Raw genomic sequence first — 115343 nt, forward strand, 5'->3', positions numbered from 1 at the left:
TGAGCCGACCAATCGGCTCAGAGCCAGCAAGAACAGCGGCATCGTCACCGCCCACACCACCATGCAGTAGGGGCACAGGGCGTTGATCACGTACAGGCTCTCGAAGATCAGCCAGTGCACGAAGACTTCGCCGAGCAGCAGGCCTGCGGTCAGTCCGAGCCAGAACCAGTGCGGTAGTTCGACGCGGCCGAGCCAGAGCACCCCGGCGACGAGAGCAATGGAGAAGGCGACGATACCGAGGATGGGGTTCGGAAAACCGAACAGCGCAGCCTGTTTCGTCACCATCACCGAGCCGCACGAGAGCACCGGATTCAGGCTGCACGACGGGACGTACGACGCGTCCTCGAGCAGTTTGAATCGCTCGATCGTCAGCGTCATTGCGGCGAGTAACCCGAGCGCGCTGAAGACGGTGAATACAACAGCGCCTGCGCGTGTCCTCATGGCGACCGGTTGCCGCTCAGTTACCGGCAGCGGCGGCGAGGATGTTCTCCGGCGTCGGGTTGGAGATGTCGGTGCCGTTGACGCGCACGTTCGGCGTTCCGTTGATGCCTTCGCCGAGGACCGACTGTGTCTGGGTGGTGACCCAATCGGTGTAGCTGCCGTCGGTGATGCACGACGTGACGGCGGGGGAGTCGGCCCCTGCAGAGGCGGCGATCGCGACGAGCTCGTCGTTCGTCAGTCCGGTTCCGCCCTCGGCCGGCTGCTGCTCGAACATGGCGGTGTGCCAGTTCATCCAGTTGGCGCGGTCGTTCTCGGCGACGCAGATGGCGGCGCTTGCCGCGCGGGTGGAGTACATGGTTCCGTTCGAGAACCGGTCGAGAATGGAGATGGGCCGGTAGTCGACGGCGACATTTCCCGCGTCGGCCAGCTGCTGCAACGTCGATCCGCTGATGGCCTCGAAGTTCTTGCACGCCGGGCACTGGAAGTCCTCGACGACGCTGACGACGGTGGTGGCATCGGGGTTGCCGAAGCGGATGGCACCGTCGTCCGTCACCGACGTGGGGGTGAGCTGGGCCCCGGTCGATTCGCCGGAGCCTGCGGCGGAAGATGCATCCCCCGACGTCGAATCCTTGTTGACGATGAAGAGGGCAATCGCCGCCACGAGCGCGATGAGAACGACTGCGACGACGATCTGGATCAGAGTCCGACGATTCTTGTCGCCGTTCTGCATGGCCTTGATGTCTTTCGAGACGTTCTTGCTCGTGTTCACGGCGACCAGTTTATGCAGGACAACCTGAGTGTCAGATGAGAGCTGGGTTGAACGAGAGCTGTGTCAGATAAGCGCAGCCAGTCTTTCGATGGCGAAGCGGTATCCGTCGATCCCGAGTCCGGCGATGACGCCGCTGGCGATGGGGGAGACGAAGGAGTGGTGCCGGAACTCCTCACGGGCGTGCACGTTGGAGATGTGCACCTCGATGATCGGCACCTCGGGGATGACGAGAGCGTCGCGCAGCGCCACCGAGGTGTGCGTCAGTCCGCCGGGGTTGATGACGATGCCCGACGCCACCCCGCGGGCCTCGTGGATCCAGTCGATGAGTTGGCCCTCGTGGTTGGATTGCTCTGCCTTGACGGTGAGTCCGTGCTCGGCGGCGGTCTTCTCGCACAGGGCGACGACGTCGGCGAGGGTGGCGTGGCCGTACACCTCCGGCTGCCTGGTGCCGAGCATGTTCAGATTCGGACCGTTGAGCACCAACAGCTGCTTGGCCACGACGTCGCTCCATTTCTTGCTTCGGGTACTACTGCCCGCTCCGAGTACTACCGGCTACGACTATTCCACAGCGTGGTTGACACAATCGTCCGGTGAGTACTGGCAAGGCAGTCTGGGTGGTGTGGGGCGTCGGCGTCTTCGCCTACATCGTCGGAGTGCTGCATCGAACGTCGTTCGGCGTCGCCGGGCTGAGTGCGGCGGATCGATTCTCGGTGTCGCCGTCGCTGCTGTCGTCGTTCGTGGTGCTGCAGGTGATCGTCTACGCGGGGATGCAGATCCCGGCCGGGGTGCTGTTGGATCGCATCGGTTCGCGCAAGATGATCGCCGCAGGCGCGCTGATCATGGCGTCGGCACAGATCACGCTGGCGTTGACGGAGTCGCTTCCGGTCGCGGTGGTCGCCCGCGCGTTCGTCGGCGTGGGCGATGCTCTCACCTTCATCTCGGTGCTGCGGTTGGTGCCGGTGTGGTTCACGCCGCGGCGAGTGCCGATCGTCTCGCAGCTGACCGGTCTGCTCGGCCAGCTCGGCCAGGTGCTCTCGGCGGTCCCGTTCCTGATTCTGTTGAACGGACCCGGTTGGACGTTCGCATTCGGTAGCGCAGCGGCACTCGGTCTCCTTGCGCTCGTACTGGTTCTCGCGCTCGTCAGGGATCGCCCCGACGACGGAGCTGCCCCCGTGTTCGAGCCGACGACGCTGAAACAGACCCTCGCCTCCATCGCCGAGGTGTGGCGACGCCCCGGCACCCGGCTCGGCTTCTTCTCGCACATGGGTACCCAGTTCTCCATCACGGTGTTCGCGTTGCTGTGGGGTGTTCCGTATCTGACGTCGGCACAGGGCCTGTCGGCGTCGACGGCCGGAGCGTTGCTGACGGTGTCGGTGGCATCGGCGGTGGCGTCGGGCATCGTGGTTGGTGTTCTCACCGGGCGTTATCCGATGCGACGGTCGTGGCTGGTGCTGGCGATCATGATCGGCAACGCGACCATGTGGGCGATCGTGTTGGCGTTGCCCGGGCCCGCTCCGCTGTGGTTACTGGTGTTGCTCGTGGTGGTGATCTCGGTGGGTGGCCCCGGTTCGGTGATCGGGTTCGACCTCGCGCGAACGTTCAATCCGAGCGCCAATCTGGGGACGGCGCAGGGGATGGTGAACATCGGTGGTTTCCTGGCGTCGCTGTTGGTGATCGCGGCGATCGGCTGGATTCTCGACGCGATGGGCGGCTACACCTTCGACGGATTCCGGGTGGCGCTGCTCGCGCAGTTCCCGGTGTGGATTGTCGCGATCATCGGTGTCCTGTCGACGCGTCGCAAGACTCGTAGGGTGCTCGCTGCCGAAGGCATTCACCCGCACACGATGCGTGAGGTGCGGGACCGGATTCGCCGCAAATAAACCTTTGCGCAGACGGCGTTCTGCGCGCATGCTGGTGTCCCGAATATCGTTGTAAGACACAAGTAAATGCTACGTAAAGGTGAATCCAAGAGATGGTTACCGAGCCAGAAGTGAAGCCCGCGACCGGCGAGTATTCGCATCGCGAGATCATGACGATTCTGTCGGGCCTGATGATGGGCATGTTCCTCGCCGCCCTCGACCAGACCATCGTCTCGACGTCCGTTCGGACCATCGCCGACGACCTCAACGGGTTCTCGGTTCTGGCCTGGGTGACGACGGCCTACCTCATCACCTCGACGGTCTCGACCCCGTTGTACGGCAAGCTGTCCGACCTGTACGGGCGCAAGCCGTTCTTCATGACGGCCATCTCCATCTTCGTCGTCGGGTCCATGCTGTGCGGGATCGCGACGTCGATGTACGAACTCGCTGCCTTCCGTGCCATTCAAGGTCTCGGTGCGGGCGGTCTGATGTCGATGGCGCTGGCCATCATCGGCGATATCGTCCCGCCGCGTGAACGGGCCAAGTATCAGGGGTACTTCCTGGCCGTGTTCGGTACCTCCAGCGTGCTCGGGCCGGTCATCGGTGGACTGCTCGCAGGGCAGTCGTCGATCCTCGGAATCACCGGCTGGCGTTGGATTTTCTACATCAACGTCCCGCTGGGGATCATCGCGCTCGTCGTCGTGTGGCGAGTGCTGAACCTGCCGGTCTACCGCCGCGAGGCGCGCGTCGACTGTTGGGGCGCAGTGCTTCTCAGCGTCGGCCTCGTGCCGCTGCTCATCATCGCCGAGCAGGGTCGCGTGTGGGGATGGAGCTCGCCGCGGGCCCTGCTGTGCTTCGGAATCGGCATCGTCGGCGTCATCGCGTTCGTGCTCGCCGAGATCAAGATGGGCGACGACGCCCTGATCCCCATGCGTTTCTTCCGAAACCCGTTGTTCTCGTTGTGTATTGCTGTCAGCGTCATCGCCGGCGCAGCCATGTTCGGTGGCATCTCGCTACTGCCGCAGTACCTGCAGGTGGTCAAGGGATCCTCGCCGACGCTGGCCGGTTACCAGACCCTGCCCCTCGTCGGTGCCTTGATGGTCGCGTCGATCGTCTCGGGTCGCATGATCTCGAAGACGGGGCGGTACAAAATCTTTCCGATCGTCGGTACTGCACTGATGGCCATCGCGATGTTCGTCTTCCACTACGTGCACGCCGATACCCCGCTGTGGCAGACGATGGTCGTGATGGGCGTGTTCGGCCTCGGTCTCGGGTCGATGATGCAGCCGTTGACCCTGGCCATCCAGAACGCGATGCCGCCCAAGGACATGGGTGTATCCACCTCTGCCGCAACGTTCTTCCGGCAGATCGGTGCGACGGTCGGCGTTGCCGTCTTCCTGTCGATGCTGTTCACCCAGCTCACCCCGAAGACGGGAGACGCGTTGATCGCCGCCAGTTCGACCCCGGCATTCCAGCAGGCAGTACAGAGCGCCGCCACCGGTTCCGATCCGCTCGAATCGGGTTTCGCTCGAGCCATCGCCTCGGGTGACGCCTCCGTCGCAGGCAGTGCACTGCAGGACAGCTCGTTCATTCAGAAGCTCGAACCGGCTCTGGCCGAGCCGTTCCGCATCGGGTTCTCCGACGCCATGGATTACGTGTTCCTGGCCGTGTCGATCCTGATGGTCCTCGGATTCGTACTGGTGCTCTTCCTGAAGGAGGTTCCGCTGCGCACGATGTCCGGCCTGGCCGCTGCGCAGCAGGAACGAGACGAAGAACGAGCGAACGAGGCAGGCACCGGACTGCTCTGATGGCGTGAAGTCCGATGCCGTGAATCCTGGGACCAGGTACGGCTCGGTCCGGTGCGGGCCCCGGGAGCGCCGATCCGCTCAGGTCGAAGGTGCGGTGATGCCTCGGAACAGCACGTCGAGACCCAACTCGAGTTCGAGGGCACCGTCGTACTCGGTGATCAGAGGTGGCAGCGTCGACAGCAGGGGAAATGTGTCGATGGGGAGTCGGCGCAGAGCGAGGCTGAGGCGGTCGCCGGTCTCGTCCGGGTTGGCGGTCGTTTCCTGGGTCTCGCTCAGTAGATGGCCGCGTAGGAAGGAGATCATCAGCCGATAGCTCGTCAGGGCCTCGGGCAGCGTGAATCCCGCGGTGGTCAGCAGAATCAGAATGTTCTCGAGTGAGGCCAGTGACCGGGGCGTGCCCAATCCCAGTGGAGTCGCCTGAGGGCAGGTGGTCAGCAGCACCGCCGCGTGCGGGTGTTGGAGGGCGAGCTCACGGTAGTGCCGCGCAAAAATTCTGAGCTGACGCTGCCAATCGGGGTCTGCGCCGTCGACGCAGACGAGTGTGCCCAGTACCGAATCTGCGATGGCGTCGAGCAACGCCTGTTTGGTGGGCAGGTATCGGTAGACGGTCATCGGATCGCGATCGATCGATGCCGCGAGGCTCCGGATCGTCAGGCTGTCGAGTCCGGTTCGATCGACGATGCTCAGGGCGGCGGACACCACGTACTCGCGGTCGATCTTGATATTGGAGTGTGGGCCCGGTCGGTTCGTCGTGGACATCGGTAGGCAACCTCTCGAAAGCAGTGAACCGACCGGTAAGTAGGGGGCAAACAAACTTGTTGTTCGACAACACTTTTCGCTTGACTCATTATCCTACACATGGTGTGCTGTAGCTCTACACCGTAGAGATACGGGGAAACTCTTATTTGCGGAGTGGGCACGAGCCTCCGCTGATCGCATAGTTGTGTCACCTTGCCGAACTCCGTCGGCCGGTGACGTCATCGAATACGGAACCGCGATACCTCCACGCACTCGGATCGGTCCGGGGCGGCCGTTGAGCGTCGCGACATCAACTGCTGCGCAATCGAACTCGTCGGGGGATCGATTGCGCGGTTCACGAAGTCCGGCAACAAGTCCGCTTCGCCCAACCAGCAGAACGGTATGCAATCCATGCCCGCTTCACAGCACACGTGCACGTCGACCCCCATCAGGCGCAGGGGCAGAACCCTCGTTCCGCTTGCCGGTTCGGTCGCTTTGGCCACCAGCGCACTCATGCTGATCAACGTCCCCGCAGCCGAGGCTCAACCCACCACCGTCGAACTCGGCACCGCGGAGAGTTATGCCGTCCTGGCCGGCTCCAAGATCACGAACACCGGCCCGTCGAGGATCGGCGGCAACGTCGGAGTGAGCCCCGGCGTCGGTGTCGAACCGTTCATCACGGGATTCCCACCGGGAGAGCTCACCAGTGGAGTTATCGACGACCGCAATTCGGTTGCAGCGCAGGCGAAAGCGGATCTGAGTACCGGATACGACGACGCGGCCGGTCGACCGGGAGCAACCTCGACCGGAGTCGAACTCGGCGGACAGACATTGTTGGCCGGGTTGTACGGTTCGGGCACGTTCGGCCTGACCGGAACCCTCACACTCGACGCGCAGGGCAACTCCAACGCCGTGTTCATCTTCCAGGCGGCATCGACGCTGATCACGGCATCCGACAGCAGTGTCTCGCTGATCAACGGGGCCAACCCGTGCAACGTGTTCTGGCAGATCGGCAGCTCCGCGACACTGGGCACCGACACCCAGTTCGTCGGCACCGTCATGGCGCTGGCGTCCATCACCGCGACCACCGGTGCCACCGTCGACGGACGCTTGCTCGCCCGGAACGGCGCGGTGACGTTGGACTCGAACCGCATCACCAGCCCGAACTGCGCAACCGTTCCGCCGACGACCACAACGCCCCCGATCACCACGACACCCCCGGTGACGACTACACCCCCGGTGACCACTACGCCTCCGGTCACGACAACGCCCCCGGTGACCACGACGCCTCCGGTCACCACGACCCCTCCCGGTGACGGCGGCGGAACGCCGGGTACCCCGGGTGACGGTGGCGGTACGCCGCCGATCGTCATCGAAGTGCCCCCGATCCCAGGCCTTCCGCCCGTCCCCGGCATCACGATCCCGGCGATCCCCGGTATCCCGAACGTGCCGAACGTGCCGAACCAGCCGAACGTGCCGAACCAGCCGAACGTGCCGAACCAGCCGAACCAGCCGAACGTGCCGAACGTGCCGAACGTGCCCAACCAGCCGAACGTGCCCAACACGCCTGATCAGCCGAACACCCCCAACACACCCGGTGTTCCGAATCAGCCGAACACGCCGAGCGGCCCGGATCAGCCGGGCACGTACAACCCGGGCGGGCAGATCACGCAGATCCCGAACGGTGGCGTCGACACCGGTGACGGCAGCACTGTGTCATCCTCTGACGCAACGCCGTTCGCTGCGATCTGGACATTGCTGGCCGTGCTCGCGGTCGGTGCAGTCTCTGCCTTGACTCTGACTCGTCGTCGGCACTGATCGGTGAACCCTACCGTCGAGGTATCAGTACCTCTCGCTGAATCCGCCCGCACCACGATCCGTCATCGGGTCGTGGTGCGGGCGGTGGCAGCGGCGTTCCTCATGCTGCTGTTCCTGGTTACCGGGTGTGCAACGCCGTCGGATACCGTTCCCTTGCAGACTGATTCGACGTCCTCGGTTTCTTCTGCTCCTGCAGCCGTCGCCCCGACAGACGAGGGTGTTTCCGAATCGTCGGTTGCCGGGTCACCGCCTGCGCGCCTCGAGATCGGTGCGATCGGTGTCGACTCCGATGTGATGGGTCTGGGTCTGCGTCCGGACGGCACGATGGAAGTTCCACCGGTCGGTTTCCCGGCCGGTTGGTACACCGGGTCGCCGGTTCCGGGGCAACTGGGACCGTCGATCGTTGCGGGGCATGTGGATTGGGACGGCAGCCCCGGCGTTTTCTACCGGCTCCGCGATCTCCGACAGGGTGACGATGTCACCGTCGTCAGCCAGGACGGAAACACTGTCCGGTTCGTCGTCAGCGCGGTGGAGCAGTATCCGAAGGATGCCTTCCCCACCGACAAGGTCTACGGAGACATCGATCACCCAGGCTTGCGTTTGATCACCTGTGGCGGCCAATTCGATTCGGACATATCGAGTTACGACGACAACATCGTCGTGTACGCAGATCGCGTCTGAACGAGCTCTTTCGCTCACAGCAAGTTCGCAGGCTGCTCCCAGCCGGGCCGACGGTCCATCGCACACTCTCGTAGTCGACAACTTCGACGAACAGGATGTGCGATGACTGCCCAACTCGACCGACCGGCCGCGATGCCTCCGTCGCACGCCCGCCAGCCGTCCTGGCAGAACACGTGGTGGTATCGCCGCCGGCACCTGCTCGGTCTGCTGATTCTGCTCGCGGCCACGGCAACGCTGTACCTGTGGAATTTGACGGCAAGTGGATACGCGAACACGTTCTACGCCGCCGCGGTGCAGGCCGGTACCAAGGACTGGACGGCGTGGTTCTTCGGATCCCTCGACTCCGAGAACTTCATCACCGTGGACAAGCCGCCGGCCTCGCTGTGGGTCATGGGTCTGTCGGCTCGACTGTTCGGGTTCTCGAGCTTCGGTCTGCTTCTGCCGCAGGCATTGATGGGTGTCGCCTCGGTCGCGACGGTGTATGCCGCGGTCAAGCGTGTCGCGAACCCCATGGCCGGTTTGCTCGCCGGCTTTACCCTGGCATCGGTGCCGGCGGCGGCATTGATGTTCAACTTCGACAATCCCGACGCGCTGCTGGTGCTTCTCATGACACTCGGCGGCTACTTCGTCGTGCGATCTCTGCAGACAGCGGCCGGAAGGCGGGCCGCGATGTGGCTCGCTTTTGCCGGCGTGGCGCTGGGGTTCGCGTTCCTCACGAAGATGCTGCAGGGGCTGCTGGTGTTGCCGGCGTTCGGTCTCACGTATCTCGTTGCAGGACAGGCTCAGTTGCGGGCCAGATTGCTGCATCTGGTCGGGGCCTCGGCCGCTCTCGTGGTCGCCGCCGGGTGGTTGGTGACGGTCCAGCTCTGGCCGGAAAGTGCCCGACCGTACATCGGTGGGTCCACCGACAACACCGTGATGGATCTGGTGCTCGGGTACAACGGGCTCGGCCGCATCTTCGGCAACAGCGGCGGAGGTGGCATGGAGGCTCCGGCCGGGATGAGCGCTGGGGCAGCCGGGTCCAGCTTCGGCGGCTCGACCGGTCTGGATCGGCTGTTCGGCAGTGAGATGGGCATCCAGATCTCCTGGCTGATCCCGACGGCCCTGGTGGCGCTGGTCTTCGGGCTGATCGCTCGTGGCCGAGCACCGCGAACCGACCTCCTGCGTGCGTCCCTGATTCTGTGGGGCGGGTGGTTCCTGGTGACGGCGTTGATCTTCAGCTACATGTCCGGAACCATCCACCCGTACTACACCGTCGCGCTCGCCCCGGCTTTGGCCGGGATGATCGGAACCGGTGGTTACGCACTGTGGCTCAGACGTGAATCGATCTGGGGCAGAGCCGGTATGGCATCGATGATGATCGCAGCCGGGGTCTGGAGTTGGGTACTGTTGCATCGCAACGCGGACTGGCTACCGGCATTGAAGTGGATCCTGTTGGTGGGAACCATCGTTGCGGCCGTGATGATCCTGGCGGCCGGGCGATACCGAAGGCTCACTGCGGCTGCGCTGATTCTCGGAGCCGTGGCAGGTCTGGGCGGCGGCGCGTCGTATGCCATCGCTACGACGACCAATGCGCACAGTGGTTCCGTCCCCACCGCAGGTCCGACCGGTGCAGTCAGCGACGGCGGTCCCGGCGGAATGCCAGGCGGTGGAATGCCGAGCGGTGGAATGCCCAGTGGCGGAATGCCGATCGATGCGATGCCAAGCGATGCTATGCCGAGCGGTGATGCGGGCCTGCCTGCTGATGCTGCCGATCTTCCGGCCGGTTTTGCCGGCGGCAACGTGGGCGGCGGGATGGCCATGGGCGGCATGGGCGGTGAGTCCAACGAGGAGTTGGCTGCGCTGCTCGAGTCGACGACCACGAAATGGTCTGCTGCAGTAAATGGTTCGATGTCGGCTGCGGGTTACGAGTTGGCGTCCGACACGGCGGTGATGGCCATCGGCGGGTGGAGCGGAGATCCTGCGCCGTCGCTCGACGAGTTCATCCAGTACGTGGCCGATCATGAAGTGACGTACTACGTCTCGGGCGGTATGGGCGGGGGCATGGCGCGCGGAGGTTTGGGCGGCGACTCTGAGAGTACGTCCTCACAGATCCAGGAATGGGTCGAGGCGAACTTCACCGCCACCACGGTCGGCAGCGCGACGGTGTACGACCTCAGCACCTACACAGGCTGACACCGACCGAACGGAGCGACAGCCAGAAGGCACAGCTGTTCCACCGCGGACACTTCGACTGCGGTGGAACTTCTGTGTACTGAACCGAGATTCATCAGAAAGGCGGAGGATCATCGTCCGATGCTGAGGTAGGTACCGGCGCGGGCAGCGGCTGGATGATCTCCAGGCTCGACGTATCCGACTGTATCGCTTGACCTTTGGGCCTGCGATAGACGGCGGGCAGGTGGCTCAGGTCTGCGAGTTGCGTGGTGCCGGGAACCGTAACCGCTGAAGTGCCGGCATTCGAGACCCAGAACTCGACGCCATCGGCGAGCATCACCGGAGTCCACAGACCCATGGTCTTGAGGCTGTGGTGGTAGCGGCACAGGCAGTGCAGGTTGGTGTCGATGGTCCAGCCTCCCGACGAGGGATCGCGATGGAAGTACGGGACGATGTGGTCGATTTCGCACTGTTCGGCCGGGACGTCGCAACCCGGATGTCGGCAGGTGCGATCGCGGTACCGAATACGTTCCGCCAGTGCGACAGTCGGGCGATAGATGAGGGTTCCGGGTGGTGGCAGCTCGAGACCGCCGTGACCGTCCGGGTACAGCGCGATCCCGAGAGCTGGATCCGATGCGATCGCTGCTTCGAGTTCGGCAACGAAAGTGTAAGTACCGCGATACGGAGTGGCGACACAGCTGTTCCGTGGTGGTTGTGCGGACTTCGGCGCCCGCGGGTGCCGAGGAGCAATACCGCCGACACGGCGACGACCACGCCCCAGCGGATGAAACACCAGATGTGAGGTGCTGCCCTTGGACCTGCTGTTACTCGATTTGCCTACCTTGGATCCTCTGGGCTTCTTCTGGCCATTTTTCGATCTGCTGTTGTTCGTGCTGCCGGTGCCGGTGCCGCTGTCGGCTCTGCTCTCGGCACCTTTGTCACCAGTGCCTGCGCCTGCGCCGGTATCGGTATCGGTATCGAGGTCGATGAGTGACTCCAGGTCTTCGCCGTAACCGAGATTCTCCGCCAGATCGCGGGCTTCGGTGAGCAGGATCTGCCAGTGTGCGTTGTCGGCGAGTTCACGGGCGTACTCGGCATCGATGGGACCGTGGCCGGCAAGGTGGGCAGGATTGGACAGCAGACCGGCGAGCGTGGCGAGGTCCACCGTGATCACCGTCAGCGGTGCCCGTCGATCAGGACGCACAGAATCGGCCGTACAAGGATTGTCGTCATCGGGTTCGCACTTGCAGACCACCGACGACTCCTGCTGCAGTAGAGCAACATACGCTGCTGCACGCTTCTGCCCCTTGTTCCGCGGATCTCGACGGCAGACGGTAGCGGCCATCTCGTTGATCAACTGCCAGGCAGCTGCGGCGTCGGCGGCGGTGAGGTCGGCCTTCAGCGTCGACAGCACGTCTTTGTCGGTGTACGTGACGTTCGTGTGCCGTTCCAAGTCCTTACGCAGAGCGGCGGCCTGCTCGGGCGCGATGCGATACATGATCGACCAGATTTCCGTCGCCAGGGGACCAGGTGACAGGCGTCGGGCAGCGTGCAGAACCTCGCCTTGGACGGCCGTCGCCGCGTCCTTCGTCAGGTTGTGGGTACAGCGGTATATTGCGCGGACGCGGGCAAGGTCGAGTTCGCCGGCCTCGAACGCGGCCGCGACGGTAGGAAGCCGTAGCCGAAGGTCCATTCCTACCTCGGCGTACGTGTTCGCAACAGTCTTCGAGCAACCGAGAACGCGTGCAACTTCGGATGCCGCATAGTTGCCCGCGTCCTGAATGACATCACCGACAAGCACGTTCTGATGGATGCACGAGTCCCAGATAGCTGCGGCCAGAGCGACCTTGCGAGCGCACGCCTGATTCTCCAGAATCGCAACGTCGCGAATTTCGCCCAGCACTGTGCTGTCGATATACGGCTTCGGTTGCGGCCCGAGATAGGCCGCGAACCGACTGCGCGTCGAACTGGATGTGATCACTGTGTAGTCGCCCCCCGGCACGTGTTCCGACTAGAAGTAGAACGTACGTTCGATGGTACGGCGCAGTACGAAGTTCGTCAACCCCAATTCTGTTGTGCCGAGGAAGGATTGATCGAAACGGCCTATACACCCAGCCGCCGACAATTTTATTCGACTCCGACGCCGCGTAAGGCTCCAGGATGATCACGAGCCAGAACTACCCCGCCTTCGAGGTGAGCCCGGTATCGATTCCCGGAACTGATGCCGTCGCACCCGAGCTCCTGTGCGGCCTGTAGGGCATGCCGATGTTCGTCACCGTCCCCCCGCGAATCTCGCTGAATCGACCGAAATTCCGAACCCGAGCTCTCGGTTTCTTCGACCTCTTCGCGCTGGCCAGTGGCATCGATCCCCACCCAACTCACTCCGGAACGAGTATGAATCGCTCCAACACCACTCGAGTGTCGTCGTCGACGGTGAAATCGGGATCACCCAGTTCCGCGCGAACCTCGGTGGAGTGCCAGAATCTTTCGTGCCCGGCTCGCCAGTGTGCCACGTCGATGTATCCCTCACCCTCGTCGAGGGCATGTTGGAGCGAAACATTCTTCAGCGCAACGATATCGACACCCGTGGTTTCGATGACTCCCACCACGACTCCGGCCGAATCCACCACCGCGCCGCGTTCACCGACCCTCGGAAGCTCCTCTTCGGTGTACTGAATCAACAGGCTCGCTGTGCTGGTCTTCTCACCGGACAGCACAGCCGCAACATGTCTGTCCCGCAGCGGTCCTGGGTACGCGAATTCGACAATCGGTAGATCGGTCACTCGCACATCATATTTCGAGGTCGACCCACACCAGCCGGTGGTCCGACGGGTGCTCGGTGCCCGAGGGTCAGTGGACGGCGGAGTCGATCACCGTCAGATCGTCCGACGGCAGCACGTAGTCGACGCGCAGGTCGCCGGGCGTAGGGTCGGCGAAATCGGCTGTGTCCGTGCCATGTTCGGCCGACATGGGTGCCGGATCCTGCACCCGCGGAAGGTCGAGAACCTGCGCGATGGCACCGGCCACCGAATCTCCGTCGACCGGATCGCTGTTCTGATCGCCCAGCATGACGAACGATGCGCCGTCCTCCAGCCCGCCGCGCACACCGTTGTCGTCGTACAGGTAGTCCGCACCCGAGATGTAATCGGCACTGAGCCTTATCTCGTCGTGGTTGCGCTTGCCGTTGCGGTCTTCGGGCCCGTCGAAGGACGGGGGAGTGGGGTGGGACGCCAACACATGTAGCGTCTTCCCGTTCACGTCGATCGGCACGTCCCAATGGGCCTTGCTGGACAGTCGAAGCGCGTGGGACACCTCTCCGTAGTAGTCGCGCGGTAGCAGCGAATCCGGCATGTCCTTCCACAGGAAGTTCTGGAACGTACGTACCGAATCGGTCGCGATCGGAAACTTCGAGTACACGACCATCCCGTACTGACCGGGAAACTGCCCGAATCCCCAGGCATCGCCCGGGCCGCCCAGCTTGCCGTCTTGGTCCAGGTCGAGGCCCGAGTCGACGCCCGTGTTGACCGGCGCAGTGAAGAAATACGGGTACTGCCCCTCGAGATAGTTGTCGTTGAACAATGTCACCGCGTCCTGGCCCGAGTAATCGAACTCGTTGACCAGCAACACATCCGGTGAGTTCGCTGCGATCACATCGGCGACCGCGCGGGCCTGGACGTCCTCTCCACTCAGGTCCGTCACCAGCTGCCCGGCCACCGGCCGATTGAGGCTGGCATTGAACGTCGCCACCCGAATGCTCGACGGTTCGTCGGGGGCCGGGTCTGTGGCGGTTGGATTCACAGAGGAACAACCGGCGGCCATGACGGCGAGGGTAACGGTGACGGCCACGAGTCTCGACATTCTCACGCTCGTCACCGTAGGGATGGCAAGCGAACGCGAGGTTACAAATTAACAAGCAGGCGTGCTTGCTTTTTTCAGGACCTCCTGTGAAGCTGGGCTCATGGCAGACCTCGACTCTCTCGTCGACGACCTACGCGCCGAGGGCAACGACCTCGATGCACTCGTGACCGAGCTGACCCCGGAGCAGTGGGCGGCACCGACACCGGCCGCGGGGTGGACCGTCGCGCACCAGATAGCGCACCTCTCCTGGACCGATCACGTCGCGGAGCGGACCACGTCCGGAGCATCCGGCGATGTCGAGGCCAAGGAGGAGTTCGCTCTCACGCTGAAGAAGGCATGGGAGAACCCCACCGGCTTCGTCGACGAGGCGGCCGAGGAGGAATCGCGTGATCCCGAACTACTGAGCACCTGGCGTACTCGACGCCGTGCCATGAACGAAGCGCTCACACAGGTACCGGCGGGGACCAAGATCGACTGGTTCGGACCCCCGATGAGTGCGGCGTCCATGGCCACGGCGCGTCTGATGGAGACCTGGGCGCACGGTCAGGATGTGGCCGACGCGGTGGGCGTCACCCGCGTCGCCACCGACCGAATCCGCGGCGTCGCACACATAGGCGTTCGTACAAGGGATTTCGCCTACGCGATCAACCAGCAAACGCCTCCCGCCGAACCGTTCCGCATCGAGCTCACCGCGCCCTCGGGAGAGCTCTGGACCTGGGGACCCGAGAACGCCACTCAACGAGTGAGCGGTCCGGCTCTCGACTTCTGCCTTCTCGTCACCCAGCGTGCCCACCGCGACGACCTCGCCGTTCACGCCGAGGGAACCGACGCCGCGCACTGGCTCACCATCGCCCAAGCCTTCGCAGGCCCTCCGGGGGTCGGACGGACACAGTCAGGACGAGAGCAAGCATGACCGTACGAATCGGCAACTGTTCGGGCTTCTACGGAGACCGCCTCTCCGCCATGCGAGAGATGCTCGAGGGCGGCGAACTCGATTACCTCACCGGCGATTACCTGGCCGAGCTGACGATGCTCATTCTCGGCCGCGATCGGATGAAGGACGCGACCCGTGGCTACGCCAAAACCTTTCTGCGGCAGGCAGAGGACTGCCTGGGACTGGCGCTGGACAAGGGTGTCAAGATCGTCGCCAACGCCGGTGGGCTCAATCCCCGAGGACTGGCCGAGGCACTGGAAAAGTTGGACTCCGGCGCGAAGATCGCCTACGTCGACGGCGACGACCTCCTCGGCCGAGCTGCCGAACTCGGCCTCGGCAACCCGCTGACCGCAAATGCCTACCTCGGCGCGTGGGGCATCGTCGAATGCCTGAACTCCGGTGCCGACGTTGTGGTCACCGGGCGCGTCACCGACGCCAGCGTGATCGTCGGACCGGCCGCGGCCCACTTCGGTTGGGCACCCACCGATTACGACGCGTTGGCCGGGGCCGTGATCGCCGGACACGTCATCGAATGCGGAACGCAGGCGACGGGTGGCAACTACTCGTTCTTCACCGAAATCGCAGACATGTCCAGGCCCGGATTCCCCATCGCCGAGATCGAGTCCGACGGTTCGTCCGTCATCACCAAGCACGAGGGCACCGGCGGTGCCGTCAGCGTCGGCACCGTCACCGCTCAGCTGCTGTACGAAATCACCGGCGGGCGGTACGCGAACCCCGACGTCACCGCGCGGATCGATTCGGCAATCCTGGCGCAGGAGTCGAGTGATCGGGTGTCCATCACCGGCGTCACCGGCGAAGCTCCGCCGCCCACCTACAAGGTCTCGCTCAACGCACTCGGCGGGTTCCGCAACGAGTTCACGATGGTGCTCACCGGCCTCGATATCGAAGCCAAAGCAGCATTGGCACAACGGCAATTCGAGTCCTGGCTCACGGCCCGCCCCACCGAGCTCGACTGGACCCTGGTGCGGACCGACAAGCCCGACGCCGAGACCGAGGAGACGGCCAGCGCCCTGCTGCGCTGCGTTGCGCGCGACAGCAACCCCGACGCCGTCGGACGTCAGTTCTCCGCCGTAGCAGTCGAACTGGCACTGGCCAGCTATCCCGGATTCTCGGTCACCGCCCCACCCGGAAACGGAGCGCCCTACGGAGTGTTCACCGCAGGCTTCGTCGACGCGGCCGAGGTGCCGCACGTCGCGCACCTGGCCGATGGCACCGAGTCCGCCATCGCTCCGTCGACCGAGACGCAGGTACTGGAGCCCGTGGAAGAACCGGTGCTGCCTGCACCCAGAGCAGCCGAAGCGACCATTCGCCTTCCACTCGGAACCATCGCAGCGGCTCGAAGTGGAGACAAGGGCGGCAACGCCAACGTCGGAGTCTGGGTCCGCACCGACGACGAATTCTCCTGGCTGGCGCACGCATTGACGGTCGAGACTCTGAAGCAGATGCTGCCCGAGGCCGAGCCGCTCACCGTCACGCGTCATGTCCTGCCCAATCTGCGGGCCGTGAACTTCGTCATCGAGGGCATCCTCGGCCAAGGCGTCGCCTCGCAGGCCCGATTCGATCCACAGGCCAAGGGACTGGGTGAATGGCTGCGGTCGCGGCACATCGACATCCCGGAAACACTCGCGTACGCGGGAGTGGAGCCTGCGGAACGACTTGGTTCAGGGCGAGTGGAGCCTGCGGAACGACCCGACAAGAAAGTAGAACTCGTATGAGTATCTGGACGACGCCCGAGCGTCAGCAGCTGCGCAAGACCGTCCGCAGTTTCGTGGAGCAGGACATCGCCCCGCACATGAATCAGTGGGAGACCGACGGCGAGATTCCGCGTGAGCTGCACAAGAAGGCAGCGGCTCTCGGACTGATCGGAGCAGGCTTTCCCGAGGACGTCGGCGGCGATGGTGGAGATCTGGCCGACGCCGTTGTGATCTGCGAGGAGATGCACCAGGCCGGTGCGTCGGGTGGACTGTTCGCATCACTGTTCACCAGTGGAATTGCGTTGCCGCACTTGGTGGCTGCGGGTGACGCCGACCAGATCGAGAAGTGGGTGCGGCCCACGCTGGCGGGGGAGAAGATCGGCTCGCTCGCCATCACCGAACCGGGTGGCGGTTCCGACGTCGGGCACCTCAGGACGAAGGCCGTCAAGGACGGCGATCACTACGTCGTCAACGGCTCGAAGACCTACATAACCTCGGGGTGCCGAGCAGATTTCATCGTCACCGCGGTGCGGACCGGAGGCGAGGGCGCAGCGGGCGTCTCGCTGCTCGTCATCGAGAAGGGCACGCCAGGGTTCGAGGTCACGAGCAAGCTCGACAAGATGGGCTGGCGCGCATCCGATACCGCCGAGCTGTCGTTCGTCGACGCCCGCGTCCCGGTCGCCAATCTCGTCGGTGCCGAGAACAGCGGCTTCGCGCAGATCGCGCAGGCGTTTCTCACCGAGCGCATCGCCCTCGCCGCGCAGGCCTACGCCAGCGCGCAGCGGTGCCTCGATCTGACGCTGCAGTGGGTCCGGGATCGTGAGACCTTCGGAAAGCCGCTCATCGCACGGCAATCCGTTCAGAACACCGTCACCGAGATGGCGCGCAAGATCGACATCGCCCGCGTCTACACCCGCAGTATCGCCGAACGGTCCATGCTGGAGGACAGCGACTTCATCGCAGAAGTCTGTTTTGCGAAGAACACCGCTGTCGAGTCCGGAGAGTGGGTAGCCAATCAGGCGGTGCAGCTCTTCGGCGGGCTCGGTTACATGCGCGAGAGCGAGGTCGAACGGCAGTACCGCGACATGCGCATCCTCGGCATCGGCGGCGGGACGACCGAGATTCTCACCGGGCTGGCAGCAAAACGATTGGGGTACCAGGCATGAGCGTGCTCAAATCCACCCTCGACACCGCATCGGAGCAGTACGCGGGGAGCGTCGAGGCCATGAACACCAAACTCGGCGAGATCGAGGCCGAGCACTCGAAGGCTCTGCTCGGTGGCGGTCAAAAATACGTCGAGCGACACAAGAAGCGCGGCAAGCTTCTCGCTCGTGAACGCATCGAACTGCTGATCGACGAGGATTCAGCCTTCCTCGAATTGTGCCCACTCGCGGCCTGGGGCAGCGACTTTCCCGTCGGAGCCAGCACCGTCATGGGTATCGGCGTGGTGTGTGGCGTCGAATGCCTCATCGTCGCCAACGACCCGACTGTCCGCGGCGGGGCGAGCAACCCGTGGACGCTGAAGAAGGGGTTCCGCGGCAACGACATCGCCACGCAGAACCGGCTTCCGGTGATCTCCTTGGTCGAGTCCGGTGGAGCCGATCTACCGACGCAGAAGGAGGTGTTCATCCCCGGCGGTCGCATGTTCCGTGATCTGACGCAGCTCTCGGCGGCGGGCATCCCGACGATCGCGCTGGTGTTCGGTAACTCCACCGCAGGTGGCGCGTACATCCCCGGCATGTCCGATCACGTCGTCATGGTCAAGGAACGCTCCAAGGTGTTCCTCGCCGGACCACCGTTGGTCAAGATGGCGACCGGCGAGGACTCGGACGACGAATCGCTCGGCGGTGCCGAGATGCACGCCCGAAAGTCCGGCCTCGCAGACTACTTCGCCGTCGACGAGCAGGACGCCATCCGCATCGGGCGCAGCATCGTTTCCCGGCTGAACTGGAAGAAGAAGGGCCCCGAGCCGCGCGCCGAGGTCATCGAGCCGCTGGCCGATCCCGAGGACCTGCTCGGCATCGTCCCCACAGATCTGAAGATCCCGTTCGACCCACGCGAGGTCATCGCCCGCATCGTCGACGGTTCGGATTTCGACGAGTTCAAGCCCATGTACGGCGGTTCTCTCGTCACCGGCTGGGCCGAGCTGCACGGATATCCGATCGGCATCCTCGCCAATGCCCGCGGTGTGTTGTTCAGCGAGGAATCGCAGAAGGCGACGCAGTTCATTCAGCTCGCCAATCGGTCCAACACCCCACTCCTGTTCCTGCACAACACCACCGGATACATGGTCGGCAAGGAATACGAGGAGGGCGGGATGATCAAACACGGTTCGATGATGATCAACGCCGTGTCCAACTCGAAAGTGCCGCACATCTCGATCCTGCTCGGTGCCTCCTACGGTGCCGGCCACTACGGCATGTGCGGACGCGCCTTCGATCCGCGATTCCTCTTCGCCTGGCCGTCCAGCAAATCCGCTGTCATGGGCGGCGCGCAGCTCGCCGGTGTCATCTCCATCGTCGGACGCGCCGCCGCCGAAGCTCGCGGACAAGCCTTCGATGCCGAAGCAGATGCCGGAATGCGCGCGATGATCGAAGGCCAGATCGAGGCCGAGTCGATTCCGATGTTCCTCTCCGGACGCCTCTACGACGACGGCGTCATCGACCCCCGTGATACCCGCACGGTGGTGGGAATGTGCCTGTCGGCCATCGCCACCGCCCCGATCGAAGGCACCGCCAACTTCGGTGTCTTCCGGATGTGACGCCATGACCGTAGCCTCCGTCCTCGTAGCCAACCGCGGCGAAATTGCCCGCCGCGTCTTCACCACCTGTCGCGCCGAAGGCATCGACACTGTCGCGGTGTTCTCCGACGCCGACGCGAACTCCCCGCACGTGCGCGAGGCCGATTCGGCAGTGCGGCTACCCGGAAACAGTTCGGCCGAGACGTACCTGCGCGGCGAGCTCGTCATCGCCGCAGCGGCGGCCGCCGGAGCCGACGCCGTGCATCCGGGATACGGATTCCTCTCCGAGAACGCCGATTTCGCGCAACAGGTGCAGAACGCCGGCCTGACGTGGATCGGGCCGCCCGTCAAGGCCATCGAATTGATGGGCTCGAAGGTCGAGTCCAAGAAGATGATGGCCGACGCCGGCGTGCCGGTGCTGACCCAGCTCGATCCCGAGTCGGTCACCGAGAACGAGCTTCCGGTACTGATCAAAGCATCCGCGGGTGGCGGTGGGCGCGGCATGCGCATCGTGCGCGATCTCGAGAACCTGGATTCCGAGCTCGAAGCCGCTGGACGCGAGGCACTCTCGGCATTCGGTGATGGAACGGTGTTCGTCGAGCGGTACATCGAAACCGGTCGGCACATCGAAGTGCAGGTCATGGCCGACAGATTCGGCACGGTGTGGACGGTGGGCGAGCGCGAGTGCTCGATCCAACGCAGGCATCAGAAGGTCGTCGAGGAGGCACCGTCGCCGCTCGTCGAACGCATCGACGGCATGCGCGAGAAGCTCTTCCATGCGGCGACGCTGGCCACCGAGGCCATCGGCTACGAGGGTGCGGGCACCGTCGAATTCCTCGCCGACGAGAAGGGCAACTTCTTCTTCCTCGAGATGAACACCCGTCTGCAGGTCGAGCACCCGGTCACCGAATGCACGACGGGACTCGACCTGGTGGCGCTGCAGATCAGGGTCGCCGCAGGGGAGCGGTTGCCCGCCGAGCAGCCCGAGACACGTGGACACTCCATCGAAGTTCGCCTCTACGCGGAGGATCCGGCCCAGGACTGGCAGCCGCAGAGCGGTGCCGTGCATCGGTTCGAGATCCCCGGTGCGCAGTTCGAGGTGCTGACCAAGGCCGGCATCAGGGTGGATTCCGGCGTCGAGACCGGCAGTGTGGTGGGAACTCATTACGACCCGATGCTCGCGAAGGTCATCTCGTTCGCGCCGACGCGGGATCAGGCTGCCAATCTTCTGGCGAAAGCGTTGCACAAGGCCACCGTTCACGGACTGAAGACCAACCGCGATCTTCTGGTCAACATCCTGCGGCATCCGGCGTTCCTGGCCGGGGATACCGACACAGCCTTCTTCGACACGCACGGGCTCGAGGTCCTGGCTCAGCCGATCGCACACGGCCGGGCCGAGGAACTGTCGGCTCTCGCGGCTGCCTTGGCCGACGCAGCGAACAACACCGCGCAGGCGCGAGTGAACCGGGGACTGCCCGGCGGTTGGCGCAATCTCCGGTCCCAACCGCAGCGCAAGACGTACAACGACATCACCGTCGAATACTCGATCGGACGCAGCGGACTCACCTCCTCGGTGGAGGGCGTCGAACTGATAGAGCACACCCCGACGCGGGTGACGCTCGACGACAATGGAATTCGTCGTATCTTCCAGGTGAGCAGCTACGGTTCGGACGTCTTCGTCGATTCCGCTCTCGGTCCGGTCAGATTGATCAAGGCCCCGCGGTTCACCGACCCCACCGACGAGGTCGCGGCCGGTTCGTTGCTCGCACCGATGCCCGGCAGTGTCATCAGAATCGCTGCTGCGCAGGGCGATACCGTCACCGCCGGTCAGCCGATCCTGTGGCTGGAGGCGATGAAGATGGAACACACGGTCACCGCGCCCGCCGACGGTGTGCTCACCGAATTGAACGTAGTGGAAGGTCAGCAAGTCGAAGTCGGCGCAGTTCTCGCCGTTGTCACCGAAGAAGCCGTCACCGAAGAGGGAGTGGAGCAATCATGAGTTTCATCGAAACCGAAGAGCAGAAGGGTCTGCGCAACGCAGTCTCGTCACTCGGCAAGCGCTACAACTACATCGACTACGTCCTGCCGAAGGCGCGCAAGGGTGAGCCGCTGACCGAACTGTGGAACGAGGCGGGCAAGCTCGGCTTCCTCGGCGTCAACCTGCCCGAGGAGTACGGCGGCGGTGGCGCGGGCATCTACGAACTCGCGCTCGTGCAGGAGGAATTGGCCGCGCACGGCGCCGGTCTGCTGCTGGTCGTCGTCAGCCCGGCCATCTGCGGCACCATCATCGGCAAGTACGGCACGGCCGATCAGAAGCAGGAGTGGCTCACCGCCCTCGCCGACGGGTCCAAGATCATGGTCTTCGGCATCACCGAACCCGACGCCGGCTCCAACTCACACCAGATCACGACCACGGCGCGTCGTGACGGTGACGAGTGGATTCTCAAGGGCAACAAGATCTACATCTCCGGCGTGGATCAGGCCGATGCGGTCCTGATCGTCGCACGCACCGAGGATTCGAAGACCGGCAAGCTCAAGCCGGCGCTGTTCATCGTGCCCACGGACGCTCCGGGACTGCAGAAGACGCAGATGGAGATGGACATCGTCGAGCCCGATCATCAGTTCGTACTGTTCCTCGACGACGTCAGGCTCCCCGCCGAAGCGCTCGTCGGAGAGGCCGACGCCGCTCTGATGCAGCTGTTCGCCGGGCTGAACCCCGAGCGCATTCTCGGTGCCGCGATGGCTGTCGGTATGGGCCGCTACGCCATCGACGCCGCGGTGAAGTACGCCAACGAGCGGACCGTCTGGAAGACGCCGATCGGAGCGCATCAGGGTCTGGCGCATCCGTTGGCGCAGTGCAAGATCGAACTCGAGCTCGCCAAGCTGATGATGCAGAAGGCAGCGGTGCTCTACGACTCCGGCGACGACTTCGGTGCTGCCGAGGCGGCGAACATGGCGAAATACGCTGCGGCCGAGGCCAGTATCAAGGCGCTGGATCAGGCGATCCAGACCCACGGCGGTGCCGGCTTGAGCAGCGAGTACGGCCTGGCTGCGATGCTCGGGGCGGCTCGCATCGCCCGCGTCGCACCGGTGAGTCGGGAGATGATCCTGAACTTCGTGAGCCAGCACTCGCTCGGCCTGCCGAGAAGCTACTGATGGCCGTTCTCGTCGAGTCGGGCAAGGACACAGCGTATTTGACGTTGGATTCGCCGGAGAACCGGAACGCGCTGTCCTCGGTGTTGGTCGAAGAATTGACCGCCGGACTCATCGCTGCGGCGCACGACGACGACGTCAGAACGATCGTGCTCGGCCACACCGGCACCACGTTCTGTGCCGGAGCAGACCTCCGCGAAGCCGGAGCATCACCGGAACTTCGCACGCGGCAGATGCTGGATCTGATGCGGCTGATCATCGACACCCCGAAACCCGTCGTCGTGAAGATCGACGGACATGTGCGGGCAGGCGGGATGGGGCTCGTCGCGGCCTGCGACATCGCGGTCGCCGGACCCGAGAGTTCGTTCGCGTTGACGGAGGTTCGGCTGGGCCTGGCCGCGTCGGTCATCTCGGTGGCCGTGCTGCCGCGGCTGACGTCTCGCGCGGCGAGTCGCTATTTCCTCACCGGGGAGACGTTCGACGGGGCGACGGCCGAGGCGATCGGTCTGGTCACCGTGGCCGACGCCGTTCCCGCAGCCGTGGTGGCCGACTACATGATCGTGTTCAGGAAGTGTTCGCCGCAGGGCCTGGCCGAGTCGAAGCGCCTCACCACGGCCGCGATCAGGCGCGAGATGGACGAGCGCGGGACGGCCGTCGCCGAGCAATCGGCCAGGTTGTTTGCATCCGACGAGGCCCGAGAGGGGATGATGTCCTTTCTGGAGAAAAGGCCCCCTTCCTGGGCGGCCGAGAAGTAGAGCGGCCGAGAAGTCAGGTCGGCAGTAGGGAGTATGGCGATGGTGATGGCGCGCGAACCCAAGCAGGACCGCAGTAGGGTGACGCGTCAGCGACTGCTCGAGGCGACCATCGATTCGCTCGCCGAGCAGGGCTGGGTGGCAACGACGGTCGGCGTGGTCGCCGAACGTGCAGGCGTCTCCCGCGGCGCGACCCAGCATCATTTCCCGACGCGTGAGGACCTGATCACCGGAGCGCTCGAGTACATGTTCGACACTCGGATGGACAGCGCTCGCCGCGAGGCCCAGGAGATTCCGGCGGGCCCCGGCCGGACGACACTGGTGGTGGAGCGGCTCGTCGAGTACTACACCGGGCCGATGTTCAAAGCGGCACTCCAGGTCTGGACCGCGGCCTCGGCCGACCCCGAGTTGCGCGATCGGATCGTTCCTCTCGAAGAACGGTTCGGTCGTCGGGCCCACAAGATGGCCGTCGAGAACCTCGGGGTCGACGACAACGATCCCGTCACCCACCGTCTCGTTCAGGCAACCCTCGACCTTGCCCGCGGTCTGGGTCTGGCCGATGTGCTGACCGACGACGCACGACGACGTGCCGAGGTCGTGCGCTCGTGGGCAGAGGTGTTGGATGCGTCGTTGAACGCGCGGCTGTCCGCCGCGGGAGCGGTAGCGCAGTAGAGAGCCGCACGATCTGCAGTTCCGATCGACGTGTGCTTGAGTCTGGCGGGTGACTTCCGAAATCGCGCGCGTGCACCGCGGCCACATCTTTCACGTCTGCGGCTCTCCCACGGTGCTCGACGCCGCCGCCGCGCTGGTCTCGATTCCCGACGGTGCCCTCGTGGTCGGCGACGACGGCAAGATCGAGTTCTGCGGAGAGTTCGATTCGCTCCCAACCGAATTCGGGCAGCATACGGTTGCCGACCATCGGCCCGGGTTCCTGCTGCCGGGATTCGTCGACACCCATATTCACTTCCCGCAGACCTACGCCGGGGATTCCTACGGCGGCGGGCAACTGCTCGAGTGGCTGAACACGTGCATCTTTCCGTCCGAGTCCCGCTTCGCCGATCCCGAGTTCGCTGCCGCTGCGGCCAGAGACTTCTGCGCCGCGCGAATCCGGGCCGGAACCACGCAGGCGATGGTGTTCGGATCGGCGTTCCCGCATGCGCAGGATGCGCTGTTCTCCGAGACCGAGAAGCACGGGCTGCGCATCGTCAGCGGCCGCGGGGTCCAGACCACCGGCCCGGCGTCGGCGCAGGCATTGATCACCGGTGAGGACGAGGCCATCCGACTGGTGTCCGAGGAGATCGAGAAGTGGCACGCCGCCGACACCGGCGACGTCGACACGGCACTGCTGCACGTGGCCGTCGTACCGCGGTTCTCGCTCTCGGTGACGACGCAGACGCTGAAGAACCTCGGCGAGCTCTACGATTCCGTGCGCGCCCGAGGTGTCTACTTCCACACACACCTGAACGAGAACAACCGGCCGGGGACCGGCGAGATCGACGCCACCAAGAATGCCTACGGGGTGGAGACGTACCTCGACACCTACGACGGCAAGTTTCTGCCGGGCTCGCAGGCCGGTGGGAAGAGCTTCCTGGGCCCGCGCGCCGTCCTGGCCCACGCGGTGCACTGTCAGGACGTCGAACTCGCCCGAATGGCAGAGACCGGCACCTCCATCGCGCACTGTCCCACCTCGCAGCAGTTCCTGGGCTCGGGCACGATGCCGTGGCTGCGGACCGTTGCCGCGGGGGTGAACATCGCCATCGGGTCGGACTTCGGCGGTGGTGACGAATGGCTGCTGCCGCAGGTCCTCGCCGACGCGTTCAAGGTGCACATCTCCGAGGCCGGTGACGCAGGACTGTCCCTGCATCCCGCCGAATTGCTGTTCACCGGAACCCTCGCGGGGGCACGAGCGCTGGACATGGAGAGCCGAATCGGCAACTTCGACGCGGGCAAGGAAGCCGACTTCGTGGTGGTCGATCCGTCCGCATGGCCGCAGTTGGCGGCGGCGATCGACCACGGCGTCCGTGCCGACGATGCCGAGCTCGCCCGAGACCAGACCCTGTTCGCTCTGCTGATGTCGATGCGCGAGCCCGCGATCGTCGGCGTCCACGTCCAGGGCCGGAAGCTCGCCGCTTCGCGGTAACGTATGGCGACTCGCTTCCAAAGGATCAGGAGACACACAGGTATGGCTCGTCGGACTCGATTCGGTCTCCTCGCAGCCGCATTCGCGGCTGTGGGCACCATGGCCCTCGCGCCGGTCGCACAGGCGCAACCGCCTGCCGATGCGCCGCCTGCACCCGCCGAGAACGCGCCTGCACCCCCGCCCGGACCGGTTCCCGTCCCCGTTCTGCAGATTCCCAATCTCGGAGTCACCGTCGGCGGACTCATCGTTCCGGATCAGTGGATCGGCACGATCGAGGCCGCCGGTACCGAGACGCCGGGATTGACCCACATCTGGGGCCGTGCCGCCGATCCGCGGATCTGCACGTCGTACCAGAACTTCGCCAGCCTGCAGGTCGACTTCGTCAATATCGCCAACGGACGCACCGGGTCGGTCAACGCACCGATCTGCCGGCAGGGAAACGGCGTGTTCGAGCCCGCGGGACCGGTCGTCGCCGATACCGGCAGCGGCCCGGTCCTGTTCACCGCGCACGTCCTTGCCTCCGGAATCGTGTTCGACATTCCCGGCGTCGGCGGATTCTCGGCCCCGTAGCAGATGACGAGACGGTTCGCGATGGTCGTGACGGCAACAGCCGTGCTGATCGCCGGGTGCGGCGGTGCGGAGGACGACGCTGCATCGCCGCAAGAGACTGCCCCGACGACCACGGTGTACGAGTCGGGTCCCTTCTTCGGTGAGTGCGGATCGATCACCGACGCCGAGGTGCAGTCCGCGTTCGGAGCGGGCCCGTTCGCGCAGATCACCCGTAATTCCGTCGGGTGCCAGTGGGAGACCACGGGGTTCGGCGGACCGGGCGTCAGCTTCTCCTGGTACCGCGGCAGCCCTATCGGACGCGAGCGCGCCGGTTCCGAGCTGATCGGCCGTCCGGCGAAAGACATCGAGATCGACGGCAACCCGGGGTTCGAGGCCGAGCAGGACACTCTGTGCGAAATAGGCGTGCAGTTCGGCGACGACTTCTTCCACTGGTCGATCACGTACTCCCTCGGACCGGCCGCGCGCCCGCCGTGCGACGTCGGAAACGAACTCGCGACTCTGACCGTGGAGCGCAAGCAATGACGCGCAGACGAGTGGTCGCGGCGGCGTCGACCCTGTTACTCGTCGCCGGGTGCGCCCAGACCGTCGAGGGAACTGCGAGACCGGCGAGCTTCGCAGGCTCCGGTGGCCAAGAATTCACCGAATTGTTGACCGAGTGCGATGCCGTCTCCGACGACCAGATCGCCGAGACCACCGGAGCCGACGCCATCGAACGCGGCTTCTTCGGGGCCATCTGTCGGTGGGATCTCGTCGGCTCCGCGGGCACGGTGAAGGTGACGTTCAACTGGTTCGAATCCGGCACTCTGGCCGCCGAGCGGGCCGCCGAGGAAAAGATGATGTACACCGTCACCGACACAACGGTGCAGGGCCGCAAGGCAATCCAGGCTCAGCGTCCGAACGATCCCGATTCGTGCGGAGTCTCGGCCGGGGCGGATCGGGACGGCATCTTCGGGTGGTGGGTGCAATACCAGCCCGGTGCCGCCCACCCCGATCCGTGCCAGGCCGCGGCGAAGCTGGCCGACCTCACACTCAACCTGAGCAGATAGGTTGCGTATCAGGGCGAAGGGTGTTTTGACCCGAGGCCGCGCCGCCGGGTATCGTTATGGGTCGTGTCCGGCCTGGCCGGACCGTTTGTGTGCCTATGCGAGGTACAGCCGTGCGCACGTTCGCTCTGAGAGCGCGCAACCGGCTGGACGTGTGGGGGTATGCGACACACCCGACCGCGGGGTGCAAGAGACCCGCGGTAGCAGTACTGGAGCAGCAGCAGTACCGGGTGAGGAGCAGTGTTCTCTTGCTCCAACTGCTAGATCCCTGTTTATCGACACGAAGAAAGCCGGTTCATGCCAACGATCAACCAGCTGGTCCGTAAGGGACGCACCGACAAGGTCGCGAAACTGAAGACCGCTGCCCTCAAGGGCAGTCCACAGCGCCGTGGCGTGTGCACTCGCGTGTACACCACCACCCCCAAGAAGCCGAACTCCGCGCTCCGTAAGGTCGCGCGTGTTCGCCTGACCTCCTCGGTCGAGGTCACCGCATACATCCCCGGTGAGGGTCACAACCTGCAGGAGCACTCGATGGTGCTCGTTCGCGGTGGTCGTGTGAAGGACCTCCCGGGTGTGCGTTACAAGATCATCCGCGGCTCGCTCGACACCCAGGGTGTCAAGAACCGCAAGCAGGCTCGTAGCCGCTACGGAGCCAAGAAGGAGAAGAGCTGATATGCCACGCAAGGGCCCAGCACCCAAGCGGCCGCTGATCAACGACCCGGTCTACGGATCGCCGTTGGTCACGCAGCTCGTCAACAAGATTCTCCTCGACGGCAAGAAGTCGACCGCAGAGCGCATCGTCTACCAGGCGCTCGAGCAGGCTCGCGAGAAGACCGGCACCGACCCCGTCGTCACGCTCAAGCGTGCACTCGACAACGTCAAGCCGGCCCTCGAGGTTCGCAGCCGTCGCGTCGGTGGTGCCACCTACCAGGTGCCCGTCGAGGTTCGTCCCGGCCGCTCCACCACGCTGGCACTGCGCTGGCTGGTCACGTTCTCGCGCGCTCGTCGTGAGAAGACCATGGTCGAGCGTCTGGCGAACGAGTTGCTCGACGCCAGCAACGGCCTCGGTGCCGCTGTGAAGCGTCGCGAGGACACTCACAAGATGGCCGAAGCCAACAAGGCGTTCGCTCACTACCGCTGGTGATCTCCTCGCTCGGGCGGTGTCGGAACTATCCGATACCGCCGGAGCGTTGATCAGCTCAGGCAATACCTCTTCCAACACCAAGGCGGGTTAACTCGTGGCACAGGACGTGCTGACCGACCTACTCAAGGTCCGCAACATCGGCATCATGGCCCACATCGATGCCGGCAAGACCACCACTACCGAACGCATCCTCTTCTACACCGGTATCTCCTACAAGATCGGTGAAGTTCACGATGGCGCAGCCACCATGGACTGGATGGAGCAGGAGCAGGAGCGTGGCATCACGATCACCTCTGCTGCCACGACGTGCTTCTGGAACGACAACCAGATCAACATCATCGACACCCCCGGTCACGTCGACTTCACCGTCGAGGTGGAGCGCTCGCTCCGCGTCCTCGACGGCGCTGTCGCAGTGTTCGACGGCAAAGAAGGTGTCGAGCCGCAGTCCGAGCAGGTCTGGCGTCAGGCCGACAAGTACGACGTGCCGCGCATCTGCTTCGTCAACAAGATGGACAAGCTCGGCGCGGACTTCTACTACACCGTGCAGACCATCATCGATCGTCTCGGTGCCAAGCCGCTGGTCATCCAGCTGCCCATCGGCGCAGAGAACGATTTCGAGGGCGTCATCGACCTCGTGCAGATGAAGGCTCTCGTGTGGAGTGGCGAGACCAAGCTCGGCGAGAAGTACGAGATCCAGGAGATCCCGGAAAACCTCAAGGAGCGCGCGGACGAGTACCGCACCATGCTGCTCGAGACCGTGGCCGAGTCCGACGAAGCGCTTCTGGAGAAGCACTTCGGCGGCGAAGAGCTCACGATCGACGAGATCAAGGGCGCCATCCGCAAGATGACGGTCAACAGCGAGCTGTACCCGATCCTGTGTGGATCCGCGTTCAAGAACAAGGGCGTCCAGCCCATGCTCGACGCGGTCATCGACTACCTCCCGTCTCCCCTCGACGTTGCCGAGACCATCGGACACGCCGTCGGCGACGAGGAGAAGGAGATCACTCGCAAGCCGTCCGCAGACGAGCCGTTCGCGGCTCTCGCGTTCAAGATCGCGACTCACCCCTTCTTCGGCAAGCTGACCTACGTCCGGGTGTACTCGGGCAAGGTCGACTCCGGCGCTCAGGTCATCAACTCGACCAAGGGCAAGAAGGAGCGTCTGGGCAAGCTGTTCCAGATGCACTCCAACAAGGAGAACGCGATCGCGACCGCATCTGCCGGTCACATCTACGCGGTCATCGGCCTCAAGGACACCACGACGGGTGACACGCTCTGCGATCCGCAGAACCAGATCATCCTCGAGTCCATGAGCTTCCCGGACCCGGTCATCCAGGTCTCGATCGAGCCGAAGACCAAGTCCGACCAGGAGAAGCTGGGAACAGCAATCCAGAAGCTCGCCGAAGAGGATCCCACCTTCTCGGTGAAGCTGGACGAGGACACCGGCCAGACCGTCATCGGCGGCATGGGCGAGCTGCACCTCGACATCCTCGTCGACCGTATGCGTCGCGAGTTCAAGGTCGAGGCCAACGTCGGCAAGCCGCAGGTCGCGTACCGCGAGACCATCCGCAAGACGGTCGAGAAGCACGACTACACCCACAAGAAGCAGACCGGTGGCTCCGGCCAGTTCGCGAAGGTCATCATCAAGCTCGAGCCTTTCGAGGGCGAAGACGGCGCGACCTACGAATTCGAGAACAAGGTCTCCGGTGGTCGTGTGCCCAGGGAGTACATCCCCTCGGTCGACGCCGGTGCTCAGGACGCCATGCAGTACGGTGTTCTCGCCGGATACCCCCTGGTCAACGTCAAGGTCACACTGCTCGACGGTGCGTACCACGACGTCGACTCGTCGGAAATGGCCTTCAAGGTCGCCGGCTCACAAGCGTTCAAGGAAGCCGCCCGCAAGGCCAGCCCCGTCATTCTCGAACCCGTCATGGCCGTCGAGGTCATCACGCCCGAGGATTACATGGGTGAGGTCATCGGCGACCTGAACTCCCGCCGTGGTCAGATTCAGGCCATGGAGGAGCGCAGCGGTGCCCGTATCGTCAAGGCACTGGTTCCGCTGTCGGAGATGTTCGGCTACATCGGAGACCTTCGGTCGAAGACACAGGGCCGCGCTAACTACTCCATGGTCTTCGATTCGTACGCAGAAGTTCCCGCGAACGTAGCGAAGGAAATCATCGCGAAGGTCAACGGAGAGTAATTCTCTTCGTTTGCTGGACCACGCTCGACCTGTAATAAGTAAGAACACATACGCGTGCCGGCCCCGTCGGGGCCCGCACAGATCAGTCCAGGAGGACACACAGTGGCGAAGGCGAAGTTCGATCGGACGAAGCCGCACGTCAACATCGGCACCATCGGTCACGTTGACCACGGTAAGACGACGCTGACGGCTGCAATCACCAAGGTTCTGCACGACAAGTTCCCGGACCTGAACGAGGCCTCGGCTTTCGATCAGATCGACAAGGCTCCGGAGGAGAAGGCTCGTGGTATCACGATCAACATCTCCCACGTCGAGTACCAGACCGAGAAGCGCCACTACGCGCACGTCGATGCACCGGGTCACGCCGACTACATCAAGAACATGATCACCGGCGCGGCACAGATGGACGGCGCAATCCTGGTCGTTGCAGCAACCGACGGCCCGATGCCGCAGACCCGCGAGCACGTGCTGCTCGCCCGCCAGGTCGGTGTTCCGTACATCCTGGTCGCACTGAACAAGGCCGACATGGTCGACGACGACGAGATCATCGAGCTCGTCGAGATGGAGGTCCGCGAGCTCCTCGCTTCGCAGGAGTTCGACGAGGACGCACCGGTCATCAAGGTCTCCGCACTCAAGGCACTCGAGGGTGACGAGAAGTGGGGCGAGTCGGTTCTGGAGCTCATGCAGGCCGTCGACGATTCGGTTCCGGACCCCGTCCGCGAGACCGACAAGCCGTTCCTCATGCCAGTCGAGGACGTGTTCACCATCACCGGTCGTGGCACCGTGGTCACCGGACGTATCGAGCGCGGCTCGGTCAACGTCAACGAAGAGGTCGAGATCGTCGGCATTCGCCCCGGCTCGACCAAGACCACCGTCACCGGAATCGAAATGTTCCGCAAGCTGCTCGACTCGGGTCAGGCAGGCGACAACGTCGGCCTCCTCGTTCGTGGCATCAAGCGCGAAGACGTCGAGCGTGGACAGGTCATCATCAAGCCCGGCACCACGACTCCCCACACGGAGTTCGAGGGCAACGCCTACATCCTCTCGAAGGACGAGGGCGGCCGCCACACGCCGTTCTTCAACAACTACCGCCCGCAGTTCTACTTCCGTACCACGGACGTTACGGGCGTCGTGACCCTTCCCGAGGGCACCGAGATGGTCATGCCCGGTGACAACACCGAGATGTCCGTCACGCTGATCCAGCCGGTCGCCATGGATGTCGGCCTCCGTTTCGCAATCCGTGAGGGCGGTCGTACCGTCGGAGCCGGTCGCGTCACGAAGATCGTCAAGTGATCTAGTTTCACCAGCTGTACCTGAAGCGGCACTCACCCCCACGGGTGGGTGCCGCTTTTGCGTGCGTGCACCCCTCCCGTGAGCGTCAATGGACCCTTGCACCGCTCAGACGTATGCAACGGTCCATTCACGCGGGCCGAAGTGTTCACCCGCAGTGAGTGAATGGACCCTTGCCGCGGTCAGACGTGTGCAGTGGTCCATTGACGCAGCCCGACGGGCACCCGAAAAATGGGACGCATCGGACGCGGCTGTCCCGTAACGTCGCTGCGGTGCTACTGACCGTGACTGCAAATGCCACAACCGAGTTCCCGGACTCCTCCGACATCGGGTATTTGTTGCACAAGCACCCCGATCGCGTGCAGAGCAGGAACCTGCCCATGGGCACCACCACCGTGCTGTATCCGGAAGTCTCGGTCGAGCGCACCACCGTTGCAGTCCTGTTGAACGATGGCGCAGCGTCCGGGCTCGCGGTGGCACTGTCGCGACTGTTCAAGCAGACGCTGGCCGGCGTGTGTACCGGAAGGCCTGAATTGGTTTCTGCTGCAATCGATCTGATGATCTCGATGCCTGCCGCGCCGTCTCGTGGTGCGACCGACCTGGCGTCACGGATGTTCGGTCCCCTCGGTTGGAAAGTGGACGCGACGCCCATCCCGCTCGATCCGACTCAGCCGCACTGGGGTAACTCCGAGTACGTCGATCTGGTCTTGACCGGAACATTCACGCTGTCGGCTGCACTGCGGCACCTGTACGTCCTTCTTCCGGTCCTCGACGACGGGAAGCATTACTGGGTGGGCGAGGACGAGGCCGACAAGCTCGTTCGAGCAGCAGGGGATTGGCTGGGGGATCACCCGGAGTCGTCGCTCATCGCCTCCCGCTACCTGGCGCACCGTCGCGAACTGGTGGCCTCGGCGCTCGACCGACTCGTACCCGACGCGCCGCAGGACGACGCAGTACCGCGCGATCCGACGCTCGCCGAGCAGCGGGTGCGTGCAGTGTTGGCGGCACTGACGGGTGCAGGCGCGAAGTCGGTGATCGACCTCGGTTGCGGTGAGGGTCGATTACTGCGAGAGCTGCTCGCGGACAACGGTTTCGATCGCATTCTCGGTGCCGATGTGAGTGATCGTGCACTCGCCAAGGCGCAGCGCAGGCTGCGTCTGGACGACATGTCCGACCGGCAGCGCGCCCGGATCGAACTGGTGCAATCGTCGGCCACGTACCGCGACGTTCGGCTGCACGGATTCGACGCGATGGTGCTCATGGAGGTCATCGAACACGTCGATCTCGATCGGCTGCCCGCATTGGTGCGTTCGGTGTTTCTACAGGCGCGTCCACGAACGGTTCTCGTCACCACACCCAACTCCGAGTACAACGTGCTGTACCCCGGCCTCGAACCGGGAACCTTCCGGCACGTCGATCACCGATTCGAGTTCACCCGAACGCAGTTCGAGCACTGGGGTTCATCGGTGGCCTGTGAACACGCCTACGACGTACGCATCGAGGGAATCGGCCCCGTCGACGACATGTACGGCACCCCGACACAGATGGCCGTCTTCACCCGAGAGGAGCAGACCCGATGAGTACCTTCGACATTCCGGATCGATCCCTCGTCGTACTCGTCGGCATCAGCGGGTCCGGCAAGTCGTCCTTCGCCGCGCAGCACTTCGGTCCGTACGAGACGGTGTCCAGTGATGCCTGCCGGGGCATGGTGAGCAACGACCCCAATCTGCAGAGCGCAACCAAGGACGCATTCGCGCTGCTGGAATTCCTCGTGGCAATGAGGCTCCGGGCCGGTCTGCTCACCGTCGTCGACGCGACGAACGTCCAAGCGGCCGCGCGCAAGGCACTGATATCACTGGCTCGCGAACACGATGTGCTACCGGTCGCCGTCGTGCTCGACGTGCCGGAATCGGTGTGTGCACAGCGCAACGCCGAGCGCACCGACAGGACGTTCGGCCGAGACGTGCTGCGCCGCCAGCAGTCCCAGTTGCAACGCTCGCTTCGGGGCCTGTCCAAGGAAGGCTTTCGCTCGGTTCACGTACTCGACGGTGTCGAAGCGGTGGCGTCGGCGACGTTCGTTCGCACCCCGCTGCGCAGCGATCGACGTGAGCTGACCGGACCGTTCGATGTCATCGGCGACATCCACGGCTGCCTCGCCGAACTCGAAAGCCTGCTCGGCGTGCTGGGTTACACGATCGAGCGAGACGAGGCCGGCCGCGCGGTCGGTGCGACGCCACCGCCCGGTCGGACTGCCGTGTTCGTCGGCGATTACGTCGATCGCGGACCGGACTCGGTGGGAGTCCTGCGACTGGTGATGGGAATGGTCGGTACCGGAGCAGCATTGGCGGTTCCGGGCAACCACGAGAACAAGCTCGTCAAGGCACTCCGCGGCCGGAAGGTGACCACGTCGCACGGTCTCGCCGAGACCCTCGAACAGCTCGACGCCGAGTCGGCAGAGTTTCGCCGGGAGGTGCTCGAGTTCTGCGACGGCCTCGTCGCGCACCTCGTGCTCGACGGCGGCAAGCTCGTCGTCGCGCACGCCGGGTTGATCGAGAAGTACCACAACCGGGCGTCGGGCAGGGTTCGGAGTTTTGCCCTGTACGGCGACACCACCGGCGAGACCGACGAGTTCGGCCTTCCGGTGCGGTACCCGTGGGCGCAGGACTATCGGGGCTCGGCGACGGTGCTCTACGGGCACACCCCGGTTCCGGAAGTGGAGTGGGAGAACAACACTGCGTGTCTCGATACGGGATGCGTCTTCGGCGGGAAGCTCACGGCGCTGCGTTACCCGGAGCGCGAGGTGGTGTCGGTTCCGGCCGAGAAGGTCTGGTACGAGCCTGCCCGCCCGATGGGCGCGTTCACGCGGGATGCAGCATCGCTCGATCTGTCCGACGTGATCGGCCCGACGGGCGTCGAGACGTCGCTGCGTGGGCGGGTGTCGGTTCGGCCGGAGAATGCCGCGGGCGCACTGGAAGTGATGAGTCGGTTCGCCCTCGCTCCGCAGTGGCTGCACTATCTGCCGCCGACGATGGCTCCGAGTGGAACATCCGAGCGCGAGGGCTATCTGGAGTATCCGACGCAGGCATTCGACGCGTATCGCGCGCTCGGTGCGTCGACGGTGATCTGCGAGGAGAAGCACATGGGCTCGCGGGTGGTCGTGGTTGTGTGTCGAGATGCAGACACCGCTCGGGAGAAGTTCGATGCGCCGGAGGGATCGCTCGGCACCGCGTACACGCGGACGGGGCGTCCGGTGTTCGACGAGTCACTGACCGGCGAGCTGATCTCCGGGGTGTCCGACGCGATCGAGAAGGCCGGTGTGTGGGACGAATTGGCCTCGAGCTGGTTGATTCTCGACTGCGAGCTGATGCCGTGGTCTGCCAAAGCGGAGGGCCTGATCAAGACCGAGTACGCCGCTGTCGCTGCGGTGTCTCGGGCGAATCTCGGGGCCGAGGCGGCGGTGCTGGCATCGGCCGGTTCGCGTGGTCTGGATGTGCAGGAGTTGCTGGAACGGAACACCGTTCGGCAGGTCAACCTGGGCGAGTTCACCGACGCGTATCGGCGGTACATCTGGCCGACGGACGGTCTCGACGGGGTTCGGATCGCGCCGTTTCAGGTGCTGGCGTCCAACGTCGAGACGTATGCCGATCGTCCGCACGCCTGGCACCTCGACGTCGCCGACCGATTGGTGGCAGCAGCTCCCGAGGTGTTCGCCGCCACCCGTCGAATCGAGGTCGATCTGTCGTCGCCGGATTCGGTTGCGGCAGCGGAGAAGTGGTGGGAGGAGTTGACGGCGCAGGGCGGCGAGGGCATGGTCGTCAAACCGGAAGCGAACGCTCCGCGCGGAAAGATGCAGCCCGGCATGAAGGTTCGTGGCCGTGAGTATCTGCGGCTGATCTACGGTGCCGACTACACCGACCCGGATCGACTGACTGCCCTGCGCAACCGAAACGTGGGACACAAGCAGTCGATGGCGCTTCGCGAATACGCGCTGGGAATGGAAGCGCTGGATCGCTCGGTGCGCGGTGAGCCGCTGTATTCCGTCCACCAGGCCGTGTTCGCCGTCCTGGCACTGGAATCCGAGCCGGTCGACCCGCGGTTGTAAGTGCCGAGGGCAGTGGTGGGGGGGGGGGGGGGGGGGGGGGGGGGGGGGCCGGCGCCCCGCCCCGCCCGCCCCCCCCCCCCCCGCCCCCCACTGCCGCAGGCACTAGCCCCTCGGCGACGAGAATGGACTGATGCCTGCGCTGATCGGTGCCGCAATTGCTGCAACGACGGCTATGGACGCCCAGAACGTCGGTGAGTACAGCATCAGACCGCCTGCGAGACCACACACGGCGACGACGACGCCGCATCCCACCAGCAGTCCCGACCCGACGGTGACGTGAGCGAGGTGGTCTCGCGTCGGATCACGTCGGGCTCCGAGCCACACCATCGTTCCCGAGGTGACGAAGGCCAGAGGGGCGAAGAAGAAGAGGGAGCTGCCACCGAGCTTCGACGAGACACTGGCGATCAACAGCACTGCCCCGAATGCCACCGGGGCGGCGAGGGGCATCCCGCCGGACCATCGCTCGAACTTGTTTCGGGTGGGAGCTGTCATGGCAATCGTTCCTTTCCTGGGGAGAAGGGCATGTCAGAGTAGGTACTCCGCGAATATTCCGCCGCCGCAGGACAATGCCGCGATCAGGCCGACTCGCCTCAGGACGAACTTGGCAGCCTTGTCCCACGAGTTCACCTGGCTTTCGATCGCCTCCCAAGCACCGACTGCGCCGAAGAAGTCGATTCCGAGGCAGGCACCGACTACTCGCTTGATTTCATCGGTGACTCCATGGGCCTGAGGTCCCGTGGGAGTCGGCTGCCGGTCGAGGACCTTGCCGGTCTCGTCGACGATCGTCACAGTCGCATCATCGCTGATCTGAAAGCCGGCTGTGCCGGCGGGGAGTGGATTGCGGCCCTGTTCTGCCAGCGAAGCATTGAGCGAGGCAACTTCTTCTGCGCTCACGGGGACGAATTCCTCGACGGTGGCGGACACCGCGGGTGGCGCGGGTTGAGCAAGAGCAACAGCGGCTCCGCTCATCGACGTCACGGCGATCATCGAGCCGGCGATCAGGGCGATGGATGCGGTGCGAGTCCGAGCAGAAATGCGGTTCATGATGTCTCCCGTTCGTGAGTAGGGGGGCGATTCGGCGACGTGATGGTGGCTGTCGTTCGGACCGAGCCGGGTGCAGTGCCACAACGGATATGGGGCCACAACGGATATGGGCCGGTTGCGTACTCGATGGGATCGGCCTGGAACGAGAGCGCACGCTCGTCCGGCGATCTGTAGTTGTGCGGACCATCCCGAGAGACACAAGGTAGGTCGCGGGTTACGCCTCGTTGACCGAGTCTTTGCGTAACACACCGAACTTTAAACCCGTCGGTGCCGAAGCGCCAGCGCTGCGCGCGATCAGATGCGGGCCTCGGTCACCGTCACCAGCGCGAGCCGAGGTTCTTCGTCGTCAGGGAGAATCGGCAGAGCGCACGCGGACACCGAGTGGGTGGTGTAGCCGCCGTTTCGGTCTCTGAACCGGACGGTGATGCTCGGTTCGTCTCCTGCGCCGCCGGCCCGGGACACTGATTTCGCGAGTGCGTCGACTGCCCCGTCGTCGTCCGGGTGCACTCGCGGTCGCGGGTCGGTCGGGTCGAGATTCCAGGCGATGGACGGTGGCGGTGGGCCGTGCCAGTACAAGGTCTCCAGGGTGCACAGATCGACTATTGCGGTGTGGCGTCGAGCCATGACCGAGGCACCCGCTACGAGCCCGCTCATCGTCTCCTGGACTCCGGTGGGGGATGGATGGTTCATGACGAACGGACCGCGGTCGATTGCGATGCCGCGCAGGTGACGAGCTTCCCCTTCGACGGTGGTGTGCGCCAGCACGCGAATTCGATGTAGCTCGTCCGTGGTCCAACGCTGGGTGGCGTCGAGATCCACTGTGTCGCCGACTGTGCTGGATACCAGCATCGCGAGGACGTCGGTGGCTCGCAATCCGAAATCCAACGTTGCCATCGCTTCTGCTACCGACAAGTGCGCCACATCGGCATTCAGAGCCGGGGAGTCCTTGGAGTGGGCAGTGCCGCGAGTCAAATTCCAGCGAAAGGCCCAAGCATTCGACGGCGGAAAGTCGCACGTGCCCGGATGTAGTCTGGCCCACACCGCCTGGACCGTACCGTCGTCCCCGAGAATCGGACGGGCCGAGACGTACCTGCCCGGCCCGCATTCGATGTCCACATTCCTGCCCGATTCCGCGCACCGAGCCACCGCATCACGTGCGTGGATCGAGTCGGACGACCTCCTCAGGAACGCTGCCATGGGAACCTTGCTCTTCAGCGTCGTCCCCACCGCCACCACGCATGCCGCCGAATCCGGTTCGAGAAGAATCAACATCCAGTCGCCGTTCCTACGCCCCATCGAGGCGGACTCCCTTCCACTCGAGTCGAGCTCCGCGGATCTTCCCTGCTTCGGGCCGTGTATCGACACCGTACCGGTGAATCCGACAGAAGGGACAGGTGGCCGGGCCTGTCGCAACGCTGCGCGGCCGCGCTACCGCCGCTTGTCGACGTGCAGTTGAATGCGAGTGGCGACGTGTGCACCGGCGAGTGATTCGGCCACGAAGGCGGCACGGGCTTCGGCTCGGGCGGTGAAGGCCACGACATCGAAATCGGCTGCAGCATGGACCGATACGGTGATGGTGGGCATTCCCCGATCGTCGATCGCCGTACCGCGGGCGCGTCGGACACCGGGGAACTCGGCCAGCTCCGCGGCGACGCCCGACGCGATGGCGCTCAGGTCCACGTGCGCCGAGAAGTGGGGCTTCTCGATGACGCTTGCCGTTCCGGTCGTGCGCGGAGAGAAGTTGCCGATCAACAGAAGCAGTGCCGTGACAACGGCGATGCAGCCGACCACGGCCAGGGTCGGCAACCACCAGCCCTGTTCCGGTAGGGCGGCGATTCGCGCACGATCGAAGCGAGAGAGCATCTCTCGTGCCCAGGGGACGTCGTGATGCCAGGCCAGCGCGAAGCTACCTCCCGCGATCAACCCGGCCCCGGTCGCGATGGCGAGGAGTCGGTCGACACCGGCAACGAAGGTCTTCATCACGAGACCCTCGTCGGTGCTGCCACCGACTGCTTCACCGTCAGCCGGCGCTCGCCCGCAGCAACGGACAGCACAGGAGCGAGTGCCTCGCGCACGCCGACGTCGATACGGTCGGCATCGTACGCAGCGTCACGCTCTACCCGAACTTCGATCTTCTTCCGGGTGACGACTGTGTGCGCGTCCACGACTCCGCGGGTCGACTGTGCTGCAGCACTGCACAATCGAGCGATGTCGGTCGGCGTGGCCCACACGGTCGACGCCGACTCGCCCAGGCCGGAATGCGTTCTCGTTCGGGGCTTGGCCCCGATGAACACGACGAACAACCCGACGACGGCGGCTCCGATCGCGGCGGCGATCATCCAACTCTGCCAGTGCAATCGGGAGATCCAGGACACCGCGTCGGCGATCCACGGGCTACCACCGAGGTTGCCGTGTGCGATCAGGAATTCCCGGCCGGCGACAAAGGCCACACCGAGGAGGGCGAACCCGAACAACAGTGCCAACGGCATCGCGGCCGGGCCAGCAGTGGGTGGTCGAGGTGAGATGGGCTGCGATGCTTCGGTATTCGAGGTGGGCGAGGGGCCGGTGTCCAGTGTGGTGTCCGATACCAGGACGTTCACTCGATGCACGTGCAGGCCCGTCATCGTAGCCAACGCGGCCTCGACGGTGGCGTGCACGGATTCGGTCACCTCGGTGATCTGCGACGGCCAGGTCACCCCGATGTAGAGGTTGACGGCAATCGTGTCCTCGCCGAGGGTGACGTCGGCGCGGGGGAGTTCTCGCCCGGTCAGTCGCGACAAGCCGCCGGTGGTGCGCGTGACCCGAGGATCCTTCGATGCCGCCGCGATGGCAGTCCGCGACATGGCCCGATCCTTGATCTCGACGCTGCCACGCATCTCGCGGCCGTCGTCGACCTCGTCGGATCCAGCCTGCGTCATGTTCAGAGAATCCTTTGCGCCCGTCGCGGCTCGCCGTGGTGCGGCACGCGCTCCACAACTGTAGTGACGACCGGTGGCGGATGACGTCACGAGAGTAATTGTTCCTGGCATACTGCGACCGTGTCGGAAATTGTGCGGGTGACCGCGTCGGATATCGCGTCGGCCGAGGAGCTGCTGGAGCCGGTCATGCGCCGGACCCCTGTGGTGGCCTCGCGAATTCTGTCGGACCTGACCGGCCACGAGGTGCGGCTCAAGTGCGAGAACCTGCAGCGCACCGGATCGTTCAAGCCGCGCGGGGCGTACAACCGCATTGCCCGGCTCGACGCCGAGCAGCGCGCCCGCGGTGTCGTCGCGGCCAGCGCGGGCAATCACGCTCAGGGTGTGGCGTGGGCCGCCTCGCAGGTGGGGATCGACTCGACGGTGTTCATGCCGGTAGGCGTGTCGCTACCGAAGCTCGTCGCCACCAAGGCCTACGGCGCGACTGTTCATCTGGTGGGCAACACGGTGGACGAGGCGCTGAAGTCGGCGAGGGAATTCGCCGAACGCACCGGTGCCACTCTCATTCATCCGTTCGACCACCTCGACATCGTCGCGGGGCAGGCGACGTTGGGTACCGAACTGCTGCAGCAGATGCCGGACGTCGGCACCATCGTGATCCCCACCGGCGGCGGTGGACTGTTGGCCGGTGTCGCCGCGGCGGTGAAGCTGACCAAGCCCGGTATCAGGATCGTCGGCGTGCAGGCCGAGGGTGCTGCCGCGTGGCCTGCATCGCTGAAGGCGGGTCATCCGATCGCGTTGACATCGATGTCGACGATGGCCGACGGCATCGCGATCGGCCTGCCCGGATCGGTGCCCTTCGATCACGTGCAGGGATGGGTCGACGACGTGGTGACCGTCAGCGAGGATGCGATGTCGCGGGCGTTGGTGCTGTGCATCGAACGCGCGAAACTGATCGTGGAACCGGCCGGGGCGGCAGCGGTGGCAGCGCTGATGACGCATTCCGCGGACGAGCTCGGATTGACCGGTTCGGTGTGCGCCGTCCTCTCCGGCGGAAACATCGACCCGCTGCTGCTCACCCACGTCATCACTCATGGTCTCCGGGCGGGTGGACGCTATCTCGCTGTGCGCGTGACGATTTCGGACAAGCCGGGCGGACTCACCGGGGTGCTCGGCGTGGTGCGCGACGCCGGTGCCAGCGTTGTCGACGTCGTCCACTCCCGTACGGGCGGACGCCTGGGGCTCGAGGAGGTCGACGTGATGTTGACCGTCGAGACCCGCGGACCGGACCACCGCGGCTCGGTGCTCGATGCTCTCGGTGCGGCCGGATACGCAGTGCACGTGGAGAACTGACCTGCTGGTCGACACAACCGATTCAACGCCGCAGACTTCGACGGATCACCTGGCCGATATACGAACCTGCACTACGCACGTAGAGAAGCGCCGGGGTCCAATGGCTTCGGCGTATTGCTGTGTTCACGGCCCGCTGCAGTTCTGTGTCGGTGACACCGGCATCGTGCATCGCCGCGAGTGAGGTTCTCAGGTAGCCGCGATCGCGGCTTCTCATGTGCATTCGAGCTACAGCGCGCACATCCATGGTTTCGGGGAAAGTCGTGCACCGCGCACCCGCGGCCGCCAGCCCGATCTGGGTGCGAACGCATTTGGCACATCGGCCGCAATTGAATTCCCCGTCGAGGTTCTCCCAGCAGACCCGCAAATGGTTCATCGCGGTCCGGTTCTCGCCGATTCGACGAATTTTGCCCAAACGGTGCAGATCGAGTTCGTGATGCTCGAAGGCGACCGAGCTACTCGACCACAACGGGTCGAGGTCTGGATGAGAGCCCCACGGTGCGAGTTCCTCGCGGCAGTTCGAGGACGGGATGATGACGGTGCTCAGGTGCTGCGACAACGCCAGACCGACGTGCGCCAACGCGGCACCGTGGAAGTCGTATCCCCAATCGAGAGGCAGTCGGTCGGCGAAGGCCGACCTGATCGTGGTCTTCACCTCAATCAACGGCTTTCCCAATTCCGCCGCCGACTCTCGGGCTCCGGCCAAGGCTCTGGCCGCCAAACTCTCGTCGTCGATACCGATATCGAAACCATGCACGAAGACCAGGTGGGTGATGCGGTCGGATTCCATGATTGCCGAGTAGAAGCTGTCGACGCCACCGCTGAAGAAACAACCCACTCCCGTCGCGCCGGTGGCAACGCGGCCGGGTTCCGCCGACATCGATACTTCTCGAAAACGCTTCGGGTACCAGTCCCGGAAGATCTTCTGAGCCTCGGATGCACCTCGAAGTGCGGTCGAATCCACGGGGCCGTCGAAAGCGATATCCCACCCTTTGCGCATCCCGGCGGTCAGGAGCGGCGGAAGCCAGGGGGTGGAGGAATGGTCCAGCGAGTAATTCGACTCGGTTCTCACTCGCACTTCGACGCCTGATGGGGTCGTTATTCGCACGGCGATGGAATCAGCACCGGTGTCGTCGACATGCACCGTCATCGGGCTGATCATCGGGCTGAGTGTGCCACAGCGAAGGTTGTCCGAACCGGAGTATCGGTCGGAAGGAAACTGTTCTGCGTCGAGCACAGTTTGCGCGTTCAGCGTGCCGGGCTCGCTCGGCCCCGACTGGTACCTTGATCAGCGACTTGGACCAGGACATCGGTGGGAGATATTTGCATGGCTCGGCTCGTCGCGATCGTCTCCGCAGTCCTGGGAATCCTGCTGACGATCGCGATACCGCTGTTGCCGATCGAGCAGCAACAGTCCTCCCTGACGTGGCCGCAGTCGGACACTATCGCCAGTGTCGAGGCTCCACTCGTCGGATACACCCCGATCAGCGTCGACGCGACGGTCCCGTGTGCTGCCGCGAATCTGTTGCCCGACGGCGGGCTGTTGCTGTCCACCTCGCCCGAGGGATCGCCCGACGCCTATCGCTACGGTCTCGTCGCCGAGGTCACGGGTGGTGAGGCATCGCAACTGAAGGTGACGTTGCGTGATTCCGTCCTCCTCGAGAAGCCGGTCTCGGAGCTGAGCCCTTCGACTGCGGACGACTGCGAGTTGACGATCACCTCGAACGGCACGGCGACCACCGTCGGTCTGACCGGTGCCGACACCGTGACGCGCGAGGGCGATGTTCGGCCGCAGCTGGTCGGAGTGTTCAGCGATCTTCGCGGCACCGTCGACGGCCTGACACTGACCGCGCAGCTCGACAGTCGATTCTCGTCGACCCCGAGTGCGGTGAAGTGGTTCGCGATGATCGTCGGCGTACTCGCCACGGGCATCTCGCTGGTGGCGCTGCACCGCCTCGACCTGTCCGACGGCCGACGTGCCCGACGGTTCCTGCCGCGTCGCTGGTGGACGTTCGGTGCTGCCGATGCGGTGGTGATCGGGACGTTGCTGGTGTGGCACCTGATCGGCGCGAACACCTCCGACGACGGTTATCAGCTGGGCATGGCGCGTACGGCCGATCACGCCGGGTACATGGCCAACTACTTCCGTTACTTCGGTGTGCCCGAGACACCGTTCGGTACGCCGCTGTACGACATGTTCGGAATCATGTCGCACGTCTCGACGGCCAGTGTCTGGATGCGCCTGCCGACGCTGATCTGCGCGGTCGTGGCGTGGCTCGTCATCAGTCGCGAGGTGATTCCGCGGTTCGGTGCTGCTGCTCGCGCCTCGAAGACTGCCCTGTGGACCGGCGGGCTGGTGCTGCTCGCGTTCTGGCTGCCGTACAACAACGGCCTGCGTCCGGAGCCGTTCGTGGCGCTCGGAGTACTACTGACGTGGTGTTCGGTGGAGCGCTCGATCGCGACCCGCAGGTTGCTGCCCGCGGCCGCGGCGATACTCATCGCGGCGTTGACGGTCACGTGCGGCCCCTCCGGTTTCATCTGCTTCGCACCGCTGATCGCCGGAGCCAGGCCGGTGCTGCAGATCGTCGTCGCTCGGGCCCGGCAGTTCGGTAGCACGGCCTTGGGCGCGGCGACGTTGCTGGCCCCGCTGGTCGCGTCGGGCACGGTGGTTCTGGTCTTCGCATTCGGCAACCAGACCGTGGCAGGCATGCTCGAGATGCAGCGAGTGCACAACGCGGCCGGGCCGAGCCAGGCCTGGTTCGACGAGTACCTGCGCTACCAGTGGCTGATGAACATGGACATCGACGGCTCGCTCGCGCGCCGCTTCGGGGTGTTCGTGATGATCGTCTCGCTGATCGCGGTCGTCGTCGCCATGCTGCGCAAGGGCGGCAAGATCCCCGGTACCGCAACAGGACCGGCGCGGCGGATCGTCGGCATCACCGTCGGGGCTATGGCCTTGATGATGGTCACCCCCACCAAGTGGACCCACCACTTCGGGGTCTTCGCCGGACTCGCCGCATCGGTTGCGGTGCTCGCAGCCGTGGCGACCGGCGCGGCGGTACTGCGATCGCGGCGCAACCGACTGCTGTTCGCCGCGTCGGTCTCGTTCGTGATGGCCGTCGCGTTCACCGGAACCAACGGGTACTGGTACGTCTCGGCCTGGGGAGTTCCGTTCTGGGACAAGCCGATCCTCGTTGCCGGTCTCGGCATCTCGACCATGTTCCTCGGCCTGACCCTGCTGCTGTTGCTCGCAGCCGTCTGGTTCCATCTCCGCGCGCCGTACGTGCGCACCGACAAACCGATGGCGCGATGGTGGTCGGTGCCGCCGATCGCCGTCGGGGCAGCACTGATGGTGCTGGTGGCCGTCGCGTCGATGGCCAAGGGTGCTGTGGCGCAGTGGCCGTCGTACTCGGTCGCAAAATCGAATCTCTCGGCGCTTGCCGGCGACACGTGCGGCCTTGCCGACGACGTGTTGCTCGAGACGAACCCCAATGCCGATGTGCTGCAACCGGTCACCGGGGATGCCTTCGCTGCGCTGGGCGAAGAGAACGACGGGTTCACCCCCGACGGTGTGGCGGGCGACCTCACCGCAGACAAGGAGTCCTCGGCGTCGGGTACCTCGAACACCGTCGACACCGACGAGCAGCAGCAGCCGACGTCGACCACCGGCGCCGGAACCGGCGGTAGCGCATTGCCGTTCGGCCTCGATCCGGCCACCGTGCCGGTGCTCGGTTCGTTCGGATCCGACGCCCCCGCCACGCTGACGACCGGGTGGTACGCACTGCCTGCCGATCCCGGCGATCTGATCTCGATCGCCGCTGCCGGACGCATCCGCTCGGTGGACTCCGACGGCATCGTCACGTACGGGCAGAGCCTCGAACTCGAGTACGGAGTCGACGGACAGGCGCAGGGACGGGTGACCCCCATCGACATCGGCCCGACGCCGTCGTGGCGCAACCTGCGTGTGCCGATGGATCGGATTCCGGCCGGTGCCAACACGATTCGGCTCGTGGTGGCCGACAACGATCGAGATTCCGACCAGTGGTTGGCGATCACCCCGCCGCGGGTTCCGCGTACCCAGACGTTGAACGAGGTCGTCGGCCGTGACGCTCCGGTGATGCTGGACTGGGAGGTCGGCTTCAACTTCCCCTGCCAGCATCCGTTCGATCACCGCCTCGGGGTTGCCGAAGTCCCGCAGTACCGGGTGCTGCCGGACCGCAGCGGTGCCGTCATCACCAACGCGTGGCAGGACCACTTCGGCGGTGGGCCGCTCGGGTGGATCGACATCGTCGCCTCCGCCCGCACCATCCCGTCGTATCTCGACGGCGACTGGGACCGCGACTGGGGGTCGATCGAGCAGTACATCCCGTACGACGAAACGGCGCAGGCGGCGCAGATCACAGCAGAAGAGGTCCAGCGTTCGGGTCTGTGGACGCCCGGCCCGATCAAGACCGGTTAATCTCTACGCGTTCGGAAGTCCTTACACCGACCAGTAGAGAAACGGGGAGAGGGCCATGGCGAACGCTATAGAAGTAGAGGACCTCGTACTTCGGTACGGCAAGAACGTCGCGCTCGACGGGATCGATTTCACCGTTCCCGAGGGCACGGTGCTGGGTGTGCTCGGCCCCAACGGTGCGGGAAAGACCACGGCGGTCCGTATTCTCGCCACCTTGCTGCAAGCGACATCCGGCTCGGCCCGGATCTTCGGGCTCGACGTGGCGACGCAGGCCAACGAGGTGCGCAGCACGATCGGGCTGACCGGTCAGTTCGCGGCCGTGGACGAATATCTGACCGGGTACGAGAATCTCGAGATGGTCGGCCGACTGTTCGGCCTACGCAAGGCCGAGGCCAAGAAGCGGGCCGACGAACTGCTCGCACGATTCGACCTGGAATACGCACGTGACCGGACGGCCAAGCAGTACTCGGGAGGTATGCGTCGGCGACTCGACATCGCGGCCAGCCTGATCGGTCGACCACGGGTGGTGTTCCTCGACGAGCCGACCACCGGACTCGATCCACGTAGTCGAATCACCATGTGGGAGTTCATCGCAGATCTCGTTCGCGACGGCACGACGATTCTGTTGACCACTCAGTACTTGGAGGAGGCCGACCGGTTGGCCGATTCGATCATCGTGCTGAACAAGGGCAAGATCATCGCGCGTGGCACGGCCGACGAGCTCAAGGCCCAAACCGGCGGCGAGCGAGTCGAATTCGTGTTGACCGATCGGTCCCAGGCCGAGCGAGCGATGCAGATCCTCGCTCCGATCGGCGTCGAGCCACCCACCCTCGACGATCAGGTGGGCCGGATCGTCATGCCCGTCAACGGGGGATCGAAGGACTTGTCCACGGCGCTGGCCCAGCTGGAGGACAACGGAATCGGAGTCGTCGACGTCGGTCTTCGGCGGCCGAACCTCGACGATGTGTTCCTGAGTCTGACCGGTCAGACCACCGGCGAACCCGAGACGGCGGAGGAAGAGAAATGAGCAACGTTCTTCTGGATTCCGCGATCATCACCAAGCGAAATCTGATCAAGCTCAAGCGAGTTCCCGACCTACTGTTCTTCGCGACGCTCTCGCCGATCATGTTCGTTCTGCTGTTCGCGTACGTCTTCGGCAGTGCGATCGATGTCCCCGGAATCGACTACAAGAGCTTCCTGATGGGCGGCATCTTCGTACAGACGATGATCTTCGGTGCCTCCCTCACCGGGTCGTCGCTGGCCGAGGATCTGCAGAAGGGCGTGATGGATCGGTTCCGGTCGTTGCCGATGGCACGATCGGCTGTGGTGATCGGGCGGACCGCAGCGGATGTCGGCAACAACCTCGTCACCATCACGATCATGTCGCTCACCGGACTCCTTGTGGGGTGGCGCATCACGTCCTCGTTCTTCGACGCCCTGCTGGGGTACGTGCTGCTGCTGTTGTTCGCGTACTCGATCTCGTGGGTGATGGCACTGGTGGGTCTGATCGTGCGGTCGCCCGAGATCTTCAACAACGCGTCGTTCATCGTGATCTTCCCGTTGACGTTCATCGCCAACACCTTCGTCCCGATCGACAACTTCCCCACCGTGCTCAAGACGATCGCGGAATGGAATCCCATCTCGTCGGTGACGTTGGCGGTGCGAGAGCAGTTCGGCAACACCAACCCGATGGCACCGCCGCCGGAGGTGTGGCCACTGCAGAACCCCGTTCTCTACACCCTGATCTGGGTCGTGTTGATGCTCGTGGTGTTCGTGCCGCTGTCGGTGCGCAAGTACCAGAAGACGATGACCGCCTGACATCCACACAGAGAAGCACCCCCGGTCGCTCGGCGACCGGGGGTGCTTTCATGTCTTCTCGTGAGCAGGCCTAGGTGTGGTACGGCTCCGCGCTGACGAGGGTGACCTTCATGGTCTTGCCGTTGGGCAACGTGTACTCGCGGGTGTCGCCGACCTTGGCGTCGATGAGCGATCCGCCCAGCGGTGACGCGGGGGAGTACACCTCGAGCTTGTTGTCGCGGGCACCCTCTTCGCGGGTGGCGATCAGGAACGTCTCGGTATCGGACTCGTCGCCGTCGTAGTAGACCTTGACGACCGAGCCGGGCAGAGCGACACCGGACTGCGTGGGTGCCTCGCCGACCTTCGCGTTGTTGAGCAGCTCCTGCAGCTGGCGGATACGTGCTTCCTGCTGGCCCTGCTCCTCGCGCGCAGCGTGGTAGCCGCCGTTCTCCTTCAGATCGCCCTCTTCGCGACGCTCGTTGATCTCGGCGGCGATGACGGGGCGATTGGAAATGAGCTGGTCGAGTTCGCTCTTGAGCCTGTCGTGTGATTCCTGGGTAAGCCAGGTCACCTGGGTCTCGGTCATCTCGATCACTCCCTCGTAGTCGGAATCTCGAGCTCGGATTCCGGTTTCTGAGCAGGTAGGGCACGCAACGAACAGGGGACTCCAATGGTTGGATCCCCTTGGTCGGCCCACATCCTGGAGCCGTCGTCATCGTTCGCAGGTGAACCCTGCCCGCAATGCAGCAATACACGGCACCTTCTGCGGTGGCCGTGTATGACCCGACCTTACCACGAACAGGCAGTTCGCCTATCGGGCTCGTAAATATTCGGGAACATCGAGGGTGCAGCCGTAGACGTCGCCGACGGCAGGAGCGGCCGACGTCGTCACCTCGGTGGTCATCTCCACGGTGGTGGACGCCGACTCCGGTGGGATGTACACCTCGCGCCTGCCGGTTTCGGAGCCGTCGCGCGAGCGAGCGCGGACGATGCAGACAGCGGGCTGCTCGGGATCCTGCCGGGTGACGCTGAATCTGATCGACATCGTGTCCTCGTCGACGATGTCGAACGAGAGCTGACTGCCCTCGATCGGTTTGACCGAGAACTTGCTGTACGCGTAGTAGGCCACGCCCAGCCCGACCAGCAGGACCAGTGCCACCAGTGCGATCTTCGTCGCACGTTTGGGGGCCTGTCGAATACCGCTCGGGCCTGAACCCGACGGGTATCTACCTGCGGGAAGTGCGTTGGTCATGGCCGCTCTCGGGATCGATTCGGGGGTGCCGCTGGGGGCCTGTCGGCGTCAGATGGAACTATAGGGGCAGGCAAGAATCAGGCGAATCCGAGGTGAGGAAGAACGTGTCCGGACTGCGGCTCATGGCAGTGCATGCCCATCCCGACGACGAATCCAGCAAAGGCGCTGCGACAACGGCTCGCTACGCGGCCGAAGGACACGATGTTCTGGTCGTCACCCTGACCGGTGGCGAGCGGGGAGACATCCTCAATCCGGCGATGGACATTCCGGGCGTGCACGAGCGCATCCACGAGGTTCGGCGTGAGGAGATGGCCGAGGCCGCCCGAGTGCTGGGCGTGCAGCAGACGTGGCTCGGGTTCGAGGACTCCGGGTTGCCCGAGGGCGATCCGCTCCCGCCGCTTCCCGACGGCTGTTTCGCGTTGGTTCCGTTGGAGGTCTCGACCGAGGCGCTGGTGAAGGTGGTTCGCGAGTTCAAGCCGCACGTCATCACCACGTACGACGAACGCGGCGGGTACCCGCACCCGGACCACATCCGGTGCCACGAGGTCTCGATGGCGGCATGGGAGGCAGCGGGCGATCCCGAACGCTTCCCCGACGCCGGTGAGCCCTGGACTCCGCTCAAGCTGTACTACTCCCACGGATTCATTCGTAAGCGCATGCAGCTGTTCCACGACTGGTTCATCGATCGCGGCGAGGAGAGCCCGTTCGTGGACTGGCTGAAGCGGTGGGACGGCCAGCGCGACGAGATCATCGGCCGCATCACCACTCAGGTCACCGTCGGTGACTGGTTCGAGCAGCGCGACGACGCCCTACGCGCACACGCGACGCAGATCGATCCCAACGGCTCGTTCTTCGCCGTGCCGCTGGACGTGCAGCGCAAGCTGTGGCCCACCGAAGAGTTCGAGCTGGCCCGCACTCGGGTCACGACGTCGCTGCCCGAGACGGACCTGTTCGCCGGAATAGAAGAGACCGACAAATGATCGTTTCGATCCTCGCCCAGCAGCCGACCGGTCCCGAATTCGGTAAGTCCTCGCCCATCGGTCTGGTGATCCTGGTCGCGCTGTTGGTCGGAACGGCACTGCTGATCTGGTCCATGAACAAGAAGATCAAGCGTCTGCCCGCCACGTTCGAGCAGGAGGATCCGACGTTGGATCAGGCTCTCGACGAGGGCACCGACCGCGGCGGATTGGCAGATCCGTTTCCACCGGAACAGAACCGAACCAAACCCGTCGTCTCCGACGAGCCCTGATGCTCGACGCCAATGCCCTGGGTGAGTCCACCAGCCCGTATCTGAAGCAGCATGCGGACAACCCGGTGCACTGGCAGCAGTGGGGACCGCAGGCACTGCAGTCCGCCCGCGATCGCGATGTTCCGATCCTGCTGTCGATCGGATACTCGGCGTGCCACTGGTGCCATGTCATGGCACACGAGTCGTTCGAGGACGAGGCGACCGCGTCGCTGATGAACGAGCATTTCGTGTGCATCAAGGTCGATCGCGAGGAACGACCCGACCTGGACGCGGTGTACATGAACGCCACCGTCGCGATGACCGGCCAGGGCGGGTGGCCGATGACGTGTTTCCTGACCCCCGACACCGAACCGTTCTACTGCGGTACCTACTTCCCGCCGGCTCCGCGTCAGGGAATGCCGTCGTTCCAGCAGTTGCTCACCGCGATCGCCGACACCTGGTCGACGCGGCGACAGGAGGTGTTCGACGCCTCCGCCGACATCGTCACCGAACTTCGCAAACACAGCGCAGGCGTGCCCGCAGGCGGTCGCCCGATCGACGCCGATGCATTGGCGGCCTCGGTCTCCGCGATCTGCGCCGACGAGGACACCCTCTACGGCGGCTTCGGCCGGGCACCGAAGTTCCCACCCGGCGCGTTGCTCGAAGGTCTACTCCGGCACTACGAACGCACCGGCGACACCGAGGTCCTCGGTGTCGTTCGCCGTACCGCCTCGGCCATGGCCCGCGGTGGCATCTACGACCAGCTGGGCGGGGGATTCGCGCGCTACTCGGTCGATGCCGAGTGGATCGTCCCGCACTTCGAGAAGATGCTCTACGACAACGCTCTGCTGCTGCGGTTCTACGCGCACGCAGCTCGGGTCGACGACGATGCGCTCGCCCGGCGGGTGGCGTCGGACACCGCGGAGTTCATGCTGCGTGAATTACGCACGGCCAACGGCTGTTTCGCGTCGGCACTCGATGCCGACACCGAGGGCATCGAGGGTCTGACGTATGCGTGGACTCCGGAGCAACTGACCGAGACACTCGGCTTCGAGGACGGTGTGTGGGCAGCAGGGCTGTTCGCGGTGAACTCGGCAGGCACGTTCGAGGCCGGCATGTCGGTCTTGCAGCTGCCCGCCGAACCCGAGGACTACGACCGGTTCGCCCGAGTGCGCAGCACGTTGTTCGCCGCTCGCGCGACTCGGCCGCAACCGGGCCGCGACGACAAGGTCGTCACCGCGTGGAACGGGTTGGCGATCACGGCGTTGGTCGAGGCCGGGACCGGGTTGGGGCAACCGCGATGGGTCGACGCGGCAGTCGAGTGCGGCGAGCAACTGTTCGCCGGCCACGTCGAGTCGGGCCGAGTCCGCCGCGCCTCGCTCGGCAGTGCAGTCGGTGAGGCCACCGGTGTGCTCGAGGACTACGCGGCTCTCGCGGTCGCGGCGGCAGCGCTGTTCCAGGCCACCGGAGACACGGTCTGGACCGAGCGCATGACGTCGATCGTCGATGCCGCGATCGACCACTTCGCCGACCCGGACGACGTCGGCGCGTGGTTCGACACGGCCGACGATGCCGAGACTCTCGTGACCCGGCCTCGTGACCCGATCGACGGGGCCACCCCGTCGGGCGCGTCGACGATGGCCGAGGCGCTGCTCACCGCAGCGGCGTTGGTCGATCACACCTCCTCGGCGCGGTACGGCGAACTGGCGGCTGCGTCGCTGGCACGATCGGCCTCGATTCTCGAACGAGCACCCAGGTCCGGTGGCCACTGGTTGGCGGTCGCGGAAGCGTCCGTTCGCGGTCCCATTCAGGTCGCGGTGTCGACGGCACCCGGCGGCGACCTGCTCTCGGTCGTCCGGGCTCTGGCTCCTGGCGGTTCCGTGGTGGTCGCAGGCGTGACGGATTCGTCGGTGCTGCTGACCGACCGTCCACCGGTCGACGGCCTCGAAACGGCGTACGTGTGTCGTGGCTTCGTGTGCGACCGTCCTGTGACCTCTGCCGAAGAATTGCCGTCCGCACTGCGGAGTTGACCACGCTCGTCGATGCTTCGACGGAGCAACAGTACTGTTGCCGGGAGTTTCCTCGGCCTGGGGCGGTCGAGCGTCTACCAATGGATCGACGGTGTCATGAGTGAAGGCGTCATGAATGAGGGTGTGGTGCGTGCGGACACCGTGCACGAGGCGGTGACCGACGACCAGCGCGCTGCTGTCGCCCAGTTCGTGGCCGCGGTTCCGATGGCGGCCATGGTGCACTCGATGCACTACGAGGTGGTCGGTGCCAACACCCTGTGCGAGGGCGTGCTCGGGTGCGCCGTGGACGACATGATCGGTCGCCCCGTTGCAGATTTCGTGCCGCTCGGGGATCGCGCGTCGGCGACGCGTATTGCGGTCCAGCTCGAGCACCGCTACCCCGAGGCAGGCCCCACCGACCACGGTCGACCGATCGGAGCTCTGCGTCGAGTGCGGCGCGTCGACGGGGAGGTCGTCTCCTGCTGGATGCACGTCGGAATCTCGACGATCGCCGGGCGACGGTTCATCGTCGCACTGCTGGACCTGGTCAATCCCGTCGTCGACGACACCGTTCATTGGCGCGATCGCGCCGAGCGCGACGAACTGACCGGATTGCTGCGACGAGGTCCGCTGCTCGCCCACGTCGACGAATGGATCGCCGAGGATCTGCCGGTTGCCCTGGCATTCGTCGACGTCGATCGGTTGAAATCCATCAACGACGCGCACGGTCATCCGGCAGGTGACGCCGTGCTCGAGGCCGCGGGCCGTCGACTGCACCAGTGGTCGCCGCGCGGGAGCGTCGTCGGCCGATACGCAGGAGACGAGTTCGTGTTCGCGGTGACGTTCGACGGGTCGACGGGCCTCGACACCGCCGAAGTCACCGAATCTGTGCGGTCGGCGATCTGCGGCGAGCCGGTGCCGTTCGGATCGAATCTGCTCGGGGTATCGGTGAGCGTGGGTGTTGCAGTACGTGAGCCGGGGGAGTCGAGAGACCGGCTGATTCAGCGCGCCGACGCACTGATGTACCGAGACAAGGCATCCCGAACCACCTGAGGTCGATCAGAACAGTACGAGCCAGACGGCAACGAGGTGGCAGGTTGCCGCCAATACCGTTGCCGCGTGGAAGAACTCGTGATGGCCGAAGGTCGTCGGCCATGGATTCGGCCACTTGGTGGCGTACAGCACGGCTCCGATGCTGTAGAAGACTCCGCCCACGAGCAGCAAGACGAACGGCGCGTAGCCGACATGGTCGATCAGCGTGGGTGCGACCGGGACGATCGCCCAGCCGAGGAGCAGGTACAGCGGTACCCCGACCCAGCGGGGAGCGGTGGGCCACAACATCTTCAGGGCCACCCCGGCGAGGGCCCCGGCCCATACGACGACGAGCAACGTGCGTCCGGTGGATCCGGGTAAACCGAGCACGGCGAACGGGGTGTAGCTACCCGCGATGAACAGGAAGATCATCGAATGGTCGGCGCGCTTCATCCAGATCTGCGACGCCGTGGTCTTCCAGTGCACGCGATGGTAGGTGGCGCTGACCCCGAACACGCCGCATACGGTGATGGAATACACGCTCACGGCCACACCCGCACTGACCGAGACCATGCTGAACGCGAGCGTGACGAGAGTGATCGCGCACACCACCGCCACGCCGAACGCGTACAGGTGAATCCAGCCGCGCATACGAGGTTTGACGGGTATCTCGTCGAGTCCGAACATCGTCATGTCGATTGCCTCCCGTGTCACCGCCTTGAACCTACGCAACCGTAGGTTCTGACGCTACTGTACCGGCGACCGCCTCGCAGACGTCGGCGTAAGGTGATCCTTCGTGGTGATGAGAGCAGCGGTGACGGGGCAGTGGTGACGAAGCAGTGGTGATCATTCCGCAGAAGGTCCGCGGCGTTCTCTACAACGTGTACGAGCGGCGTCTGCTGAGCCAGCTCGAAGGCGTGCAGCACCCGCGGCACGTTGCGGTGATGTGCGACGGCAATCGCCGCTGGGCTCGCGAGAACGGGTTCACCGACGTCGCGCACGGGCACCGCATGGGCGCACTGAAGATCGCCGAGATGCTCGGCTGGTGTGACGCTGCCGGAATCGAGATGGCGACCATCTACCTGCTCTCCACCGAGAATCTCCGCCGCGACGCCGACGAATTGGATTCGTTGCTCGACATCATCACCGACGTCGTCGAGGAGATCTGCGGACCCGAGATGAACTGGGGAGTCAAACTCGTCGGCACCCTCGATCTGCTGCCCGCGTCGACCGCGCGTCGACTCAAGGAAGCGGCTGCGCTCACCGAGGGACGGTCGGGCACACACGTCAACGTTGCCGTCGGATACGGCGGTCGGCAGGAAATCGCCGACGCCGTGCAGTCCCTGGTGACCGAGAAGATCGCCGAAGGCGTCAGCGGCGACGAACTGGTGGCGTCGATCAACGTCGACGAGATCGGTAGCCACCTCTACACCTCCGGCCAACCCGATCCGGACCTCGTCATCCGCACCTCGGGCGAACAGCGACTCTCCGGCTTCCTGCTGTGGCAGAGCGCGTACTCGGAAATCTGGTTCACCGAGGCCTACTGGCCCGAATTCCGACGCGTCGACTTCCTGCGGGCGCTGCGTGACTTCGCGGCCAGACATCGGCGCTTCGGTATCTGAGCTCTACAACTTACGAAGCCGCAGCCGGTTGATCGCGTGGTCGTTGTCCTTGCGCAGCACCATCGTCGCTCGCGGTCGCGTCGGCAGGATGTTCTCCACCAGATTCGGCAGGTTGATCGAATGCCACAGATCCTCGGCCGCGATCTGCGCGTGGTCGTCGGACAGGCCCGCATAGTGGTGGAAGTGCGAGGACGGATCGGTGAACGACGTCTTGCGTAACGCGAGAAAGCGTTTGACGTACCAGCTCTCGATGTCCTCTATTCGCGCGTCGACGTAGATCGAGAAGTCGAACAGATCCGAGACCATCAACCGTGGCCCGGTCTGTAATACGTTGAGCCCCTCCACGATCAGGATGTCGGGCTGCCGGACCATGTGGTACTGGCCCTTGACGATGTCGTACGAGACGTGCGAATAGACCGGTGCGCCCACCTCTTCGGTCCCGGACTTGACCTCGGTGACGAATCTGAGCAGCTTGCGCCGGTCGTAGCTTTCGGGAAAACCCTTGCGATGCAGTATCCCTCGACGCATGAGCTCGGCCGTCGGGTACAGGAATCCGTCGGTGGTGACCAGATCGACCCGCGGATGGTGGTCCCACCTGGCCAGGAGTGCCTGCAGCACACGGGCCGTCGTCGACTTTCCGACGGCGACGCTCCCTGCGACACCGATGACGAACGGGACCTGACGGTCGGGGTGCTTCTCACCGAGGAACGTCGCGGTCGCGGCGAACAGCCGTTGCCTGGCCGCGACCTGGAGGTGAATCAGTCGCGCCAGCGGTAGGTAGACCTCGGCCACCTCGTCGAGATCGATCTGTTCACCCAGACCACGCAGACCGACGAGTTCTTCCTCGGTCAGCACCAACGGCGTGGATTGACGCAGCGTGCGCCACTGCACACGGTCGAACTCGACATACGGACTGGACTCGCTCACGCACGACTCCGACCAAAATCGTTCCGCAGGCTCCACTCTTGCCACATCGGAGCTGCAGAGGGTTCGGCTGAGCTCCTGTCGAGCGCGAGTCGCATGGTTCCAGATTGTGCTCGGTGCCGGTGGATCGCGCACGGGCGGGGTCGTTCGCCGTACTAGGGTTCGGATATGGATGCTGCTTCCCTCGTTCGTGAATACCTGTTGCTGGGCCTGAGTTTCGACCGGCTCGAAGACGGATTCGTCGACGCGTACACCGGCGATCCCGAGTTGCGTCGTATCACCGAGAACGCCCCGGCCCCCGAGCCGCGTGAGCTGATCCGTCGAGCACAGACACTGCGCGCCGAGCTCGGCAACGTCGATCTGACACCCGAGCGCACGACGTTCCTCGACGTCCACCTGCGCGCACTCGAATGTTCGGCGCGCAAGTTCGCAGGCGAGGACATCGGCTTCGTCGACGAGGTCCACGCCTACTTCGACGTCCGAATCTCCGCCGGCGACCAGGACCAGTACCTGCAGGCACACCGCAAGATGGACGAGGTTCTCGCCGGTCCCGGGTCGCTCGGCGAACGGTTGATCGCGCATCGCCGTGCCGACGTCATTCCGGCCGACCGACTGCAGGACTGCGTCGAGGCGTTCTCGTCCGCGCTGCGCGACCGCGTCCGCGCCGAATACACGCTGCCCGACACCGAGAAGGTCACCTACGAGGTCGTCGGAGACAAGCCGTGGTCCGGGTTCAACTACTACCTCGGCAATTTCCAGTCCACCGTCGCCATCAACTCCGACATCGAACAGCAGATGGCCAACCTGCCGCACCTGATCGCGCACGAGTCCTACCCGGGCCACCACACCGAACACTGCCGCAAGGAGACCGGACTGGTCGGTGCAGGCCAACTCGAGCAGACACTGTTCGTGGTGAACACCCCGCAGTGCCTGATGGCCGAGGGCCTGGCCGATCACGCGCTCGGTGCCGTCGTCGGCGAAGGCTGGGGCCTGTGGGCACAGGAGATCTACGCCGATCTGGGGCTGCGATTCGACGGCGAGAAGGCCGAGCGTCTCGCGGCCGCGTCGAGCCAGCTGTTGGGGGTGCGGCAGGACGCCGCGTTGCTGCTGCACGATCAGCACAAGAGCGAGGACGACGTGGCCGCCTACCTGGAGCGATGGTCGTTGGCATCGCCGCAGCGCGCCCGGCACAGCCTGCGCTTTCTGTCCTCCCCGCTGTGGCGGGCGTACATCAGCACCTACGTCGAGGGTTACAAGCTGCTCGCCGGCTGGCTGGACCGAGGTGAGACGGCCAGTGAGCGCGCGCAACTGTTCGGCAGGCTGCTCGACGAGCCACTGACACCCGGTGCACTGCGCGTCTCGTAAACTGGCCTGGCCCCCTTTATTCTGCTGTCCCTTGGAGACTCCTGTTATGACTGACGTCAACAACCTGTCACTGGCCGAACTCGATCCCGAGGTCGCCGAAGCGATGGCCGGTGAGCTGGGGCGTCAGCGCGACACGCTGGAGATGATCGCCTCGGAGAACTTCGTTCCCCGCGCGGTGCTGCAGGCCCAGGGCAGCGTCCTGACCAACAAGTACGCCGAGGGCTACCCCGGCCGCCGCTACTACGGCGGCTGCGAGCACGTCGACATCGTCGAGGATCTCGCGCGCAACCGCGCCAAGGAACTCTTCGGTGCCGAGTTCGCGAACGTGCAGCCGCACGCCGGAGCGCAGGCCAACGCCGCGGTCCTGATGGCACTGATCAACCCGGGCGACAAGATCATGGGCCTCGACCTCGCCCACGGCGGCCACCTCACGCACGGCATGAAGCTGAACTTCTCGGGCAAGCTCTACGAGGTCGAGTCCTACGGGGTGTCGAAGGAAGACCACCGGATCGACATGGACGAGGTGCGCAAGCAGGCCATCGCCGCCAAGCCTCAGGTGCTCATCGCCGGTTGGTCGGCCTACCCACGTCACCAGGACTTCGCCGCGTTCCGCTCCATCGCCGACGAAGTGGGCGCACTGCTCTGGGTCGACATGGCGCACTTCGCCGGACTCGTCGCCGCGGGCGTGCACCCCTCACCCGTGCCGTACGCAGACGTCGTCTCCTCCACCGTGCACAAGACCCTCGGCGGACCCCGCTCCGGCATCATCCTGGCCAAGAAGGAATGGGCCAAGAAGCTCAACTCCGCTGTGTTCCCCGGCCAGCAGGGCGGCCCGCTGATGCATGCCATCGCCGCCAAGGCAGTTGCGTTCAAGATCGCTGCGACGCCCGAGTTCAAGGAACGCCAGGAGCGCACCCTCCTCGGTGCATCACTGCTCGCCGAGCGTCTCACCGGTGCCGACGTCGCAGACAAGGGTGTATCGGTCCTCACCGGCGGCACCGACGTGCACCTCGCTCTGGTGGACCTGCGCAACTCGGAGATGGACGGCCAGCAGGCCGAGGATCTCCTGCACGAGGTCGGCATCACCGTCAACCGCAACGCAGTGCCCTTCGACCCGCGCCCGCCGATGGTCACCTCCGGCCTGCGCATCGGCACCGGCGCACTGGCAACCCGCGGATTCGGCGAAGCCGAGTTCACCGAGGTCGCCGACATCATCGCCACCGCCCTGGCCACCGGTGAAGCCAGCGATTCCCTCAAGGACCGCGTCGTGAAACTGGCACAGAGCAAGCCGCTGTACGAGGGCCTCGAAGACTGGGGATTGCTCGGCTGACGCTGGGCTCTTCTGCAGATTCGCCCACTCGGTCCGCGTGCACCCTCGTTCGCGCGCACCCTTGTTCGCGTGAATGGACCATTGCAGCGCTCAGACGTATGCATTGGTCCATCCACGCCGCACGCTGATCTGCGTGAATGGACCGTTGCACCGCCCAGACGTATGCGGTGGTCCATTCACCCCGGGGGAGGGCACTTTCGGCACCGGTCGGCCGGCGACCTGGGGCGATGTCGACGTAACGCGTTGTTCACCGACACGCCAGACTTCCAGCGAGCCGATACCGGATTTCGGCGGTACCGTCGGCAGTAACAGGCAGCGGGGAAGCTACCTGTGCGGGAGGTTCTGATACGTGACTGAGCTAGTGAGCGCGAGAGGGCCGGTACCCGGTCCTCGTGTCACCTGACACATCGGACCCGACCGGCCGAGCGACAGAGTTTGCGCGGTGCCGCGCAGACGTAGGAGCCCCACGTGACCACTTCACGCTCCGTTTCCGCCCCTCTTCGGACATTCGTGCTCGACACCTCGGTCCTGCTGTCGGACCCTTGGGCAGTCATCCGATTCGCCGAGCACAATGTGGTACTCCCGCTGATCGTCATCAGCGAGTTGGAGGGCAAACGCCACCATCACGAATTGGGATGGTTCGCGCGGGAATCCTTGCGCATGCTCGACGACCTGCGCGTCGAATTCGGCCGACTCGACCAGCCGGTCCCCATCGGAACCTCCGGTGGCACACTGCAAGTCGAGCTCAATCACACCGATCCTTCGGTCCTTCCCGTCGGATTCCGCACCGACTCCAACGATTCTCGTATCCTCGCCTGCGCCCTGAACCTGGCGGCCGAGGGCAAGGACGTGGTGTTGGTCAGCAAAGACATTCCGTTGCGCGTCAAGGCCGGTGCTGTCGGTCTCCCCGCCGACGAATACCACGCTCACGACGTCGTTCCCTCCGGTTGGACCGGCATGACCGAGCTCGACGTACCGTCCGACGCGGTCGACACGCTGTTCAACGACGGTGTCATCGACCTGGCGGAGGCACGAGACCTGCCGTGCCACACGGGAGTTCGACTGCTTGCCGGACGGCAGAGTGCGCTGGGGCGCGTCACGCCGGACAAGCAGATCCAACTCGTTCGCGGTGAGCGTGAGGCGTTCGGCCTGCACGGCCGTTCGGCGGAACAGCGCGTGGCGCTGGATCTTCTGCTCGACGAGAGCATCGGCATCGTCTCGCTCGGCGGAAAGGCCGGCACCGGTAAGTCCGCTCTGGCGCTGACCGCAGGGCTCGAGGCCGTTCTCGAACGTCGCTCGCATCGGAAAGTCGTTGTCTTCCGGCCTCTCTACGCCGTCGGCGGCCAGGAGCTCGGCTACCTCCCCGGTAGCGAGAGCGAGAAGATGGGCCCCTGGGGTCAGGCGGTCTTCGACACCCTCGAAGGGCTCGCGAGCCCGGAGGTGATGGAGGAGGTCATCGCCCGCGGAATGCTGGAAGTGTTGCCGCTGACGCACATTCGCGGTCGATCGCTGCACGACTCCTTCGTCATCGTCGACGAGGCACAGTCACTCGAGCGCAACGTGCTGCTGACGGTGCTGTCCCGGCTGGGCTCGGGCTCACGCGTCGTACTCACCCACGACGTCGCTCAGCGAGACAACCTCCGCGTCGGACGTCACGACGGCGTTGCCGCAGTGATCGAAAAGCTCAAGGGACACCCACTTTTCGCGCACATCACCCTCACCCGCAGCGAGCGTTCACCGATCGCTGCACTGGTGACGGAAATGCTCGAAGAGTTCGGCCCGTCGGGAGCCTGACCCCCCTCGTGAGCGGAACCTCGTAGCCCACTACGAGGTTCCGCTCACCTGGGTCACCGGCCGACGACGACCCGGAAGCTAGCTCGCACAACGCCTTTCAGGAAGTCGACGGTGTCGAAGTAGTCCCGCCACACGGCTATTCTGCCGTCGCGCAGCTCGAAGGTTCCGCACACCCAGAACTCGATTCGGAGTCGCCGCCAGATCAGAACGTCGGTGCGCTCGGTGAGCACGACATTCCCGTCGGCGGCGATGTTGTGCACGATCACGTCGAAGCCGAACGCGGGTTTGGCCAGCATCGCCATGAACTTGCCCACGTTCGCGCGGCCGCGCACCTTGGGCAACCCGACGTTGTGCCAGACGATGCGGTTGTCGAGCAGAGACATCGCGCGATCGGTGTCTCGACTTCGCAACGCGTCGAACAGATCCAGCACGGTCTCGGTTGCCTGCTGTGTCTCGGTCATTTCGTGAACCGCCCCAATCCATCGCCGTCGAAGAACTCGAGTGTCAGCGTATTCGCGTCGAACATCGCCTGGGAAATGGTTCCGTCGGGCGCGTTCTCGCCGGTCGGCTCGAACGTGAACGTGTCACCGTCCCAGGGCGACAACTCGTACGACGTCGAGTTCGGTCCGAGGGACAACACCAACTCACCGTTGACCTCCGCTACCGTCGCCGGCCCCCAGTAGCTGTTCTGGTACACCCCGGTGTACGACGCGAGAGGTTGTGGCGCAGTGGGATTCGCGGGAGCGGTCTTGCCCGCGAGCTCGCCTTCCGGTTCGCTCATGCCGGCGAACGCATTCGTGTACAGCGTTCGCCAGTCCTCCCGCACCTCACCGAACTGAACGAGGTCCGCGAACTCGGCCGTCACCGTTTCGGCGATACCGAGGGGCGCGGCGTTGGTCAGTACGACGATGGCGACGTCGAGCGACGGAATCCACAGGAAGTTGGTGCCTGCCCCGAGCGCGAACGCTCCCGAGTGGCTGACCGTCGTGCGGCCGGCCGCACTGGTGGAAACGTTGAACCCGTACCCGTAGTAGCCGGCGCGTGAGTCCGGCGTCGCCGACGGACTCGACACGATCTGCGCGCTGACGGCGGGCAGGAGGGCGTCGGGATCGACGATCTCTCGTCCGTCGTGGCTGCCGTCGGCCACCAGCATCGTCAGCCACTTCGCGAGATCGTGCACCGAGGAGCTGACGCCACCGGCCGGGGTCTGTGCATCGGGTTCCCGCTGATACTTCGGCTGATACTCACCGTCGACGAGAACGTGAGGTACGGCCCGGTCGGCCCGCGCGATGTAGTCCTCGAACGACGAGCTGGTCGAGGTCATGCCGAGCGGGCCGTAGATCGTGTCCTGGCTGAGGGTGTCCCAGTCCTTGCCCGACGCCGCAGCGACGGCCTCGGCCGCGGCCGTGATTCCGAAGTTGGTGTAGTGGTACGTCGACCGGAACGGGTCGAGGGGCACCTGCCTGAGGCGTTCGAGAACCTGGCGCCGGTCGTAGCCGAGGTCCTCGAGCAGATCGCCGGCATGCTCGGGAAGCCCGCTTCGGTGGGCGTAGAAGTCGCCGACCGTGATGTTCTCCGTCACCCAGGGATCGTCGAGCGCGAACCACGGCAACTGCGAGACCACCGGCGTCGACCAGTCGATCACACCCGCTCCCACCTGGGACGCAATGACCGTCGCACCCACCGATTTGGACAACGAGGCCAACTGGAACACCGAGTCACCGTCGATCGGGTCGTCCTTGCCCACCTCGCGAACGCCGAAGCCCTTCGAGTAGACGACGTCCGAGCCGTGCACGACGGCAATGGCCATACCGGGAATGTTCGACGACGCCATCAGCTCCTCGGCGATGCCGTCGAGCTTGCCGACCGCCTCGTCGACGCCGCCGGTCGGAACATCGACGCCTGCGACCTGGCCGGGGGAGAGGTCGCTGGGCGGCGCGGGCTCCGATGTCGGCGGGCTTTCTGCGGCGGGTGCGTCGTTCGAGCACCCGACCAGCACGACCATCGACCACACGACAGCAAGACACAGAAAATTTCGCCCCGACCGCATCATGAGGAGCCCTCACGTCGATGACTGGATGCACCTGAGAATAGACCCGCGACGACCTGGCATTGGGAGAATTCACAATGGTCAGGGGCACGGCGTCGGGCGCTCGGGCGTAGGCGCTACGGTTACCGCATGTCTACGAACCTGTCCGACGGTGATCTGCTGGTCCGTTTGGAGCCCGCGGTCGAAGAGAATCTACGACGCCACATCGAGGCAGCCAGCGACTGGCATCCCCACGATCTCGCGCCGTTCGACGAGGGTAAGAACTTCGCGTTCCTCGGCGGCGAGGACTGGACGCCGGAGCAGTCGCACCTCAGTGATGTCGAAATCCTGTCCGCCACGGTCGGCGTGTTGGTGGCCGACAACCTGCCCGCGTACCACCGCGAATTGGCCCACGCCCTCACCGGTCTCGGAGCCTGGTGGAAGTGGACCGGCCGATGGACGTCGGAGGAGAACCGACAGTCGATCGTGTTGCGCAATTTCCTGGTGCTGACCCGCGCAGTCGATCCGGTCGCCCTCGAGCGCGTTCGGATGGAGCACATGACGCTCGGATACGACGCCCCCAGCCAGCATCTGCTCGACATCCTCGCGCATTTCGCCATCGAGGAAGCCGCAGCCTCGCTGCGCAACCGCAACACCATCGCCCTCGGCAAGGATCCGGTGCTCGCCACCATCCTCGGCCGGATCGCCGACGACGACGCGCTGCAGTCGGCATTCTTCGCCAGCATCCTCGACGAGGCATTCGCCGTGGTGCCCGATCAGGCCGCTCGCGCCATCGCGGACCGGATCAACGGCTTCAAGATTCCCGAGGTCAACCTCCCGGACCGCGGCAGCAGCACCGCCGCGCTCGCCGAAGCCGGAATCTACGACGCCGACCAGGAACGCGACAAGGTGTTCAAGCCGCTGCTCGCCGGCTGGAAGATCTTCGACCGCACCGATCTGGGCGAGGACGGCCTGAAGGCACGCGAGGAACTCGCTCACCTGGCTTGAGGTTCGGCCCCTTTCGAAAGCGTGAATGGTCCATTGCACACGTCTCGGCGGTGCAATGGACCATTCACGCGTTCGGGGGTCCGGCGGGGCGAACGGGAAAGCTAGTCCTTGACCTTCGCCATGGCGAGGACGTCGAGGCGCTTGTCCAGTTCTGCTTCGCTGAGCTCGTCGCCGATCAGTCCGCGGTCGATGACCGTCTGACGGATCGTCTTCTTCTCCTTGAGTGCCTGCTTGGCGACGGCGGCAGCTTCCTCGTAGCCGATCGCGGAGTTCAGCGGCGTCACGATGGACGGCGAGGACTCGGCGAGGGTCTTGAGGTGCTCGACGTTGGCTTCGAGGCCGACGACACACTTGTCGGCGAACAGGACCGAGACGTTGGCGAGCAGCTTGAACGACTCGAGCACGTTGCGCGCCATCATCGGGATGTACACGTTGAGCTCGAATGCGCCCGACGCGCCGCCGAATGCGACTGCGGCGTCGTTGCCGATGACCTGAGCCGCGACCTGCGTAACAGCCTCGGGCAGAACGGGATTGACCTTGCCGGGCATGATGGAGCTACCGGGCTGCAGGTCGGGGAGGGTAATCTCGCCGAGTCCGGTGAGCGGTCCCGATCCCATCCAGCGAATGTCGTTGGCAATCTTGGTCAGTGAGACCGCGATGGTGCGCAGTGCGCCCGATGCCTCGACGAGTCCGTCGCGTGCAGCCTGTGCCTCGAACGAATCCTTGGCGGCGGTGAGTGCGTCGATTCCGGTCGACGCAACCAGTGCGGCAACGACTTTCGGGCCGAAGCCGTCGGGTGCGTTGAGGCCGGTGCCGACGGCGGTGCCGCCGATGGGCAGTTCACCGAGGCGCGGCAGGGTGGCCTCGACGCGTTCGATGCCTGCTTCGATCTGACGGGCGTAGCCGCCGAATTCCTGACCGAGGGTGACCGGAACGGCGTCCATGAGGTGGGTGCGGCCGGACTTCACGACGTGCTTCCACTCGGTGGCCTTGACCACGAGAGCCTCGTGGAGGTGGCGCAGTGCGGGCACGAGCGACGTCACGGCGGCCTCGGTGGCGGCGACGTGAGTGGCCGTCGGGAACGTGTCGTTGGAGGACTGCGACATGTTCACGTGGTCGTTGGGGTGTACTTCGACGCCGGCCGCCTTCGCGATCGACGCGATGACCTCGTTGGCGTTCATGTTCGAGCTGGTGCCCGAGCCGGTCTGGAAGACGTCGATCGGGAACTGGTCGTCGTGCTTGCCGTCGGCGATCTCGGTGGCAGCGGCGATGATCGCGTCGGCCAGTGTGCCGTCGAGCAGACCGAGGTCCTTGTTGACCTGCGCGCAGGCTGCCTTGAGCAGACCCATCGCGCGAATCTGAGTGCGTTCGAGCGGACGGCCGGAGATGGGGAAGTTCTCCACCGCACGCTGCGTCTGGGCACGCCAGAGCGCATCGATGGGAACGCGAACCTCTCCCATGGTGTCGTGCTCGATCCGGAACTGCTGTTCGTTCTCTGTCATTGACCTCTTGCCTCGGTAGGGGAGCGGAAACTTCGTCGAGCGGACGGTCAGAAGGACGGGATGGCGCCGGAGGTGTCGCCGTCGAAGTCGATGGTCGAGTACTCCTTGAGCTTGTTGAGCTGGTGGTACGCGTCGATCATGCGGACGGTGCCGGACTTCGAGCGCATCACGATGGACTGCGTGTGCGCGCCGCCGCCCGAGTATCGGACGCCCTGGAGCAGGTCGCCGTCGGTGACGCCGGTGGCGGTGAAGAAGACGTTCTCTCCCGAGACCAGGTCTTCGGTGGACAGGACGCGATCGAGATCGTGTCCGGCGTCGATCGCCTTCTGGCGTTCGTCGTCGTCGGTCGGAGCCAGCATGCCCTGGTGCGCGCCACCCATGCAGCGCATGGCGGCCGCGGCGATGATGCCCTCGGGAGTTCCACCGGTACCCATGAGGATGTCGATGGGGGAGGTGGGACGCGCGGCGGCGATGGCACCGGCGACGTCGCCGTCGGAGATCAGTCGAATGCGAGCGCCGGTGTCGCGCACCTGCTGGATCAGCTCGGCGTGACGGGGGCGGTCGAGGATGCACACCGTGACGTCGGAGGTGGATCCCTTCTTGATCTTGGCGACGCGGGCGATGTTCTCTGCGACCGGTGCGGTGATGTCGATGACGTCGGCGAAGTCGGGTCCGACGGCAATCTTCTTCATGTAGAAGACGGCGGACGGATCGAACATCGCGCCGCGCTCGGCGACGGCGAGAACCGAGATGGCGTTGGGCATGCCCTTGGCCATCAACGTGGTGCCGTCGACGGGGTCGACGGCGAAGTCGACCTCGGGGCCGTTGCCGTTGCCGACCTGTTCGCCGTTGTAGAGCATCGGCGCTTCGTCCTTCTCGCCCTCGCCGATGACGACGACGCCGCGCATCGAGACCGAGCTGACCAACTGACGCATGGCGTCGACTGCTGCTCCGTCGCCACCTTCCTTGTCGCCGCGACCGACCCAGCGACCCGAGGCGAGCGCACCGGCCTCGGTGACGCGTACGAGTTCGAGTGCGAGGTTGCGATCTGGCGCCATGGCGCGAGTGGACTCGGTGCTGGCCGTCATCGGTTTGTAGCCTCCTGGTTGGTGGGGTGTTACCCAGGCGCGATTATCTCACTTCTGTGATGCCTGCCGTGGGGTCGGGTGGTCTGTGAGGCACGCGCCGACCGAGCACTGCTGCGCAGAGGGGATACTGGTGGGGTGGCGAACAGCAAACCTCGGATTCTCAACAACAGTCGCGACATGGTGTGGTCGCTCATTCCGCTGGTCATCGCGTGTTTGTTGATTGCGGGTATCGCCAGTCAGTGCTCGCTGAGCCCCGGCGGGCCCCAGCAGGGGCCCATCCCCAACTTCGACGTGGACACCGCGTTGCAGTACGACGCGTCGGAAATCGGCTTTCCGGTGCGTAATCCGGCTGTTCCGGAGGATTGGACGCCCAACTCGGGCAGTCGTCCGACGATCTCCGGTGACAACGGCGGACCGGTGTCGACTGTCGGGTACATCACCGGATCGGGTGCGTATCTTCAGCTGACCCAGACCAGCGCCGTCGAGGAAGTCTTGGTTCCCTTCGTGGCCGGCGACGAGACGATGTACGCGTCGGGCTCGCAGAACGTGTCTGGTCGAGATTGGGTCGTCTACGGCGAGGAAGGTTCGCGGAAGTACTGGGTCTCGGACTTCGGCGATGTGCGAATCCTGCTGGGCGGTACCGCGAACGACGCAGACTTCACCACGCTCGCCGAGGCCCTCGAGGTCGCCGAACCGCTGGAGCCCTAGCTGTCCTTCTCGGTGCTCGCGAGCGCGGTCTCGATCCGCTTGCGGGCTCCGGCGAGCTGCTCCTCACAGCGAGTGGCCAGCTGCTCTCCGCGCTCCCACAGGGCCAGGGAGGCGTCGAGATCGAGTCCGCCCTGCTCGAGGATCTTCACCACGCCCACCAGTTCGTCCCTGGCCTCTTCGTAGCCCAGTTCCGATACCGGCTTGTCTTCGTTCTCGCTCATACGTACTCCTTCTGTCATTTGACTCGCCCCATGACTGCGGCGGTGACGGCACCGTCGGCTACTCGCACTCTGATCTGTGTACCCGGTGGCGCGTCCTCGACCGAACGCAGAACCTCGGGATCCGAACCCGCAACCACCCGCTGTACGACGGCATACCCCCGAGCAAGTGTGGCAGCAGGCCCCAGCGTCGACAGCCTGGCCCGCAGATGTTCGACGAGCGTGTCCTGGGTGGTGAGTTCGCGTTGCACGTCGCGTCGCGCCGCCTCCAGCAGACGCCGAACCTCCTCGCGGCGTTGCTCGAGCGAGGCCAACGGGTCCGCCAGTACCGGACGGTGTCGGAGCATGTCCAGTCCGCGTGCCTCGCGCTCGACCCAATTGCGCAGCGCTGCAGCACTTCTCGACTTCAGCTCCGAGACCAGAGCTTGTTCGGCGACGGCGTCGGGCACCACGAGTTTGGCGGCGTCGGTGGGGGTTGCGGCGCGCAGGTCCGCGACGTGATCGCTCAGTGGGCTGTCGGGCTCGTGGCCGATGGCACTGACGATCGGCGTGGTGGCGCGCGAGATGGCGCGGCACAGGGCCTCGTCCGAGAACGGCAGCAGATCCTCGACGCTTCCGCCGCCGCGGGCGAGGATGATGACGTCGACGCTGGGGTCGTCGTCCAGATCTTTCAGCGCATCCAGAATCGCCGGCACCGACTGTGGCCCCTGGACCGGAGTGTTGCGAACCTCGAATCGAACCGCGGGCCAACGCCTCTGCGCCACGGTGAGCACGTCCTTCTCGGCTGCGCTGGCGCGCGCAGTGATCAGGCCGATGGTGCCCGGCAGAAACGGCAGCGGACGCTTGAGGCGTGGGTCGAACAACCCCTCCGCGGCGAGCAGCGCTCTGAGCCGCTCGATGCGGGCCAACAGTTCGCCGACGCCCACCGCGCGAATGTCCGTGGCGCGCAACGAAATGGTTCCGCGGCCGGTGAAGAACGACAGCTTGCCGTAGAGGATGACGCGCGCACCCTCGGTCAACGGAACCGGAGAGCGGTCGAGCAGTTGCGGCGAGCACGTCACCGACAACGACATGTCGGCCGACGGATCACGCAGCGTCAGAAACGCCGTCCTCGTGCCGGGACGCGCGTTGATCTGCGTGAGCTGGCCCTCCACCCAGATGGAGCCGAGCTTGTCGATCCAGCCCGCCACCTTCATGGCGACGGTACGCACCGGCCACGGCTTTTCGGCGGTGCTCGAGCCTGGCTGGGTGGGACCGGACTGGGTTGAGGGAGTGCTCACTTGGCCTTGGCGGTGGTGATGCGGTTGGCCAACATGGTCTGGAACGGTGCGCGGGCGAGCGTGTCGTTCTCGTAGTCCAGCAGAGTTTCGAGGTCTTCGATCGAGAGCGTGCGCAGGCGTGCGCGAAGCTGGGCAAGGGCGAGGGTGTCGAAGTCGATCATCTCGACGATCTCGGGCTTGTCGGCGGAGGGCGCGCGCTTGGCCGAGGTGTCCTGCACCGGCTCGTCCAGCGGAGGCGTCGAGTACAGCGCGAAGCGGCCGTTCGCCGCGACCGGCTCGGCCACGGGGGCGTCGGGCACGTCGACGTCGTCGGTGACGACCGGGGCGTCGAAGGTGTCGTCTTCGTCCTCGTCGAAGCTGGCCCAGGAGGGCTGCTCCTCGGTCGGGGTCCCGATCACCGGCAAGCTCGCGATGATCAGATCGCCCTTGATGGCCAACGCCGTCACCTGCTGCTGAAATCGCATCCCGCGGGCCAGCGCTTCGCTGACGACCGTCATCGGCAGCATCAGAGCGGAACCGGGAAGCTTGCGAGCCTCTTCCACGACGGTCACGGCGACGCCTGCAGCCACACGCGCTGCGAAGGGGACTCGAGTCATGCCCACCAGACTGCCCGAAACGGTGAACTTTGGGTAGCCGACAGGCTGTACGACCCGTTGCAGCCGGGGCCGGAGGACATGGAAACGAGGCAGGCGAGCTCGGTGCACGTATCCTGGGAGGTATGTCTTCGGCTGTTCCACTGAATCTTGGTATTGCACAGTCCGCCGGTACGGGTAAGTCCTCGTACGCGGGGGGTAAGCGAGTGCTGCTCGCGGAGCCGCGGGGCTATTGCGCGGGTGTCGATCGCGCGGTCGAGACCGTCGAGAAAGCGCTGGAGCAGCACGGTGCGCCGGTGTACGTGCGCAAGGAGATCGTGCACAACAAGCACGTGGTCGAGACGTTGTCCGATCGCGGCGCGGTGTTCGTGGAAGAGACCGACGAGGTGCCCGAGGGATCGCTGCTCGTGTTCTCCGCGCACGGCGTCTCACCCGCCGTGCACACTTCCGCGGCCGAGCGGAACCTGCGCACGATCGACGCCACCTGCCCGTTGGTGACCAAGGTGCACCAGGAAGCCAAGCGCTTCGCTCGCGACGACTACGACATCCTGCTCATCGGCCACGAGGGCCACGAGGAGGTCGAGGGCACCGCGGGCGAGGCACCCGAGCACATTCAGCTGGTGGACGGCCCCGACTCGGTCGCCAACGTCACCGTCCGTGACGAGAGCAAGGTCATCTGGCTGTCCCAGACCACGCTGAGCGTCGACGAGACCATGATGACGGTCGCCAAGTTGCGCGAGCGCTTCCCGACACTCCAGGACCCGCCGAGCGACGACATCTGCTACGCCACGCAGAACCGTCAGGTCGCGGTGAAGGCGATGGCACCGGAATGCGATCTGGTGATCGTCGTCGGTTCGAAGAACTCCTCTAACTCGGTGCGGTTGGTCGAGGTTGCACTGGGCGCGGGTGCGCGGGCGAGCTACCTCGTCGACTACGCCAAGGAAATCGACCTGGCCTGGCTCGACGGGGTCGAGACGATCGGCATCACCTCGGGTGCATCCGTACCGGAGATCCTGGTGCAGGGCGTCATCGAACTGTTCGCCGAGCACGGCTACGCCGACGTACAGCCGGTCACCACGGCCAACGAGACCCTGGTGTTCTCCCTGCCTCGCGAGCTGCGCCCAGCCCGCTAGCAGCGGGAAAAGAGTTCACGCCCCGTACAGGAATTCCTGTACGGGGCGTTTCTCGTTCGGGCTAGTCGCTGTGACGGTCGCGGTAGCGAACCTTCGGCACCGGGTGCGGGGGAATGTCGTCCCGGCGCGGGTCAGGCAGAGAATGGCTGCCCTGGCTGTTTCCGGCGGTGTAGTCGGTGGCAGCGGAGCCGGCGGGGGCGCTCGTCCGAGGAGTCACGACCGGCCGAGCTCCGGTGCCGTACGGATCGGCAGCCTCTCGCGGAGCCTTGACCCGAGTCGATCGTTCGCGACGAGGTTCGGTCGAATACCGCGGCTCTGCCGAGTAGCGAGGCTCCGGCGCGTAACGCGACTCGGACGGTTGCGGCCGCCGGGCATCACGTGACTCTGCCTGCGGATACTGCGTTCGTGGGTATTCGGGCTTCTGGTGCTCTGGCTTGTGGTCCTGACGCGGGGCGTCGGCGGAGTATCGAGTCTGCGGTGCCGAGGTCGGGGTAGCCGATCGCCGGGGGCTCACGGTGGGATCTGCCGCAGCACGAGAGCCGGTGCGAGGGGTCGAACGCGGGCGAGGATCAGTGCTTCTGCGACCGACGTACGGCCCGGGCACGATGTCGGTCGCCTCGGCCGCGGAGTCGGTGCTGCGATCGGCTGCGGCTGCTCGCCTGCGGGAGCGTTCGGGGCGCTCTTCCTGTGCCCGACGCTGTGCTCTGGTGGGCTTGTCGTCGCTGGGCTTCGGGCTGCGTCGCACAGCGGGGGCATGCGTGTTCTGCCGTTTGAGCACGATGCGCAAAACTCCGAGTCCGACGGCGACCAGGGTGCCGAGCAACATCAGCGGAAACCGGTTGACCAGCGGAATGGCCACGTTGAGGATGATGTCCTTGAGGCTGGTGCCTGCGTTGTCGGTGAAGTACTGGTACGACAGCGGCACGGCCACGAACAGGATCAGCGGGGCTTGCACCATCGCGGTGAACAGTCCGCGGAAGCGGACCAGGAGGACGCCGGCGATGCAGCCGAGGACGTACATGAACGCGAACGCACCGGTCAGTTCGGTACCGCGTGCGGCATCGATCAGGAATCCGAGAAAGGTCAGTCCCGCGGCGATCGCGACGGCACCCCATGCGGGAACGCCGGGCAGGGTCGCGAGGATGGATCGGTGATCCAGCGGTACCCCGGAGCGGGCACGTTGGGAGGTAGACACCCCCCGAGGTTAGCCGTTGTTCAGCCCACTGCATCGCTGACATGACCGAAGTCGTGCCGGTAGCGGGACGAATCGGACAGTTTGGGTCGCTCGTCCACTCGGGCGATGTCCACCGGATCGGCGTCGAACAGCTCGAGCTCGTGCAGCTTTCTCGCCGTCACGCTCACCCGGGTATCGACGGACCCGACGGTGGAATTGAAGGATTCCACGGCTTTGCCGAGGTGGGCACCGAGCTTGTCCAGGTGTGTCGAGACGACACCGATGCGCGTGTACAGCTCGCGTCCCAGTTGCTGGATGCGCGCAGCGTCCTCGGCCAGTGACTCCTGCTTCCACGTGTAGGCAACGGTTCGAAGTAGCGCGACCAGGGTGGTCGGGGTGGCCAGGATCACGTTCCGGCCGAAGGCGTACTCGAGCAGGCCAGTGTCCGAGGTCAGGGCCGCGTCGAGAAACGGGTCGCCGGGAACGAACAGCACGACGAACTCCGGCGTCGGCTCGAACGCCTGCCAGTACGCCTTGTCGGCCAGTTGGTCGATGTGGGTGCGCAGTTGCTTGGCGTGGCGTCGCAGATTCTTCTCCCGCGCGGCGGGATCCTCGTCCTGGGCGGCATCGAGGTACGCCGCGAACGGCACTTTGGCGTCGACGACGATCTGTCGACCGCCGGCGAGACGGACGATCATGTCGGGTCGGATGCCGTCCTTGCTCACCTGTGTGTCGAAATCGCAGTGCTTGACCATGCCTGCGAGCTCGACGACCCGCTCGAGCTGGATCTCGCCCCACCGGCCCCGGATCTGCGGTGCACGCAGTGCCGTGACCAGCTGAGCGGTCTGGGTGGACAGATGCATCGACGCCCGATGCATCCCGGTGACCTGCTCGGACAACCCCGCGTACGCCCGAATTCGATTGTGCTCGACCTGGCGCACGTGCTCGGAGAGCGCATCGACGGCGTCGTGCAACGGCTCGACCAGGTGTGAGACCTGCTGGCCGATCACGGTCGAATTGCGCCGCGCAGAATCCTCGTTGACCGCGCTCAACGACTGTCGAAGCATGCCCTCGTGCTCGCGGAGCGCGGCCAGTTGGGCTTCGGCTCGAACGGCACGGTCGCCCATCCGCGAGGCGTGCAACAACCAGCCGACGACCGCCCCGATACCGAGAGCGACGAGCAGGCCGAACGCGGTGAGAATGTTCATGGAGCAGATGATGCAGGACGGCACCGACAACTTCGGTTCGTGACGGCGTAAGCCGCAGCTCACGTCCGACAGGCCGAGGCGCCTCGAGGAGTTTGTCGGTGGTTCCCGATAGCGTCGAACTCATGAGAATTCTGCACACCTCGGACTGGCACATCGGTCGCACCTTTCACGGTGTCGACCTGTTGGCCGATCAGGGCGCTGTGCTGGAGTCCATCGCGGAACTGGTTGCGGCGCAATCGATCGATGTGGTGGTGGTGCCGGGCGATATCTACGACCGCGCTGTTCCCAGTGCCGATGCCGTCCTGGTCTGCAACCGCGGACTCGAGGCGATCCGAGCGGCAGGCGCGGTGATCGTCGCGACGTCGGGAAACCACGATTCACCCGCTCGGCTGGGCGCGGGTGCCGCGTTCGCCTCGGCGGGAGGGCTGCATCTGATGACGCGGGTGGGCGACGTCGCCACCCCGGTCGTCATCGAGGACGAGCACGGCTCCGTTGCGTTCTACGGCATTCCCTACCTCGAGCCCGAGACGACGCGGGCCGAGCTCGACGTTCCCACCGCGCGGACGCACGCAGAGGTGCTCAGCGCTGCCATGGATCGGATCCGGGGTGATCTCACGACGAGAAACGAAGCGGGACAACATCATCGCTCGGTCGTGCTCGCGCACGCGTTCATCGTCGGCGGTGAGGCGACCGGCTCGGAGCGGTCGATTTCCTCCGGCGGTATCGAAACTGCGCCTGCGTCGGCGTTCGACGGGGTCGACTACGTGGCGCTCGGACACCTGCATTCGCCCCAGACCCTCACCGATCGAGTGCGGTACTCCGGTTCCCCTCTGCCCTATTCCTTCGGTGAGCGGTCGCATCGCAAGGCGGTATGGATTCTCGATCTCGACGCGAACGGGCTCGGCACCGTCGAGCGAGTCGACCTGCCGGTGGTACGCGGACTCGCCCGCATCGAAGGCACGGTCGAGCAATTGACAACGGACACAGCGTATTGCGAGTTCGAGGACCATTACGTCTCCGCCGTGCTCACCGACGAAGTACGCCCCGTCGACGCAATGCGCTTGTTGCAGCAGCGTTTCCCGCACGCGATCCACTTGGAATGGCGTCGCCCGGAGGGATCCGGCGAGCTTCGTTACCGCGACCGTGTGCGCGGCCGTAGCGATCTCGACATCGCAACCTCGTTCGTGACGGACATGCGCAGCGTGCCGACGGCAGCGGAGTCCGGGCTCCTGGCTCGCGCGCTGGCCTCCGTGCATCGCGAGACCGAGGCCATCCGCGGGACGGCCACCACCGCCGACCGCGGTGCTGCATGAGACTGCATTCACTCGAGATCACCGCCTTCGGCCCCTTCGCGGGCACCGAGACGGTGGACTTCGACGCACTGGGAGCCGACGGGCTCTTCCTGTTGCACGGGCAGACCGGAGCAGGCAAGACGACGGTGCTCGACGCCGTGGCGTTCGCGCTGTACGGAACAGTGCCCGGAGCTCGTCGCGAGGGCAAGCGATTGCTGTCCGATCACGCAGCCAAAGGCGCGGTGCCACAGGTCACGTTGGAGGCGACACTCGCTGGGCGACGCATCAGAATAGTGCGCAGTCCGGAGTTCCTGCGGCCCAAGCTCCGCAGCACGGGCACCACCAAGCAGCACGCCAAAGCCAGTCTCACCTGGCTCGACGGCCGCGGGCAGAACCTCACTCGGCTCAACGAGATCGGTGACGCCGTCAACGCGCTGCTCGGAATGAGTGCCGACCAGTTCTTCCAGGTGGTGCTGTTGCCGCAGGGTGAATTCGCGCGATTCCTCCGAGCCGACAGCGACGAACGCGGCAATCTGCTCGAAAGGCTCTTCGACACAGGCCGATTCGGAGATGTCGAAGAATGGTTCGCGCAGCGCCGCCGGGAGCTGGCCGCCGAACTCGCCGACGCTCACCACGCCATCGACATCATGCTCGGCCGGGTGTCGCAGGCATCGGGGATACCCGAGCCCGCGGGCGAGGACGGCGAGCAGCCGGACCCGCTCGAGTGGGCGGCCGACGTCCTGGCCGATGCCCGGCAGAATCGGACTCTCGCACAAGGTCGGGCGGTGCTGATCGACGCGGCAGCTCGGCGTGCGTCGGCAGCTCTGACGAAGGCCACCACCGTTCTCGATCTGCAGCGTCGTCGGGCTCTCGCCGAGGCGCAGCTCGTGCAGTATCGGGAGGGCGACACGGCGCGAGCTGCGCGCAGAACCGAGCTCGCCGATTCCGCGGCCGCCGGACCGATCGCGGCCACTGCCGCAGACCTGCGTCTCGCCCGCCGGACCACCGAGGCCGCGACCTCCTCACTCGCGGCGGCGGAGCGTGCGCTGCCGGCAACGGCGGAGGGGCGACGCTTTCACGCTGCGTTGCACTGGCCACCCGCGCCGGCGGATCCGTCGGACGAGCGCACGGTCGTTGCACAGTTCGTGCGTGACTGGACCACCGACGTCGCGCGGTTGCAGTCGCTGCTCGGTCTCGCTCGCGAGGCCGACCGACTCGACGGCACCCTCGTCGAATATCGTGCGCAGCAACGTACTACCGCAGCGGCGATCGAACGCACCGTGCAATCGCAGGCCTCGATGCCCGAGAAGATCGCAGCTGTCGAATCACGGATGGCACGAGCCGCCTCGGCTGTGGCGGAGTTGCCGGGCCTAGAGGAGCGCTGCAGTCGGGCCCGCGCGGCAGCCGAGTCCGCTCTCGAACTGGTACGCACACGCGCGACTCTGGCCGAGGCCGAACGTGCCCGCGACAGCGCTCGGGCAGCGCACAACACCGCCCGGGAGCACCTGCTCGATCTCCGTGAGAGACGCCTCGACGGGATGGCCGCCGAGCTGGCGGCCCGTCTGGAGGCGGGCGAGCCGTGCGTCGTGTGCGGATCGGAGGTGCACCCGCATCCTGCTGCAGCGTCGACGTCGACGGTGACCAAGGCACAGGAAGACAAGGCCGCTGCCGCAGAACGCAAGGCCGCTGGCGTGCTCGATCAGGCGGTCGCGGTTGTTGCTCGAGCGCAACGGGACGTGGATCTGCTGCACGACCGCACCGGTGGGGCCTCCGCTGCAGAGCTGGCCCAGACGCTCGATGCCGCAACCACCGCAGTGCAGGACGCCCGTGCGCGTGCCGCCGATGTAAAACCGGCATCCGCAGAGCTCGATCGCCTGCGGAGCGAGTCGGACGCGCTGACGGTCACGCTCCACGACCTGGTTGCCTCGCGGAGTGCCGTGGACGAGCGCATCGCGGCCACCGAGGAATCGCTGACGCAGATGCGTGCGTCGGTGGCCGAGGAAGTGGACGAGGGTGCGTCGCTGGCAGACCGAATCGCGGAGCGAGAAGCGTTGATCGACGGTGCCCGGCGTATTCAGGAAGCGCGCATCGCCTGGCTCGACGCCACTGCGCGGGCCGATGCGCTGGCAGCAGAACTGGACCGTGGGGTGGAGGCGTCGAACTTCGAGTCCGTCGACGCCGCCGCCGGGGCAGTGCTGACCGCAGACCGCGTCGAGCAGATCGAGACCGAGCTGCGTATCGCCGAGGAGACGCGTGCGCATGCCGAGCACGTGCTGCGCGAGCCCACCATCGTGGACGTGGCCGGTCGGCCGCCGGTGGATCTGGCCCCGCTGGAGCAGGCGTGCGCCGAGATGGACGACGAAGTCAGGGTCGCCGCTGCGGCGGTGGCGGAATGTCGAAGGCGCGCAGACGATCTGGAACGGTTGATCGCCGAATTGTTCACCGCGGCCCAGGCCATCGCGCCGCAACGTGCGGAATTCGACGAGCTCGCCAACCTGGCGGACGTGGTGGCAGGCCGGGGACAGAATGCACGCAAGATGTCGTTGCGTTCGTACGTCCTCGCGTCTCGACTCGAGGATGTCGCCGAGTCCGCATCCGCGCGGCTGCGTCGAATGTCTTCGGGACGATACGAATTCGTGCACTCCGACGAGGCAGGCGTCCGCGGCAAACGGGGCGGTCTCGGACTGGACATCAGGGACGACTACACCGGTGTGGTGCGCTCGGCCAAGACACTGTCGGGCGGTGAGGCATTTCTCGCGTCGCTCTCGCTCGCGTTGGGCCTCGCCGATGTCGTGGCTGCCGAATCCGGTGGCGTCGTCCTCGACACCATGTTCATCGACGAAGGATTCGGCACGCTCGACGCCGACACCCTCGAATCGGTGATGGCGGTTCTCGACGAACTACGTGCGGGCGGACGCGTCGTCGGCGTCGTCAGTCACGTCGACGAGATGCGTCAGCGCATTCCCAGTCGCCTCTACGTCAAGCGGGAGCGCACCGGATCCACGCTTCAGGTAGTGGCTTCCTGACCCGAGTCCTTCTTGTCGGAGTTCTTCTCCTCGTCGAGGCCGGCCTGCTCCTCGGTCAACCCGTCGGGCGGCGGGATTTTGTCCTCTAGCTCGTCCTGGTCCGGTTCGTTCGAGCGCGCATCGATCTGCTCGGACAGGTACCGGATCAGCACGGCCGCAACCGCCGCGGCCGGGACGGCCAGGAACGCGCCGATGATGCCGAACAGTGAGCTGCCTGCCGTCACGGCGAGCAGCACGATCGCCGGATGCAGGTTCATGCTGCGGCTCTGCAGAATGGGCTGCAGCACATTGCCTTCCAACTGCTGTACCGCGACGATGATGGCGAGCACGATCAGTGCAGTGGTCAGCCCGTTCGCAACCAGGGCCACCAGCACAGCGAGTGCGCCGGCGACGAACGCTCCGACGATCGGAATGAAGCCACCGATGAACGTCAGGGTCGCCAGCACCAGCGCCAGCGGAACGCCGAGAATGACCAGTCCGAGACCGATGAAGAATGCGTCGATGAAACTGACGATGGCCTGAGTTCGGATGAATCCGCCGAGGGTCGCCCACATCCGTGAGAGCACCTCGCCCAGATGAGTTCCGGCGCGGCCACCGGAGAACCCGTGCAACCACGGCAGGAACTTCGGTCCATCCTTGACGAAGAAGAACGTCAACACCAACACCAACGCCAGAGTGACCAACAGCGAGCCGGCGGCGGACACGCCGGTGAACACGCCGGTGGCGATGACCTCCCCGCTGTCCTGTAGCCGCGACACGATCGCCGACACGGCCGAGTCGATCTGGTCGTCGCCGATGTTCAGCGGCGGCCCCTTCAACCAGTCCTGAACCTGCGCGATACCGCCCGATGCCTGGTCGACCAACTCGGGAGCCTGCTCGGCGACCGACGGAACGATCAAGGTGATGATGCCGCCGATGACGACGAAGAACACCACGAGCGATACCGACGAGGCCAGGGCCGGAGGAAATCCCAGACGCATCATCAGCTTCGCCGGCGGCCACAGCACCGTCGCGACGATCACGGCGAGCAGGACCGGCAGCAGGATCACCCAGAACTGCCCGATCAGCCAACCCAACACCCACGCACCGGCTGCGATCGCAATGAGGATCAGCGACCACTTGGCCAGCCACATGCCACCGACCCCGATGAGGTCACCGCGATCATTGCCGGACGTCTTGGACTTCGACGGACTGCCGGGCACTGCCGATTCGGTCACTGTGGCTTCCTCACATTCGGCGGATGGCGGATCGTGAAGAACCATAACGTCTCGGTATGCCCAGCTGTATGTCACCGCCGTCCAAGGCGAGGCCTTTCAGGCCGCCTCGTGTGCCAACAGCCATTCCTTGACGGGCAGGCCCCAGCGAAAACCGCCGAGGGCCCCGCCGATTCGAACCACCCGATGGCACGGCACGAACAGTGCGGCCGCATTGCGAGCGCATGCCGACGCAGCACCACGGATGGCTGCCGGTCTACCCGACAGTTCTGCGAACTCGGAGTAGGTCACCGGCGCACCGGGTTCGACGGTGCGCAGAACTCCCCAGGCGTGCATGAGAAATTCGCCGGATCGTTGCGAGACGGCAACGGAGTCGATGACGGTCAGCTCACCGCGGTGATAGCTCTCGACGGCGCGCGTCACATCGCCGAGATCGGCCGCAGTGCGCACGCTGTCGGGACGCATCGTCGGGTGGATCAGGACGCGGAGTTCGTCGACATCGGCGGTCCACCCGGATGCCAGGACGCGCTGATCGGCGTCGACGATGGTGCTGAACGGCCCGATCGGGGTGTCCTGGGTGGCGGCGGTGGCAGTCATGGCTGTCTTCTTTCCAGTGCGGTGATCCACAGGTGCATCGAGACGTACGAACGCCACGGGGCCCAGCGGACAGAATCGTTCAACGAGATGTCGAGTGCCTGAGCACCTTGTCTGACGACGAGATCGGTATCGAGCAGAACATCGGGATCGCCGAGCAGCCGCATCACGACGTACCGGGCGGTCCAGGGTCCGATTCCTTTGAGTGCGAGCAGTTCTCGCTCCAGCTCGGGCCCTTCGCGCGCGGGATGGAGCACGACGATTCCCGACGCGATGGCGTCGGCGACGCGGATGACGGTCTGGACCCGGGCGGCAGGTCCGGTGAGTACCTCGTGGCCTCGTTCGGCGATGACGGCAGGCTCGGGAAACAGCCTGGTGACGGTGTCGTTGCCGAGATCGAGTGGTGCACCGAGAGCGTCGACGAGTCTAGCGGTGTGAGTGGCCGCAGCCTTCAGCGAAATCTGTTGTCCGATCACGGTGCGCAGCAACATCTCTGCGCCGTCGACCACTCCCAGGGCGCGAATGCCCGGGTGGGCGTCGACGCTCGGTGCCAACTGTGGGTCTGCGCTCAGTGCGTCGTCGACGGCGAGTGGATCGGCATCGAGATCGAGCAGGTGTCGGATTCGGGCGACGGCAGGGGCGAGGTCTCGCATGTCCTGCAATGTCACTGCGGCGCTGACGAATCCATCCATCACCCGCAACGCCACGAGCCCGGCGGCGTGCGGCAGGCTCAGGGATCGCACGTATTCGCCGTCCTCGGCGAACGATTCGATGCCCTCGACCACGTGGCCACGCAGGAACCACTCGATCCAGCCGCGGTCCAGCGGCGGGCGGTACGGCAAGCGCAGGGTGACGGTTCCACCCGCGGTCGGTACGGCAGTGCGGTGCGCTTCTCGACGCAACGTCGACGGGTCGACGGCGAAGACTTCCCTGATGGTGTCGTTGAACTGCCGGACGCTGGAGAAGCCGGCCGCGAAGGCGACGTCGGCCATCGACATGTCGGTAGTTTGAATCAGTGTGCGGGCGGTGTGGGCGCGGTGTGCGCGGGCCAGGGCGAGTGGTCCTGCACCGACCTCGGCCGTCAGCACGCGGGTCAGCTGCCGAGTCGAGTAGCCGAGGGTGCTGGCGAGGCCGTCGACGCCACCGCGTTCGACGGCTCCGTCGGAGATCAGCCGCATGGCGCGAGAACTGAGGTCCGAGTGGATGTTCCAGCGTGGGGAACCGGGGGTGGCGTCGGGCTGGCAGCGGCGGCAGGCGCGGTAGCCGGATTGTTGGGCCGCCGCTGCGGTGGCGAGAAACGAAACGTTGCCCGGCTTGGGTGTGCGGGCCGGGCAGGAGGGTCGGCAGTAGATGCCGGTGGTGGAGACGGCGGTGAAGAACTGGCCGTCGAACCGTGCGTCACGCGAGGAGACCGCGCGATAACACCGATCGAAGTCCAGTTCTTGCACCTGCCGTTCACTGCTCATGCACCTACTGTGTCAGCGCGGACGCGTCGGTGCTAGCGGAAATCGGACATCACCGTGTCAGCAGCATCGAGCTCCCGGGTTCCGGTCCGCCTCCGCGTGCCTGTCCTTCCAGTACTGCCGCACGGTCGGCGGTTCCTGATCCGGATGGTGGCGGGCCAGATGGGCGACGTAGCGGTCGTAATCGTGATCGCCCATCACCGAGGTGATCCACCACCACAGCCCGCGCATCTAGTGCGCCGATCCGGGGCGACGGACGGTGCCCGCCTCGATCAGCTCGTCCCATTCGGCCTGGATCTTCTTCTCGGCCGGGGTGAGCACGAAGCCGGTGGGGCCGAAGATCTTCGACGGCACCTCGGGCTCCTCGTTGTCGGGCAGATTGTCTCCTCGAACTGCCTTGATGCACACCCATACTCCGGCGATCACGACGACCAGGACCAGTACCGCGAAGATGATCGACAGCGTGCCCTGAATGAAGGTGTTGCGGATGACGGCGTCGATCGCCTCGGGTGTCTTGGCGCTGCCGAACTCGCTCAGGCCCTGCGCCTTGGCGTCGCGGAACTGGGAATGCTGCGTCCAGTAGCCGATGGCCGGGACGGAGGAGAAGATCTTCTGGTACGACGCGGTCATCGTGACGATGAGGTCCCACGCCAGCGGAACCCCGGGAATCCAGGCCCACTTGTAGAGGCCGCGCTTGACGACGATGACCATCACCACCGTCAACGCGATGGCGGCAAGGAGCTGGTTGGCGATACCGAACAGCGGGAACAGGGTGTTGATGCCGCCCAGTGGATCGGTGACGCCCATGAGAAGGATTGCGCCCCAGGCCGCGACGACGATCAGCGAGCAGATCCAGGCACCGGGGCGCCAGGACGGATCCTTGAACTTCTTGGCCGAGGCTCCGGGCAGGTTGCCGATGCTGTCGGAGAGCATGAAGCGTGCGACGCGGGTGCCTGCATCGACCGTGGTGAGGATGAACAGTGCCTCGAACATGATCGCGAAGTGGTACCAGAACGACTTGAGCGATTCGCCGCCGAACACCTGGTGCAGTACCTCCGACATGCCGAACGCGAGAGTCGGTGCGCCGCCGGTGCGGGAGATGATCGACTCCTCGCCCACATCGGTTGCCGCCTGGCTCAATTCGGCCGGGGTGATGTCGCCGCCACTGAGCCCCAGTCCGTTGACGTACGTCGCCGCAGTTTCCGGAGTGCCACCGGTCAGCGTTGCCGGAGCATTCAACGCGAAGTAGATGTGCTGATCGAGAACACATGCGGTGATCAGCGCCATGATGGCGACGAACGACTCGGTGAGCATGCCGCCGTAGCCGATCATGCGCATCTGCTTTTCCTTCTCCAGCAGCTTCGGCGTGGTGCCGGAGGAGATCAGAGCGTGGAAGCCGGACAGCGCGCCGCAGGCGATGGTGATGAACAGGAACGGGAACAGCGAGCCAGCGAACGCCGGGCCGTTGCCCTCGGTGGCGAAGCTCGTCATCGCGGGCATCTGGATCTCGGGGCGCGCGATGAGGATGCCGACGGCCAGCAAGGCGATGGTGCCGACCTTCATGAACGTCGACAGGTAGTCGCGCGGGGCGAGTAGCAACCACACCGGCAGGATGCAGGCGAGCAGGCCGTAGCCGATCAGCAGCCAGGCGACGGTCACCTTGGAGAGGGTGAACCAGTCGGTGCCCCAGTCGGTCTCGGCAACCCAGCCGCCGGCGACGATGGCGAGTAGCAGCAGTACGACGCCGATGAGTGAGACCTCGGTGACGTTGCCCGGTCGCAGGAAGCGCAGGTAGACGCCCATGAACAGTGCGATCGGAATGGTCAGTGCGATGGAGAAGACGCCCCACGGGCTTTCGGCGAGCGCGTTGACGACGACGAGTGCAAGGACCGCGATGAGGATGATCATGATGACGAACACCGCAATCAGCGCGGCGGTACCGCCGACGACTCCGAGTTCGTCGCGGGCCATCTGTCCGAGGCTGCGGCCGTGGCGACGCGTCGAGATCCACAGCACCAGGAAATCCTGGACGGCACCGGCGAACACGACGCCGATGATGATCCACATGGTGCCGGGCAGGTAGCCCATCTGAGCGGCGAGGACGGGGCCGACGAGCGGGCCTGCTCCGGCGATCGCGGCGAAGTGGTGGCCGAACAGCACCCGACGATCCGTCGGCATGTAGTCCTTGCCGTTTTCCAGAATCTCGGCAGGAGTGGCGCGGTCGTCGCGTGGGAAGACGATCTTGCGTTCGATCAGCCTGGCGTAGAAGCGGAAAGCGAAGATGTACGTACACACCGCGGCGATGACGAACCAGACGGCGTTGGGATTCTCTCCGCGGACGATCGCGATGATCGTCCACGCAACACCGCCGAGTAGGCCGATGGCGACGAGCATCAGGCGCTTGATCGGGGTCATCGGATGTGACTCGACGACGCCGACCGGCGGTAGGTCGGGATCTGTCTTCAGCAATTCGACGTGTGGTTCGTCGGCCGCTTTCAGTGACATGTGTGGGGTCTCCAGGATCGCAGGTGTGACTGCGATCACCCTATGTGGGCCGCCGGTGCGCGTCCTCGAATCGACGCATCGCGGTGCGCCCGGCGGTCGCTGGAGTGCGACGAGCGGCAACCGCGGCGACGATGCCCGCGGTCAGCCGCCCAGTGCGTCGTCGACGGCCCGGGCGCTGAGCACCTGATCCAGCACCAGCGCCGCACTGCCGATCACCCCGGAGAGGTCACCGTGGGTGGTGGCCTGGATGGTGAGGGCCTTGGTGGCCAGCGCGGTGGCGTTTCCGTAGACGGTCTCGCGGAGGCCGGCGACGAAGATGTCGTAGGCGTTCGCCATGTCGCCGCCGACGATCAGGACCTCGGGGTTGAGCAGGTTGACGGCACCGGCCAGAGTTTCACCGATGTGGCGTCCGCTGTCGCGAATGAGCCTGCGCGCTTCGGGGTCACCGCTCACCGCGAGATCGACGACGCCGCGAACGTGGCCCACTTCGCGGCCCTGCTCGTTGAGTGCGCGCACAAGAGCCCAGCCGCCCGCGATGGCTTCGAGGCAGCCGCTGTCGCCGCACCTGCACGCGACCCCTGCCGCGGCAGCGGTCTTGGTGTGGCCGAATTCGCCTGCAGCGCCCAATGACCCGCGCTGCAATGCGCCGCCTGCGACGATTCCGGCACCGAGCCCGGTCGAGGCCTTGACCAGTAGGGCGTTCTGGAAGCGATCTCGATTGTCGCGGCGTTCGGCCAACACCATGGCGTTGGCGTCGTTGTCGAGAAACACCGGAGCCGACGTGGTGTCGGCGAAGAACGGTGCCAGCGGCACTCCGTCCCAGCCGTGCATGATCGGCGAGTCCAGGCTGCACCCTCGGTCGGTGTCGGCGGTGCCGGGGATGGACAGTCCGACGCCGAGGATGCGGTGGTCGGTTCGGTGCGATTCGTCGAGCAATGCCTGCAAGCGCTTGGTGATCTGCGGCATCAGCTCGTCCGGGCCGACGCCGATTTCCTGATCGACGGTATCGCTCGCGAGCAACTCGCCGCCGAGGGTGAAGACGCCCAGCTGGGAGCGGCTGCGTCCGATCGCGGCGGCGAGCACCACACCGGCGTCGATGTCGAAGGACAGTCTCGCCGGGGGTCTACCGCCGGTGGAGTGCGTGTCCTCGGTTTCGATGACCAGGCCGAGCTCGGTGAGCGCGGCGACGCGGGAGGCGACGGCCGACCGTGAGAGTCCGGTGATTCGGCCGAGTTCGGCACGAGTAGCTGCTTCTCCGTCGCGAATCAGAGCGAAAACCTCACCTGCCGTCGCAGGTGGAGCGCTCAGGCGCGGCATGGACATAAACGCCATTCAACCAACTGGCAACTTTTACGGCAACAGCCTAAGAAGTGCCACTTATAACTTTGAAAAGCATAAGTTGGGTTGTCGGTCGACCTAATTGGCCTTAGGGTGAGTGATGAGAGACCGAACATCGGAGATACTCATGGACACACTTCATCCGGTCCTGCGTCAGGTCACCGACCGCATCGCAGACCGCAGCCAGTCCGACCGCACCGCCTACCTCGCGCGAATCGCATCGGCCGGGGATCGAGGCCCGGCCCGTGGCCGCCTCGCCTGCGCCAACATCGCTCACGGCTTCGCAGCCTCCGGCAAGGCCGACAAGCAGGCCCTGCGCGGCATGGTCAAGCCCAACATTGCGATCGTCTCCGCCTACAACGACATGCTCTCGGCGCACAAGCCGTTCGAGACCTATCCGGCCGTGCTGAAGAAGTCGGTCATCGACGCCGGCGGCATCGCGCAGTTCGCCGGGGGAGTTCCCGCCATGTGCGACGGCATCACCCAGGGCCGTGACGGCATGCAGCTCTCGCTGTTCAGTCGCGACATCATCGCGATGTCGACCGCAATCGCGTTGTCCCACGACATGTTCGACGCCACCCTGATGCTCGGGGTGTGCGACAAGATCGTCCCCGGAATGCTCATCGGCGCACTGAGTTTCGGCCATCTGCCTGCGGTGTTCGTGCCCGCCGGGCCGATGACGTCCGGACTCCCCAACGGGGAGAAAGCAAAAGCGCGCCAGCTCTACGCCGAGGGCAAGGTGGGGCGCGAGGCTCTGCTCGACGCCGAGGCCGCGTCGTATCACGGCAGTGGCACCTGCACGTTCTTCGGAACGGCCAATTCCAATCAGTTGCTCATGGAGGTCATGGGCCTGCATTTGCCGGGATCGTCGTTCGTCAACCCCGGAACCGCGATGCGCGACGCGTTGACCCGCGAGGCCGCGCACGTCGTCACCGGTCTGACGTCGTTGGGCGACAACTACACACCGGTGGGGGAGGTCGTCGACGTCAAGTCGATCGTCAACGGCTGCGTCGCGTTGCTCGCCACCGGCGGCTCGACCAACCACACGATGCACCTCGTCGCCATCGCCAAAGCCGCCGGAATCACGTTGACCTGGCAGGACCTGTCCGACCTGTCGGCCGTCGTGCCGCTGATGGCCCGGATCTACCCGAACGGCAAGGCCGACGTGAATCACTTCCACGCGGCCGGTGGACTCGGGTTCGTCATCGGGTCTCTGCTCGACGCCGGGTTGATGCACGAGGATGTGAAGACCGTTGCCGGGCAGGGTCTGCGGCGCTACACCCAAGAGCCGAAGCTCGACGGCGACGGGGTGATGTGGCAGGACGGTACTCGGATGAGCCACGACGACACCGTGTTACGAGGCGCGAACGAGCCGTTCAGCGCCGACGGCGGACTGAAGATGCTGACCGGGCCGATCGGCAAGTGCGTCATCAAGACTTCTGCACTGGCACCCGAACATCGAGTGGTCACCGGACCGGCGCGAGTGTTCGACGATCAAGCCGACTTCCTCGAGGCATTCGACGCAGGGCTACTCGACGGCGACTTCGTTGCCGTGCTGCGTTATCAGGGCCCGAAGGCCAACGGAATGCCCGAGTTGCACAAGCTCACCCCGGCTCTCGGAATTCTGCAGGACAAGGGACGGTCCGTCGCGCTGATCACCGACGGCCGAATGTCCGGTGCCTCCGGCAAAGTCGCTGCGGCAATTCACCTCACGCCCGAGGCCGCGAGTGGGGGACCGATCGCGAAAATTCTCGACGGTGACATCATCACCCTCGATTCCCTAGGTGGCACACTGTCGATCGACGTACCGCTCGACGAGTTCGAGGCACGGCCGGTCACCGGCCGAGCCTTGGACAAGGACGAGTGGTCCAGCACCGGTCGCGACCTGTTCTCGGGCATGCGTGCGCTCGTCGGCCCGGCCGACGAGGGTGCAATGTTCGTCATGCGCTGAGTCCCTGTAACTGAAGAAGAAGGTAAGAACGTGACTGCATCTCTGCTCGACCGCGTCCCCGTCATCCCCGTCGTCGTCATCGACGACCTCGATCATGCCGTTCCGATTGCCCGCGCCCTGGTGGCGGGCGGAGTGCCCGTCATCGAGCTGACGTTGCGGACACCGGTGGCCCTCGACGCCATCGAGCGCATCGCCGCCGAGGTCCCCGACATCCTCGTCGGTGCCGGCACCATCATCACCCCCGGCCAGGCCAAGCAGGCCGCCGATGCGGGCGCTCAGTTCTTGGTGTCGCCGGGCTGCACTTCGGGATTGACCAAAGCCATGCGAGACACCGGGCTACCCCACTTGCCCGGTGCCGCAACGGTATCCGAGGTACTCACCCTCCTCGAAGCCGGCTACACCGAGCTCAAGTTCTTCCCGGCAGAAGCCTCGGGCGGCGCGAACTTCCTGAAGTCGATCCACTCGCCGATCCCGGCCGCGCGATTCTGCCCGACGGGTGGCATCTCGACCGCCAATGCATCGACGTACCTGGCCCTGCCGAACGTCGGCTGCGTCGGGGGATCGTGGCTCACTCCGGGTTCGGCCGTCGCGCAGGAGGATTGGGACGCCGTCACTCGGTTGGCCGAGGCCACCTCGGCGCTGAAGACCCCAGCCCAGTAGCGGTCTGCGGTACGCGCGTTCATCCGCGGGTGACCGAGATACCGCCGTCGACGTAGAGCGTTGTGCCGTGCACCATCGCGGCGTCGTCGGAGACCAGGAACAACACACCGTTCGCGATGTCCTGGGGCGAAAGGACAGTGCCTGCAGGCGTTCCGGCCGTCATGGCGTCCAACACCTCCCGCGCATCCTCGTTGCCCGGCGTCAGCGTCGCACCGGGTGCAAGGGCGTTGACCCGCACGCCGCGTGGACCGAACTCGGCGGCCCAGCTGCGCGTGAGTTGTTCGTCGGCGGCCTTGGTTGCGGAGTACATCGCGGCGAACGGGCTCCCCATCGTGGCCATCCACGATCCGATGTTCACGATGACGCCGCTGCCGCGCTCGGCCATGGCCGGTGCCAGTTCACCGACGAGCACGTGCGGAGCTCGGACGTTGACGGCAAGCATGGCGTCGAGTTGCTCGTCGGCGAGATCTGCGGTTGCGGTGGCGGGATAGATGCCGGCGTTGTTGATCAGAATGTCCACGCGACCTTTCAGAGCGGCGGTGGCGGCCCCAGCGAAGTCGCGGATGTCCTGGTAGCTGCCGGAGAGGTCCACCGGCACGAAACTCGCGGTGCCGCCGGCCGCGGAGATTCGATCGACCACCGCCGAACCCTTCGCGGAGTCGCGGCCGCTGACGACGATCGATGCTCCGTGCGCGGCGAGAGTCGAGGCGATTGCGGCACCGATACCGCTGGTGGATCCGGTGATGACGGCGGTCCGTCCGGAAAGTCGCTGTGATGCAGAAGAAGTCATGACGTCATGTCTACGGGCGCTGAACACGGCCAACCAGGCGTCACTCGACCTAGGTCTGGCATGACCAGGCTGGCAACCATCGGTGTCGCTACTGTGGAATTCGTGAGCAACGACAGGTCCGCCCTCAGCGCGTTTCTGCGTGATCGGCGCGACCGCATCACCCCCACCGAGGCCGGACTGCGCACGTATCCCGGTGTCCGACGAGTGCCTGGACTGCGGCGGGAAGAACTCGCTGCGATGGCCGGAGTGAGCCCCGATTACTACAGCAAGCTCGAACAGGGTCGGCAGGCAAACGTGTCGATCGAGGTGCTGCGAGCGATCGCTCGGGCGCTGAAGTTGAACGAGGTGGAGTCGGCTCATCTGCTCGACCTTGCATCTCCCGCCGGATCCGTCGATGACGCCACTGAGCGACCGGATCCGGGATTGCTCCAGGTGATGAGGACGCTCGATCACGTTCCGGTGCTGCTACTCGGACGCTCGGGCACCATACTGGCCAGCAACGCATTGGTTCGATCAGTGCTGAGTTTGCCGTCGGCGGCCGGAGAATCGCTGTTCGACTATCTGTTTCGCAATCCCATCGCCCGCGAGCGAATCGTCAACTGGTCGCAGTTCGCGGCCGCCGCGGTCGCCAATCTGCGCCGCGAGCTCGCTCGTCGACCCGGGGACCGCGCGCTCACTGCGTTGATCGACGAATTGCGTTCCACGGAGCCTTTTTTCGAGCAATGGTGGAGCGACCACGAGGTTCGTGAATTCGAACGCGCAACCAAGATCATTCAGCATCCGTCGGCGGGGACCCTCGAATTCGGTATCGAATTTCTGACCTCGCCCAGCGAGCCGGGGCAGAGTCTCATCGTCTACACGGTCGAGGACGGGTCGAGCACCGCCAAGATCTTGCCGATCCTGGCGAGCTGGGACCCCAATTCGGCAATCGCCACCTGAACTCGAGATCGACCGGATTCGATTCGGTGGAACCCAACGCGTCGGTACGGCGTCCTACTGGTTGTCCGTCATCGAACAATCGGGGGAAATGATCATGTCGAATCCGTACGAGCAGTCAGAGTTCCAGCAGCCCTATCCGGCAGCGCAGTCCTATGTGCAACCACCGACTCTGCCGTCGTCCAATGCGGGATGGGCCGTCGTCGCCATCATCTTCTTCTGGCCGTTGGCCATCCCGGCCTTCAATCACGCACTGAAGGTGCACCCGCTGTGGATGATGGGGGACGCTCAGGGCGCGCTCTATTCGTCGAATCGTGCCGGGTTCTTCGGCAAACTGTCGCTGGGGATATTCGTCGTCCTCATAGTCCTGTACTTCGCCTTCATTGCCTTGGTCGTCGCGAACTCGTACTAGGGCCAGGCACTTGACTTCGACGTAACTCAGGTTTCTCGCATCGCGGGCATGGACACAGAGTCCGATCCGGATCGTGCCCGCGCTGACGTGGTTGTGTCGCCGCCCAGGGTGCCCGGCCTCATCGCTGGCCGGGCACTGTCCGAGCTGGTGGTGTCGTCAAAGTAGACTCCATAGACCGTGAGCCTCACCCTCGGAATCGTCGGACTGCCCAACGTCGGCAAGTCCACCCTCTTCAATGCACTGACCAACAACGATGTGCTGGCCGCGAACTATCCGTTCGCCACCATCGAGCCCAACGTCGGTGTGGTCGCGCTGCCGGATCCCCGGCTCGAGAAGCTGGCCGAGGTGTTCGGTTCGGAGAAGCTCGTGCCTGCGTTGGTGTCGTTCGTCGACATCGCCGGCATCGTCAAGGGTGCGTCCGAGGGCGCAGGACTGGGCAACAAGTTCCTCGCGAACATTCGTGAGGCCGACGCCATCTGCCAGGTCGTTCGTGTCTTCGCCGACGACGACGTGGTGCACGTCGACGGTCGCGTCGACCCGACCGCCGATATAGAGGTCATCGAAACCGAACTCGCGATCGCAGATCTGCAGACCCTCGAGAAGGCCATTCCGCGCCTCGAGAAAGAGGTGCGGATCAAGAAGGATCGCAAGCCTGCACTCGACGCGGCGCTGGCAGCGCAGGCTGTGCTGAACGACGGCAAGACGCTGTTCTCGGCCAAGGCGAAGCTGGACTTCGAGCTGCTCGGTGAATTCCAGCTGCTCACCACCAAGCCGTTCCTGTACGTCTTCAACGCCGACGAGTCGGTGCTCACCGACGATGCGAAGATCGGCGAACTCGCCCGCCTCGTCGCCCCCGCCGACGCGGTGTTCCTCGACGCGAAGATCGAATCCGAGTTGCTCGAACTCGACAAGGAATCGGCGGCCGAGCTGCTCGAATCGGTCGGACAGACCGAGCCCGGCCTCGACGCTCTCGCTCGCGCCGGGTTCCACACACTCGGCCTGCAGACCTACCTCACCGCTGGCCCGAAAGAGGCTCGCGCGTGGACCATTCATCGTGGTGACACCGCACCGCAGGCAGCGGGCGTCATTCACACCGACTTCGAGCGCGGATTCATCAAGGCCGAAATCGTCTCCTTCGACGACCTCGTCGCCGCGGGTTCCATGGCCTCGGCAAAGGCTGCAGGCAAGGTACGCATCGAGGGCAAGGACTACGTCATGTCCGACGGCGATGTGGTGGAGTTCCGCTTCAACGTCTGATCGACGAATCCGCAGAATCGGTGGCGCAGTACGACCGCGTGTCGGATATTCTTACCGCGGTGGTACGCGCCACCGACTGCGCTTCCACGTGGCAACCACGTGAATCATCGAGGAGAGGCCTGACCAGCTCAGGACATGTCCGGATGGGGTGCGGCGCAGGAATGCGCCATCTTCATTCCGCCGATGCCCGACATCGGTTGACGAAAGGACATGACATGTCGTCGAAGGACGAGAAGAACCTGACTCAGGTGATCGAGAAGATCTCGAAGATAGACGAACCGCGGCGTTCGGTCATGCAGCGTGTGCACGACATCATCGTGTCCGCGGCCCCCACGTTGAAGCCGCGGATCTGGTACGGAATGCCCGCCTACGCGAAGTCGGCGAGCACGCCGGCGCTCGTGACGCTGCGCAACGACGATCGATTGAATCTGGCCATCACCGAGAAGGCGGCATTTCACGCTGCCGGTGGCGCGGACGGGCAATTGATGCCGGCGGCGTGGTACTTCGAGACTGTGGACGACGCTACGGCGCAGCGTATCGCCGAGATTGTTCGTTCTGTCGTCGACTGAGCGAGCACGCTCGGTAGACCGAGGGTCCCGGCGGGACAACGAGGCTCACGGGACCCTCGCCGTGACGGAAGATCCAACAGGTCCGTGGTGGCGTGTTCTGCGAGTGGGCGTCGTCGTCTGCGCCGCCCACCGATGCTGACTACGCTCCGAATCAGACGATAGGAGAGCGTGAATGGGTCTGCAGGAACTCGAGGCATTGGTGCACCGAACCGCCACTGCTGGGGAACCTTTCGAGCGTGGAGCCGACGAGGCGGAGCAGGCATATTTGTCCTCGCTCGCGGCACGGCCGAGTACGAAGCTGATCTGTGAGGTCGGGTTCAATGCCGGCTTCTCGAGTTGGGCGTTTCTCGACGCATCGCCCGATACGACCGTCGTGTCCTTCGACCTTGCTGCGTACGCCTACAGTGCCGCCGCGAAAGCCCATATCGACGAACACTTTCCGGGCCGCCACACCCTGATTCAGGGTGACTCGCACACCACCATCGCGGCCTATGCGCAGGAACATCCGGACATGCGGTTCGACGTCATCTTCATCGACGGAGACCACTCGGTGGAGGGTGCTCGCGCAGACCTCGACGATCTACGTGCGCTCGCTACCGCAGAATCGGTCGTGATCATGGACGACATCACCCCGTGGCTCTGGTTCGGCGAAGGCCCCACTCAGGCCTGGCAGGAAGCGGTCGACGAGGGTCGGATTCTGCACACGCAGTACTTCCGTGACGGTGAACCTGTCGAAGCCGTGACACCTCCGGCCGCTCGCGCCTGGGCCGAGGGCCGTTACCCCTTCTGAACCTCCCCGCGGTGTCAACCAGCGTTCACCCGCGACAGTCGGATACGGCCTGCCGAACCAACTCGGCAGCCTCGTCGGAGTTCGATGCGTAGTGGACATTGTCGAAGCGGTGCAGGTAGGCGTCGTAGATGCCGGATACCTTCTTGTTCGCGTTGTCCATCGCCACGACACGTTTGCCCATCATTGCGGCCAGTACGGCAGCGTGCAGTCGATCGGTGAGGACAACGGGCGCGAGGTTCAGAATACGTTGGGCCACACGAAGGTTGAGCTTCGCGGTCTGCTCGTACGAGCGTAGAAGAGCGGGGTAGAGCAGCCGATTCGTTCTGGGGAAACGTTGCGCAATCAGAGTCGGCAGCATCACCGCCGTCGAGATCGCCAGATCCGTTCCGCGTAGGCCCCAGTCGTAGTGCACGGACGAGGCGTCGATGTTCACCGCCGCGTGGCCGAGGCTTTCCGAATCGGCGCGCAGGAGTTTCACGACGTCCACTGCAGATCCTTCGGTGCTTCGAGCGATGTCGGCACCGAACGCCATGTCCGGACAGTATTCGACGCGGTTGTTCGGGAAATGGGCGAGCGCCAACTCGTACGAACGCTTTTCACGCAGCATGAGGGTCAGATCCGGGTGCTGTGCGTACAGGGCTGCGGTCCGCGTAAGGGCGTCGGTGTCGGCGAAGTCGATGCTCTGGGGGAGGCAGACGATCTTGTTGCGAGGAAACCGCGCAACGATCGCTTCACGGAATTTCTGGTCGATCGGCCACCGGTCACCGAAATTTCCCCCGCCTTGCAGAAACAGGGTTCCGTCACCGATTCGTTCTTCGAGAAGAGCATCGTTGTGAGTGAAGGGATCCGACACGTAGTCGACATGCACGTTCAATCGCTTCAAATACTCGACCTCGCCGGCGTAGATGAGTGAGTCGCCGGCGTTGTAATGATTCGGAAAATCCAAGTGAGCCACGCGATCGCCCGGTGCCGCATGAGTCCCCAGGACGGCGAGAGTCTCCTCGCGTATCGCGTCGATGGTCCCGCGGGTCATCGGACGCTCGGCCGCTGTCGTCTGACGAGCGTCGTCACTCGAATCCGCAGTGCGCCGTAGTGAATCCCGATGTAGTGAGCCCACAGACCGACGGGCATCGGTCTCAGCATTTTCGGTAGCCACGGATTGCGAACTGTCGCAAGATAAAGAATCGACACTGCATGAACGGGGATCCGGACGAACGACGACGGGTGCGGGCAGCCCGCCGCACGGTGCTTCGTCGACAGTTGGTAGGACGTGTGCCCATAGGCGCGCCCTTGCACGAACGATCGGCGGACAGTGGTTCTGATGCGGTAAGCGACCAACGCATCGGCGGCATGTCCGAGCGTCAATCCCGCTTGCTGAATCCTCCACGAGTAATCGACGTCCTCGGCACCGCCGATGAGGTCCTCGTCGAAGTCTCCGACCTTGTCGAAAACTTCACGCCACATTGCGAAGTTGCTGCCCGGCGCGTAGGGCAGATAGGCAGTGGGGAACAGAGCGCCGGGTGGCGGTACATTTCGCCACTCCGCCACGTCTGCCGAATTGAGGGATTCGATTTCGAGTGCGCCGCCCACGGCGTCGAAGCTGTCGAGCGCACGCACCATCGCAGTCAGCCACGTCGGATGAGCGACGTCGTCACGGTCGACGACGGCCACGATGTCACCGCGTGCGGCTTTCACGCCGACGTTTCTGGCGTACGAAACTCCACGCTTGGCGGAGGCGTCGACCCTACGCATCGACAGAGGCAGAGAGAGTTCTTCGAGGTGTGCGCGCAGGCCGTCGGTCGAGCCGTTGTCGCTGATTATGAGCTCGACATCGCCCGTGTAGTCCTGCCCGGCGATGGCCTCGAGCTGCTCGTCCAGATCGGGCAAACCGTTGTACACGGGGAGGACGATGGAAACCAGACTGATCGGCACGGTCTGACCCTACCGCGAATTCGAGCGCTGATCGGTCGCGTGCATTGCTGACCAGGCGCAGGTCGGCTACTTCTTCCCACGAAGTTTCTTCTCCAGCGGTGTCGGGAAGGAAGGGACCACCGGGGTGCCGTCGAGCAGGGTGGTGAGTCGTTCGACCTCGGCTGCAACTGCTTTCGATGCCGTCGATCCGACGTCCTCGAGCAATTCGGTGACCACCTCGCCGGAACCGGTCACCGCCCAGCCGCCGACGATGCGGCCCCCGGACCAGATGGTCGGGCCGATGTTGCCGAAGGTGTCGAACAACGGGGCCTTGTGTTCGCCGAGATACCAGGTGCGGTGCTTCCAACCCATCGGCGTCGGATCGAGTGCAGGTAACAGCATGACGTCCGTGCCGGACGGCTTGTCGAAGTTAGTGCTGGGCAACATAATTCCGTCGCCCTCGGTCAGTTCGACTGCCACGGTGTCGAGACCCGAGACCGCCCCGCGAGTCTGCGTCTTGTTCCAGCCCGTCCACCACTGCAGATCGTCGAGGGTTGCAGGTCCGAACACCTCGAGCCAGCGTCGAGCCAGGTCCGTCCTCGCCTCGGTCTCGTCGAGATCGGGAATCCCGTCCGGCCACCAATGATCGATCGGTGCCCATGCGTGCCGTCGGGAAGTCCACGCGCCCCGTGGTTCGACGCGCACCAATTTTCCCTCGGCGGCCATCATCACCAGCACCTCGGAGGTGACGTACCGCCTGACGTCGTACACCTTGTCGGTGGTCGGCAGCAGCGCGGTCTTGAGGCCGGGCACGGCTGCCGAGAGCTCGGCTCCGGTGGCGGTTCCCATCGATCGCAACGCCGATTCAGTCTCGGCTTCGGTTGCGGCGAGCCATGATTCGACGTCGGGAATCACCGGTTCGGTGGGCAACGTGGAGACTTGCTTGATCAGTCGCGCTCGCATGGTGCGCGAAACCCCGAGGCTCGCCGCAGCGTGAATCATCGGAACGTCGTCGTGAGCGACGACGAACATCGTGCGCCGCATCGCCATCAATCGCACCAGGCTCCGGCGCTCGTACATCGCATCACGAACATCCGAGAGTCCCAGTGTTCGGGCGCGGGCCAGCACCGACAGATACACCGTCGCCGGATCGGTCGCATGCAACGCGAGAAGTGACGACACCACAGCTTCGGCGGTCGAGGCATGGGCGAAGTGCTGCGCGACGAGCCGGTGTCGGCGCTGAGCGTCGGTGATCTTCACGCGATCAGTGTGACGGCATGTGTGGCGCAGGGCCGACGAATCCGGTGAGAAGAGCGTCGGCGATGTCGATCATCCCGTGTGCGCGGGCATCGGCGGCTGCACCGACGTGGTCGTATTCGACCAGCTCGAACGAGACTGTCCAGCTGCCACGGTCGTGGTCGTCGAGTACCGCGTAGCGTGCATGCGGAGACCCGGATTCCATGACGTGCGGGTAAGGCTGATCGTCGTCGTACGCAGGGGTGCCGACGCTTCCTGGATTGACCACGAGTGTGCCGCCGGGGAGAGTCCACTGTCGCTGCAAGTGGGTGTGTCCGCAGGCGATGACAGCTCTGTCGGTGAAACCTGCTGACCGGTCGAGAATTTCGTCTTCGGTTGCCTCGCGAGAGCCGTCGGGGTCCACCGAGTGCAGAAAGTACTGCTGATCATCGGTGGGTGTTCCGTGCACTGCGAGGATTCCGTGATCGAGGTCGAGTGAGAACGGCAGCGAGCCCAGCCACTGTCGATGCTCGTCGTCGAGTCGATCATGGGCGTGCCGATCCCAACTGCCCATGGAATCGGGATGCTGTTCGAGCAGATAGCGATCGTGATTGCCGGCGATAGTGGGGAAGTCCAGCGCCATCAACCGATCCGCAGTTCGACGCGGATGCAGGCCGCCGGAAAGCAGATCGCCGAGATTGATCACCGTGTCGACGCGATGGCGTTCGATGTCTTCGAGGACGGCGTCGAGCGCCGCGATGTTGCCGTGAATATCGGCTATGAGAGCTACTCGCACGACCACAGAATTGCAGCGGGGTCAGTCGACTGCAACACGGCAGCCCGTGGCGCGATCGTTGCGACCTAGAACTGCGTGGTGGCGCATTGCTATTCGACCTGCGAGACTGCGCTGACGGGAACCGATGGGGAAGTAGGTGACGGTCGCATGGTGCTTGCGGTGTGTGCCATTACGCTCGCTGTGCTGCTTCACGTCGTCGCAGCTCGAATTGTCGCTCGTGAGAACTACGGCCGTAGATTGCCCACTGCGAACGGCTCGTATCCGGTCAGACCTGCCCGACGCGCCCAGACTGCGGGTTGGATACTGAGCCTTGTCGGTGCGCTACAGCTCGGCAATCATTTCTGGCTGACCGAGCCGTGGCTGGCCGTGAGCGTCGTGGTCGCGGTTCTCGTCCTGGTCAACGGCCTGCCGAGTCTCCTGGTGACCGTGCTGCACAACGGCAATCTGCGATCACAACCACAGGGCTGAAACCGTTACGACGCGAATACCTTGCCCGGGTTCAGGATTCCGTGGGGATCGAGCGCCTTTTTCACCGCGCGGTGCATGTCCAACACCACCGGATCGAGTTCTTGCACCAGACCGTCCATCTTGAGCAGTCCGACTCCATGCTCGCCGGTGACGGTGCCACCGAGTTCCAATGCCGCGTCGATGATTTCGGCGAAGGCGGCCTGAGCCCGCTCCCGAGCCGGGAGGTCGTCGTGCGGCGTGATGAGCAATGGGTGCAGGTTTCCGTCGCCTGCGTGGGCGATGTTGGCGATCGTCGTCTCGTAGCGCAGGCCGATCTGCTCGATACGCGAGAGCATCTCGGGCACATGCTTCTTCGGCACGCACACGTCCTCGGTCAACACCGGACCCAGGCGTTCCATCGCCGGATACGCCAACCGTCGGGCAGCGAACAGCGCGTCGGCCTCCTCCTGATCCGTCGAGACCGCGGACCACGTGGCCCCGGCCTCCTCGAAGCACGAGAGCATCTTCTCGGCTTCCTGGTCTCCGATGAGTCCGGGATCGTCGATCCGTCCGAGCAACACCACATTCGCCTCCACCGACAGCCCCATGTTCTTCCAGGCGTCGACGGCGATAAGGCACTGCTTGTCGATCAGCTCCAGCGCGGACGGCGTCAATCCGGCGGCGGCCACCGCTGCGACGGCACGCCCGGCGTCGACGATCGAATCGAAGTAGCCGGCAACGGTCCGCTGCGGATCCTGGAGCGGACGGAGCTTGAGCGTCACCTCCGTGATGATGCCGAGCGTGCCTTCCGATCCGACCATCAGGCCCGCAAGATCGTATCCGGCAACACCTTTGGCGGTCTTACGTCCGAGCCTCACCAGCTCTCCGGTTCCGGTGACCACCTGCATGCCCATGACGTAATCGCGGGTGACGCCGTACTTCACGCAGCACAATCCGCCGGCATTGGTGGCGACGTTGCCGCCGATGGTCGACCACGGCGCGCTGGCCGGATCCGGGGGATACCAGAGACCCTGTTCGGCGACCGCTGCCCGCAAGTGGTCGTTGACCACCCCCGGTTCGACGACGGCGTAGCGCTCGAGCGGGTCGATCTCCTTGATCGCGTCCATGCCGTCGAGGGCGAGCACGACGCATCCCTCGGTGGCATTCGCACCACCGGACAGTCCGGTGCCCGCCCCGCGAGTGACAATGGGCGCGCCGTGAGCGAGGCATGCGCGAACGACGGCCTGCACTTCCTCAGCGGTGCGGGGCCGAACGACCGCGATCGGGACCGAATACGGTGCCCACTCTGCCTCGTCGTGCTGGTACGACGCGATGACGTCGGGATCGACAACGATCCGATCCGTGGGGAGCGAGTTCGACAACCGATCGACGAGCGACATGTCTCGACTGTAGCTATGCGATGTCCGATAGCGTCGGGTCATGGCAGTCGACTTCTCGTGGTCTCAGTTTCTGTGGATTGTCTTCGTTTTCGTCGGGGTGCCGTCGACGTTCTGGGCGCTTGTTCTGTGGGCCGTCTTCGCGAAGCGTCGAGAAGGAAGGGGAACCGGTCCGCTCGGCTTGTGGGCCACCGGATCGACTGCTGCCGCATCGGGTTTCGTAGCGTGTGCAGGGTGGCTGAGCTGGTCTGCCGACTACCGAGGCGAAGTGCGTGGCCCGGGTCTCCCGGCCCCGAACGAGTTCCCAACATGGCAAGTCGCTGCGTGCGGTGCGACGGTCGTGTTGCTGTGCCTGCTGGCCGCGCACCTGTCACGATGGCCGAAGACCGGCGGACACGTCGCTGCGTTGGGCATGACGGCGGGCTTCTCGACGGCGTTCTGCGTCGACGCGAGTACCGATGTCACCGGGCAGTCGGGTGTGGGTGTCATTCTGTGCATGATCGGCTGGGGAACCAGCTTGACCCTGCTGGTGCTCGTTCGGAACGCGGTCGGTGGGCTGAAGCGGCCGACAGCCGATCGGTGAATCGAGTCAGAGCTCGACGCCCGTTGCTTCGACCACGCTCGCCCACAGTGCATCTCGCACGCGAGGTGAATCTCCACGCCACGACGGGTAGTGCGTCGGACGCGGGGCCCGGTCGTGCCAGAACGTACCGGTACTGGTCAATGCCTGATCCGATGCGACGAGCCACACGATGGTGTCGGCCCCGTCGTCGGCGCTGCGCAGAATCGGCTTCATCACCGAACCGAACAGTGGCATCGACCCGGTGACGCCAGGAGTGGCCGCCCACCCCGGGTGCATGCTGTGCACCACCGGGTCGTCTTCGAGCGAAAAGCGTTCGGCCAGTTGCTCTGTCACGACCACCTGCATACGTTTGGTCCTGGCGTATGCCGTCATACCGGAGTATCTGCCGTTCTCGAACTCGAAGTCGGCCGACTGCAACGGCACCGGGTACATGCCGCCGCTCGAGACGAACACGACCCGCGATCCGGCGTCGAACAGCTCGCGCAGTCCCACCGTCAGCGCGACCGGTCCGAGAACATGGGTGGCGAAAGCGGATTCGTGCCCCTGCGCGGACAGCTGCCGCTCGTCCGGCATCACCCCGGCGCAATGCACGAGCGCGTGCACCGACGTGAGTTCGGACGCCAGCGCCGCGGCCAAGGCGGCCACCGAGTCGAGGTTGCTGATATCGCACTCACGCACCACCAGGGAGGCGTCGGGAACCTCGGCTCGGATGGCGGCGGCCGCGGACTCCAGCCGATCGGCAGACCTGCCGACCAGATGCACCCGTGCCCCGAGCCGCGCAAGTTCCTTCGCAGTGGCAGCTCCCAGACCGGACGACGCACCGGTCACCACCATGTCGATGGGGGAGGGGAACGGCGTCGGATCCGCGGCCCAGAATCGTCGCCGCACCGTGGCGCCGATGCGGGAGTATCCGGGAACGACTGCTCGGTCGAGGATCGTGTCCAGCGTGCGGGTCAGCAATGACATGCCGCTCTGATACCCCGCGGTAACCGGATGTATGCGCGTCCGCACGCCGGGGTCGATGCCAGAATGAGTGCATGGTTCACCCCGCCGTCTCCGACGTCACCCGCGAGATCCTCGCCGAACTTCCCGCACACCGACGCGAGACGTTCGAGTTGCGTCTCGAGCAGTGGTTTCTCGATCTGCACGACGCGGTCACGGCCGTCTACCCCGATCCCGACGCCGTGGCGGCGACCCTGGTGGAGATCGCTGCGCGCGCCTACGCCGCCCGCCCGGAGGATCTGCACCGGCTCGATCAGCGCCGTTTGCTCGAACCGGACTGGTTTCAGCAGCCGGACATGTTCGGCTACGCCTGTTACGTCGACCGGTACGGACAGACGCTGCGCGGGGTGGGCGAACGGCTCGACCATCTGACCGATCTGGGTGTCACCTACCTGCACCTGATGCCGCTGCTGCAACCGCGGCCCGGCGACAACGACGGCGGATACGCGGTGATGGACTACCGAGCGGTGCGCGAGGATCTCGGTACCAACGAGGACCTGCGGGCGCTCGCGGAGACACTACGTGGACGCGGCATCAGTCTTGTGGTCGACCTGGTACTCAATCACGTTGCTCGCGAACACGAATGGGCCGAGAAGGCGCGCTCGGGTGATCCGAAGTACCGAGACTACTTCCTGATCTATCCCGATCGCACCACCCCGGACTCGTACGAGCGCACTCTCCCCGAGGTGTTTCCCGACTTCGCGCCCGGCAGCTTCACGTTCGACGACACACTCGGCGAGTGGGTGTGGACGACGTTCAACGAATGGCAGTGGGATCTGAACTGGGCCAATCCCGCTGTGCTGCAGGAGTTCGCGAGCATCGTGCTGCACCTGGCCAATCTCGGGGTCGAAGTGCTTCGCCTCGATGCGATCGCATTTCTGTGGAAACGGCTCGGTACCAACTGCCAGAACCAACCCGAGGTGCATGCGGTCACCCAGGCCCTGCGCGCCACCGCTCGACTCGCTGCTCCGGCCACGTTGTTCAAGGCCGAGGCGATCGTCGGACCCCGCGATCTGCTGCCGTACCTGGGTCAGGGGCGGCATACCGGACGGGTCTCGGACATCGCGTACCACAACTCGCTGATGGTGCAGGTGTGGTCGATGTTGGCAACGGGCAGTACAGCTTTGGCGCGTCACGCGTTGGCATCTTTGCCCCCGACACCGCCGAGCGGCACCTGGGTGACATACGTTCGCTGTCACGACGACATCGGCTGGGCCATCGACGACGGCGACGCGGCGTCTCTCGGACTCTCGGGCGCAGGGCATCGCCACTTCTTGGCCGACTGGTATTCCGGGGAATTCGACGGCTCCTGGGCCGAAGGCCTTGTATTCCAGTACAACCCGGACACCGGCGACCGCCGGATCAGCGGAACCGCGGCAGCACTGACCGGTCTCGGCCCGTCCCGCTTGGATCCCGACGGCGGATTCGGGCGAATCTTCCTGGCGCACGCCATCATTGCCGGATGGGGCGGAATTCCGGTGGTGTGGAGCGGCGACGAGCTCGGCTCCCCGGGAGATCCGAACTGGGCCCAGGAACCAGCTCATGCCGAGGACAACCGGTGGGTGCACCGGCCGCGCGTGACCGACGCCGACCGCGCCGGCCGATTCCAGCAGGGGAGCGACGCACAACGAGTGTTCGACGGTATCGCGCGGATTGCGAAGGTGCGCGCCGGACTGCCGATGTTGCACGCCGAGGCGCCGGTGGACGTGCAGAGCGAGTCGGACGACGGTCTGCTCGTGGTGCGCAGGCGGCATCCCAGCGGCACTCTCGTCGCGCTCTACAACGTCACGGCCGAACACCGGTCGTTCCCGCACGCGCAGCTGATCGAACTCGGAATTCCGGCCCCGGTCGAGGTTCTCTCGCAGCACGATCTGCAGGTCGACGACACCGGCTCGGTGTGGTTGCCGCCGTACGCGGCGTGGTGGATCGTCGACAACCCGCTGCGCTAGAAGAGGCGATGCCGTGACCGGGCTGTTACCCTCCCCGAGACGGTCGGCCGGATACGAACAAGGGGACAATCTCGATGCTGCATGCTCGGATACGAAGTCTGGTGCTCGCTGTGGTGGCGGTGTTGGTCGCCACGATGGCAACGGTGCTGATGGGGACCGGTGTGGCGAAGGCCGACTCCGAGCTCGTCTACGTCTACTCGCCGTCGATGGACAAGAACATCCCGGTCAAGGTGCTCAAAGCTGCAGGCGGCGGCCCCGCACCCACTCTGTACCTGCTCGACGGCCTGCGTGCGCCCGAGAACGACAACGGCTGGCTCATCGAGACCGACGTCGAGAGCTTCTTCGCCGACAAGCACGTCAACGTGGCCATCCCGTTCGGCGGCGGCGGCACGTTCTACTCCGACTGGCAGCGCGACGACCCCAAGCTCGGACGGGTGAAGTGGGAAACGTTCCTCACCCAGGAGCTGCCTCCGTTCATGGCCGATCGTTTCGGCAGCGACAACGTCAACAACGCGGTGGCCGGACTGTCGATGAGCGGAACCTCGGCTCTGAACCTGGCCGCCCACCACCCCGACTTCTACAAGGCCGTCGCATCGTTCAGCGGTTACCCGACGGCCAGTAGCCCCGGATTCGCGCAGGGCATCGCGGTCGCCGTCGGCGAGATGGGCGGCAACGCTCGCAACATGTGGGGTACCTGGCCGTCCGCGGACTGGATCCGCAACGATCCGTCCCTCAACGTCGGTGCGTTGCGCAACACGGCAGTCTTCGTCTCCTCGGGGAGCGGCTCACCGGCCACGGACCCTGTGTTCAATCCGGCCAGCAGCAGCTTCGACCCCGTCAAGTTCGCACAGATGGTGCCGCTCGAGACTGCAGCGGGCATGAGCAGTCGGGCATTCGTCCCCCTCCTCCAGGCAGTGGGCGGGCGTCCCAACGTCAAGATCACCGGCACCGGTGTGCACTGGTGGAACCACTGGGAGCAGCACCTGCACGAGGCATGGTTCGAGACAATCGCTCCTGCTGTCGGCGGCTGACAGCTACTCTGTCCGCCATGACGCCACCGCGGATCACCGTCGACTACACGGTGCTCGACTGCCCGGATCCCGCCGCACTCGGCCGGTTCTACAGCACCATCCTCGGATGGGAGCCCGTCCGCGACGACGGGGACTGGGTGGTGGTGCACGGCCCGGGCGAACTGCGACTCGCCTTTCAGAAGGCACCGGACTTCACCCCCATCGACTGGCCGAGCGAGGGCATCAAGATCCACCTCGACCTGGTGGTCGACGACATGGAGCAAGCCAGGGACTTCGTCGTCGACGCCGGGGCCGAACTCATCGACCACGCGCAGCCCTCGTTCTGGGTGTATCGCGATCCCGCGGGGCACATCTTCTGCCTGTGCAAAAGAAAATGAAGGAACCGTCATGGTCAGCGAAACCCACCCGGTACTCGTCGAGCGATCGGCCCTCGTCCGGGCGGACGCCGCCACCGTGCACGCTCTGATCGACAACTTTCACCACTGGCAGCAGTGGTCGCCCTACGAGGGACTCGACCCTGGTTTGCAGCGCACCTACACCGGTCCCGACGCCGGAGTGGGGGCGTCGTACTCGTGGTCGGGTAACCGCAAGGCCGGCGCGGGGACGATGACCATCACCGAATCGATTCCCGAACGAATCGTGCTCGACCTCGCGTTCACCAAGCCGCTGAAGAACCGGAACGTCACGGCGTTCCTGCTCGAGCCCGTCGCCGACGGAACCCGAGTGACCTGGCGTATGTCGGGAAAACAGAACAAGCTCTTCGCTCTGATCGGAAAAGTGTTCTCGATGGACAAGCTCGTCGGACCGGATTTCGAGAAGGGGCTCAGGCAGCTCGCCGTTGTGGCCGAGAAGGGCTGAGTCGGTTCTCCCGTAGATCCGCCTGCTCGCCGAGCCAGCGGGCGAGAACCTGGCAGCCGGTGAGGCCGTCTGCATAATCCTCGCGCGCATAAGCGATGTGTCGGCCACCGCCGGGGTTCGACCACTCGAATCGACGCCAGCGCATCGACTGCGGCAGATACCCGCCCAATTCTGCGGCCGCGGTGCGGAGGCGTCGAACATCCTTAGCCCACTGCGAGGGTCGAAGGCGCGTCCGGGTCGCGTTTTGGAAGCTGTTGCTGCGCAGTAGTTTCAGTAGTTCACGCAGCCAGATTTTCGGGGTGCGAAACGACATCCATCGGGTCAGGTCGGCAACGTCGCGAATGAGACTGTCGTCGCTTGCGTTGCAGATCATGTCGGACTTCAGACCGATCCACTGAACCGGAATCGACTCGGGCAGAGCCGGACCCGCGCCGGCGACGCCGCGTCCGGTGCAGCCGTCGACGGCACCCACCGGCTGCTGAGGATCCGACACCAGACCAGCGGCAACGATGCGGCTGCCGTCGATCGTCCCGTCGTGGACGAGACCGAGGACCTCGCGCACCACCGTCGCTCCCTGGGAGTATCCGATCAGCGCAATCGGCCCGGCAGTGCTCTCGAGTGTGCGGCGTAGACGCCGGACACCGATGTCTGCGCTGTGCCGAAAGCAGAGTCCACCGAGCGCGACCGGACCGTACGACGCCGGATAGCCGACCCAGCGGTCGACGAAGCGGTCGTCGAGCTCGCGGGTGACGCAGGCCAGCAGGCCCGTCACTCGCGTCCGGTGGTCGGACGGATGTGATTCACCGGTACCTCCGACGGCGAGTACGGTGACCGTTTCGTGGCTCATGGCTGTCAGTCTGGTCGGGGAACCTGAGCCCGACGCCCGACAAATGCTGAGAACTGTCTGGCAGTTCGGTCCCGGTCAGGTCAGAGCAGTGCGGACCTTGTCGAGGGCGTCGCGAAGGAGAGCCTCGTACAGATCCGGGTCGGGTACGGCTGCGCTGTTCGACGTGATTCCGATGGTGACGGTATCGCCGATGCCGTGGACTCCGTGGGTCAGGCTCATGGCGGGGGACAGGGCCGGAAAACCTGCGGTGAATCGGACGCGGCCGCCGCCGAGCGTCAGGTCTGCAGCACCGCGCGAAACACTGGACACGACGGTGTTCCCGGTGACCATCGGAGGGGCTGCGGTCGGATCGAACTGCGCGACGCCCCATTCGGCCAGAAACGCCGGCACGTGTGCTTCGACGTCGTCCTGTGAGGCGCGGGCTGCCCGCGACAGCGGATGATTCGCGCGAGCTCGGCGCGCAGCCAGATCGGCGGCGACGAGCTGACTGCGAGTACGAATGTCCGGTTCGGCGGGAAACAGTCCGACGCCGACGTTGCCGAAATTGTTTCGCGCGTCGGCTCGCTCATCCCTGGCGACGGTGACCTCGGCGGCCAGATCCGGACCGTCGCCGAGAAGCCGTTGCAGTGCAACGGATACTGCAGTCAGCACGAACGTGGTGACGGTGGTCCCGCCGGACTGCAGCTCGGTTTTCGGAAGCACGATGGTCCGCACCGACGTCCGGCCGGTGGGCGGCACGTCGAGGTCGGTCGGAGCGCGCGAATGTGCGGGCGGGGGAATGTCGCCCGAATCGGTACCTCGCCCGAGGCTCAGCGCGTCGCGTCGGGCGCGGACACCGCCGCGAACCATCTGCGCCAGCCGAAGCGGAAGAGTTGCGGCGGCAACGATTGTGGATGCCGACTCGAACGCCGCACGAGGCTTTACTTGGACGCACGCCGGTGGGAGTGGATGCGTTCCGAACAGGTCGCGAGCAGCGCGAGCGGCCAGTGTTCCGTCGGCCGCCGCGTGCGAAAGCTGCAGCACGGCAACGAGGGCCGTGCCGCCGGGAGCATCGACGATGTTCGGATACAGGTGCAGGTGCCACACGGACACTCGGGGGTCGACCTGACGTGCGAACGATGCGGCGATCGCATCGAGGCACTCCGACCACGTGCTCGTTTTTCGGTGCACGGAGATCGCGTCGGAGCGCGGGCCCGCCTCGGTCCAACGGGGATAGTCGAGGCCGCACGCGACGTCGCTGATGCGTCGACTCAGGACCTCGATGCGGCTGCTGCGCTCGTGCAATCGGGCCACCTCGGAATCGAGGTCTCCCGATTCGCTGGCGAAGCAGTACAGCAGAAACTGGTCACTCGGAATCTTCGACGCCATCCAGTACGCACGCGCGTCGGTCGGATGCAGGCGGGTCGATCCGGGGCGGCTGTGGGCGGCTCGAACGCGGGGCACTCGTCGAGCCTATGCGTCCCTGCGTGAACCGGAAATCCACAGACTGGCCGGTCCCATTCTGTGAACTGTCACCAGGATGGGCCGAGGACTTCTTCGATTGCCTGGAGGTCTACCGGCATCATGGGCGCTAGCCTGATCCAATGCATCGACCAGCACTGTGGCCGCGACGCCGCGGCGGCACCCAACGGCGGGTGTCGTGACGCCCAGAGTTGCCTCGGGTTATCGGGCTGGACTGCGTTCCTCGACCAATGCCGCCGCATCGGCCGACTTCGTCACCGACATCTCCTACACCGAGTACGGCTCCGCCGCCTGCACCCTCGGGGTCGCGGCGGACAACACCGTGTTCGTCGCGCCCGCGTTCACCGTAGACGGCATCGGGGTACTGCGCTCGTCCGATTTCGGAAAGTCATGGCGTGCATCGGTTCCCGAGGGCGTGCAACGGAGTCGGAATCGGCCGTATCTGTATTTCGACGACGTCGACGAGCGTCTGTTCCTGCACGCCGGACGATTCGACGCGGTGCCGCCCCATCAGTTGCGAACGGGCTTCACCCTGGGAGTCAGTGACGATCGGGGCGAAACCTGGCGCACGCGCACAGTGGCATCGAAAGCCAGGATGGATGCCAAAGTGTTTGCCGGTCCGAGCAATTCACGGACCGGAAGGGTTACGTACCTGTCCGCGCCCACGCCGTTCGCAGTACGTGTGAGGCCACTGATCAACGTCACCCGTCAGGTCATCTGGCGGTCCTTCGACGGCGGGGTGAAGTGGGAGGTAGCCGGTGGTTTCGACATCGATTCGAAGAACATCCCCGGATTGCCGAGTCGGGAGTACGTCTCGTTCGGTAAGGGTGTCGTCGGTCCGGACGGCACCGTCTACATCGGTGGCCGCTATGGTCGACGGTTCGCTGTGGCGGTCAGTCGCGACGAGGGCCTGACGTGGGACGTTCGGATGGTTCCGGGATCGGCGCTGGCGAAGTACCACAACGCAGTGCATTTTCTGCTGCTCGGTTCGCGCTATCTGCTGCCGGAGTCGATGGCCGTCGATGATGACGGAAACGTGTACGCGGTGTGGCCGGACCGCGACGGATTGCTGCATGCTGCCTGGTCCTCGGACGGCGCGGTGAATTGGTCGAGGCCGGTGGTGGTGTCGGCACCGGGAGTGCGCGACGCCCGCTTCGGCGCAATCACCGCCACCGGGTCCGGGCGGGTGGGCATCGCATACTACGGACGCGAGAAGGGGCGTGCCTTCCACGGCTTCATCGCGCAGTGCCGCGACTTCCGGACCGGCAGCCCGGTGTTCGTCGGCGGTAAGTACAACGAACCCGATGCACCGCTGTTTCCCTACGGATTCTGCAGTGGCGTTGCGAGTTTCGGTTTGGGCCGTTCACTCAACGAGATAGTCCGCGTGCATTTCGCCCCCAACGGTGACCTCGTGACCGGGGCCGCGATGCAGATGCGGGGACGAAACAGGCAACGCCCCTGGGCGGCGCGCTCGCAACACACCGAGATGCAGGCGGTCCTGGGACGGCTGGGTCGAATCGTCAGGGCATAGACGAAAGGCCCTGCAGCAGAGCGCTGCAGGGCCCTTCGTGGTCTTGCTTACCTACTAGGCGACGTTGATCATGCCGACTGTGGGGAAGAAGAAGCAGCTCTTGTCCGAACCGTCGAGGGCCTTGTGGTTCACCGTGCCGAACACCGCGGCCAGAACGGTTCCCGATCCGGTTTCGACGGGTACGGCGCGGGCACCGGCGGCAGGCAGCGAGTCGATCGCTCCGATGACGAACGGCCGAACGATGTCCTTCGCGGCGTCGGGCACACCGGAATTGGTGAGGATCGAATCGGCGAGAGTGGTTGCCAGGCCGCCGAAGTCGGCGAATCCGCCCTGCAGGGTGTTGACGTTGAACCAGGCGACCTGCATCCCGGTCTTGTTCTCGGAATCGTTCACGATTCCGGCCGGGACGAACGCGAACATCGTCTCGCCCTTGTCGACTGCATTGAGCTCGGGAATCTGGATGGACGGCAGGAACGGCAACGTGGGGATGGCGGGCGCGGTCAGCTGCGGCCACGGTCCTGCCGCTCCGCCTGCGACACCGGGAACGATGCCGAGGGGCGAGCTCGCCGTTGCGGAGCAGTTGATCGCTGCGGTGGGGTAGAAGAACGGCGTGATGCCGAAGTCGGTGAGGGCTTTGTTGGCTGCGTTCAGTGCGGCGAACGGATCGACGTTCGCATCCTCGGCGACCGGGGTGCGTGAGTCGGCGATCGCGGTCGCGGCGTCGAGCGAGGCACCACCCTGTCCCTGCAGTGCGGCGATCGCCTGCGCCAGCGGATCGGCCGGTGCCGGATCCGCTGCGGCAGTGGCGGGAACAGCGAGCAATGCTGCGCAGGAGAGCGCGAGCGCGCCCGCCAGACGGCTGAGGCGACGAGACATGTGTGACTCCTGTGACTGATGTGGCTTATGTTGCGGTTGCGCTGATACCACCACACATCATCTCGACGTCACAAGCTCAGAAAGATTCCGTTGTTCAATCGAGACGGTCCCAACGAGCCGGGCTGTGACTGCCGTCACCCCACGTCGATGCCGAAGTCGCGCACGATTCCCTCCAGCCCCGACGCATAGCCCTGGCCGATGGCGCGGAACTTCCATTCGGCCCCGCGTCGGTACAGCTCGCCGAACACCATCGCGGTTTCGGTGGAGGCGTCTTCGCTGAGGTCGAAACGGGCGAGTTCGCGCCCATCGGACTTGTCGACCACGCGAATGAAGGCGTTGACGACCTGACCGAAGTTCTGGCCCAGGGCGTCGGCGTTGTGAATGGACACCGGGAAGACGATGGAGTCCACTTCCGGGGTCAGGGCAGCCAGGTCGACATCGATGCTCTCGTCGTCACCTTCGCCCTCGCCGGTCCGGTTGTCGCCGGTGTGCTCGATGGCACCGTCGGGGGAGCGCAGGTTGTTGTAGAAGACGAAGTAGCTGTCGCTCAGTGCCTTCTTCGTGGTGCGAAGTCCGATGGCGCTGGCGTCGAGATCGAAGTCTCCGCCGGTGGTGGCGCGGACATCCCAGCCGAGTCCCACGCTCACCGCCGTCAGATTCGGTGCTTCTTTGGTCAGCGAGACATTTCCACCCTTGGCAAGCGTTACGCCCATGTCCATCCACTCCTCAGCGCGTTCGTCCGTGCGTCGTCCTCTCCACCATATTCATGTTCGTGACGTAGGTGCGCGAGGTGCTCGTGTGAAGCTGGAGGGGAACGGGGTGGGTGTGAGCAGTGGGGCTGGCGGTACCGATGGGATTGTGATGGGATACGACAAACGATGGAAGATAGCAGTGGTTGTGCGATTTCTGGGGTAGGCGCGCCGCCGCGATCGAACGACGATGGAGATTTGTGTGCAGGTTTCGCGACGTGAACTGTTCAAGTACGCCGCCGCGGGGTCCGCGGCCGCCGTCGGATTGGTTGCGTTGGGTTCGGCGACCGCGCACGCCGACGCCGGGCTCGGCACACTCGTCGACTATTCGGGTGGGGTGCCATCGGCATCCGCGATCAAGAACGCCGGTCACCTCGGAGCTGTCCGCTACGTTTCCGATCGGCGACCGGATGCGAACTGGATGATCGGGAAGCCGATGCGCAAGTCCGAGGCCGATGCCTTGACATCCGCGGGCCTGGAAGTGGTCTCGAACTATCAATTCGGCAAGGGGTCCACGTCCGACTGGCGTGGCGGGTACGCAGCGGGCGTGAAGCACGCAGAGCGAGGCCTCGAGCTCCACCTCGCCGCCGGTGGTCCGGCAGACCGCCCGATCTACGCGTCGATCGACGACAACCCCACCGCTGTGGAGTTCGCAACCCTGATCGCGCCGTACATCCTGGGCTGGCAGTCGGTGATCGGAGCCGAGAACACGGGAATCTACGCCAATTCACCGACCATCGAATTGGCCTCGGTCGCGGGCCTCGGCCGGTGGTATTGGCAGCACAATTGGGGAACGCCGAAGGGCTTCGTTCATCCCGACGCGCACATTCATCAGATCCGAATCGACAAGGATTTCGTAGGCGGAGTCAAAGTCGACATCAACAATATTCTGAAGGCCGATTACGGGCAGTGGTCGAAATCTGCCGCTGACATTCTCTGAAACAACATCGATGTAATTCTTTACCGACAATCTCCGAATGCAGCACGGCATTCGGAGAACCCGTGCATATTCTTTCCGAATTCACCCCACAAACAGTTCGCCCCCGGCTTCTCACGGAAGCCGGGGGCGAACTGCGTCAGTAGTGCAGATACGAGCTACGGGACGTAGACCGTACCGATGGTGGGCAGGAAGGTGCAGCTGCGCGGTGCTGCCGCCGGGTCTTCCTTCGACTGCGTGGTTATCGAACCGGAGACGACCGAGAGAACGCGTCCGGGGCCGGTGTCGGCGATCGCGGACAACGTCGCCGGACCGTCGGTGTTGATCATGGATGCGCCGGTGAGATCCTGGGTGCCCGAGCGACGATTGTCGATGTTGAGCCAGGTCACCGTCAGAGGTGCTGCCTGTTCGGCGGCGATCGGGGCGGTGCCGAGAGCGGTGAAGACGAAGCCGGCCTGGCCTGCGCCGGGTCCGGGAGGCGGCAGGGTGGCTGGTCCGGGTACGGCCAGTGCGGTTCCGACGGAATCGGCGGTATCGGAGATGCATCCCACGCCGAGCGTCGGGTACAGGAACTGGGCGATGACGGGTCCGTCGGACGGCAGTTCCGGTCCGCCGCCGCCGGAGCCGTCCAGGAACGTGATGACCCGTTCGAGCAGGGACTTGACCTGGTCCGGCAGCTGCGCCGTCTCGAGCAGCGCGCGGGCCTGACCGAGCAGGTCGGCGGCCGGGGCGGCTCCCACGTCGGCAGGTCCGGCTGCGGCACCGACGATGGCCGGTGCGAACGAGGCGAGTGCCTCCACCTCGGCCAGGTTGGGCATCGGCTCACCGGGGGCGGGAAGGAACTGAGCGATCAGAGCAGCGGGATCGGCCGGTGCTGCGGGCAGATCTGCCGGTGCCATCGGCACCAACGGCTGTGCGGATGCGCTGGTCGGCACGACTAGTGCGGCGGCTGCGGCTACGGCGAAAGCTGTAACTACGCGACGCGTTCCGCGGGTACGAAGCACGGTGATATTCCCCATTCTGATCATGACGCGGGCCCACGGCGACAGCCGGTGCTCGAGGGGTCACTCTATGTAGCGCAATCCCCGATGTACAGCTGTTGTCGATCGAGCCCTCCCCCGTCGCATCTATGCCAGGGCAGTCTATTGGTCACACGCTGCGAATTCTCCGCAGACGCACACGATAACCTGTTACTGAAGTTGTCAGTGTGAAAGGTGATGCAAATGTTACTCGGGTGCATCGGTGGTTGGGGCGCGTGAGCTGAGCCCTATAAGCTCGACGATCGATACACGGCATCGATACCGAACGGAACCGCACGCACAGTGAACCGACTTGTTCGGCTGGCCCCCGTTCTGCTCGCGGTCTCGGTGATCAGCCGATTCGTCTGGGCCTTCGCGACGCCCAACGGAATGAACCTCGTGGACCTCCACGTCTACGTCGACGGCTCCGCGACACTTCTCGGCGGCAATCTGTACGACTACACGTACTCGGTGCAGACCCCGGACTTCCCGCTCCCGTTCACGTACCCGCCTTTCGCCGCGCTCGTGTTCTTTCCGCTGCACTATCTGCCGTTCACGCTGGTCGGAGTGCTCTGGCAGGCCGCGACCATGATCGCGCTGTTCGCCGTGGTGAAGCTGACGCTGTCGATGGTTCTCGGCGACGAGCGTGCCGCCGAGCCGCGCTGGGTGCGGATCGCGATGCTGTGGACCGCGCTGGGTCTGTGGTTCGAACCCGTTCGAACGACCCTGGACTACGGCCAGGTCAACGTGTTCCTGGTGCTGCTGGCGATTGTCGCGGTACGCAGCAGCAGGTGGTGGGTGGCAGGCGGGCTGGTCGGGTTCGCTGCCGGAATCAAGCTGACCCCGGCCATCACCGGCCTGTACTTTCTGGCCACTCGGCGGTGGAAGGCAGCGGCGTTCTCGGCAGTGGCCTTCGCTCTCACCGTCGCGGTCAGCTACGCGGCGCTCGGACACCAGGCGGCCACCTACTTCACCACGCTGCTCGGCGATGCCGACCGAATCGGCCCCGTCGGCTCGGTCTGGAATCAGTCCCTGCGTGGCGCGCTCAGCCGGATCGCGGGGGAGGACGTCGGGCAGGGGCCGGTGTGGATCGCCGCCGCCGTAGTCGCGACAGGACTTGCGATCGCGGCATGGCGGGCGATCGGACGCGAGGACCACCTGGGCACGGTGGTGATCGTGCAGCTCCTCGGTCTGCTGATCTCGCCCATCTCGTGGTCGCATCACTGGATCTGGGTGATCCCGATGGTGATCTGGCTGGTGCACGGGCCGCTACGCGACGTCGCCGGGTCGAAGATCGTCGCGGGCTACTGGTTGGTGACGGTCACCGTGGGGGTGCCGTGGCTGCTCAGTTTCTTCCAGGAATCGATCTGGACCATTCCCCGTCCCGGCCTCGAGGCGTGGGCCGGTGCCGTGGATGTCGTCGGAGCGGCCCTGTTCCTCGGCTGGGTCGTCTACGCGGGACGCATCAAGTCGCAATCAGGGCATCGATCCGACGCGCCAGATCCACATCCTTCTGTGTGAGCCCGCCGGCGGAGTGGGTCGAGAGCGTGAACGAGAGCGTCCGCCACCTGATGTCGATGTCGGGGTGATGGTCCGCCGCCTCCGCGGCCTCGGCCACTCGGTTCACTGCGTCGATCGCCGCTGGAAACGACTCCAGTTCGACGGTGCGCGTCAGCGATTTCCCGTCCACGGTCCATTCGGCGAGTCGGGCGTCCTCGATGTCACGGTCGGTCAGCAGTTCGGTCATAGAAAGATGGTGGCATGTCCGGTACCCCCGCCGCTGTGGTTGTCGCAGCCGCATTGACGCTCCAGGGCAGGCTGCTGCTCGCCCAACGAACTCGTCCGCCCGAGCTGGCCGGCCGGTGGGAACTGCCCGGCGGCAAGGTGGAGCCGGGGGAGTCGGAGGACGCGGCCCTGGTGCGCGAGCTGCGTGAGGAACTGGGAGTGGAGTGCTCGATCGGCGCGGCGCTCACCGGCGACGTCGACCTGCCCGGCGGTCTCGTGCTCCGCGCCTACCGGGCCTGCCTCATCTCGGGAGTTCCTGCAGCACTTGAACATTCGGCTCTACGGTGGGTGGACGCAGAAACCTTGCCGACGATGGATCTGGTCGATGCCGACCGACTCTGGATGCCCGAGTTGCAGGACATTCTGCTCACTTCGCCCGAGCGGTCTTCAGACCTTTCTTGAGGTCTTTCTTGGTCGCGCCCGCGGATTCCAGCTTCTTCATTCGCATGATCACGACGGGGCATTTGATGCAACGAACCTTCTTGCGGCAGCATTTTTTCTTGGGCTTCATCCCCGAGACATCTGCGGCCTTTATCTTGCCCATGAGCACCAAGACTAATGGGTGGCGCAGGTCACAGACCTGAGGGTGGCGCGGGGCACTGCCGGACTACGGGTAAACTCGATCAGTCGCGAGAACCTCGCGGTGCAGCGCGCTTCTCTAGCGACATAAGCCCGCTAGCGAACAAGAGCCCGCATTCGACTCCAGGAGAATTTTTCGCGTGAGCGCCCCAAGCAGTGCAGACAACATCGACAGCACCACCACTTTCCGCAACGTCGCCATCGTTGCACACGTCGACCACGGCAAGACCACCCTGGTCGACGCCATGCTTCGACAGTCCGGCGCGTTCGAGGAACGTGCCGAAGCGATCGACCGCGTCATGGACTCGGGTGACCTCGAAAAAGAAAAAGGCATCACGATCCTGGCCAAGAACACGGCCGTCCACAAGCGCAACGCCGACGGCACCATCACCGTCATCAACGTGATCGACACCCCCGGCCACGCCGACTTCGGCGGAGAGGTCGAGCGCGGCCTGTCCATGGTCGACGGTGTCGTCCTCCTCGTCGACGCATCCGAGGGCCCGCTTCCGCAGACCCGCTTCGTGCTCCGCAAGGCGCTCGCCGCCTCGCTGCCGGTGATCCTGGTCGTGAACAAGACCGACCGTCCCGACGCGCGTATCGAAGAGGTCGTCTCGGAGAGCCACGATCTGCTCCTCGACCTCGCGTCCGACCTGGACGACGAGGCATCCGAAGCTGCCGAGCTGGCGCTGGACCTTCCGGTTCTCTACGCCTCCGGCCGTGAAGGCAAGGCATCGAAGGTTCAGCCCGAGAACGGCCACGCCCCCGACGCCGAGAACCTCGACGAGCTCTTCGAGGTCCTGCTCAGCTACGTCCCCGCGCCCAAGGGCAACGTCGACGCTCCACTGCAGGCGCACGTCACCAACCTCGACGCGTCGGCCTTCCTCGGCCGTCTCGCCCTGGTCCGTATCCACAACGGACAGCTCTCCAAGGGCCAGACCGTGAGCTGGATGCGTGAGGTCGACGGCGAGCCCGTCGTCCAGAAGGCCAAGATCACCGAGCTGCTCAACACCATCGGAGTCGAGCGCGTGCCCGGCGAGAAGGGTGTTGCAGGAGACATCGTCGCCGTCGCAGGCTTCCCGGACATCATGATCGGCGACACCCTCGCCGACCTCGAGAACCCGGTTGCTCTGCCGCGCATCACCGTCGACCAGCCGGCCATCTCGGTCACCATCGGCACCAACACGAGCCCGCTCGTCGGACGCGTCAGCGGCCACAAGCTGACCTCGCGCATGGTCAAGAGCCGTCTGGACCAAGAGCTCATCGGTAACGTCTCGCTCAAGGTCCTCGACATCGGTCGCCCCGATGCCTGGGAGGTCCAGGGTCGTGGCGAGCTCGCTCTCGCCATCCTCGTCGAGCAGATGCGTCGTGAGGGCTTCGAGCTCACCGTCGGCAAGCCCCAGGTGGTCACCCAGACGGTCGACGGCAAACTGCACGAGCCCTTCGAAGAGCTCATGGTCGACACACCGGAGGAGTACCTCGGTGCCGTCACTCAGCTGCTCGCTGCACGCAAGGGCAAGATGGTCCAGATGACGAACCACGGCGCAGGCTGGGTTCGCATGGAATTCATCGTTCCTTCGCGTGGCCTGATCGGTTTCCGCACCGAGTTCCTCACGGACACTCGCGGTACCGGTATCGCCAACGCCGTCTTCCACGGGTACGCACCGTGGGCCGGTGAGATCCGCGCGCGCCACACCGGCTCGCTCGTGTCGGACCGTCACGGCACCGTCACTCCGTTCGCGATGATCCAGCTGGCCGATCGCGGCACGTTCTTCGTCGAGCCGGGCGCAGACACCTACGAGGGCATGGTCGTGGGCATCAACCCGCGTCAGGAAGACCTCGACATCAACGTCACCCGTGAGAAGAAGCTGACCAACATGCGTCAGTCCTCCGCAGACGTCATGGAGACCCTGGCCAAGCCCAAGAAGCTGGACCTGGAAATGGCCATGGAGTTCTGTGCAGGCGACGAGTGCGTCGAGGTGACCCCCGAGGTCGTGCGCGTCCGCAAGGTGCACCTCGATTCCAACGAGCGCGCTCGCGAGCGTTCGCGGAGCAAGACCCGCGACAAGGCTGCTCTGTAAGACTCACTTCGTGCGGCAGAAGCGACGTGTCACCCTTGTGGGGCGCGTCGCTTCTGTCGCACAAGGTAGCCGACTACGAAGGAGATCCTCGTTGCGCAAGGTGCTGATGCCGACGGTTCTGGTTTCTGCCATCGCTCTGGTACTCACCGCGTGCACTGCGGATCCCCCGCCCCCGATCGAGAGCATCGAGACCACGGTCAGCACCACGATGGTGCCGGCGAAGACCGGTGACCCGGTCGTCGTCGCCATCGACGATGTCGGCATCGGCTTCAACCCCCATCTTCTGGCAGATCAGTCGCCTGCCACTGCCGCGGTCGGTTCACTGGTACTACCCAGCCCGTTCCGTCCCTCGCGCGACCCTGACACCGGGGTGACGACCTGGGAACCGGACCTGTCGCTGTTGATCTCGGCCGAGGTGACGTCGCAATCGCCGTTCACCATTCGCTATCAGCTGCGCAACGAAGCCCAGTGGTCCGACAGCGCGCCGATCGCCGCCGAGGATTTCCGCTACCTGTGGCAGCAGATGACCACTCAACCCGGTGTCGTCGATCCGGCGGGGTACGCCTTGATCGACGACGTCGCATCCTCGGGCGGTGGCAAGACGGTCGACGTGACGCTCTCGTCGCCGTACCCGGCCTGGCAGCGGCTGTTCGCCGATCTGGTGCCCTCGCATCTGCTCAAGGACTCACCCGGCGGTTTTCAGGGCGGCCTGACGGACAATGTGCCGGTCTCCGGTTCTCGGTTCAACATCAAGACCGTCGACCGGGGTCGGGACGAGATTCTGCTCGAACGCAACGACCGATTCTGGGGCGAGCCCGCATCACCCGACCAGATCCTGATCCGCCGCGGGGGCACCTCCGCGCAGCTGGCCGATTCACTGCGGTCCAGTGACGCTCAGATCGCCCAGGTTCGTGGCGACTCGGCCCTGCGAGCCCAACTCTCCGCGATTCCCGGCGTGCGGACCGACACCATCCGACAATCCCGCGTGCTGTCGATGACGGTCAACGGGCGAGCGCCGAACATGCCGAATTCGGTTGTGCGACAGGGGATATTGGGTCTACTCGACCCCGATCTACTGGCGACGGTCGGAGCCGGCGGTGGCGCGACGGATCGCCGGGCAGCAGCGCAGCTGTCCTCACCGTCCGACCCCGGATACACCGCGACGGCGCCGGCCCCCATCGGCAGAACAGCTGCTCTCCAACTGCTCGAACGGGCCGGGTTCGTACCGACACCCGATGCCGTGGTCACATCGACCCCGAACCCGAGCGCACCGACCACCGCCGCTCCGACGACGAGTCCCGACCCGACCTCCACGAGCGCTCCGGGCCCGAGTGTCACCAAGCTTGCGGACCCGACCGGCACAGCGTTGCGGTTCGTGATCGGTGCCGTCGAGAACGACGACATCGCGCTCGCGGTCGCCGGAACGGCCGCAGACGAACTCGTCGGCGCAGGCATCGATGCGACCGTGACCCCACTTCCCGCCGACGAGCTGTACTCGACGGCGTTGAC

Annotated in this window: 104 protein-coding genes (2 of these 104 only partly in view); 59 read left to right on the plus strand and 45 right to left on the minus strand. The window is 65.0% G+C overall.

Features of this window, described 5'->3' with window-relative positions; genetic code table 11:
• The 3 genes from R3P95_RS12035 to aroQ form a co-directional block, all read right to left on the minus strand.
• Positions 1–441, minus strand: the 5' portion of a protein-coding gene (locus R3P95_RS12035) for a vitamin K epoxide reductase family protein (protein WP_300524655.1). Its footprint begins 132 nt before the window's first position; the window shows 441 of its 573 coding nt (coding positions 1–441); its start codon is at positions 439–441; its stop codon lies beyond the left edge, outside the window.
• 16 nt (positions 442–457) lie between these two features.
• Positions 458–1210: a DsbA family protein gene (locus R3P95_RS12040; RefSeq protein ID WP_300524652.1), complete on the minus strand. Its 753-nt coding sequence runs from the start codon at positions 1208–1210 to the stop codon at positions 458–460.
• Positions 1211–1273: 63 nt separating this feature from the next.
• Positions 1274–1708, minus strand: a complete 435-nt coding sequence (gene aroQ, locus R3P95_RS12045) for a type II 3-dehydroquinate dehydratase (protein WP_082899543.1) — start codon at positions 1706–1708, stop codon at positions 1274–1276.
• A gap of 92 nt (positions 1709–1800) precedes the next feature.
• On the opposite strand from aroQ, the gene R3P95_RS12050 reads away from it, so the two are divergent.
• Together R3P95_RS12050 and R3P95_RS12055 are read left to right on the plus strand one after the other, a co-directional pair.
• The gene (locus R3P95_RS12050) at positions 1801–3090 is read left to right on the plus strand and encodes an MFS transporter (RefSeq protein WP_300524775.1); all 1290 of its coding nucleotides are present in this window, start codon (positions 1801–1803) and stop codon (positions 3088–3090) included.
• 92 nt (positions 3091–3182) lie between these two features.
• On the plus strand, positions 3183–4877 hold the full coding sequence (locus R3P95_RS12055) for an MDR family MFS transporter (protein WP_300524778.1): 1695 nt from the start codon (positions 3183–3185) through the stop codon (positions 4875–4877).
• A gap of 78 nt (positions 4878–4955) precedes the next feature.
• Here the strand turns inward: R3P95_RS12055 and R3P95_RS12060 are convergent, their stop codons facing one another.
• On the minus strand, positions 4956–5636 hold the full coding sequence (locus R3P95_RS12060; protein ID WP_032393995.1) for a TetR/AcrR family transcriptional regulator C-terminal domain-containing protein: 681 nt from the start codon (positions 5634–5636) through the stop codon (positions 4956–4958).
• Between the two features lie 390 nt (positions 5637–6026).
• Between R3P95_RS12060 and R3P95_RS12065 the strand changes: the two genes are divergently transcribed.
• The 3 genes from R3P95_RS12065 to R3P95_RS12075 all read left to right on the plus strand — a co-directional run bounded on the left by R3P95_RS12065 (position 6027) and on the right by R3P95_RS12075 (position 10289).
• Complete coding sequence (locus R3P95_RS12065) at positions 6027–7433, plus strand: ice-binding family protein (protein WP_283347678.1); 1407 nt, start codon at positions 6027–6029, stop codon at positions 7431–7433.
• 84 nt (positions 7434–7517) lie between these two features.
• A complete protein-coding gene (locus R3P95_RS12070) occupies positions 7518–8114 on the plus strand; it encodes a class F sortase (protein WP_283347677.1) in 597 nt (198 codons plus the stop codon).
• A gap of 102 nt (positions 8115–8216) precedes the next feature.
• Positions 8217–10289, plus strand: a complete 2073-nt coding sequence (locus R3P95_RS12075) for an ArnT family glycosyltransferase (RefSeq protein ID WP_283347676.1) — start codon at positions 8217–8219, stop codon at positions 10287–10289.
• 94 nt (positions 10290–10383) lie between these two features.
• Here R3P95_RS12075 and R3P95_RS12080 read toward each other — a convergent pair whose 3' ends face one another.
• The 3 genes from R3P95_RS12080 to R3P95_RS12090 all read right to left on the minus strand — a co-directional run bounded on the left by R3P95_RS12080 (position 10384) and on the right by R3P95_RS12090 (position 14126).
• Positions 10384–12249, minus strand: coding sequence for an HNH endonuclease signature motif containing protein (locus R3P95_RS12080; RefSeq protein ID WP_269595335.1), 1866 nt, complete (start codon positions 12247–12249; stop codon positions 10384–10386).
• Positions 12250–12646: 397 nt separating this feature from the next.
• Entirely contained in the window at positions 12647–13051 is a 405-nt protein-coding gene (locus R3P95_RS12085; protein WP_269595334.1) for an ASCH domain-containing protein, read from the minus strand.
• A gap of 67 nt (positions 13052–13118) precedes the next feature.
• Complete coding sequence (locus R3P95_RS12090; RefSeq protein WP_283347686.1) at positions 13119–14126, minus strand: endonuclease/exonuclease/phosphatase family protein; 1008 nt, start codon at positions 14124–14126, stop codon at positions 13119–13121.
• A 100-nt stretch (positions 14127–14226) separates the two neighbouring features.
• Between R3P95_RS12090 and R3P95_RS12095 the strand changes: the two genes are divergently transcribed.
• The 18 genes from R3P95_RS12095 to R3P95_RS12180 all read left to right on the plus strand — a co-directional run bounded on the left by R3P95_RS12095 (position 14227) and on the right by R3P95_RS12180 (position 35906).
• Positions 14227–15039 (plus strand): TIGR03084 family metal-binding protein, encoded by an 813-nt coding sequence (locus R3P95_RS12095; RefSeq protein ID WP_149407529.1) that lies wholly within the window; start codon positions 14227–14229, stop codon positions 15037–15039.
• On the plus strand, positions 15036–16796 hold the full coding sequence (locus R3P95_RS12100; RefSeq protein WP_300521727.1) for an acyclic terpene utilization AtuA family protein: 1761 nt from the start codon (positions 15036–15038) through the stop codon (positions 16794–16796). The genes R3P95_RS12095 and R3P95_RS12100 overlap by 4 nt, the downstream gene beginning before the upstream one ends.
• On the plus strand, positions 16793–17941 hold the full coding sequence (locus R3P95_RS12105) for an acyl-CoA dehydrogenase family protein (protein ID WP_300521724.1): 1149 nt from the start codon (positions 16793–16795) through the stop codon (positions 17939–17941). The genes R3P95_RS12100 and R3P95_RS12105 overlap by 4 nt, the downstream gene beginning before the upstream one ends.
• Positions 17938–19536 carry an acyl-CoA carboxylase subunit beta gene (locus R3P95_RS12110; RefSeq protein WP_300521721.1) on the plus strand — a complete coding sequence of 533 codons (1599 nt, stop codon included), beginning with the start codon at positions 17938–17940 and terminating at the stop codon, positions 19534–19536. The genes R3P95_RS12105 and R3P95_RS12110 overlap by 4 nt, the downstream gene beginning before the upstream one ends.
• Before the next feature lie 4 nt (positions 19537–19540).
• Positions 19541–21514: an acetyl/propionyl/methylcrotonyl-CoA carboxylase subunit alpha gene (locus tag R3P95_RS12115; protein WP_300521718.1), complete on the plus strand. Its 1974-nt coding sequence runs from the start codon at positions 19541–19543 to the stop codon at positions 21512–21514.
• The gene (locus tag R3P95_RS12120) at positions 21511–22671 is read left to right on the plus strand and encodes an acyl-CoA dehydrogenase family protein (protein WP_068283787.1); all 1161 of its coding nucleotides are present in this window, start codon (positions 21511–21513) and stop codon (positions 22669–22671) included. Before R3P95_RS12115 ends, R3P95_RS12120 begins: the two co-directional genes overlap by 4 nt.
• The gene (locus tag R3P95_RS12125; RefSeq protein ID WP_149407534.1) at positions 22671–23423 is read left to right on the plus strand and encodes an enoyl-CoA hydratase family protein; all 753 of its coding nucleotides are present in this window, start codon (positions 22671–22673) and stop codon (positions 23421–23423) included. The genes R3P95_RS12120 and R3P95_RS12125 overlap by 1 nt, the downstream gene beginning before the upstream one ends.
• A gap of 45 nt (positions 23424–23468) precedes the next feature.
• Complete coding sequence (locus R3P95_RS12130; protein ID WP_094641518.1) at positions 23469–24092, plus strand: TetR/AcrR family transcriptional regulator; 624 nt, start codon at positions 23469–23471, stop codon at positions 24090–24092.
• Positions 24093–24153: 61 nt separating this feature from the next.
• Positions 24154–25560: an amidohydrolase family protein gene (locus tag R3P95_RS12135; RefSeq protein WP_300521737.1), complete on the plus strand. Its 1407-nt coding sequence runs from the start codon at positions 24154–24156 to the stop codon at positions 25558–25560.
• Positions 25561–25602: 42 nt separating this feature from the next.
• Positions 25603–26130, plus strand: coding sequence for a hypothetical protein (locus tag R3P95_RS12140; protein ID WP_149407535.1), 528 nt, complete (start codon positions 25603–25605; stop codon positions 26128–26130).
• A 21-nt stretch (positions 26131–26151) separates the two neighbouring features.
• A complete protein-coding gene (locus tag R3P95_RS12145) occupies positions 26152–26652 on the plus strand; it encodes a DUF3558 domain-containing protein (protein WP_394855309.1) in 501 nt (166 codons plus the stop codon).
• Positions 26649–27176 (plus strand): DUF3558 domain-containing protein, encoded by a 528-nt coding sequence (locus R3P95_RS12150; RefSeq protein WP_149407536.1) that lies wholly within the window; start codon positions 26649–26651, stop codon positions 27174–27176. The genes R3P95_RS12145 and R3P95_RS12150 overlap by 4 nt, the downstream gene beginning before the upstream one ends.
• A gap of 294 nt (positions 27177–27470) precedes the next feature.
• Positions 27471–27845, plus strand: a complete 375-nt coding sequence (rpsL, locus tag R3P95_RS12155) for a 30S ribosomal protein S12 (RefSeq protein WP_008714048.1) — start codon at positions 27471–27473, stop codon at positions 27843–27845.
• Between the two features lies 1 nt (position 27846).
• A complete protein-coding gene (rpsG, locus tag R3P95_RS12160) occupies positions 27847–28317 on the plus strand; it encodes a 30S ribosomal protein S7 (RefSeq protein WP_003941856.1) in 471 nt (156 codons plus the stop codon).
• A gap of 94 nt (positions 28318–28411) precedes the next feature.
• Positions 28412–30514 (plus strand): elongation factor G, encoded by a 2103-nt coding sequence (gene fusA / locus R3P95_RS12165; protein ID WP_037191357.1) that lies wholly within the window; start codon positions 28412–28414, stop codon positions 30512–30514.
• A 102-nt stretch (positions 30515–30616) separates the two neighbouring features.
• Positions 30617–31807 carry an elongation factor Tu gene (tuf, locus tag R3P95_RS12170; RefSeq protein ID WP_032380840.1) on the plus strand — a complete coding sequence of 397 codons (1191 nt, stop codon included), beginning with the start codon at positions 30617–30619 and terminating at the stop codon, positions 31805–31807.
• Positions 31808–32088: 281 nt separating this feature from the next.
• Entirely contained in the window at positions 32089–33384 is a 1296-nt protein-coding gene (locus tag R3P95_RS12175; protein WP_300524460.1) for a 3' terminal RNA ribose 2'-O-methyltransferase Hen1, read from the plus strand.
• Entirely contained in the window at positions 33381–35906 is a 2526-nt protein-coding gene (locus R3P95_RS12180; RefSeq protein ID WP_300524463.1) for a polynucleotide kinase-phosphatase, read from the plus strand. Before R3P95_RS12175 ends, R3P95_RS12180 begins: the two co-directional genes overlap by 4 nt.
• Before the next feature lie 102 nt (positions 35907–36008).
• Here the strand turns inward: R3P95_RS12180 and R3P95_RS12185 are convergent, their stop codons facing one another.
• From R3P95_RS12185 to R3P95_RS12205, 5 genes are all read right to left on the minus strand, one after another.
• A complete protein-coding gene (locus R3P95_RS12185) occupies positions 36009–36398 on the minus strand; it encodes a hypothetical protein (protein ID WP_300523289.1) in 390 nt (129 codons plus the stop codon).
• Positions 36399–36431: 33 nt separating this feature from the next.
• Complete coding sequence (locus R3P95_RS12190) at positions 36432–36950, minus strand: hypothetical protein (RefSeq protein WP_300523286.1); 519 nt, start codon at positions 36948–36950, stop codon at positions 36432–36434.
• Positions 36951–37244: 294 nt separating this feature from the next.
• On the minus strand, positions 37245–38246 hold the full coding sequence (locus R3P95_RS12195) for a GAF domain-containing protein (RefSeq protein ID WP_300523283.1): 1002 nt from the start codon (positions 38244–38246) through the stop codon (positions 37245–37247).
• Positions 38247–38378: 132 nt separating this feature from the next.
• Positions 38379–38930: an Asp23/Gls24 family envelope stress response protein gene (locus R3P95_RS12200; RefSeq protein ID WP_300523281.1), complete on the minus strand. Its 552-nt coding sequence runs from the start codon at positions 38928–38930 to the stop codon at positions 38379–38381.
• Positions 38930–39868 (minus strand): DUF6286 domain-containing Asp23/Gls24 family envelope stress response protein, encoded by a 939-nt coding sequence (locus tag R3P95_RS12205; RefSeq protein WP_300523279.1) that lies wholly within the window; start codon positions 39866–39868, stop codon positions 38930–38932. The genes R3P95_RS12200 and R3P95_RS12205 overlap by 1 nt, the downstream gene beginning before the upstream one ends.
• A gap of 186 nt (positions 39869–40054) precedes the next feature.
• On the opposite strand from R3P95_RS12205, the gene ilvA reads away from it, so the two are divergent.
• Positions 40055–41218: a threonine ammonia-lyase gene (gene ilvA, locus R3P95_RS12210; protein WP_300523292.1), complete on the plus strand. Its 1164-nt coding sequence runs from the start codon at positions 40055–40057 to the stop codon at positions 41216–41218.
• Between the two features lie 22 nt (positions 41219–41240).
• On the opposite strand, the gene R3P95_RS12215 is transcribed toward ilvA, so the two are convergent.
• The gene (locus R3P95_RS12215; protein ID WP_300523276.1) at positions 41241–42377 is read right to left on the minus strand and encodes an adenine nucleotide alpha hydrolase family protein; all 1137 of its coding nucleotides are present in this window, start codon (positions 42375–42377) and stop codon (positions 41241–41243) included.
• A 165-nt stretch (positions 42378–42542) separates the two neighbouring features.
• Between R3P95_RS12215 and R3P95_RS12220 the strand changes: the two genes are divergently transcribed.
• The 3 genes from R3P95_RS12220 to R3P95_RS12230 are packed head-to-tail and all read left to right on the plus strand — an operon-like array spanning position 42543 to position 47489.
• Positions 42543–45674 (plus strand): arabinosyltransferase domain-containing protein, encoded by a 3132-nt coding sequence (locus tag R3P95_RS12220; protein WP_300523275.1) that lies wholly within the window; start codon positions 42543–42545, stop codon positions 45672–45674.
• 55 nt (positions 45675–45729) lie between these two features.
• Positions 45730–46698 carry an ATP-binding cassette domain-containing protein gene (locus tag R3P95_RS12225; RefSeq protein ID WP_068052812.1) on the plus strand — a complete coding sequence of 323 codons (969 nt, stop codon included), beginning with the start codon at positions 45730–45732 and terminating at the stop codon, positions 46696–46698.
• Positions 46695–47489, plus strand: coding sequence for an ABC transporter permease (locus R3P95_RS12230; RefSeq protein ID WP_094669390.1), 795 nt, complete (start codon positions 46695–46697; stop codon positions 47487–47489). The genes R3P95_RS12225 and R3P95_RS12230 overlap by 4 nt, the downstream gene beginning before the upstream one ends.
• A gap of 70 nt (positions 47490–47559) precedes the next feature.
• Here R3P95_RS12230 and greA read toward each other — a convergent pair whose 3' ends face one another.
• Together greA and R3P95_RS12240 are read right to left on the minus strand one after the other, a co-directional pair.
• Positions 47560–48054, minus strand: a complete 495-nt coding sequence (gene greA / locus R3P95_RS12235) for a transcription elongation factor GreA (RefSeq protein WP_032394210.1) — start codon at positions 48052–48054, stop codon at positions 47560–47562.
• Positions 48055–48279: 225 nt separating this feature from the next.
• The gene (locus tag R3P95_RS12240; RefSeq protein ID WP_068052817.1) at positions 48280–48720 is read right to left on the minus strand and encodes a DUF4307 domain-containing protein; all 441 of its coding nucleotides are present in this window, start codon (positions 48718–48720) and stop codon (positions 48280–48282) included.
• Between the two features lie 104 nt (positions 48721–48824).
• Between R3P95_RS12240 and mca the strand changes: the two genes are divergently transcribed.
• The 4 genes from mca to R3P95_RS12260 all read left to right on the plus strand — a co-directional run bounded on the left by mca (position 48825) and on the right by R3P95_RS12260 (position 53010).
• A complete protein-coding gene (mca, locus tag R3P95_RS12245; protein ID WP_176460389.1) occupies positions 48825–49700 on the plus strand; it encodes a mycothiol conjugate amidase Mca in 876 nt (291 codons plus the stop codon).
• Positions 49697–49969, plus strand: a complete 273-nt coding sequence (locus tag R3P95_RS12250; protein ID WP_300525448.1) for a hypothetical protein — start codon at positions 49697–49699, stop codon at positions 49967–49969. Before mca ends, R3P95_RS12250 begins: the two co-directional genes overlap by 4 nt.
• Positions 49969–51978, plus strand: coding sequence for a thioredoxin domain-containing protein (locus R3P95_RS12255; RefSeq protein ID WP_317548475.1), 2010 nt, complete (start codon positions 49969–49971; stop codon positions 51976–51978). The genes R3P95_RS12250 and R3P95_RS12255 overlap by 1 nt, the downstream gene beginning before the upstream one ends.
• Positions 51979–52074: 96 nt before the next feature.
• On the plus strand, positions 52075–53010 hold the full coding sequence (locus tag R3P95_RS12260; RefSeq protein ID WP_317548476.1) for a sensor domain-containing diguanylate cyclase: 936 nt from the start codon (positions 52075–52077) through the stop codon (positions 53008–53010).
• Between the two features lie 6 nt (positions 53011–53016).
• On the opposite strand, the gene trhA is transcribed toward R3P95_RS12260, so the two are convergent.
• Entirely contained in the window at positions 53017–53682 is a 666-nt protein-coding gene (gene trhA, locus R3P95_RS12265; RefSeq protein ID WP_068052828.1) for a PAQR family membrane homeostasis protein TrhA, read from the minus strand.
• A 146-nt stretch (positions 53683–53828) separates the two neighbouring features.
• Here trhA and R3P95_RS12270 point away from each other — a divergent pair, with 146 nt between their 5' ends.
• The gene (locus R3P95_RS12270; RefSeq protein WP_037191390.1) at positions 53829–54611 is read left to right on the plus strand and encodes an isoprenyl transferase; all 783 of its coding nucleotides are present in this window, start codon (positions 53829–53831) and stop codon (positions 54609–54611) included.
• 3 nt (positions 54612–54614) lie between these two features.
• Here R3P95_RS12270 and coaA read toward each other — a convergent pair whose 3' ends face one another.
• Positions 54615–55538, minus strand: a complete 924-nt coding sequence (gene coaA, locus R3P95_RS12275) for a type I pantothenate kinase (protein WP_037191653.1) — start codon at positions 55536–55538, stop codon at positions 54615–54617.
• A 165-nt stretch (positions 55539–55703) separates the two neighbouring features.
• Here coaA and R3P95_RS12280 point away from each other — a divergent pair, with 165 nt between their 5' ends.
• The 3 genes from R3P95_RS12280 to R3P95_RS12290 all read left to right on the plus strand — a co-directional run bounded on the left by R3P95_RS12280 (position 55704) and on the right by R3P95_RS12290 (position 60024).
• Positions 55704–56900 (plus strand): DUF885 domain-containing protein, encoded by a 1197-nt coding sequence (locus R3P95_RS12280; RefSeq protein ID WP_300524306.1) that lies wholly within the window; start codon positions 55704–55706, stop codon positions 56898–56900.
• Between the two features lie 46 nt (positions 56901–56946).
• Entirely contained in the window at positions 56947–58230 is a 1284-nt protein-coding gene (gene glyA / locus R3P95_RS12285; protein ID WP_037191396.1) for a serine hydroxymethyltransferase, read from the plus strand.
• 468 nt (positions 58231–58698) lie between these two features.
• Complete coding sequence (locus R3P95_RS12290; protein ID WP_170945933.1) at positions 58699–60024, plus strand: PhoH family protein; 1326 nt, start codon at positions 58699–58701, stop codon at positions 60022–60024.
• Between the two features lie 53 nt (positions 60025–60077).
• On the opposite strand, the gene R3P95_RS12295 is transcribed toward R3P95_RS12290, so the two are convergent.
• Together R3P95_RS12295 and R3P95_RS12300 are read right to left on the minus strand one after the other, a co-directional pair.
• Entirely contained in the window at positions 60078–60485 is a 408-nt protein-coding gene (locus R3P95_RS12295; RefSeq protein ID WP_300524313.1) for a limonene-1,2-epoxide hydrolase family protein, read from the minus strand.
• Positions 60482–62074 (minus strand): serine hydrolase, encoded by a 1593-nt coding sequence (locus R3P95_RS12300; protein WP_394855416.1) that lies wholly within the window; start codon positions 62072–62074, stop codon positions 60482–60484. Before R3P95_RS12300 ends, R3P95_RS12295 begins: the two co-directional genes overlap by 4 nt.
• A 129-nt stretch (positions 62075–62203) precedes the next feature.
• On the opposite strand from R3P95_RS12300, the gene R3P95_RS12305 reads away from it, so the two are divergent.
• Positions 62204–63061 (plus strand): acyl-ACP desaturase, encoded by an 858-nt coding sequence (locus R3P95_RS12305; RefSeq protein ID WP_300524317.1) that lies wholly within the window; start codon positions 62204–62206, stop codon positions 63059–63061.
• Positions 63062–63162: 101 nt separating this feature from the next.
• Here R3P95_RS12305 and R3P95_RS12310 read toward each other — a convergent pair whose 3' ends face one another.
• Both R3P95_RS12310 and glpX read right to left on the minus strand, forming a co-directional pair.
• The gene (locus R3P95_RS12310) at positions 63163–64563 is read right to left on the minus strand and encodes a class II fumarate hydratase (protein WP_300523353.1); all 1401 of its coding nucleotides are present in this window, start codon (positions 64561–64563) and stop codon (positions 63163–63165) included.
• A gap of 47 nt (positions 64564–64610) precedes the next feature.
• A complete protein-coding gene (gene glpX, locus R3P95_RS12315; protein WP_068052852.1) occupies positions 64611–65651 on the minus strand; it encodes a class II fructose-bisphosphatase in 1041 nt (346 codons plus the stop codon).
• Positions 65652–65786: 135 nt separating this feature from the next.
• Here glpX and R3P95_RS12320 point away from each other — a divergent pair, with 135 nt between their 5' ends.
• Complete coding sequence (locus R3P95_RS12320) at positions 65787–66359, plus strand: DUF4245 domain-containing protein (RefSeq protein WP_300523349.1); 573 nt, start codon at positions 65787–65789, stop codon at positions 66357–66359.
• On the opposite strand, the gene R3P95_RS12325 is transcribed toward R3P95_RS12320, so the two are convergent.
• The 3 genes from R3P95_RS12325 to R3P95_RS12335 are packed head-to-tail and all read right to left on the minus strand — an operon-like array spanning position 66356 to position 68453.
• A complete protein-coding gene (locus R3P95_RS12325) occupies positions 66356–66580 on the minus strand; it encodes an exodeoxyribonuclease VII small subunit (RefSeq protein WP_068052858.1) in 225 nt (74 codons plus the stop codon). The genes R3P95_RS12320 and R3P95_RS12325 overlap by 4 nt on opposite strands.
• 14 nt (positions 66581–66594) lie before the next feature.
• Positions 66595–67857, minus strand: a complete 1263-nt coding sequence (xseA, locus tag R3P95_RS12330; protein ID WP_300523346.1) for an exodeoxyribonuclease VII large subunit — start codon at positions 67855–67857, stop codon at positions 66595–66597.
• Positions 67854–68453, minus strand: coding sequence for a lipid droplet-associated protein (locus tag R3P95_RS12335; RefSeq protein WP_317548477.1), 600 nt, complete (start codon positions 68451–68453; stop codon positions 67854–67856). Before R3P95_RS12335 ends, xseA begins: the two co-directional genes overlap by 4 nt.
• Before the next feature lie 122 nt (positions 68454–68575).
• Here R3P95_RS12335 and R3P95_RS12340 point away from each other — a divergent pair, with 122 nt between their 5' ends.
• On the plus strand, positions 68576–69583 hold the full coding sequence (locus tag R3P95_RS12340) for a 4-hydroxy-3-methylbut-2-enyl diphosphate reductase (protein WP_068052876.1): 1008 nt from the start codon (positions 68576–68578) through the stop codon (positions 69581–69583).
• A gap of 61 nt (positions 69584–69644) precedes the next feature.
• Here the strand turns inward: R3P95_RS12340 and R3P95_RS12345 are convergent, their stop codons facing one another.
• Positions 69645–70778, minus strand: a complete 1134-nt coding sequence (locus tag R3P95_RS12345; RefSeq protein ID WP_300523339.1) for a DUF6542 domain-containing protein — start codon at positions 70776–70778, stop codon at positions 69645–69647.
• A gap of 20 nt (positions 70779–70798) precedes the next feature.
• Positions 70799–71965 carry a DNA recombination protein RmuC gene (locus R3P95_RS12350; RefSeq protein WP_300523337.1) on the minus strand — a complete coding sequence of 389 codons (1167 nt, stop codon included), beginning with the start codon at positions 71963–71965 and terminating at the stop codon, positions 70799–70801.
• Between the two features lie 122 nt (positions 71966–72087).
• Between R3P95_RS12350 and R3P95_RS12355 the strand changes: the two genes are divergently transcribed.
• Together R3P95_RS12355 and R3P95_RS12360 are read left to right on the plus strand one after the other, a co-directional pair.
• Positions 72088–73278 (plus strand): exonuclease SbcCD subunit D, encoded by a 1191-nt coding sequence (locus tag R3P95_RS12355; RefSeq protein WP_317548478.1) that lies wholly within the window; start codon positions 72088–72090, stop codon positions 73276–73278.
• Positions 73275–76283 carry an SMC family ATPase gene (locus R3P95_RS12360; protein WP_317548479.1) on the plus strand — a complete coding sequence of 1003 codons (3009 nt, stop codon included), beginning with the start codon at positions 73275–73277 and terminating at the stop codon, positions 76281–76283. Before R3P95_RS12355 ends, R3P95_RS12360 begins: the two co-directional genes overlap by 4 nt.
• Here R3P95_RS12360 and R3P95_RS12365 read toward each other — a convergent pair.
• The 6 genes from R3P95_RS12365 to R3P95_RS12390 all read right to left on the minus strand — a co-directional run bounded on the left by R3P95_RS12365 (position 76265) and on the right by R3P95_RS12390 (position 83382).
• Positions 76265–77545 (minus strand): AI-2E family transporter, encoded by a 1281-nt coding sequence (locus R3P95_RS12365; RefSeq protein ID WP_394855412.1) that lies wholly within the window; start codon positions 77543–77545, stop codon positions 76265–76267. The two genes, R3P95_RS12360 and R3P95_RS12365, sit on opposite strands and share 19 nt — an antisense overlap.
• A gap of 51 nt (positions 77546–77596) precedes the next feature.
• Positions 77597–78094 carry a methylated-DNA--[protein]-cysteine S-methyltransferase gene (locus R3P95_RS12370; RefSeq protein ID WP_300524408.1) on the minus strand — a complete coding sequence of 166 codons (498 nt, stop codon included), beginning with the start codon at positions 78092–78094 and terminating at the stop codon, positions 77597–77599.
• The gene (locus R3P95_RS12375) at positions 78091–79557 is read right to left on the minus strand and encodes a DNA-3-methyladenine glycosylase 2 family protein (RefSeq protein WP_300524410.1); all 1467 of its coding nucleotides are present in this window, start codon (positions 79555–79557) and stop codon (positions 78091–78093) included. The genes R3P95_RS12370 and R3P95_RS12375 overlap by 4 nt, the downstream gene beginning before the upstream one ends.
• A gap of 57 nt (positions 79558–79614) precedes the next feature.
• Positions 79615–79785, minus strand: coding sequence for a YbdD/YjiX family protein (locus R3P95_RS12380; RefSeq protein WP_094641195.1), 171 nt, complete (start codon positions 79783–79785; stop codon positions 79615–79617).
• The gene (locus tag R3P95_RS12385) at positions 79786–82059 is read right to left on the minus strand and encodes a carbon starvation CstA family protein (RefSeq protein ID WP_317548481.1); all 2274 of its coding nucleotides are present in this window, start codon (positions 82057–82059) and stop codon (positions 79786–79788) included. It lies immediately after the preceding gene.
• Between the two features lie 141 nt (positions 82060–82200).
• A complete protein-coding gene (locus R3P95_RS12390; protein WP_094641197.1) occupies positions 82201–83382 on the minus strand; it encodes an ROK family transcriptional regulator in 1182 nt (393 codons plus the stop codon).
• Between the two features lie 142 nt (positions 83383–83524).
• Between R3P95_RS12390 and edd the strand changes: the two genes are divergently transcribed.
• Both edd and eda read left to right on the plus strand, forming a co-directional pair.
• Positions 83525–85348, plus strand: a complete 1824-nt coding sequence (gene edd, locus R3P95_RS12395) for a phosphogluconate dehydratase (RefSeq protein ID WP_300520665.1) — start codon at positions 83525–83527, stop codon at positions 85346–85348.
• 30 nt (positions 85349–85378) lie between these two features.
• Entirely contained in the window at positions 85379–86008 is a 630-nt protein-coding gene (gene eda, locus R3P95_RS12400; protein ID WP_300520663.1) for a bifunctional 4-hydroxy-2-oxoglutarate aldolase/2-dehydro-3-deoxy-phosphogluconate aldolase, read from the plus strand.
• 19 nt (positions 86009–86027) lie between these two features.
• Here the strand turns inward: eda and R3P95_RS12405 are convergent, their stop codons facing one another.
• Positions 86028–86798: an SDR family NAD(P)-dependent oxidoreductase gene (locus R3P95_RS12405; protein ID WP_300520661.1), complete on the minus strand. Its 771-nt coding sequence runs from the start codon at positions 86796–86798 to the stop codon at positions 86028–86030.
• A 102-nt stretch (positions 86799–86900) separates the two neighbouring features.
• On the opposite strand from R3P95_RS12405, the gene R3P95_RS12410 reads away from it, so the two are divergent.
• The 5 genes from R3P95_RS12410 (at position 86901) to R3P95_RS12430 (ending at position 90762) form a co-directional block, all read left to right on the plus strand.
• Positions 86901–87737, plus strand: a complete 837-nt coding sequence (locus R3P95_RS12410; protein WP_300520659.1) for a helix-turn-helix domain-containing protein — start codon at positions 86901–86903, stop codon at positions 87735–87737.
• Positions 87738–87831: 94 nt separating this feature from the next.
• The gene (locus R3P95_RS12415) at positions 87832–88146 is read left to right on the plus strand and encodes a CD225/dispanin family protein (RefSeq protein WP_317548482.1); all 315 of its coding nucleotides are present in this window, start codon (positions 87832–87834) and stop codon (positions 88144–88146) included.
• A 177-nt stretch (positions 88147–88323) separates the two neighbouring features.
• On the plus strand, positions 88324–89403 hold the full coding sequence (ychF, locus tag R3P95_RS12420) for a redox-regulated ATPase YchF (RefSeq protein ID WP_032386277.1): 1080 nt from the start codon (positions 88324–88326) through the stop codon (positions 89401–89403).
• Positions 89404–89618: 215 nt separating this feature from the next.
• Entirely contained in the window at positions 89619–89972 is a 354-nt protein-coding gene (locus R3P95_RS12425) for a DUF1801 domain-containing protein (RefSeq protein WP_300520652.1), read from the plus strand.
• Positions 89973–90144: 172 nt separating this feature from the next.
• Positions 90145–90762, plus strand: coding sequence for a class I SAM-dependent methyltransferase (locus tag R3P95_RS12430; protein WP_300520650.1), 618 nt, complete (start codon positions 90145–90147; stop codon positions 90760–90762).
• A 25-nt stretch (positions 90763–90787) separates the two neighbouring features.
• Here R3P95_RS12430 and R3P95_RS12435 read toward each other — a convergent pair whose 3' ends face one another.
• The 4 genes from R3P95_RS12435 to R3P95_RS12450 form a co-directional block, all read right to left on the minus strand.
• The gene (locus R3P95_RS12435; protein ID WP_300520648.1) at positions 90788–91795 is read right to left on the minus strand and encodes a polysaccharide pyruvyl transferase family protein; all 1008 of its coding nucleotides are present in this window, start codon (positions 91793–91795) and stop codon (positions 90788–90790) included.
• Positions 91792–92694, minus strand: a complete 903-nt coding sequence (locus tag R3P95_RS12440) for a glycosyltransferase (protein ID WP_317548483.1) — start codon at positions 92692–92694, stop codon at positions 91792–91794. The genes R3P95_RS12435 and R3P95_RS12440 overlap by 4 nt, the downstream gene beginning before the upstream one ends.
• 66 nt (positions 92695–92760) lie before the next feature.
• The gene (locus R3P95_RS12445; protein ID WP_300520644.1) at positions 92761–93933 is read right to left on the minus strand and encodes a winged helix DNA-binding domain-containing protein; all 1173 of its coding nucleotides are present in this window, start codon (positions 93931–93933) and stop codon (positions 92761–92763) included.
• 4 nt (positions 93934–93937) lie between these two features.
• Positions 93938–94705, minus strand: coding sequence for a metallophosphoesterase family protein (locus R3P95_RS12450; RefSeq protein WP_300520642.1), 768 nt, complete (start codon positions 94703–94705; stop codon positions 93938–93940).
• 159 nt (positions 94706–94864) lie between these two features.
• Here R3P95_RS12450 and R3P95_RS12455 point away from each other — a divergent pair, with 159 nt between their 5' ends.
• Positions 94865–95173 carry a hypothetical protein gene (locus R3P95_RS12455; RefSeq protein WP_300520640.1) on the plus strand — a complete coding sequence of 103 codons (309 nt, stop codon included), beginning with the start codon at positions 94865–94867 and terminating at the stop codon, positions 95171–95173.
• A gap of 5 nt (positions 95174–95178) precedes the next feature.
• Here R3P95_RS12455 and R3P95_RS12460 read toward each other — a convergent pair whose 3' ends face one another.
• The gene (locus R3P95_RS12460) at positions 95179–96552 is read right to left on the minus strand and encodes an FAD-binding oxidoreductase (protein ID WP_300520638.1); all 1374 of its coding nucleotides are present in this window, start codon (positions 96550–96552) and stop codon (positions 95179–95181) included.
• A 40-nt stretch (positions 96553–96592) separates the two neighbouring features.
• On the opposite strand from R3P95_RS12460, the gene R3P95_RS12465 reads away from it, so the two are divergent.
• The gene (locus R3P95_RS12465) at positions 96593–97132 is read left to right on the plus strand and encodes a hypothetical protein (RefSeq protein WP_300520636.1); all 540 of its coding nucleotides are present in this window, start codon (positions 96593–96595) and stop codon (positions 97130–97132) included.
• Between the two features lie 6 nt (positions 97133–97138).
• On the opposite strand, the gene R3P95_RS12470 is transcribed toward R3P95_RS12465, so the two are convergent.
• Positions 97139–98098 carry an SDR family NAD(P)-dependent oxidoreductase gene (locus R3P95_RS12470; protein WP_300520634.1) on the minus strand — a complete coding sequence of 320 codons (960 nt, stop codon included), beginning with the start codon at positions 98096–98098 and terminating at the stop codon, positions 97139–97141.
• Between the two features lie 71 nt (positions 98099–98169).
• Between R3P95_RS12470 and R3P95_RS12475 the strand changes: the two genes are divergently transcribed.
• The 4 genes from R3P95_RS12475 (at position 98170) to R3P95_RS12490 (ending at position 101972) form a co-directional block, all read left to right on the plus strand.
• Positions 98170–100083 (plus strand): alpha-amylase family protein, encoded by a 1914-nt coding sequence (locus tag R3P95_RS12475; RefSeq protein ID WP_300520632.1) that lies wholly within the window; start codon positions 98170–98172, stop codon positions 100081–100083.
• 74 nt (positions 100084–100157) lie between these two features.
• Positions 100158–101114, plus strand: a complete 957-nt coding sequence (locus R3P95_RS12480; RefSeq protein WP_037191458.1) for an alpha/beta hydrolase — start codon at positions 100158–100160, stop codon at positions 101112–101114.
• Positions 101115–101131: 17 nt separating this feature from the next.
• Positions 101132–101491, plus strand: coding sequence for a VOC family protein (locus R3P95_RS12485; protein WP_300520629.1), 360 nt, complete (start codon positions 101132–101134; stop codon positions 101489–101491).
• Positions 101492–101501: 10 nt separating this feature from the next.
• Positions 101502–101972 carry an SRPBCC family protein gene (locus tag R3P95_RS12490; protein WP_300520627.1) on the plus strand — a complete coding sequence of 157 codons (471 nt, stop codon included), beginning with the start codon at positions 101502–101504 and terminating at the stop codon, positions 101970–101972.
• Here the strand turns inward: R3P95_RS12490 and R3P95_RS12495 are convergent.
• A complete protein-coding gene (locus R3P95_RS12495) occupies positions 101938–102819 on the minus strand; it encodes an alpha/beta hydrolase family protein (protein ID WP_149407575.1) in 882 nt (293 codons plus the stop codon). The genes R3P95_RS12490 and R3P95_RS12495 overlap by 35 nt on opposite strands.
• A 75-nt stretch (positions 102820–102894) precedes the next feature.
• Positions 102895–104262, minus strand: coding sequence for a WS/DGAT domain-containing protein (locus R3P95_RS12500; protein ID WP_300520624.1), 1368 nt, complete (start codon positions 104260–104262; stop codon positions 102895–102897).
• Positions 104263–104458: 196 nt separating this feature from the next.
• Between R3P95_RS12500 and R3P95_RS12505 the strand changes: the two genes are divergently transcribed.
• Positions 104459–105811, plus strand: a complete 1353-nt coding sequence (locus tag R3P95_RS12505) for a sialidase family protein (protein ID WP_149407577.1) — start codon at positions 104459–104461, stop codon at positions 105809–105811.
• A 54-nt stretch (positions 105812–105865) separates the two neighbouring features.
• Here the strand turns inward: R3P95_RS12505 and R3P95_RS12510 are convergent, their stop codons facing one another.
• A complete protein-coding gene (locus R3P95_RS12510; RefSeq protein WP_149407578.1) occupies positions 105866–106687 on the minus strand; it encodes a hypothetical protein in 822 nt (273 codons plus the stop codon).
• A gap of 134 nt (positions 106688–106821) precedes the next feature.
• Positions 106822–107400, minus strand: a complete 579-nt coding sequence (locus R3P95_RS12515) for a TerD family protein (protein WP_068052993.1) — start codon at positions 107398–107400, stop codon at positions 106822–106824.
• A 226-nt stretch (positions 107401–107626) separates the two neighbouring features.
• On the opposite strand from R3P95_RS12515, the gene R3P95_RS12520 reads away from it, so the two are divergent.
• Positions 107627–108376, plus strand: a complete 750-nt coding sequence (locus R3P95_RS12520; RefSeq protein WP_300520621.1) for a DUF1906 domain-containing protein — start codon at positions 107627–107629, stop codon at positions 108374–108376.
• Between the two features lie 155 nt (positions 108377–108531).
• On the opposite strand, the gene R3P95_RS12525 is transcribed toward R3P95_RS12520, so the two are convergent.
• Entirely contained in the window at positions 108532–109392 is an 861-nt protein-coding gene (locus R3P95_RS12525; RefSeq protein ID WP_068052996.1) for an Rv1157c family protein, read from the minus strand.
• A gap of 303 nt (positions 109393–109695) precedes the next feature.
• Here R3P95_RS12525 and R3P95_RS12530 point away from each other — a divergent pair, with 303 nt between their 5' ends.
• Entirely contained in the window at positions 109696–110913 is a 1218-nt protein-coding gene (locus R3P95_RS12530) for a mannosyltransferase (protein WP_300518086.1), read from the plus strand.
• Here the strand turns inward: R3P95_RS12530 and R3P95_RS12535 are convergent.
• Positions 110858–111139 (minus strand): 4a-hydroxytetrahydrobiopterin dehydratase, encoded by a 282-nt coding sequence (locus R3P95_RS12535; protein ID WP_300518089.1) that lies wholly within the window; start codon positions 111137–111139, stop codon positions 110858–110860. The two genes, R3P95_RS12530 and R3P95_RS12535, sit on opposite strands and share 56 nt — an antisense overlap.
• 14 nt (positions 111140–111153) lie before the next feature.
• On the opposite strand from R3P95_RS12535, the gene R3P95_RS12540 reads away from it, so the two are divergent.
• From R3P95_RS12540 to R3P95_RS12550, 3 genes are all read left to right on the plus strand, one after another.
• Complete coding sequence (locus tag R3P95_RS12540) at positions 111154–111579, plus strand: (deoxy)nucleoside triphosphate pyrophosphohydrolase (RefSeq protein ID WP_300518092.1); 426 nt, start codon at positions 111154–111156, stop codon at positions 111577–111579.
• Positions 111580–111896: 317 nt separating this feature from the next.
• On the plus strand, positions 111897–113834 hold the full coding sequence (gene typA, locus R3P95_RS12545; protein WP_068052974.1) for a translational GTPase TypA: 1938 nt from the start codon (positions 111897–111899) through the stop codon (positions 113832–113834).
• 106 nt (positions 113835–113940) lie between these two features.
• Positions 113941–115343, plus strand: the 5' portion of a protein-coding gene (locus R3P95_RS12550) for an ABC transporter family substrate-binding protein (RefSeq protein WP_300518204.1). 379 nt of this gene lie beyond the right edge of the window; 1403 of the gene's 1782 nt are visible here — the first part of the coding sequence; the start codon lies at positions 113941–113943; its stop codon lies off the right edge, out of view.

Origin of the sequence: Rhodococcus cercidiphylli (assembly GCF_033042225.1) — a bacterium.
In the GTDB taxonomy this organism is placed as follows: Bacteria; Actinomycetota; Actinomycetes; order Mycobacteriales; family Mycobacteriaceae; genus Rhodococcoides.

Bases quoted from the DNA above. Each gene is read 5' to 3' on its own strand.
- R3P95_RS12055 (WP_300524778.1), top strand. From the start codon at position 3,183: ATGGTTACCGAGCCAGAAGTGAAGCCCGCGACCGGCGAGTATTCGCAT.
- R3P95_RS12060 (WP_032393995.1), bottom strand. From the start codon at position 5,636: ATGTCCACGACGAACCGACCGGGCCCACACTCCAATATCAAGATCGAC.
- R3P95_RS12065 (WP_283347678.1), top strand. From the start codon at position 6,027: ATGCCCGCTTCACAGCACACGTGCACGTCGACCCCCATCAGGCGCAGG.
- R3P95_RS12075 (WP_283347676.1), top strand. From the start codon at position 8,217: ATGACTGCCCAACTCGACCGACCGGCCGCGATGCCTCCGTCGCACGCC.
- R3P95_RS12090 (WP_283347686.1), bottom strand. From the start codon at position 14,126: ATGTCGAGACTCGTGGCCGTCACCGTTACCCTCGCCGTCATGGCCGCC.
- R3P95_RS12095 (WP_149407529.1), top strand. From the start codon at position 14,227: ATGGCAGACCTCGACTCTCTCGTCGACGACCTACGCGCCGAGGGCAAC.
- R3P95_RS12100 (WP_300521727.1), top strand. From the start codon at position 15,036: ATGACCGTACGAATCGGCAACTGTTCGGGCTTCTACGGAGACCGCCTC.
- R3P95_RS12105 (WP_300521724.1), top strand. From the start codon at position 16,793: ATGAGTATCTGGACGACGCCCGAGCGTCAGCAGCTGCGCAAGACCGTC.
- R3P95_RS12110 (WP_300521721.1), top strand. From the start codon at position 17,938: ATGAGCGTGCTCAAATCCACCCTCGACACCGCATCGGAGCAGTACGCG.
- R3P95_RS12115 (WP_300521718.1), top strand. From the start codon at position 19,541: ATGACCGTAGCCTCCGTCCTCGTAGCCAACCGCGGCGAAATTGCCCGC.
- R3P95_RS12120 (WP_068283787.1), top strand. From the start codon at position 21,511: ATGAGTTTCATCGAAACCGAAGAGCAGAAGGGTCTGCGCAACGCAGTC.
- R3P95_RS12125 (WP_149407534.1), top strand. From the start codon at position 22,671: ATGGCCGTTCTCGTCGAGTCGGGCAAGGACACAGCGTATTTGACGTTG.
- R3P95_RS12130 (WP_094641518.1), top strand. From the start codon at position 23,469: ATGGCGCGCGAACCCAAGCAGGACCGCAGTAGGGTGACGCGTCAGCGA.
- R3P95_RS12140 (WP_149407535.1), top strand. From the start codon at position 25,603: ATGGCTCGTCGGACTCGATTCGGTCTCCTCGCAGCCGCATTCGCGGCT.
- R3P95_RS12145 (WP_394855309.1), top strand. From the start codon at position 26,152: ATGGTCGTGACGGCAACAGCCGTGCTGATCGCCGGGTGCGGCGGTGCG.
- R3P95_RS12150 (WP_149407536.1), top strand. From the start codon at position 26,649: ATGACGCGCAGACGAGTGGTCGCGGCGGCGTCGACCCTGTTACTCGTC.
- rpsL (WP_008714048.1), top strand. From the start codon at position 27,471: ATGCCAACGATCAACCAGCTGGTCCGTAAGGGACGCACCGACAAGGTC.
- rpsG (WP_003941856.1), top strand. From the start codon at position 27,847: ATGCCACGCAAGGGCCCAGCACCCAAGCGGCCGCTGATCAACGACCCG.
- R3P95_RS12180 (WP_300524463.1), top strand. From the start codon at position 33,381: ATGAGTACCTTCGACATTCCGGATCGATCCCTCGTCGTACTCGTCGGC.
- R3P95_RS12185 (WP_300523289.1), bottom strand. From the start codon at position 36,398: ATGACAGCTCCCACCCGAAACAAGTTCGAGCGATGGTCCGGCGGGATG.
- R3P95_RS12190 (WP_300523286.1), bottom strand. From the start codon at position 36,950: ATGAACCGCATTTCTGCTCGGACTCGCACCGCATCCATCGCCCTGATC.
- R3P95_RS12195 (WP_300523283.1), bottom strand. From the start codon at position 38,246: ATGGGGCGTAGGAACGGCGACTGGATGTTGATTCTTCTCGAACCGGAT.
- R3P95_RS12200 (WP_300523281.1), bottom strand. From the start codon at position 38,930: ATGAAGACCTTCGTTGCCGGTGTCGACCGACTCCTCGCCATCGCGACC.
- R3P95_RS12205 (WP_300523279.1), bottom strand. From the start codon at position 39,868: ATGACGCAGGCTGGATCCGACGAGGTCGACGACGGCCGCGAGATGCGT.
- ilvA (WP_300523292.1), top strand. From the start codon at position 40,055: ATGCGCCGGACCCCTGTGGTGGCCTCGCGAATTCTGTCGGACCTGACC.
- R3P95_RS12215 (WP_300523276.1), bottom strand. From the start codon at position 42,377: ATGATCAGCCCGATGACGGTGCATGTCGACGACACCGGTGCTGATTCC.
- R3P95_RS12220 (WP_300523275.1), top strand. From the start codon at position 42,543: ATGGCTCGGCTCGTCGCGATCGTCTCCGCAGTCCTGGGAATCCTGCTG.
- R3P95_RS12225 (WP_068052812.1), top strand. From the start codon at position 45,730: ATGGCGAACGCTATAGAAGTAGAGGACCTCGTACTTCGGTACGGCAAG.
- R3P95_RS12230 (WP_094669390.1), top strand. From the start codon at position 46,695: ATGAGCAACGTTCTTCTGGATTCCGCGATCATCACCAAGCGAAATCTG.
- greA (WP_032394210.1), bottom strand. From the start codon at position 48,054: ATGACCGAGACCCAGGTGACCTGGCTTACCCAGGAATCACACGACAGG.
- R3P95_RS12240 (WP_068052817.1), bottom strand. From the start codon at position 48,720: ATGACCAACGCACTTCCCGCAGGTAGATACCCGTCGGGTTCAGGCCCG.
- R3P95_RS12250 (WP_300525448.1), top strand. From the start codon at position 49,697: ATGATCGTTTCGATCCTCGCCCAGCAGCCGACCGGTCCCGAATTCGGT.
- R3P95_RS12255 (WP_317548475.1), top strand. From the start codon at position 49,969: ATGCTCGACGCCAATGCCCTGGGTGAGTCCACCAGCCCGTATCTGAAG.
- R3P95_RS12260 (WP_317548476.1), top strand. From the start codon at position 52,075: ATGAGTGAAGGCGTCATGAATGAGGGTGTGGTGCGTGCGGACACCGTG.
- trhA (WP_068052828.1), bottom strand. From the start codon at position 53,682: ATGACGATGTTCGGACTCGACGAGATACCCGTCAAACCTCGTATGCGC.
- R3P95_RS12280 (WP_300524306.1), top strand. From the start codon at position 55,704: ATGGATGCTGCTTCCCTCGTTCGTGAATACCTGTTGCTGGGCCTGAGT.
- glyA (WP_037191396.1), top strand. From the start codon at position 56,947: ATGACTGACGTCAACAACCTGTCACTGGCCGAACTCGATCCCGAGGTC.
- R3P95_RS12295 (WP_300524313.1), bottom strand. From the start codon at position 60,485: ATGACCGAGACACAGCAGGCAACCGAGACCGTGCTGGATCTGTTCGAC.
- R3P95_RS12300 (WP_394855416.1), bottom strand. From the start codon at position 62,074: ATGCGGTCGGGGCGAAATTTTCTGTGTCTTGCTGTCGTGTGGTCGATG.
- R3P95_RS12305 (WP_300524317.1), top strand. From the start codon at position 62,204: ATGTCTACGAACCTGTCCGACGGTGATCTGCTGGTCCGTTTGGAGCCC.
- R3P95_RS12310 (WP_300523353.1), bottom strand. From the start codon at position 64,563: ATGACAGAGAACGAACAGCAGTTCCGGATCGAGCACGACACCATGGGA.
- glpX (WP_068052852.1), bottom strand. From the start codon at position 65,651: ATGACGGCCAGCACCGAGTCCACTCGCGCCATGGCGCCAGATCGCAAC.
- R3P95_RS12325 (WP_068052858.1), bottom strand. From the start codon at position 66,580: ATGAGCGAGAACGAAGACAAGCCGGTATCGGAACTGGGCTACGAAGAG.
- R3P95_RS12335 (WP_317548477.1), bottom strand. From the start codon at position 68,453: ATGACTCGAGTCCCCTTCGCAGCGCGTGTGGCTGCAGGCGTCGCCGTG.
- R3P95_RS12340 (WP_068052876.1), top strand. From the start codon at position 68,576: ATGTCTTCGGCTGTTCCACTGAATCTTGGTATTGCACAGTCCGCCGGT.
- R3P95_RS12350 (WP_300523337.1), bottom strand. From the start codon at position 71,965: ATGAACATTCTCACCGCGTTCGGCCTGCTCGTCGCTCTCGGTATCGGG.
- R3P95_RS12355 (WP_317548478.1), top strand. From the start codon at position 72,088: ATGAGAATTCTGCACACCTCGGACTGGCACATCGGTCGCACCTTTCAC.
- R3P95_RS12360 (WP_317548479.1), top strand. From the start codon at position 73,275: ATGAGACTGCATTCACTCGAGATCACCGCCTTCGGCCCCTTCGCGGGC.
- R3P95_RS12365 (WP_394855412.1), bottom strand. From the start codon at position 77,545: ATGGTTCTTCACGATCCGCCATCCGCCGAATGTGAGGAAGCCACAGTG.
- R3P95_RS12370 (WP_300524408.1), bottom strand. From the start codon at position 78,094: ATGACTGCCACCGCCGCCACCCAGGACACCCCGATCGGGCCGTTCAGC.
- R3P95_RS12375 (WP_300524410.1), bottom strand. From the start codon at position 79,557: ATGAGCAGTGAACGGCAGGTGCAAGAACTGGACTTCGATCGGTGTTAT.
- R3P95_RS12380 (WP_094641195.1), bottom strand. From the start codon at position 79,785: ATGCGCGGGCTGTGGTGGTGGATCACCTCGGTGATGGGCGATCACGAT.
- R3P95_RS12385 (WP_317548481.1), bottom strand. From the start codon at position 82,059: ATGTCACTGAAAGCGGCCGACGAACCACACGTCGAATTGCTGAAGACA.
- R3P95_RS12390 (WP_094641197.1), bottom strand. From the start codon at position 83,382: ATGTCCATGCCGCGCCTGAGCGCTCCACCTGCGACGGCAGGTGAGGTT.
- edd (WP_300520665.1), top strand. From the start codon at position 83,525: ATGGACACACTTCATCCGGTCCTGCGTCAGGTCACCGACCGCATCGCA.
- R3P95_RS12405 (WP_300520661.1), bottom strand. From the start codon at position 86,798: ATGACTTCTTCTGCATCACAGCGACTTTCCGGACGGACCGCCGTCATC.
- R3P95_RS12415 (WP_317548482.1), top strand. From the start codon at position 87,832: ATGTCGAATCCGTACGAGCAGTCAGAGTTCCAGCAGCCCTATCCGGCA.
- R3P95_RS12425 (WP_300520652.1), top strand. From the start codon at position 89,619: ATGTCGTCGAAGGACGAGAAGAACCTGACTCAGGTGATCGAGAAGATC.
- R3P95_RS12430 (WP_300520650.1), top strand. From the start codon at position 90,145: ATGGGTCTGCAGGAACTCGAGGCATTGGTGCACCGAACCGCCACTGCT.
- R3P95_RS12435 (WP_300520648.1), bottom strand. From the start codon at position 91,795: ATGACCCGCGGGACCATCGACGCGATACGCGAGGAGACTCTCGCCGTC.
- R3P95_RS12460 (WP_300520638.1), bottom strand. From the start codon at position 96,552: ATGTCGCTCGTCGATCGGTTGTCGAACTCGCTCCCCACGGATCGGATC.
- R3P95_RS12465 (WP_300520636.1), top strand. From the start codon at position 96,593: ATGGCAGTCGACTTCTCGTGGTCTCAGTTTCTGTGGATTGTCTTCGTT.
- R3P95_RS12470 (WP_300520634.1), bottom strand. From the start codon at position 98,098: ATGTCATTGCTGACCCGCACGCTGGACACGATCCTCGACCGAGCAGTC.
- R3P95_RS12475 (WP_300520632.1), top strand. From the start codon at position 98,170: ATGGTTCACCCCGCCGTCTCCGACGTCACCCGCGAGATCCTCGCCGAA.
- R3P95_RS12480 (WP_037191458.1), top strand. From the start codon at position 100,158: ATGCTGCATGCTCGGATACGAAGTCTGGTGCTCGCTGTGGTGGCGGTG.
- R3P95_RS12485 (WP_300520629.1), top strand. From the start codon at position 101,132: ATGACGCCACCGCGGATCACCGTCGACTACACGGTGCTCGACTGCCCG.
- R3P95_RS12490 (WP_300520627.1), top strand. From the start codon at position 101,502: ATGGTCAGCGAAACCCACCCGGTACTCGTCGAGCGATCGGCCCTCGTC.
- R3P95_RS12495 (WP_149407575.1), bottom strand. From the start codon at position 102,819: ATGAGCCACGAAACGGTCACCGTACTCGCCGTCGGAGGTACCGGTGAA.
- R3P95_RS12510 (WP_149407578.1), bottom strand. From the start codon at position 106,687: ATGTCTCGTCGCCTCAGCCGTCTGGCGGGCGCGCTCGCGCTCTCCTGC.
- R3P95_RS12515 (WP_068052993.1), bottom strand. From the start codon at position 107,400: ATGGGCGTAACGCTTGCCAAGGGTGGAAATGTCTCGCTGACCAAAGAA.
- R3P95_RS12520 (WP_300520621.1), top strand. From the start codon at position 107,627: ATGGAGATTTGTGTGCAGGTTTCGCGACGTGAACTGTTCAAGTACGCC.
- R3P95_RS12525 (WP_068052996.1), bottom strand. From the start codon at position 109,392: ATGGGGAATATCACCGTGCTTCGTACCCGCGGAACGCGTCGCGTAGTT.
- R3P95_RS12535 (WP_300518089.1), bottom strand. From the start codon at position 111,139: ATGACCGAACTGCTGACCGACCGTGACATCGAGGACGCCCGACTCGCC.
- R3P95_RS12540 (WP_300518092.1), top strand. From the start codon at position 111,154: ATGTCCGGTACCCCCGCCGCTGTGGTTGTCGCAGCCGCATTGACGCTC.